Origin of the sequence: Agrobacterium rubi TR3 = NBRC 13261 (genome assembly GCF_000739935.1) — a bacterium.
In the GTDB taxonomy this organism is placed as follows: Bacteria; Pseudomonadota; Alphaproteobacteria; order Rhizobiales; family Rhizobiaceae; genus Agrobacterium; species Agrobacterium rubi.
Genome location: NZ_BBJU01000012.1, coordinates 54,910 through 168,059, shown reverse-complemented (window position 1 = coordinate 168,059; position 113,150 = coordinate 54,910). Strand labels below are relative to the sequence as shown.

The window sequence follows — 113,150 nt, the reverse complement described above, 5'->3', positions numbered from 1 at the left end:
ACAATAGCGGGATTATTAGCCTGATCTGGTCCCTCGTCCTGTTTCTACCGGCTATATCGGTTGCCACCCGCCGCCTACACGACATCAATCGAAGCGGCTGGCACCAACTTCTGTCGTGTTTTGCGCCAGTCGGACTGATCGTCGTCATCGTCTGGTACTGCACGCCGGGGCGAGACGAAACCTGATCTAGGCCAGGAGCGGAGTTTCGTAATCGACTCCGCGTTCTTCGAGGGGCGGGCGCATCGCGATCCAGAGATGGGTGACGGGTACGAGCAATGTGCCGCCGCCTATGATGGCAAAAGGCAAACTTGTCCAGCCGCCGTCGCTGACGGCCACAGCCGCCATCACCACCGTGGTGAAAATGAGCGGCGCGAGCCCGCAATAAAATCCGATCCGAAAATCACGGCGGTGTGCTGACAGCTCTTGCACACCCTTGAAGAGATAGATGTGCGAGAGCTTTGCCAGTTTCCATAGGGCGATGACACCGGTCACGGACAGCGTCGCGGCTAAGATGACGAGTACTCCGATGAGAAGAACAGGCGCAGCTTCTCCATTCGCATCAACGAAGTAAGTCATGAGCCAAACCGGACTGAACAGGATCAGCAAGCCTGCATAAGGCGCGCTGATCACCGCCACCAGTCCATAGGTCAGGTAGAACGGCGCCGCGAAAACGATTATTTCCACGAAATACACGACTCGGGCCACGATCTGCGACGTCTGATGCTGGGTCATGGCGAGACCTCCAGCTTCTGGTCGGCAGCCAGCTTTTCACTGCTCAATCTGCGCCAGTTCTTCGAGGCGTAGCGGTGGGCCTGTTTCAAGGCGACCCAGAGTGCCAGTTGCTTGACGGGTGCCAGCCATCCGCTCGCAACAAATTCGCTGCGGCGCTCGACCCGCGTCAGGTTCGGTCCCATGGGCATGAGAGTGAATTCGTCCTCCAGATTGCCGATCCAGTCCTTGCACCAGACGGTGCTGCCGATCATGCGGTAACGCAGTTTCTTGTTGGGAATGTAATCGAGAATGCGCTGATCGATGGTGCCGTGATCCGTGGTGCATTGGCGCGTGTTGCCCAGAGCACCGTATCCCTCCAGCACCTTGCAACTGACGGGCTTGGGAATGCCGAAGCGAAACAGTAAGGGTTTCGAGCTGTCCATTCTGGCATGGAGAAAATGCGGCCAGATGTGGTGCGGGGCGCTGTTGAAAATCCATTGCGAGTGAATCTGCATAATTGTCTCTCCTTCATTTCTACAATTAGGTAATCAACTAATTATAATCCTTTCAACAGTTAGTTGATTGTCTAATTGATTAATGGTAGAAAGAGCCATGTCCATTCAGTTGATTTTCGAGGCACTGGCCTCTCCCGTCAGACGCAAAATCCTGGCTTATGTCGCGCATCACGAGATGAATGCAGGCGATATCGCCGCGCGTTTCGAGATGTCGAAACCGTCGATTTCACAGCATTTACAATTGCTTGAACATGCGGGACTGGTCTCGTCGGAAAAGCGGGGCAAGTATGTCTATTATCGCCAGGTGTCGGACACGCTGGCCAACAGCCTGACCGGTTTCGTGCAGGATATTTGCCCTGTAGGCGCGCCGCTGCGGCGCGAAAGTGCGGAGAATGCGCGCAAGGCACAGGAAAAAGACGTGGGTGCGACGTCCGAATAACGCGACGACATCAACACGCCAGATCAGCCACGACCGAATCCAGAATGAGCATGCCTGATGGCGTGCAGCGCAGGCGTGAATTGCCCAGACGCTCGATGAAGCCGTGTTGCAGGAGGAAGTCTTCCTTGTCAGGATCAAGGTCGCGACCGGAAAGATCGCTCCAGCGGGCAAGGTCGACGCCTTCTCGCAGGCGCAGGCCCATCAGCAGAAGCTCATCGGACTGTTCTTCGACACCCAGCATTTCCTGATCCAGAATGCCATGGCCATCGCGCTCGACGGCATCGAGCCATGTTTCCGGGTGGCGTTCTGTGGCGGTGGCGAGTTTTGCGCCGCCTTTGGTCAGGCGTCCATGCGCGCCGGGGCCAATGCCGGCATAGTCGCCGTAGCGCCAATAGGTCAGGTTATGGCGGCTTTCAGCGCCCGGTATGGCGTGGTTGGACACTTCGTAAGCGGGCATGCCGTGTCGCGCGGTGATCTCCTGCGTTGCCTCATAGAGCAGCGCGGATTGGTCGCCATCCGGCACGATCAGCTTGCCTGCCTTGTGCAGGCCGTAAAAGGCCGTGCCTTCCTCGATGGTCAGCTGGTATAACGAGAGGTGATCGACGGCATAGGAAATGGCCTCGACGAGCTCTTTTTCCCATTCCTCGACCGTCTGGTTCGGGCGGGCATAGATGAGGTCGAACGACATGCGCGGGAAGATTTCGCGGGCGAGCCGGATAGCTTTCAGCGCATCCGCCACATCATGCAGGCGGCCCAGAAATTTCAGGTCGCGGTCGTTCAGTGCCTGTACGCCCATGGAGACACGGTTGACGCCAGCGGCGCGGTAACCGCGAAAGCGCTCCGCTTCGACACTGGACGGATTGGCTTCCATAGTGATTTCGATGCCATCAGGCACATGCCAGAAACGGGCAATGCCATCCAGAATGGCGCCCACCGTTTGTGGGTCCATCAACGACGGCGTGCCGCCGCCCAGAAAAACGCTGGTCACGACCTTTGCGCCGCTCAATTGGCGCATTGTGTCCATTTCACGCAGGAAGGCGGCAACGAAACGGTCCTGATCCACAGGCTTGTGGCGGACATGGCTGTTGAAATCGCAATAGGGGCACTTGGCCGCGCAGAAGGGCCAATGCACGTAAATGCCGAAACCGGGCTCACCAGTATCGGGCAGCAGCGTCGCATCGGGGGCAGGGGAGAACCTGCTCCCGAGATCGATCATCATGCGTCCAGACAGGTTTCGACGAATGTCTTGAAGGCGCGGGCGCGGTGGGAGAGCGCCTGTGCGTCACCGGGCTTCCAGCCATGCTTTTCCTCGGCTGTCATCTCGCCGAAAGTCGTCTCGTGTCCTTCCGGCTGGAAGATTGGGTCGTAACCAAAGCCGCTGGCACCACGCGGTGGCCATGCAACGGTACCTTCGATCTCGCCGCGGAAGAATTCGGTATGGCCATCGGGCCATGCGAGGCACAGCACGCTGACAAAGCGGCAGGTGCGGGCGGAAGGCTCCGTCGCGCCGCGCTCCTGCAACGCATCCTCCACCTTCTGCATTGCCATATCGAAATCGCGGGTACCGTCAGGCGTTTCCGCCCAATTGGCGGTGTAGACGCCGGGGTTGCCGTCGAGCGCATCGATCACCAGACCGCTATCATCGGACAGCGATGGCAGGCCGGACGCTTGCGCAGACGCCAAAGCCTTGATGGCTGCGTTTTCCTCAAAGGTCGTGCCGGTCTCGTCGGGTTCAGCGAAATTCAGCTCCGCAGCCGACTTGGCGGAAAAACCGAGAGGGCCGATGAGATCGGCGATTTCAGCAATCTTGCCCTTGTTATGGCTGGCAACGACGATGGTTCTGGTGTCGAGTTTGCGCATGGTTTTGATGTCCTGGCTCAGGCAATCGTCTGCTTTTGCAGCTCAACGAGTTCCGCGCAGCCGGTCTTGGCAAGGCCGAGCAGCGTCAGGAATTCCTCTTCCGAGAAAGGCGCGCCTTCAGCCGTGCCCTGAATTTCAACGATGCCACCGGAACCGGTGATGACGAAGTTGGCATCGGTTTCAGCGGATGAATCTTCGAGATAATCAAGATCGATGACAGGTTGGCTCGCGAAAATACCGCAGGAAATGGCGGCGATATGATCTTTCAGGACCTTCTCGACCTTGATCATGTTACGGGTTTCCATCCACTTCAGGCAATCGTGAAGGGCAATCCAGGCGCCGGTAATGGAGGCGGTGCGGGTGCCGCCATCGGCCTGAATGACATCGCAGTCGATGCTGATCTGGCGTTCGCCCAGCGCCTGAAGATCGACCACGGCGCGCAATGAGCGACCGATGAGACGCTGGATTTCCTGCGTGCGGCCACCCTGCTTGCCGGATGCGGCTTCGCGACGCATGCGCTCGTTCGTGGAACGCGGAAGCATGCCGTATTCGGCTGTCACCCAGCCCTTGCCGCTGTTGCGCAGCCAAGGTGGGGTCTTTTCTTCAAGGCTGGCGGTGACGAGAACATGCGTATCGCCAAATTTGACCAGACAGGAACCCTCGGCATGTTTCGAGAAATTGCGCTCGAAAGACACTTTGCGCATCTGATCGGTTTTTCTGCCTGAAGGCCGCATAAGGTTCGTCTCCGTTTTGATCTCCGCCTTCTAAGGCCGCGACAGCTGTTTTGCAAAGGAAAAGCGGGCGAGAGCAAGGGTGATGCCGAATTTCCGTTTTTACTTAAGCGCGCGAGCGACTATATTCTGTCCATGGACTGACATGACGAAGAACGGACGCAATGAGCATCTCTCCTCCGATCGGAAAAGAACCGGGTGCGCTGCTGGATGATCGCTCACGCGAAATCTTCCGTCGCATCGTGGAAGGCTATCTCGAAAATGGCGAGCCGCTGGGCTCGCGCAGCCTTTCGCGTCTTTTGCCCATGTCTCTGTCGCCCGCCTCTGTTCGCAACGTCATGAGCGATCTGGAAGAGCTTGGCCTGATCTATTCGCCTCACATCAGCGCCGGGCGATTGCCCACACAGATCGGTCTTCGCTTCTTTGTCGATGCCTTCATGCAGGTGGGCGATCTGCCTGCCGAACAGCGCGCCAGCATCGACCGGCAGATCGGCCCCGTCTCGGGGCGCGAGCAGCCCATCGAAGGCTTGCTGACTGAGGCAAGCCGCATGCTCTCGGGCATGTCGCGTGGCGCTGGCCTGGTGCTGACGACCAAGAGCGATGCAGTGCTGAAGCATGTGGAGTTCATTCGCCTGGAGCCTACCAAGGGGCTTGCCATTCTGGTGGGTGACAACAACCAGGTCGAAAACCGGATCATCGATCTGCCTGCAGGTATCACCTCGTCGCAGCTGACTGAGGCTGCCAATTTCATCAACGCTCACTTGGCCGGACAGACGCTGCCGGAACTGCGCACGCAACTCTTGGAACAGAAATCCGAGCTTCAGGCGGCGCTGAGCACGCTGGCTCAGGATCTGGTGACGCGCGGCCTAGCAGTCTGGTCCGGCGACAATGAAGAGGGCAAGCTGGGCCGGCTCATCGTGCGCGGACGCTCCAACCTGCTGGAGGGGCTCGCCGGTGAAGAAGACATCGACCGCGTCCGGTTGCTGTTCGACGATCTCGAGCGCAAGGACAATCTGATCGAGGTTCTCAACCTCGCCGAAACCGGTTCCGGCGTCAGAATTTTCATAGGCTCGGAAAACAAGCTGTTTTCGCTGTCGGGTTCGTCGTTGATCGTCGCACCCTATCGCGACGATGAAAATCGCGTTGTGGGCGCTGTCGGGGTCATCGGGCCGACGCGGCTGAATTATTCGCGCATCGTGCCGATGGTGGATTATACCGCCCAGATCATGGCCCGGCTGTCCAGCAAACGACGCTGATCTTGAAAACCTGCTATTGAATAAGAGATGGTTTGCCCGCAAGCCTTGATTTTTGCATGGCAAAGCTCGATATCGGGCTCAACCCGTAACAGATGTAAAGCTGGAGAACGTCATGACCGATGACACGAACAAGAACGGACCTGACGCAAACGTCGTCGATGAGGCACTTGAGGCAACGGCTATCGAAAACGATGCGCCGGAACAGTCCGAGCCCGATCCGATCGACGTGCTGAAGGCCGAAAACGCTGACCTGCGTGATAAATTCCTGCGTCTTGCCGCTGAAATGGACAATCTTCGTCGCCGCACCGAGCGTGAAGTGAAAGATGCCAAGGCCTATTCCGTTGCAGGTTTCGCCCGCGACATGCTGGCGGTCTCAGACAATCTGCGCCGCGCCCTCGACACCATCCCCGAAGAACTGAAGACCAATTCCGAAGCAGGCATTGCCGGGCTGATCGAAGGCGTCGACATGACCGAGCGCTCGATGTTGTCGGCGCTGGAGCGTCACGGCGTGCGCAAGATGGATGCGGAAGGCGAGAAATTCGACCCGAACTTCCATCAGGCGATGTTCGAAATTCCCAACACGGCCGTTCCCAACAACACCGTCGTTCAGGTGGTGCAGGCAGGTTTCACCATCGGCGACCGCGTTCTGCGCCCTGCCATGGTGGGTGTTGCCAAGGGTGGTGCAAAGGCCGACGCGCCAACGACGGCCGAACCCGGCACCAGCAGCGTCAACGAAAAAGACGCTTGATTCAAGCGCGACAGGCCATCCGCCAAGCGGGTGGCCAAGACGCGTCAGGACGATTTCAAGAGTTTTGGATTGCCATTGATCCTCGCCGCATCGGCGGGGATTTTGTAATTGGGCTATAGACGCCTACATCGACGTCAGGCGGCGTTTGCCTGTTCCTGGTTGAGGAAGGTAAAGATCGCCGTATCGGATTCCGTGGCGCGCAGTTTGGCAACCAGTTCGGGATCGCGCAGCACACGCGCAATGCGCGACAGCGCCTTCAGATGGTCGGCACCGGCGCCTTCGGGTGCCAGCAGCAGAAAGACCAGATCGACGGGCTGGTCGTCCAGCGCTTCGAAATCGACGGCATTTTCAAGACGCGCAAAAACGCCGACGATGGTGTCGATGCTGGCGAGCTTGCCGTGTGGAATGGCGATGCCATGGCCCACGCCGGTCGAGCCGAGACGCTCGCGCTGCAAGATGACGTCGAACACTTCCCGCTCCGGCACGCCTGTAATTCTGGCGGCTCGTGCTGCCAATTCCTGAAGAAGCTGCTTTTTGGAATTGACTCTGAGGGCGGGAATAATCGCATCTTGTTGCAGCAAATCTGCCAACGCCATTCTGTTTATCCTTCATGCGATTTAGACGGGCCGGGAGCGCCGCCGCAAAAGCGGCTACACCCCCGACGCCTTGTCAAACGATCAGTTCTTTATCGTCGCCGCATCGATCCAGCCGATGTTTCCATCGGTCCGGCGGTAGACGATATTCAGTTCCTTGGCTGGGCTGCGGAACAGCAGCACCGGCTCATCTGTCATATCAAGTGCCATGACTGCGCTTGCGACTGTCATGGTTTTGACCTGCTTGGACGTTTCGGCAACGATGGTTGGCGCGAAATCTTCCGGCAGTTCGTCATCTTCATCCGGCACGGCATCCATGACGGTATAGGGAAACTCTTCCAGAATGCCGTTGGCTGAAGCACCGTTGTGATGGTGGTCCTTCAATTTTCTCTTATATCTGCGAAGCCGCTTTTCTATCCGCTGGGCTGCCGCATCGAAACTTGCCTGTGGGTCATTGGCCTGTCCCGCTGCGTGCAAAACGACACCCGTATCCAGATGTATCTTGCAATCGGCCGCGAAACCCGCACCGGATTTCTCAACAGTTACTTGACCAGAATACCCCCCATCAAAGTATTTGGTAATCGCCAGGCTAATGTTGTCCTCGATCCTCTGACGGAACGATTCGCCGATATCCATATGTTTACCAGATACACGCACACTCATGGAATTTTTCCTTTTTCAGTGATTTGCGTGTAACAGCTTACGTCAAGCTAGACGCTCATCCAAGCGTTTCGAGAGACTTTCGGTCTCATTCCCGGTTGGCGCGTCTGTGTGGTGCGCACGTTATCGTTGATCGGCCCCCTGCCGTCTGTGCGGCGAGCTTCTAGCCTTGGTGGGACCAAGAGTCAAACGGGATTATTAACGATTTGAAATATATGAAGATTTCGTTACGCCGTGGCAACTTTTGCGATGGCTTTTTTCTCCCGACGGCGCTGCACGGAGGAGGGAATATTCATCGCTTCACGATATTTTGCGACCGTTCGCCGCGCCAATTCGACGCCATTTTTCTTCAGATTGTCGACGATATCGTCATCCGACAGGACGTCGTCAGGGGCTTCCTGCGCAATCATGATCTTGATGCGGTGTCGCACCGCCTCCGCCGAGTGGCTGTCGCCGCCCTCGACCGCGCCAATCGAGACGCTGAAGAAATATTTCAGCTCGAAAAGTCCGCGCGGCGTCAGCATGTATTTTCGTGATGTCACGCGACTGACAGTGGATTCGTGCATCTTGATGGCGTCGGCCACCTGCTTGAGATTGAGCGGACGAAGATGGTCGACACCGTGAAGGAGAAAGGCGTCCTGCTGGCGCACGATTTCATTGGCGACCTTCATGATCGTTCTGGCGCGCTGGTCCAGGCTACGGGTCAGCCAGCTGGCCGTCTGCATGCATTCGGAGAGAAACTCTCCGTCCTCGCCATCGCGCGTCTTGATCTTGGAGACCTCAGAAAAATAGGTCTGGTTGACCAGAACGCGTGGCAATGTTTCGGGGTTCAGCTCAATCAGCCAGCCGCCGTCGCTCGACGGTCGCACCACGATATCAGGGACGATGGTTTCGGAAATGCCCGTCTCGAAACCTGCGCCCGGACGCGGATTGAGCGAGCGTAACTCGGCCAGCATGTCCAAAAGATCGTCTTCCCCCACGCCACACAGGCGCTTCAGAGAAGCGAAATCACGTTTCGCCAGAAGCTCCAGATTTCCGACGAAGGCCTTCATCGCCGGGTCGAGACGATCCCTCTGGGCAAGCTGGATGGACAGGCATTCGCTTAAAGAACGCGCAAAAATGCCGGGCGGATCGAGGTTTTGCAGCGCGCCCAGCACATGCTCGATATCGGCTTTTGACGTGTTCAGACGCTCGGAAATATCGTCCAGCGCATCGGCGGGCAGATAGCCTGTCTCATCCAGATGATCCAGCAGGGCATCGGCAATCATCCGGTCCTGCGGCAACGATACGGTGAAGGGCAGCTGCTGGTTGATATGGTCGCGCAGGCTGGGTTTGCTGGCGACGAAATCATCCAGATCGTAGGATTCTCCGGCTTCGGCGCCGGGCATGGACTTCCATTGCCCGACAAGCTCCGGCGCATCGGCCTTTGCCGGGGCGACATCATCCTGGAAAACATTCTCGAAATCGGTGTCGAGCTGTTCGTTGAGCGTGTTGGCGCGGTCGCCGTACCACTCTTCCGTATCCTGCGATACATCGGCTGTCGGTTCGGGCGCCTCACTGTGGCGATCAAAGCCGTCATCGAGCACGGGGGTGCTTAATTCGCTGTCGTTTGCCGCAATTTCAAGCAGCGGATTCTTCTCGACTTCCTGGGCGATGAATTGAGTCAGCTCGATATGCGTCATCTGAAGCAGCTGAATGGACTGCATCAGTTGTGGGGTCATGACCAAAGACTGGCTTTGACGCAACAAAAGACTGGCGGACAAGGCCATGGCGGACGCTAAACTCCCATAAACCCCTTCATCGCCGGTTTTTTCAAAAGATTTGGGCGGTGAAGTCTCAACTGGCCCAAAAATTGCTTTTTATTCTGGTTTGGTCAAGCTCACTTACGGGCGGGGCATCAGAATCTTTGCGTCGAGAGACGCTGGACGCGTCACTTTTCCTATTTATCTGTCACAGACTGAAATTGTTGCCCAGATAAAGGCGGCGAACCTCGGCATTGTTGACGATCTCGGATGCCCTGCCATGGGTCAGAACTTCGCCAGCATGGATGATATAGGCCCGGTCGATCAGCCCCAGGGTCTCACGCACATTGTGGTCTGTAATCAAGACGCCGATGCCACGGGCCGTGAGGTGACGAACAAGGTTCTGGATGTCGCTGACCGAGATGGGGTCGACACCGGCAAAGGGTTCGTCGAGCAACATGAAGGTCGGGTCTGTCGCCAGCGCGCGTGCGATTTCAAGGCGCCGACGCTCACCGCCCGATAGGGCAACGGCTGGCGACTTGCGCAACGTCGAAATATGGAATTCTTCGAGCAACTCATCGAGCTTGCGATTGCGCTTCTTTTCGTCGCGCTCGTGCACTTCGAGAACGGCACGAATATTGTCTTCCACGGTCAATCCGCGAAAGATCGATGCTTCCTGCGGTAGATATCCCACGCCCAGACGGGAGCGGCGATACATCGGCATGTTGGTCACGTCATTGCCATTAATGGCAATCTTGCCGGCATCGACGGGCACAAGGCCGGTGATCATGTAAAAGCAGGTGGTCTTGCCGGCACCGTTGGGACCTAAAAGGCCGACGGCTTCGCCACGGCGCACGACCAGCGACACGCCATTGACGACGCGACGCGTATTATAGGTCTTGGTCAGGCCCTGAGCGATCAAGGTGCCTTCATAGCGCGCCTTGTCACCGGACACACTGTCCGTTTCCGGTGCGCGCGAGGAACCCGCGCCAAAAAGCTTTGAGATAGATTGGATTTTCACGGGATAAAGACTACTGCTTTTTCTGCGATTTGGGATCGAGCATGATGCGCACCGGTCCGCCACAGCTTTCCAGCTTCGCCTGGCCCGTCGCCATCAGCACCGTCAACTTGCAGCCGGTGAACACATTGGTGTCCTGCGATAGGACGACCTGTTTGCCCGAAAGAATGAAGGTCTGCGCCGCCATGTCGAATTCACCCTTGTCGGCCGTCGCCTTTTGCGTGCCGGATGTCAGGTAAACGGAGTTGTCGACGAAAATCTTGTCGATATCGGCATCGCCACCGGTGATGGAGGAGCTTGCGGCTGCACCGTCGCCCTTGCTCTTGTAGAGCACGGTCATCTTGCCGGCCTGCAAGGTCGTCGTTCCCTGCACGACCTTCACATTGCCGGTGAAATAAGCCTTGTGTTCCTGGTCGCGCACTTCCAGCTGGTCGCTTTCGATGGCAATCGGCTGGTCGTTGGAAAGCTTCAGGCCTTCCATGCTGCTGGTCGTCGATTGCGCGGCTGCGGAACCCGCAAGACATGCAAGAGCAACGGCTGCAAAACAGGCGGCGTTGGTATAACGGGCTGTGCGCAAAATCTGCATCATCTGGGTCGGGCTCTCACTTGCCGGCGTTCTGAATGGTCGATGCAGCTATACGAGCTCGTACCTGCCCCGAAAATGTAATCGTTTTACCATTATCTGCAATGCGTAAACTTTCCGCATCGATCGAACCTTCCTTGGTCTTGATGGAAACGGGTTTGTCCGTGTCCATCGTCCCGGCCTTCAGGTCGACATTTGCAGACTGGAACTTTGCTTGTAATCCATTGCTGAGATTGATGTCAAAGGGTGCGGTCATTTGCAACCGGTTTGTTGTACGGTCGAAGAGACCTTCCTGCGCCACAACCTGCGCCACGATGTCGTTCATCGGCACCGCCGCCAGCACTTTCTCGAGCGTCATGAGGTTGGGGCTGGCAATATCCTGCAACGCACGTTCGGCGTTCATCGAATAGTCGAAGCCCTTGTTGTTGCGTCCCGCAAGGGCTGGCTTTTCCATGACGATCTTGCCGTTTTCGACCTTGGAACTCTCAAGCGTCACCTCGTCCGGCATCCATGTGCGTGCCAGCGAAACCGCCATGAACGAAAGCGAAATGATCGCTGCCCCCAATGGAAGAATGACCTTGAGTTTGCGCACGCGGGCTGAGTGGCGCAACGCCATGTTGTAGGCGTCCACTTGCCCGTTGGGCAGCGCAAAACTAGGGCTGGGTTGGCTGAGTCTGTCGAGCATCTATCAGAATCCGGGGGTCAATAGCGTCGCAATGGGTCACATCCAGCGACATCATTCACAATACAATCGGGTTTGGCACGTGGCCCATGCACTGCCAATATGGTTTTTCTCGGAAATATCGCAAGGGCCAGGATATTTTTATCAAAACGATGCTTTCCCGTTTGTTTCCTTGCAAGAGGTGGCTACAAGGCTCATATGGCGCACGTCAAACGCTATGACCAGTCTTGAGCGAAGGGGAGCACATGGATCAGATGGCAATCGCAGACCGCAGGCAGTTGCGGCGCAAGCTGACCTTCTGGCGCGTCGCTGCCGTTCTTCTCCTGGTTGTGGGTGCCTTCGCCGTTTACCGCTTCGCCCTGACGCCGCCGCAACAAAGCGCCCGCCCACACATCGCCCGCGTCGAGATCACAGGTCTCATTCAGGACGACACCGAACTTCTCGAGCGGCTGCAAAAGATTGCCGACAGCGACAGCGCCAAGGGGCTGATCGTCTCGATTTCCTCGCCCGGCGGCACCACCTATGGCGGCGAGCGCATCTTCAAGGCCATCCGTGCCGTGGCCGAAAAGAAGCCGGTTGTTTCGGATGTGCGCACGCTGGCGGCTTCCGCCGGTTATATGATTGCGACCGCCGCCGATACGATTGTCGCTGGCGATACCTCGATCACCGGCTCCATTGGCGTCATCTTCCAGTATCCGCAGGTTGGCCCGCTGCTGGAAAAGCTCGGCGTGTCTCTGCAGGAAATCAAGTCGTCGCCGATGAAGGCCGAACCGTCGCCTTTCCATGAGCCGCCGGAAGAATCCAAGACCATGATCCGCAATATGATCATGGACAGCTACGGCTGGTTCGTTGATCTCGTCGCCGACCGTCGCAAGCTGCCGCGCGAAGAGGTTTTGAAGCTCGCCGATGGTTCGATCTTCACCGGACGCCAGGCGCTGGCTGTCAAACTGATCGACACGCTGGGCGGCGAAAAGGAAATTCGCGCCTATTTCGACAGCCGCAAGGTTGCCAAGGATTTGCCGATCGTGGAGTGGACCGCACCGTCGCAGCGTTCGCCATTGTCGCTCTTGAGCCTTGCGGGCATCGCCAAAGTGCTTGGCTATGATCAATTTCTACCATTAAACGTGCCGCAGCAACTGGGCGCCGACAAGTTGTTTCTTGACGGTCTTGTTTCGGTTTGGCAGGTTGGCGAACGTTAAAAATCCAATTCTTTCAGGGGGCAACCGTGATTAAGTCTGAACTGGTGCAGATCGTGGCTGCGCACAACCCGCACCTCTATCATCGCGACGTCGAAAACATCGTCAACGCCGTGCTGGATGAGATCACGGATGCGTTGGCTGCGGGCAACCGTGTGGAGCTGCGCGGTTTCGGCGCCTTTTCCGTCAAGAACCGCCCCTCGCGCTCCGGTCGCAACCCGCGCACCGGCGAATCGGTGTTCGTCGAAGAAAAATGGGTTCCCTTTTTCAAGACCGGCAAGGAACTGCGCGAGCGGCTCAACCCCGGCATGAGCGACGTGGAAGACGAAGACTAAGCATATCGCGTGACACGGTTTTGACGTTTTGCGCCCTGACGGTTGAGACTGCGCATTCGGCCTCCTATGTGACGTCCATGCCGGTTTGTCTGAAGGCCCCTAAAGACGGAGTATCGTTGGATGCCAAAAAAGATCATCAACCTCCTGGTTCTCGTGCCTCTCGCCATTATTCTGGTGATATTGTGCGTGGCCAACCGGCAGGCCGTCACATTGGCGCTCAATCCGTTCAGGCCCGATGACAGCATGCTGTCGTTTTCGGCGCCGTTTTTCGTCTTCATCTTTCTGTCGCTCATTCTGGGCGTGGTTCTCGGCTCTGTCGTCACCTGGTTTTCGCAAGGTAAATACCGCAAGCGGGCACGCACGGAAGCCAAGGAAGCGGTGCGGTGGCATGATGAGGCCAATCGCCACAAGGCAGCGGCCAATGCCGTTGTCGTCACCACACCAACGAGCACGCAGATCGCTTCCAAGTAAAATTCCGCGTGAAGCAACAGGGGTTTGAACCGCAGCCCTTTGATAATGGCGCGGCTTGATGATATTCGCTGTCGCCGAGAGATGCGGTCAGACTTGGAAAGAACCCCGTTGAAGAAAAAAGACAGCCGCCCGGGTGCCAAGCCGCGCGCGGGGCAGGAACCCCGGAACAAGAGTGCAGCCAAGCCGCTACGGCCCAAAAATGCCGAAGCGCGCGCACGTGCGCCTGATTATGTTCGCGCACCCGCGACACCACCGGTCAAAGCAGGCTCCAGGGATGCCGCAAAAACTAAGGCCAAAACGCCAGCACCCGAGGCAGAACAGGTTCCGCCGCGCCCATTGAAGGACCGCACCGGCGCTCTGCCCAGCGAACAGGTGCCCGTCATTCTGGAATCGCTTGGCGCCGGTGATTTTCACCTGATCGACAGCGGCAATGCCCTGAAGCTGGAGCAATATGGTGCCTATCGCATCGTTCGCCCGGAGGCGCAGGCCCTGTGGCGGCCAACCTTGCCACAGCGCGTGTGGGACAATGCCGATTCCATCTTCTCCGGCGACACCGATGAAGACGGCATGGGCCGCTGGCGCTTTCCTAAGGAACCGCTGGGGGAAACATGGCCGCTGTCGCTTCTCGGCGTCAATTTTCTCGGCCGTTTCACCGCCTTTCGCCACGTCGGTGTATTTCCCGAGCAGATCGTCCATTGGGAATGGCTGAAGCAGACGATCGAGGCGTCCGATCGCCCGCTCAAAGTTCTGAACCTCTTCGGCTATACCGGCGTTGCCTCGCTGGTGGCGGCTGCTGCCGGTGCGGAAGTGACGCATGTGGACGCCTCCAAGAAGGCGATTGGCTGGGCGCGGGAAAATCAGGCGCTGGCCGGTCTGGACAACGCGCCGATCCGCTGGATTTGCGAAGATGCGATGAAGTTCATTCTGCGCGAAGAGCGGCGCGGCAACAGCTATGACATCATCCTCACCGATCCGCCGAAATTCGGTCGCGGCACCAACGGAGAGATTTGGGAACTGTTCGACCATCTGCCGCTGATGCTGGATGTATGCCGCGATATCCTGTCGCCCAACGCGCTCGGGCTGGTGCTGACAGCCTATTCGATCCGCGCCAGTTTCTATTCCATGCATGAATTGATGCGCGAAACCATGCGCGGCGCAGGCGGCGAAGTCTCCTCTGGCGAACTCGTCATTCGTGAAGCTGGCCTTGACGGCAAGACGCAAGGGCGCGCCCTTTCCACCTCACTCTTCAGCCGCTGGGTGCCGAAATGATCGATGACCGCCGTGAAAACCGTCCGGGCCGGGTAGGGCAGGTCAAGGAGGTGACCAGCCTCGCCAACCCCATCATCAAGGACATCAAGAACCTGACCCAGAAAAAGGGCCGGGAAGAAACCGGCACCTTCATGGCCGAGGGTCTGAAGCTGGTAATCGATGCGCTGGAACTGGGCTGGACGATCCGCACGCTGGTTTACGCCAAAAATGCCAAGGGCAAACCTCTGGTCGAGCAGGTGGCGGCAAAGACGGTTGCCAAGGGCGGGCTCGTTCTTGAAGTGACCGAAAAAATCCTGTCCTCCATCACCCGTCGCGACAATCCGCAGATGGTGGTGGGCATTTTCGATCAGAAATGGACTGATCTGAAGGACATCCACCCGGAAGCTGGCCAGACCTATATCGCGCTCGACAGGGTGCGCGACCCCGGCAATCTCGGCACTGTCATCCGCACGGCGGATGCCGCGGGTGCATCCGGCGTCATCCTGCTGGGCGATTGCACCGACCCGTTCTCGCTGGAAACGGTGCGTGCCACCATGGGTTCGGTCTTTGCGATCGCCGTCGCACATGCCAGTGTGGACGAGTTTCTGAGCTGGAAAAAATCAGCCGGTGTCAGCGTCGTCGCCACCCATCTTGCCGGGTCGGTGGATTACAGAACCATCGACTACAAAAAGAAGCCGACGGTGCTGTTGATGGGCAATGAGCAATCCGGTCTGCCGCCGGAGCTTGCGTCCAAGGCCGACCAACTGGCGCGCATTCCCCAGCAGGGGCGTGCCGACTCGCTCAATCTGGCGATTGCAACCGGTGTCATGCTGTTTGAAGCCCGCCGCCATCTTCTCGAACTTTCTCCGGTGACCTGATGGCAAAGCCTGCCCTGTTTTCCAAACCCGTTCCGGCCGTCGCCCTTATCGTCATCGCGCTGATTACCGACCAGATCGTCAAGCTTCTGGTCGAAGCCTATCTTCCCTTGCAGGAGATGGTGCCGGTCGTGCCGTTTCTGGCGCTCTACCGCACCTATAATCTTGGGGTCGCCTTTTCGATGCTGTCGGGCATGGAAGGCTGGTTCATCGTGACCATGCGGCTTGTGATCGTCGGCTTCGTCATCTGGTTATGGCGCAAGACCGATGCAGATCGCACCTTCGCGCATTTAGGCTTCGCGCTGATCATCGCCGGTGCCGCCGGAAATATCTTCGACCGGTTTTTATACGGCCACGTCATCGATTACGTATTGTTTCACACGCAGACATGGTCGTTTGCGGTGTTCAATCTGGCGGATTCTTTCATCACGATTGGTGCAGCCTGCGTCATTCTCGATGAAATTCTTCACGCGAGAGCGAAGAAAAGCTAAAATTTTAGCCTATCCGCCAAGTCAATCAAAACAGCTGCCATGCTAAGGCTGGCAGTATGAGCGAATTGGCGAAACTGAAAGACCGGCTTTCCGAAACGTTCGACCCTGTCGAGGCGAACGCAGCTCCGGTGAAAGCGCCCACCGTTGAAGCGACGGCAGGGCAGCAAACATCACGTTTTTATATTCGCCTTTTGCGGGCGATGACGCTGTTTACGGCGGGGTGCGGTTTTGCCTTTGCGAGCGCCGTCTATCTGGGCGGCAACGTCGCGCTGTATATGGCAGCGCTGTCGGTCACGATCTGCGTGTCCTGCGGTTTTTACATGATGGTACGGTCCTCCATGCTGCGTCAGGCGTCGATGCGTGACGCGAGAATTGTCGATGCCCGCCACCGCCAGAACGCGGCCCTGATGGCGGAAATCCACGAGGCCATGGGCGATCTTGTCGTCACACGTGATATGGACCGGCGCATTCTCCAGACCAATGCCGCCTTTTGCGAAATGACCGGTTGCACCGACCCGGTTGGCAAAACCTGCGAGGAAATCGGCATCGCCTTTCGCCCAGGCGGCAAGGCCCATTGCTACGATGTCGAGATCGCCACGCCCTATGGCCAGCGCATTTTCACATGGCATGATGTGGTGGCAAACGATCCGGCCAGCAGCCGTCTGGTCATCAGCAGCCTTGCCCGTGATGTGACCGACGAGCGCGCGGCGCTCAGAACCCGCGAAGATGCACGGCTGCGGGCGGAAAACGCCAATGCTGCCAAGGGCAGGCTTTTAGCCACCGTCAGCCACGAGATCCGCCTGCCGCTGTCGGGCATTCTCGGTATGAACCACCTTCTGTCGCAGACCAAACTCACGAAAGAACAGCACAATTATCTGGATGGGATGCGCCAGTCCGGCCAGTCGCTGGTGCAGCTTGTCGAGGATCTCCTGGATTTTTCCACCATGGAGGCCGGGCGGTTCAGGCTCAACCCACGAGCGGAAAACCTGCGCCAACTCATCGAAAGCGTGGTGGAAATGCTCTCCCATCGCGCCCACGAAAAAGGCATCGAAATCGCCTCCATCGTGTCGGCTGACGTTCCGGACTATCTGGATTTCGATCCCGCACGTCTGCGCCAGGTGCTGTTCAACCTCATCGGCAACGCAGTGAAGTTCACGGCAAAGGGCGGGGTGCTGGTGCGGGCATCCATGGTGGACGATGCGCTTTCGATCGCCGTGCAGGATACCGGCCCCGGCATCGGCAAGGCGGAACAGGCGCGCATCTTCGGTGAGTTCGAACAGGCAGGCTCCACATCGCACAAGAGCGCCGGTACGGGCTTGGGCCTTGCCATATCGGCCCGTATTATCCGGGAATTCGGCGGCGGGCTGACGGTGGCGAGCAAAAAGGGCGAGGGCAGCGTGTTTACCGCAACGTTCAAACCTGCCTCTGCGCCTGCCTCCAACGGGCCATCGAGCCGCGTGAGCGCTCTTCGCAACTCCAACGTTTTGCTTCTGGCACCGGCTGGTGTCGCCGCAACGGCCACCGGCGATGCGATCCGGGCGCTGGGTGGTGTCTGCACATTGGTTTCGACGCCACGGCAGTTGAAAGCTGCCAAGCTTCGAACCCCGAACGCCGTTGCCGATGTCACCGACATCATCATCGACCACCGTGTCGCGTCGCAATTCAAAGATGCCTTGAAAGACTGGCCCACCGCATCGGGCCGCACCGTTCGCCAGATATTGCTGGTCAACCCGGAGGAGCGCGCGTCGCAGCCACAGGACGAGTTCGACGCCTGGCTGATCCGTCCGCTGCGCGAGAAGTCGCTGACGGATGTTCTGTGCGGTCGTCTGCGTGGTCTGGAACGGCGCGATGCCATCAACGACAACCAGCATCCCGGCTTTGGTTTTTCCATCGCGCTCGATGACACATCCGGGGAGCTGGATGTGCTCGTGGCCGAGGACGATCCCGTCAACGCCCGCATCCTGCGCGCCGTTCTTGAAAAATCCGGTTGTCATGTGCGGATGGTCGGCGATTTCGACGCGCTGACAAAAGCGCTTTCGGTGGATGCGGGGCCATTGCCTGATCTGGTCATTTCCGATCTGCACATGCCACACGGCGATGGGCTGGAGGTGCTGCCGCGTTTGTGCGTGTCGTTGAAAGGGCACAAGACGGTGCCGATCATGGTGCTGAGCGGTGATACGACGCCGGATACACAATCGGCGCTGCTCGCTGGCGGTATCAGCACCGTGCTGGCCAAACCAGTGGAACCGAAGCGTTTGATCGAAGAGGTGCTGCGTCTGTTTCCGCAAAAACGCACCGGTGTTTTTTAGAGTTGATCCGCTGCCCGTTACGCGGCTAACTGTCACTGTTTTGTCGTCAAGAAGTGATTTATGACAGCCAGAACGAAACGGTGGTGGGGCGATTCTCCATGGTCACGGAAATTCTTGAACACGACATTCGCGAGCGCAATGTCATCGCACATATCGCGCCCGTTTCGCAGACGCGCAATGACGATGTCTTTGGGCGTATCGGCCCGCTGGAAACGCGGCTTGCCCGAAACGACCGCGAAATCGATGCGGCACAGCACGTGCGCTTTCGCGTGTTCGTAGAGGAGATGGGCGCGCGGCTTCCCGCAGATGCCATGCGTCGCAACCGGGACGTCGATGCCTTCGACGCCGTCTGCGACCATCTGCTGGTGCTGGACAATTCCATCGAGGGCGACCCGGAAGACCAGATCGTCGGCACCTACCGCCTGCTGCGCCAGGAAACCGCCTTTGCCTATAATGGTTTTTATTCGGCGAGCGAATTCGACATCGAAGGACTGATTGCCCGCCATGCGGGCAAGCGCTTCATGGAGCTGGGCCGCTCCTGCGTTCTACCGCAATATCGCACGAAAAGAACTGTCGAGCTGCTGTGGCAGGGCAATTGGGCCTACGCGGTCCGGCACCGCATGGACGCGATGATCGGTTGTGCGTCCTTTCCCGGCGTGCAGCCGGAGGCGCATGCCCTGGCGCTGTCGTTCCTGCACCACACCTGCGGCGCAAAGGGCGACTGGTCGGCGCAGGCCTTGCCGGAACTCTACCGCGAAATGGACATGATGCCGATGGAGGCGATCAATCCGCGCAAGGCGCTGGCCGGTATGCCGCCACTCATCAAGGGCTATATGCGGCTCGGCGCCATGTTCGGTGCCGGTGCCGTTGTTGACCATGCGTTCAACACGACGGATGTTCTCGTCATCCTGCCGGTTTCCTCGATTGCCGGGCGCTACATCACCTATTACGGTGGCGAAGCCTACCGCTTCAACGGCTGAGCCGAAAGCTTCCTGTGGGCAGGCGGCTTGAATGTGTTGTGGTGAAGGAGCGGGACCGGTAGTCTCTGCGCTCGTTTCCCTTAAACCACAGCGATATTGAAAAGCCATTGACGGACGTTCATTCCACCGCCTCGCTCATTTCCGAAGAGAGCCGCGCGTCGGCCACTCCGATGATGGAGCAATATATCGAGATCAAGGCGAACAACCCCGGTTCGCTGCTGTTCTATCGCATGGGCGATTTCTACGAGCTGTTCTTCGATGATGCGGCAGAAGCGTCACGCGCGCTCGGGATCACGCTGACCAAACGCGGCCAGCATCTGGGCCAGGATATTCCCATGTGCGGCGTGCCGGTGCATGCAGCCGATGATTATCTCCAGAAGCTCATCCTGCGCGGCTATCGCGTGGCGGTCTGCGAGCAGACCGAAGACCCGGCAGAGGCCAAGAAGCGCGGCTCGAAATCCGTGGTGCGGCGTGATGTGGTGCGTCTGGTAACGCCCGGAACGCTGACGGAAGAAAAGCTGCTGTCGCCCACGGAATCGAATTACCTGATGGCGCTGGCCCGTATCAGGGGCAGTGCGGAAGCGCAATTTGCGCTGGCCTGGATCGATATCTCCACCGGCGTTTTTCGCCTGGCCGAGACGACACTGACACGGCTTCTGGCGGATATCTGGCGGATCGATCCGCGCGAGTTGATCGTTGCCGACAGCCTGTTTCACGATGAAGAACTGAAGGCGGTGTTCGACGTTCTGGGTCGCGTTGCCGTGCCGCAGCCCGCCGTTCTGTTCGATAGTGCCACCGCAGAAGGCCGTGTCGCCCGCTATTTCGGCGTCACCACGCTGGATGGTTTCGGCACGTTTTCCCGTGTCGAAATGGCAGCTGCGGCTGCTGCCGTCGCCTATGTCGAAAAAACCCAGATTGCCGAGCGCCCGCCCTTGGCGGCACCCGAACGGGAAAGTGCGGCCTCCACACTCTTCATCGATCCTGCTACCCGCGCCAATCTGGAGCTGACCAAGACGCTGTCTGGCGAACGCGATGGATCGCTGCTGCACGCCATCAACCGCACGGTGACGGGTGGCGGCGCGCGACTTCTGGCCGAGCGACTGATGTCGCCGCTGACCGATGCCGAAAAGATCAATGCGCGGCTGGATGCGGTCGCCTATCTGCTGGATGACGTGTCGCTGTCGGACGGCTTGCGCGATGCATTGAAGCAGGTGGCGGACATGCCGCGTGCGCTGTCACGGCTGGCATTGGATCGCGGCGGGCCACGCGACATCGGCGCCATTAGGCTCGGACTTTCTGCCGCCACCAATGTTGCGGAACTGCTGGATCACGGCCTGTTGCCGGATGAGCTGGCCGAGGCACTTGCGGCGCTGAAAGCGCTTCCCACACCGCTGGAAGCAATGCTGAGCGCGACACTTGCCGACGAGTTGCCGTTGCTGAAACGCGATGGCGGTTTCGTGCGGGAGGGCTCCAATCCGGAGCTGGATGAGATCAGGGCGCTGCGCGACCAATCCCGCCGGGTGATTGCCGGGCTGCAACTGCAATATGCCGAAGAGACGGGCATCAAGTCGCTGAAGATCAAGCACAACAATGTGCTGGGCTATTTCATCGAGGTCACCGCAGGCAATGCCGATGTGATGATGACAGGTGACGAGGCCAAGGCCCGCTTCATCCACCGCCAGACCATGGCCGGTGCCATGCGCTTTACCACGACGGAGCTTGCTGACCTCGAAAGCCGCATTGCCAATGCTGCCTCGCAGGCTCTGACAATCGAATTGCAGGCGTTTGAGGAGATGGTGCGGGCGGTCGTGTCGCACGCCGAAGCCATCAAGGCAGGTGCCCTTGCGCTTGCAAGGATTGATGTCGCCACAAGCCTTGCCCACCTTGCCGCCGAGCAGGCCTATTGCCGCCCGGTGATCGATGGCTCCATGATGTTCAACATCAAGGGCGGTCGCCACCCGGTGGTGGAGCAGGCGCTGCGCCGCCAATCGTCAGGCCCGTTCATCGCCAATCATTGCGATCTCTCCGCGGTCAACGGAAATCGCAACGGCGCGATCTGGCTGCTGACCGGCCCGAACATGGGCGGTAAATCGACCTTCCTGCGCCAGAATGCGCTCATCGCCATTTTAGGCCAGATCGGCTCATTCGTTCCGGCGGAAGCGGCTCATATTGGCATTGTCGACCGGCTGTTTTCCCGCGTCGGTGCGTCGGATGATCTGGCGCGGGGGCGCTCCACTTTCATGGTGGAGATGGTGGAAACCGCCGCCATCCTCAATCAGGCGACGGATCGATCGCTGGTCATTCTGGACGAAATCGGTCGCGGTACGGCAACCTTCGACGGTCTCTCGATTGCCTGGGCGGCGGTGGAACATCTGCACGAGGTTAACCGCTGCCGTGGTCTGTTTGCCACCCACTTCCATGAATTGACGGTGCTGTCGGAAAAGCTGGGGCGTCTGTCCAACGCCACCATGAAGGTCCGCGAGTGGGAAGGCGACGTGATCTTCCTGCACGAAGTGGGGCCGGGTGCGGCGGATCGCTCCTATGGCATCCAGGTTGCAAAGCTTGCCGGCCTTCCGGCTTCCGTCGTTGAGCGGGCACGCGCAGTTCTGACCCAGCTGGAAGATGCCGACCGCAAGAACCCGGCAAGCCAGCTGATCGATGATCTGCCGCTGTTCCAGATCGCCGTGCGGCGTGAGGAAAACCGCAACAGCGGAAACTCCAAGGTGGACGAGGCGCTCAAGGCGCTCAAGGCGCTCAACCCGGATGAAATGACCCCGCGTGAGGCGCTCGATGCGCTTTATGCGCTCAAGAAACAACTTGGCAAGGCTTGAGCCTTACAGTGCCCCCTTGTGAAGGGACGTTGTAACCTTTTGAGATACGCTGTCCATCACGCCCTAAAATCGTTATAGGGCTATGCCAAAAGCATAGCCCTTATGAAATGGATATCGGCATCAATGGCCACGAAAGACCTGGATTTCTCCGCGATACTGGATGTCGATGCACTGAAGCGGGAATGCGAACTCGTCTTCCAGGGAGACGAGCAGCGCGTGTCCGATGTGCGCGCCGACCTGTTGCCGATCTTCAAGAAAGCCAGCGCGCAGGGCCGCGACAAGGCCCGTGAACTGCTGGATACGGAAGGCGGCGGCATCGATTGCGCGCGTCGGATTTCCTGGCTTCAGGACCGCTTGATCGAGGTGCTTTACGAACTGGCCTGCAGCCATTGCTACCCCAACGATGCCCAGCAGATCGCGATTACGGCGGTTGGTGGGTATGGCCGCGGTACGCTGGCACCGGGTTCCGATATCGACCTGCTGTTCCTGCTGCCGCCCAAAAACACGGCTGAGATGAACAAGGCCATCGAGTTCGTTCTCTATATTCTCTGGGATATAGGCTTCAAGGTTGGCCACGCCACCCGCACGGTGGATGAGTGCATTCGCCTGTCCAAGGCCGATATGACCATCCGCACCGCCATTCTCGAAATGCGCGCCATCTGCGGCAAGCAAGCGCTGGCCGACGAGCTGGAGCGTCGGTTCGAAACCGAAGTCGTCACCAGTAGCGGCCCGGAATTCATCGCCGCCAAACTGGCCGAGCGCGACCAGCGCCACCGCAAGGCGGGCGACACGCGCTATCTGGTCGAGCCCAATGTCAAGGAAGGCAAGGGCGGCCTGCGCGATCTGCACACGCTGTTCTGGATCGCCAAATATTACTATCACGTGCGCGATACGGCCGAATTGGTGAAGCTCGGCGTCATCTCCAGGCGAGAACTGAAACTGTTCGAGAAGGCCGACGATTTCCTCTGGACGGTGCGTTGCCAGATGCATTTCATCACCGGCAAGGCCGAAGAACGGCTGTCCTTCGACATTCAGCGCGAAATCGCAGCGGCGCTGAACTACCAGCCGCGCCCGGGCCTGTCTGCCGTCGAACGGTTCATGAAACACTATTTCCTCGTCGCCAAGGACGTAGGCGATCTGACCCGCATTCTGTGTGCGGCGCTGGAAGACCGACAGGCCAAGGATGTGCCCGGCCTGTCGGGCGTGTTCAGCCGCTTTGCCCATCGCCTGCGCAAAATTCCGGGCTCCGACGAATTCGTAGAAGACCGGGGTCGCATTGCGCTCGCCAATGCCGATGTATTCCGCAACGACCCCGTCAGCATCATCAGGCTGTTTCATGTAGCCGACATCAACAATCTGGAACTGCATCCGGATGCGCTGCGCGTCGTCACCCGCTCCATGGCGCTCATCAACCACGAACTTCGCGAAAACGAAGAGGCGAACCGTCTCTTCCTTTCCATCCTCACGTCCAGACGCGATCCGGCACTGACGCTTCGGCGCATGAACGAGGCGGGTGTTCTGGGCAAGTTCATGCCGGAATTCGGCAAGATCGTCGCGATGATGCAGTTCAACATGTATCACCATTATACGGTGGATGAGCATCTGATCCGATCCGTTGCCGTTCTCTCGGAAATTGAAAAGGGGCAGGCGGTCGACACCCACCCGCTCGTCAACCAGCTGATGCCGGGGATCGAGGACCGCGATGCGCTTTATGTGGCTGTGCTGCTGCATGATGTCGCCAAGGGCCGGCAGGAAGATCACTCCATTGCCGGTGCCCGCGTGGCGCGCAAACTGTGCCAGCGGTTCCGCCTGACCAGCAAGCAGACTGAAACCGTGTTCTGGCTGATCGAGCAGCATCTGCTGATGTCGATGGTGGCGCAGACCCGCGACCTGCACGACCGCAAGACGATCACCGACTTTGCCGACAAGGTACAATCCATGGAGCGGCTGAAAATGCTGCTGATTCTTACCGTCTGCGACATCAGGGCTGTGGGGCCGGATGTGTGGAACGGCTGGAAGGGTCAGCTTTTGCGCACGCTCTATTACGAAACAGAGCTTCTGTTGTCGGGCGGCTTTTCGGAAACATCACGCAAGGAGCGCGCCAAGATTGCCCGCCAGGCGCTGTATGATTCGCTGACGGATTGGGGCCAGAAGGCACGGCGCAAATATACCGGCCTGCATTACGAGCCCTATCTTCTCTCCGTCGATCTGGACGACCAAATCCGTCACACGCGGTTTTTGCGGGAAGCGGACAAGCAGGAAAAAGCGCTGTCCACCATGGTGCGCACCCATTCCTTCCACGCCATCACCGAAATCACGGTGCTAGCGCCCGACCATCCGCGCTTGCTGTCCATCATCACGGGTGCCTGTGCCGCTGCCGGGGCCAACATTGCAGATGCGCAAATCTTCACGACGTCCGATGGGCGCGCGCTGGATACGATCCTCATCAACCGCGAATTCCCCATCGATGAGGATGAGACACGACGCGCCAACAACATCGGCAAGATGATAGAAGAGGTCCTTGCAGGCAAAAAGCGCATCCCGGAAATCATCGCGACACGCACAAAGGGTCGCAAGAAAAGCAAGACCTTCCATATTCAGCCGTCCGTCACCATCTCGAACGGTCTGTCCAACAAGTTCTCGGTGATCGAGGTGGAATGCCTCGACCGTACCGGGCTGCTGGCGGATATGACGGCAGTGCTGGCCGATCTGTCGCTCGACATCACATCTGCGCGTATCACAACCTTCGGCGAAAAGGTCATCGATACCTTCTATGTGACCGATCTCTTCGGCCAGAAGGTCATGACCGACAACCGCCAGGCCAGCATCGCATCGCGGCTGAAAGCCGTGATGGCCGAGCAGGAAGACGAACTGCGCGACCGCATGCCATCCGGCATCATCGCCCATCCCGATGTCGCGGCGCTGCCCGCTGCACGCACCGCGAAGGCTTGACGAACCATGGGTCTGATCGCGAAATTCGCAACCGTCGGCACGGCTACACTCGGTAGCCGGCTATTCGGCTTCGTCCGTGAAATGCTGATGGCCGCAGCCGTTGGCACGGGGCCAGTGGCGGATGCCTTCAATGCGGCTTTTCGTTTTCCCAATACGTTCCGCCGCCTGTTTGCCGAAGGCGCCTTCAACTCCGCTTTCGTACCGCTGTTTGCCAAGGAAATCGAAGTCAACGGCATGGAGGGCGCGAAGCGCTTTTCCGAAGAAGTGTTCGGCGTTCTCTTTACGGTGCTGATGGCGCTGACAATCCTCATGGAACTGTCGATGCCCTTCATCGTGCGAACGGTGATTGCGCCGGGTTTCGTCGAAGATCCGACGAAGTTCGACAACACGGTGCGTCTCGCCACCATCATGTTTCCCTATCTCGCCTGCATGTCGCTGGCGGCGATGATGGGTGGCATGCTGAATTCGTTGCATCGCTATTTTGCAGCGGCGATTGCGCCTGTGTTCCTCAACATCATTCTGATCGGCGTGCTGGGTTTTGCCTGGTGGAAGAGCTTCGATCCGCTTCAGGTGGGCTATGCGCTCTCCTGGGGCGTGATGGCAGCCGGTTTCGTGCAACTGGCCATCGTCTGGATTGCCGTGCGCAATGCCGGTATCAAGATCGGCTTTCGTCGCCCGCGCATGACGGGTAACGTCAAGCGGTTGCTGGTGCTGGCGCTGCCTGCCGCCATCACAGGCGGCATCACCCAGATCAATTTGTTGATCAACACCAATATTGCGTCCGGCAAAGAGGGCGTCATCTCGTCGCTGGCCTATGCCGACCGCATCTACCAGCTTCCGCTCGGCGTCGTCGGCATTGCCGTGGCGACCGTGCTGTTGCCGGAGCTGGCGCGCGCCTTGCGCGGTGGGCATCAGGTGGAAGCGGCCAATCTGCAAAACCGCTCCGTCGAGTTCGTGATGTTCCTGACCCTTCCAGCCGCTGCCGCCTTGCTGGTCATGGCCGAACCCATCGTGCGGTTCCTGTATGAGCGCGGCAACTTCTCCCCATCGGCAACCGGAACCGTCGCGGAAATCCTCGGCATTTACGGCCTGGGCCTTCCCGCCTTCGTGCTGATCAAGGCCTTCATTCCCGGCTTTTTCGCGCGTGAAGACACCCGCACGCCGATGATCTTTGCCGCCATTTCCGTCGTCGTGAACGTGTCGATGGCGCTTACCCTGTTTCCGACCTATGGCGGACCCGGCATCGCCACGGCGGAAATCACCGCCGGTTGGGTCAATGCGGCCCTTCTGTTCGGCATGCTGCTTTGGCGCGGCCACTGGAAGCTCGATATTCCGCTTCTGACCCGCATTCCACGCCTTCTGTTTGCTGCAGCCGTCATGGCCATTGCCATCCACTATGCGCTGGCCTATCTCGCCTATGAGCTGTCGTCTGCGTCCTCTATCGCGGTGCGGGCCGGGACGCTTCTGGCTCTCGTTTTCGCAGCCATGATCCTTTATTTCGGACTGGCTTTCCTGTCCGGCGGCGCCAATCTCGGCATGGTCAAACGGGGATTGAAGCGGCGCAAGTCGAAAACGGAAAGTCAGGTTGATCCCACCGAAACCCCTTGATTGCAGGCTGTTGCGGGTGCATAAGCGCGGCCAATTTGAAACCCAATCCGAAACGCGAGGCAAGGCCCTCCACAAGCCTTTTCGAGGATGATCATGAACGCATTCAAGCCGCTGGTTTTCTCAGGCGTCCAGCCGACCGGAAACCTCCACCTCGGCAACTATCTCGGTGCCATCCGCAAATTCGTTGCGCTTCAGGAAGACAATGACTGCATCTATTGCGTCGTGGACATGCACGCCATTACAGCACAGCTGGTGCATGCCGACCTGAAGGCGCAGACGCGCTCGATTGCAGCCGCCTTCATCGCGGCGGGCATCGATCCGATCAAGCATATTGTCTTCAACCAGTCCGCCGTGCCGCAGCATGCGGAACTGGCATGGGTGTTCAATTGCGTGGCGCGCATTGGCTGGATGGAGCGCATGACCCAGTTCAAGGACAAGTCCGGCAAGAATGCCGAACAGGTCTCGCTGGGTCTGTTGGCCTATCCAAGCCTGATGGCTGCTGACATCCTGGTCTACCGCGCGACCCATGTTCCCGTTGGTGACGACCAGAAGCAGCATCTGGAACTGGCGCGCGACATCGCCCAGAAATTCAACATCGATTTCAGCGACAATATTCGCACTGCCGGTCTCGGCATCGACATCACCGTCGGCAACGAGCCGGTTCATGCCTATTTCCCGATGGTGGAGCCGCTGATCGGCGGTCCTGCGCCGCGTGTCATGTCGTTGAAGGACGGTACGAAAAAGATGTCGAAGTCCGACCCGTCGGATTTGTCGCGCATTAACCTAATGGACGATGTCGATACGCTGTCGCGCAAGATCAAGAAGGCCAAGACCGACCCGGATGCGCTGCCGAGCGAAGTTGATGGCCTGAAGGGCCGCGCGGAAGCGGAAAACCTCGTCGGCATCTATGCGGCTCTGTCCGACAAGACCAAGGCCGATGTGCTCTCGGAATTCGGCGGCCAGCAGTTCTCGGCCTTCAAACCTGCGCTCGTTGATCTCGCGGTCAATGTTCTCGCCCCGATCAATAGCGAGATGCGCCGCCTGTTGGGTGATGTCAGCCATATCGATGGCATCCTCAAGCAGGGTGGCGAGCGGGCTGGCGCTATGGCCGAAAAAACCATGAACGAGGTGCGCGACATCATCGGCTTCCTGCGCTGATAAGCAGAAGCATTTTTTAATCCTGGAATTTGATATAAAGTCCGCCCGAGCCGTCGGGCGGCTTTGGCCGTGACGGCGAAAACAGGAGTACGCAATGGTATCGAAACGGCTTTCGCGTCTCGAGGGACACCGCCGTAAATTTCTGGTGGTCATCGACGGGACGCCCGAATGCGAAAGGGCCGTTCATTATGCCGGTCGCCGCGCAAAGAATTCCAATGGCGCGCTTGTGCTTCTCTACGTGATTCCGGATGGCGATTTCCAGCAATGGCTGGGGGTCGAGCAGATCATGCGTGCCGAAGCCCGCGAGGAAGCCGAGGCTTCCTTGGCGAAGGTTGCGCAAAAGGTGCGTGAAAATGTTGGCTCAGAGCCGGAAACGGTGATCCGCGAAGGCAATGCCGCAGAGCAGATTCATGGCCTGATCGAGGAAGACCGCGATATCGCCATTCTCGTTCTGGCAGCGGGTTCTACCAAGGAAGGTCCGGGTCCACTGGTCTCGTCCATCGCCGGGCGCGGGACCGCCTTTCCCATTCCCGTGACGGTTCTGCCGGACAGCTTGACAGACGAGGAAATCGACGCGCTTTGCTGAGGCAGCCCAGATCAGTTTGAAACGGGATATGCTTATGTCTTGAATGGGTTTATCATGTCAGGACTTGAAGTCAGGCTTCGTCCGGCATACTTTGGAAGTATTCTAAATTCCGGGATTGCTGGTGTGCATCCCGAAGGAGATCACTATGTTCATTCAGACGGAATCCACCCCGAACCCTGCCACGTTGAAGTTTCTTCCGGGCAAGGTCGTTCTGGAAAGCGGGACGGCGGAATTCCTGAATGCCGCGCAGGCGCAAGCTTCGCCGCTGGCAGCCGTGCTGTTTGAAATTCCGGGCGTGACCGGGGTCTATTACGGCTTCGATTTCATCACCGTCAGCAAGGACGGTGCGGAATGGCAGCACCTGAAGCCTGCGATCCTCGGCTCTATCATGGAACACTTCATGTCCGGTCGCCCGTTGATGGGCACGGCCGTATCGGCTGAGATTTCCGACGAAGAAGAAGAGTTCTTCGAGGCGGGCGATGAAACCATCGTCGCTACCATCAAGGAATTGCTCGAAACCCGCGTTCGTCCCGCCGTTGCGCAGGATGGTGGCGATATCACCTTCCGTGGTTTTCGCGATGGCACCGTATTCCTCAACATGAAGGGTGCCTGCTCGGGTTGCCCATCCTCCACGACCACGCTGAAGCACGGCGTTCAGAATTTGCTGCGCCATTTCGTTCCTGAAGTGCAAGAGGTCGAGGCCGTCTGATAAAGGGCGGCTTTTCCCGATGATCATTCTTGCCATCGACACCTCAGGCGTAGATTGCTCCGCCTGCCTTTATGACAGCGCTGATGATGCCGTTCTCGGCGATGTCACAGAAAACATCGGCAAGGGCCATGCGGAACTGTTGATGGGCATCATCGACGGTGCCCTGAACCAGGCATCCCTGACCCTTCAGGACGTAGAGCGGATTGCCGTCACCATCGGGCCGGGCTCGTTTACCGGCATTCGCGTCGGTGTCGCGGCTGCGCGTGGATTTGCGCTATCACTGGGTGTCGAAGCGGTGGGCATCACCACGCTGGAAACGCTTGCGGCGCATTACCATCGTCAAAATCCCGGTCTGCCGGTGGCCGTCGGGCTCGATGCCAAGCGCGACGAGACCTATCTTCAGACCTTTGGCGCAGACGGATCGCCTTTGAGCGATGCGGCTCTTCTGTCTCTGGACGAGGCGAAAGCGGCACTCGCGGGCTTTGCCGGCACCGTCATCGGTTCTGCCGCACCGCTTCTAGCGGGTGGCGAAACGGGCTCCGGGCCTGACAGGTTTGCGATTGCGACCGTTGCGCGCGTCGCAGCGCAAAAGCCGCAGGGCATGCCGAAACCCGCACCGCTTTATCTGCGCGGACCGGACGCCAAGCCGCAGGCAGGATTTGCGCTGGAACGCCGCCCGGTAGCCTGATACGGCAGATTGATACCTTTTTGCGGATGATTCCCTGCAATGTTCGACGATTATCTCAGCTGGAAACCGTTTTTCGAAGTCGTGACAATGGAGCACGCCGACTGCGCCGACGTGGCCCTTCTCCATCAGGAGCGCTTTCCACGCCCGTGGAGCGACGGCGAATTTTCCAGCCTTTTGGGCCAGTCCAGTGTGTTCGGTGCCGTCGCGCGCCAGACCAATGCATTTTTCAGCAAGCCGCTGGGTGGGTTCGTTTTGTCGCGCGAAGCGGGTGGCGAAGCGGAAATCCTGACCCTTGCGGTCAGCGACAAATTCGGTCGCTCAGGGCTCGGCTGGCGGTTGATGCAGTCGGTGATGCGCGAAGCGATGATGCGGGGGGCCGAAACCATGTTTCTGGAGGTCGATGGTGGTAATGCCTCGGCCATCGGCCTCTACAAGAAACTCGGCTTTCAAACGGTTGCCGAACGGCAGGCCTATTACACGGCGAAAGACGGGACGAAATCGACGGCGCTTGTCATGCGGCGTGATCTTCGCTAGTTCGTGGTAGTGATTGAACACAGCGCTTGCGCGCCATGCAACGAAAGCATCTGGAAGCCTAAAAGACGTGATAGACCTCTCGAAAACCCTGGAAGAACTCTGTGCCGAGCGCGGCATGCGCATGACCGATCAGCGTCGTGTGATTGCCCGCGTCATCCAGGAATCCGACGATCATCCCGATGTCGAAGAGCTTTATCGCCGGTCGTCTGCGGTCGATCCGCGCATTTCGATTTCCACGGTCTATCGCACGGTCAAGCTGTTTGAAGACGCCGGTATCATCGAGCGGCATGATTTCCGCGATGGCCGCTCGCGCTACGAGACCATGCCGGAAGAGCATCACGATCACTTGATCGACCTCAAGCATGGTGTGGTCATCGAGTTTCATTCGCCTGAGATCGAAGCGTTGCAGGAAAAGATTGCCCGCGAACACGGCTTCAAGCTGGTGGATCACCGGCTTGAGCTCTATGGTGTTCCGTTGAAGCCTGAAGACCATTGAAACCAGACAGGGCCACAAAGCGAATGAAGCGATGATGTGGTTGCGGTTGATCTACCTGATCGTTGTCTTGACGATCGTTACAGTGGTTCTGTTGCCGGTGCAGCTGGTCGGTCTCTGGTTCGACCTTCCCTTCCGGCGCCGCTTGCCACGATTCTGGCATGGGGTCGCCTGTCATACGCTGGGCATCAAGGTTCACGTCCACGGTCCGCTGGAGACATCGAAGCCGCTGCTTCTCGTGGTCAACCATGTCTCGTGGACCGACATTATGGTTCTGGGCAGCGTTGCCGATGTGGCCTTCATCGCCAAGACGGAAGTGCGCAATTGGCCGGTCTTCGGTCTTCTGGCGCGCTTGCAGAAAACCATCTTCGTGGCGCGTGAGCACAAGCGCAGCGCCGGAGCGCAGGTCAACGAGATTGCCGAACGCCTTGCAGGTGGCGAAATCGTCGTTCTGTTTCCCGAGGGAACCACGTCAGACGGCAACCGTCTCCTGCCCATCAAGTCATCGCTTTTCGGGGCCGCCTCCAGTGCGGCCGAGCAGGTGCCGGGGCAGATGGTGCATGTCCAGCCGGTGGCAATTGCCTATACCGGCATTTACGGCATGGCGATGGGCCGTTACCACCGCACGGTTGCGGCATGGCCGGGAACCATCGGTCTTGTGCCATCGCTACTCGGTTTGCTGAAAGCCGGGGCCATCGATGTCGATGTCTCCTTCGGCGAGGCGATCCCCTTCCGTCGCGGTGATAACCGCAAGGAATTGAGCGCGGATGCGACGATGTCTCTTCGTGCCATGTTGAATTTCAGCTTGCGCGGCGGATGGCGAAAGCCGCGTTGAGCATCGGATTGTCCTGATAACGCGATACACTTTTCGGTTCGATGATCTGGAATACGTATTTTTCTGTTTAATCCAGCGCTCAAAATCATTAGATAGCGGCTATGACCCAGGAAATAATCGGCCTCGAGCCCGCCCCATCCGTTCTTCGCGACGGCGCAAACAGCCGCAAGGTCTTCATCAAGACCTATGGCTGTCAGATGAACGTGTACGATTCCGTGCGCATGAGCGATGCTCTGGCGAAGGACGGCTATGTGCCGACCGAGGACATGGGCGAGGCGGATCTGGTTCTGCTCAACACCTGTCACATCCGCGAAAAGGCCGCAGAAAAAGTCTATTCCGCGCTTGGCCGCCTGCGGGACATGAAAAAATCCCGCCACGAGCAGGGTCGCGAATTCATGATCGGCGTGGCGGGTTGTGTGGCGCAGGCCGAGGGTGAGGAAATTCTGCGCCGTGCGCCGGCTGTCGATGTGGTCATCGGTCCGCAGACCTACCACCGTCTGCCGGAAGCCTTGAAGCGCGTGCGCGGTGGCGAGCGGGTGATCGAGACCGAATATGCGGTCGAAGACAAGTTCGAGCATTTGCCGGTTGCCGACAAGGCAAAGATACGGGCACGCGGTGTCACGGCCTTTTTGACGGTGCAGGAAGGCTGCGACAAGTTCTGTACCTTCTGCGTGGTGCCCTATACGCGCGGCTCCGAAGTCTCGCGGCCCGTGCAGCAGATCGTCGATGAGGCCGCAAGGCTGGCCGATTCCGGCGTGCGGGAAATCACGCTGCTTGGGCAGAATGTCAATGCATGGCGTTCAACCGGCACTGATGGCGCGCAATGGGGCTTGGCCGAGTTGCTGTACCGACTAGCCGAAATCCCCGGCATCGCCCGCCTGCGCTACACCACCAGCCATCCGCGCGACATGGATGAGCGTCTGATCGAGGCGCATCGAGATCTGCGCGTTCTGATGCCCTATCTGCATCTGCCGGTGCAATCCGGCTCTGACCGGATACTCAAGGCCATGAACCGTCGCCATACCGGCGACGAGTATATTAGGCTTATCGAAAAAATTCGTGGTGCCCGCCCTGATATTGCCATGTCCGGGGATTTTATTGTCGGCTTCCCCGGTGAGACGGATCGCGATTTCGACGATACGCTCGCACTGGTGGAAGAGGTGAAATATGCGCAGGCCTTTTCGTTCAAATATTCGACACGTCCCGGTACGCCGGGAGCGGATTTGACTGATCAGGTACCCGAGGACGTGAAGGCCGAGAGGCTCGAGCGACTACAGGCTCTTCTGCTGAAACAGCAGCATGATTTTGCCGGATCGCTGGTCGGCAAAACCATGGATGTGTTGCTGGAAAAGCCGGGCCGGATGCCTGGCCAGTTGATCGGACGATCTCCTTGGCTGCAATCTGTGAATCTTGATGCAAATGACATGAAAATCGGCGACATTATTCATGTACGAATCACCGCAACGGGTCCAAACAGCTTGTTTGCCGAGGTGGCATAAAGCTAGAGTGAGGAACCGACACTGATTAGGACGGGAGCCTGACCGCTTGAACGCACACGAATTGGTATCACCCTCATCGCGCCAGCCACGCCCAGCCGCGACCGACGCCAATCACTTCGTCCTCACGTTCGAGAATAACAGGATAGCCGGAGAGCTATTCGGTCAGTTCGATCAGAACCTCAAATTGCTGGAACAGCGTTTGAACATCGACGCGCGCCCGCGCGGCAATTCGGTTGCCATCACAGGCGACCTCGTTGCCACCAACCAAGCCCGCCGCGCGCTGGATACGCTTTACGAGCGCCTTCAGAAGGGCGGAACCGTCGAAGTGTCAGACGTGGAAGGGGCCATTCGCATGGCCATGGCTGCCGACGATCAGCTGATCCTGCCGACCATGGAGCGCAAAGCCAAGGTCTCCATGGCGCAAATCTCCACCCGCAAAAAGACCATCGCTGCCCGCACGCCGACGCAGGACGTCTATATGCGGGCACTGGAACAGTCGGAGCTCGTCTTCGGCGTTGGCCCTGCCGGTACCGGCAAGACCTATCTGGCTGTGGCGCATGCAGCACAGCTTCTGGAACGGGGCGTGGTGGATCGCATCATCCTGTCGCGACCAGCCGTCGAAGCCGGTGAGCGCCTTGGCTTTCTGCCCGGCGACATGAAAGAGAAGGTCGATCCCTACCTTCGCCCGCTTTACGATGCCCTTTACGACATGATGCCGGGTGACAAGGTGGAGCGCGCCATTCAGGCGGGCGTCATCGAAATCGCGCCGCTGGCCTTCATGCGCGGACGCACGCTGGCCAATGCGGTCGTCATTCTCGACGAGGCGCAAAACACCACAACGATGCAGATGAAGATGTTTCTGACGCGTCTGGGTGAAAACGGTCGCATGATCGTGACAGGTGACCCGAGCCAGGTGGATTTGCCGCGCGGCATGAAGTCCGGCCTTGTGGAAGCGCTGCAAATCCTGACCGAAGTCGAAGGCGTGTCCGTCGTGCGCTTCAAGGATGTCGACGTCGTGCGCCACCCGATGGTGGCACGCATCGTTCGCGCCTATGAAGCACAGACGGCTGTGCCTGATGAAAGCCTGCCAAGAGGCATTTGACGCAAGACATGACCGCATTGGATATTCAGATCAGCGTCGAGGCTGAGAACTGGCCATCGGAAGAAGAGCTGTTCGCATTTGCCAGCCGGGTTCTCGACCCGGCTGTCGACTTTCTGAAGGCGGAAGAACAGCAGCCGTTTCCGAAGCAGACCACCGAGCTGTCACTGGTCTTCACAGACGACACTTCGATCCGGGAGATCAATGCGCAGTGGCGCGAGAAGGACAAGCCGACCAATGTGCTGTCCTTTCCGGCCTATCCGCTGGAGCCGGGCGACATGCCGGGGCCGATGCTGGGTGACATCGTCATCGCGCGCGAAACCGTGGAGCGTGAAGCTCTTGATCTCGAGAAGAGTTTCGATGATCATCTGACACATCTTCTGGTGCATGGATTTCTGCATCTTTTCGGTTACGATCATATACAAGCCGACGACGCGGAAGAAATGGAAGGGCTTGAGACTCGCATTTTGGCCAAGCTTGGTCTATCTGATCCCTATGCGGGACAGGAACCGCTTTGAATTAACAGTTTGGGACCATGAACGAACATTCGGCAAGACCGCCCCTCGAGGGCAAAGACACCGGGGAACAATCCTCATCGGAGGAGGGCAGTAGTCCCTTACGTCAGGACTATCAGGCCAAACCCAGGGCCAGCATCTGGTCCCGCATCTCGAGGCTCTTGAAGCCATCGCAGGGCGAGCGTCTTCGTGAAGACATCACCGACGCATTGATGACCGACACCGAAATCGGTGCCGCCTTTACGCCCGAAGAACGGGCGATGCTCAACAATATCCTGCGTTTCCGCGAAGTGCGCGTCGAAGACATCATGATCCCGCGCGTCGATATCGACGGGCTCGATCAGGACATGACCGTCGGCGAAGCGATGATTCTCTTCGAAGAGACCGGTCGTTCGCGTATGCCTGTGTATGACGAGACGCTGGATAACCCCAAGGGCATGATCCACATTCGCGATCTCCTGTCGTTTATCGGCAAGCAGGCCCGCAACAAGCGCCGGGCAGGTTCGCGTGCCGCAGTCGTCGAGGGAACGCGTGCGGCAAAATCGCCGCGTGCGAATTTCGATCTGGCCCGTGTCGATCTGGAAAAGACGCTCGTGGAAGCCGGTCTGGTGCGCAAAATTCTCTTCGTGCCGTCCTCCATGCTGGCCTCGACCCTGTTGAAGACCATGCAGGCGCAGCGCACCCAGCTGGCACTCGTCATCGATGAATATGGCGGAACCGACGGTCTCGTCAGCCATGAAGACATCGTTGAAATGGTGATCGGCGATATCGACGACGAACACGACAAGGATGAGACGATGTTCTCGCGCGTGTCGGACGATGTTCTGATTGCCGATGCCCGCGCCGAGTTGACGGAGCTCGCCGAAGTGATTGGCCATGATTTCGACGTGCGCGAACATATCGAGGAAATCGATACGCTGGGCGGGCTGATCTTCTTTGCGCTCGGCCGCATTCCGGTCAAGGGCGAGGTGGTTCGTGCCGTTCCCGGTTTCGAGTTCCACATTCTCGATGCCGATTCGCGCCGCATCAAAGGCGTTCGCATCGTGCGCAATCAGTCTTCCGAGGGCGAAGACGACCAGGCGCCTGCCAATGCGGCAAGCCAGGTGGTTCTCTCTCTGCCATCTCCATCCAGCCGTGCGGACAACGCGCCGGTCTAAAAGGATCACGCTTGGTTCAACGACGAAGACCGCAGGCGCTGTGCCTTGCGGTCTTCGTCGTTTCAGGCACCTAGAACGATTCGATTGGCAAGGAAACGCTCTAGCATCTGCGGTGAGCGCAGTGGACGCGTGGCGTGTTTTACAGTAAGTCCCGTTGAACAGACGGTGTCGTTTCCCCGGTCATGAGTGTTAGACGGTACCTCGTTATAAGGTGGAGACTGCATGGAACGACTGGCGGGCAAAATCATGTTGGGCAGTGGTTTTGGCCGAGTATGCATCGCCGTTCTTGCCGGTGCCTTCGGTGCGCTCGCCCTGCCTCCCGTCGGTTTCTTTGCCGCACTGTTCGTGTCCTTCACGCTGCTTGTCTGGCTGATCGACGGCACTACGGGACATCCCGATGGCGGCGTCTGGTCTCGCGGCTGGAAAACCTTCCTCATCGGCTGGCTGTTCGGCTTTGGTTATTTCGTCGCCGGTCTGTGGTGGCTGGGTAATGCGTTGCTGCTGGACGCCGACGAGTTTGCCTGGGCGCTGCCGCTCGCCATTTTAGGTCTTCCCGCCTGCCTTGCCGTTTTCTATGGCATCGCCACGATGCTGGCCAACCTGTTGTGGTCGGATGGCTGGGGCCGGATCGCGGCATTGGCGGCGGCCTTCGGGCTGATCGAATGGCTACGCAGTTTCATCCTGACGGGTTTCCCCTGGAATACGGTGGGCTACGGCATCATGCCGATCCCGATGATGATGCAGACTTCCTATCTCATCGGCATCTTCGGCATGTCGATGCTGGCGGTTTTCGTGTTCGCCAGTCCGGCGCTGCTGGGCACGAAAAAGGGTATGCTGCCGGGTCTCTCCATTGCAGCAGTCATGATGGCGTTTCATTTGGGTTACGGTGCCTATCGGCTGCACCAGCCGCTGCCGCCTGCGACCGACGATGTGACCGTCAGGATCGTCCAGCCGCGGATCGATCAATCGGTGAAGATGCTCAATGAGGACAGGACCGAAATCTTCAACACGCATCTGCGTCTGTCTGCCTTGCCGCCATCGCCGGGCCATAAGCGCCCTGATATCATCGTGTGGCCGGAAACATCGGTTCCCTTCATTCTCACGCAAAACCCGGATGCCTTGGCCGAGATTGCTAAGACGCTGGAAGACGGTCAAATCCTGCTGACCGGTGCGGTGCGGATGGAAGATGCGGGCGCGGGGATCGCGCCGCGCTATTACAATTCCGTTTATGCCATCGACAGTGAAGGCCAGATCATCGGTGCCACCGACAAGGTCCATCTGGTGCCGTTCGGCGAATATGTGCCGTTCGAGGATGTGCTGCGCAAAATCGGCATCAACAATCTCATCAGCCTGCCGGGTGGCTTTTCACCGGCCGTGACCCGAAACCCGATCACGCTGCCATCGGGCAAGAAGCTGCATTCCTTCATCTGCTACGAAATCATCTTTCCAGGCGAGGTGCCCGACGATATCGCCACATCGGCGGCCATCGTCAACGTCACGAATGATGGCTGGTTCGGCAATACGCCGGGTCCCTATCAGCATTTTCAGCAGGCCAGAATCCGCGCGGTGGAAACTGGAATTCCAGTGATTCGCGCCGCCAATACCGGCATTTCAGCCGTAATAAACCCTATGGGGCAAATTGTCGCAGGTCTGGACTACGGTCAAATGGGAATAATCGATTCTACTTTAGGTGGTGCGGCTACTAGCGTGATCACCGCAGATATGAGACAAATGCACTTTTGGTTGTTCTTTGGCGTGTTACTCGTAATCGCGATAATTGCGCGGCTCGGTTTGCTCGATCGTAAGAATTGACCAAAAACCCCTAAAATTGCATAGTGCTCTTGTTAGGTTGCACAACGCACATGATATGTTTCGTGTAGCGACAATCCTGTGGTTCAGGGCTGTGACGCTGTGTGATGGTTAACACCGAATATTTTTTGAATGTCAGGACAATAACATGACAGAAAACAAGAAAAAGCCGAACCCGATTGACATTCATGTCGGGAGCCGAATTCGCCTCCGTCGTACCATGCTGGGTATGAGCCAGGAAAAGCTGGGCGAAAGCCTTGGCATTACCTTCCAGCAGATTCAGAAATACGAAAAAGGGACGAACCGCGTCGGCGCCAGCCGCCTGCAGAACATCTCCGGTATTTTGAACGTTCCCGTCTCCTTCTTCTTCGAAGATGCGCCGGGCGACCAGGGCGTCAGCGCCACGGGCATGGCGGAAGCCAATAGCTCCAACTACGTCGTGGACTTCCTGTCTTCGTCCGAAGGTTTGCAGCTCAACCGCGCCTTCGTGAAGATCAACGACCCGAAGGTTCGCCGTCGTATCGTCGATCTCGTCAAGGCGCTGGCCGCCGAAGGCGACGCGGAATAACCCGCCCAAACAGTTTTGCTGAACTGCAAACGGCCCTTCGGGGCCGTTTTTTATTGCGTAAGGATGATTTAGGAATTCCGATATAAAGATATATTTATGTCGTTGTGTCCTTGTTTTTTTCGAGCAATGTGACTAACAACGATGACCGTTTCTTTGAGGGGAATCCCGCATGCGTGCCAATTACCTATTCACCAGCGAGTCCGTTGCTGAAGGTCACCCTGACAAGGTTTGTGACCGCATTTCCGATGAAATCGTCGATCTGATCTACCGCGAAGCCGCCAAGACCGGGGTTGATCCCTGGACGGTGCGCATCGCCTGCGAGACGCTTGCCACGACGAACCGCGTGATCATCGCCGGTGAAGTGCGTGTTCCCGACACGCTGTTGAAGAAGGACAAAGACGGCTCCGTGTTCAAGGACGCGAGCGGTCATCCCGTCATCAATCCTGCCAAGTTCAAGGCTGCCGCCCGCAAGGCCATCCGTGATATCGGCTACGAGCAGGACGGCTTCCACTGGAAGACGGCCAAGATCGACGTGCTGCTGCACCCCCAGTCTGCCGACATTGCGCAGGGCGTGGACAACGCCTCCGACAAGCAGGGCGACGAAGGTGCTGGCGACCAGGGCATCATGTTCGGTTACGCCTGCAAGGAAACGCCGGACCTTATGCCGGCCCCGATCTATTATTCGCACCGCATTCTCCAGCTTCTGGCCACCGCGCGCAAATGCGGCGAAGGCGAAGCAGCCAAGCTCGGCCCCGACGCCAAGAGCCAGGTGACCGTGCGTTACGTCGATGGCAAGGCTTCTGAGGCCGTCTCCATCGTGCTCTCCACACAGCATCTCGATGCCAGCTGGGACTCCAAGAAGGTCCGCTCCGTCGTGGAGCCCTATATTCGTGAAGCTCTGGGCGAATTGAAGATCGCCGACGATTGCCAGTGGTACATCAACCCGACAGGCAAGTTTGTAATCGGTGGTCCTGACGGCGACGCTGGCCTGACAGGCCGCAAGATCATCGTTGACACCTACGGCGGTGCAGCCCCTCACGGCGGCGGTGCATTCTCCGGCAAGGACACGACCAAGGTCGACCGTTCCGCAGCATATGCTGCCCGTTACATTGCCAAGAACGTCGTGGCCGCAGGATTGGCAGAACGCTGCACGATCCAGCTGTCCTACGCCATTGGCGTTGCGCAGCCCCTGTCGGTCTATGTCGATTTCCACCAGACCGGCAAGATGAGCGAAGACGAAGTCGAAGCCGCGATCCGCAAGGTCATCGACCTCTCGCCATCGGGCATTCGTCGCCATCTCGATCTCAACAAGCCGATCTACGCCAAGACCTCGTCCTATGGCCATTTCGGTCGCAAGGCTGGCCGTGACGGCTCCTTCTCCTGGGAGAAGCTGGACCTGGTCAAGCCTCTCAAGGATGCATTGAAAGCCGCATAAGGCTTGTCAATCGCTACCGATTGAGAGATACGGTCTGAACGTTTTGAAACCCGCACAGCGCAGTTGAACAGGCGCGGTGCGGGTTATCCATTTTGTCTGAGAGTGTTGAAATGACGGAAGAGAGGCGTTCACGCGCAACGGAAGCGTTTTTTGGTCGGCGCAAGGGCAAGCCGCTGCGCAACCAGCAGGTCGATACGATCGAAAACCTATTGCCGTTGCTGAAGGTCGATCTTGAGACTCAGCCGCCCCAAAATCTCGCGGCCCTGTTTCCCGCCGATGTGAAAACCATCCGCCTCGAAATCGGCTTTGGCGGTGGCGAGCATCTCATCCACCGTGCCTCCGAAAACCCTGATACCGGTTTCATCGGCGTCGAGCCCTTCGTCAACTCTATGGCAAAGCTTCTTGGCAGCGTGAAAGAGCGCGAGTTGATGAACATCCGTCTCTATGACGATGACGCGACGCAACTGCTGGACTGGCTGCCGGATGCCTGCATCGACCATATCGATCTGCTCTATCCCGACCCATGGCCGAAAAAGAAGCACTGGAAGCGTCGCTTCGTGTCAGACGTTAATCTGGCGCGGTTTCATCGTGTGCTGAAGCCTGGAGCGAAATTCTGCTTCGCCTCGGATATCGATACCTACATCAACTGGACGCTACAGCATTGCGCCAGCCATGGCGGGTTCGAATGGACGGCGCAGACATCCGCCGACTGGAACACGCCGTTCGATACTTGGCCGGGCACGCGCTACGAGAACAAGGCGAAGCGCGAGGGTCGCAGCTCCGCCTATCTCACCTTCATCCGAACCTGATTTTCAGAGCTTCGCATCCACCTCGGATGCGACGGGAATGGACGGCTGCGCACCGGGGCGTGTGCAGGCCAGCGAACCGGCAACGGCGGCGCGGCGAAGTGCTGCTTCGAAATCGAGGCCAGCATCGAGGCTCGCAGCTAGATAACCGCAGAACGTATCGCCCGCACCGACCGTATCGACCGGCTCGATCTTCAGGCCCTTGGCCTTGACGAGCTTGCCATTGCGGATGGCGATCACCCCTTCGGCACCCAGAGTGACAATGAGGGTTTGGCCGGTCTCGTCGTGAAGGGCGGCGAGTTCCTTTTCCCGCTGATCGGAAGACAGGCCGCTTTTGCCGATCAGCAATTCGAATTCGGTTTCGTTGGCAATGACGACATCCGCCAGTCGCGACAGGCGCTGCGCCTCGGATGTCAGCGGCGCGGTGTTGATGAGCGTGGTGACGCGCTTTGCCTTGGCGGCCTTCAACGCTGCTTCGATGGCCTCGGCTGGTATTTCGAATTGCAACATCAGGATGTCGCCTGCCGTCATCTCTGAGACAGTTCGTTCCGCATCGGCTCCCGAGACCTCGCCATTGGCAGCGGGAATGACAGAGATCATGTTTTCCCCACCCTCACCGATCAGGATGACGGCGGTTCCGGTCGGCACGGCAACGGACTTGACCAGTGACAGATCGGTTCTGGCATCGCGAAGCAGAGTGAGTGCCGGGGCTGCAAAGGCGTCGTCGCCAACGGCACCCGCCATTTTCACTGTGGCACCGGCGCGTTTCGCAGCCAGCGCCTGGTTGGCGCCCTTGCCACCGGCAGCGGTGGAGAAGGTCTTGCCGGTCACGGTTTCACCTGGCTTGGGCAGGCGGTCGGAAATGGCAACGAGGTCCATGTTGATGGAGCCGAAAACTGTGATCATGCGGGTCATTCCATAAGGGGCAAAAACGAAGGCGACTTTGCCGAGTGGATCACTCGTCGTCAACCACCCTCAGCTTGGTGGCACCGGCGCGCACATCCGCGATGCGCCGCAACTGTTCTGCCTCCAGATGGGCAATTTCCTTTTGCGACGGGGCGAAATCGAGGCTTTCGATCTTGATACCACGTGCCAAGACCTTGTCGGACGAGGTCAGCATCATGTCCACGTCCTTCTGCACCAGCCCGAAATGCGCCTGCAATTTGCGCGTCCGCTCGTCCAGACGCCGCACATCGTCCATCAGCATTGCGACCTCACCCTGAATGAGGTGCGCCTGTTCGCGCATGCGCTGGTCTTTCAGCACAGACTGGATGACCTGCACCGATAGCATCAACAGCGATGGCGAGACGATAACGACGCGCGACCGGTGCGCGCGCTGTACCAGATTTTCGAAGTGTTGATGAATATCGGCAAAGATCGATTCCGAAGGCACGAAGATAAAGGCGGTGTCCTGGGTTTCGCCGGAGATCAGATACTTGTCGGCGACATCGCGGATATGCACTTCCATATCGCGACGGAACTGCTGGGTGGCGGTGCGTTTGGCCTCCGGCGTATCGTCGGCCTTCAGCGCATTCCAGGCTTCCAGCGGAAACTTGGCGTCGATGACCAGTGGCGGTGCATTGTTCGGCATTCTGATGGTGCAATCAGGCCGAAAGCCGTTCGAAAGTGTGGGCTGCAAACTGTATGAACCCGAGGGCAGGGCGTCGGCAATCAGCGCTTCCATACGTGCTTGGCCAAAGGCACCGCGCGTCTGCTTGTTGTTGAGAATGGCCTGTAGGCCGATGACGTCCTTGGCCAGATCCTGAATATTGCCTTGCGCGGCATCGATGACGGCGAGGCGTTCCTGCAATTTACTGAGATTTTCGTGCGTCGAGCGGGTCTGCTCCGTCAAAGTGGTGCCGATGCGCTGCGACATGCCATCCAGCCGGTCGTTCAGCGTCTGGCTCATCTCGTTCTGGCGGGCGCTGAGGCTTTCCGTCATGGCGGCGATGCGTCCATGCAGTTCCGACTGGGTTCTGAGAAGCTCGGTGATTTCGTCACGTGATTGATCGTTGGCTGGCGGTTTGCGCCATACGAACGCCGCAGCCACCAGACAGCCTGCAATGAGAATGCCGAGGAGAGCGCCAACCGATATCTGGAGGCTGCCGAGACTGAAAGCTGTCGTACCAAGCGCATTAAGATCGATGTTCATAGCCAAATCTAACAGATTTCGTGTGATTCGTCAGATCAAAACAAGAACATTTCTGAGGCGTAAATGAGTCCCATTTGCCGCTGCTCATGTCGCTAATATTGGCCTTTATTTTTTGTTTCCTCCAAAGATGAGATGCGTTATGGGGAAGCCATGACGATCAAACCTCTTATTATTTTGCCTGATCCACTGCTGCGCCAGCAATCCAAGCCCATCGAACAGGTGGATGCGGAGATCACGCGTCTGGCTGACGACATGCTGGACACGATGTATGATGCGCCGGGCATCGGCCTTGCCGCAATCCAGATCGGCGTGCCGCGCCGCATGCTGGTCATCGACATCTCGCGCGAAGACGAAGACCGCAATCCGGTTGTGTTCATCAACCCGGAAATCCTCAAAGTGTCGGACGATGTCTCGGCCTATGAGGAGGGCTGTCTGTCCATCCCCGACTATTACGCCGAGGTGGAGCGACCGGCTTCGCTGACGGTTGGCTATATCGATCGCGATGGCAAAAAGCAGACGGTGGAGGCCGACGGCCTTTTGGCGACCTGCCTGCAACATGAAATGGACCATCTCAACGGTGTTCTGTTCATCGACCACATTTCCCGCCTGAAACGGGATATGGTCATCAAGAAATTCACCAAAGCGGCCCGCGCAAAAATCTGATCTGCCTGTCTACAAGCATTGGCAGATCGGGCGACAGGGCAGGGGGCGAGCATGGCACTGCGCATCATTTTCATGGGAACGCCGGAATTTTCCGTTCCCACCCTACGCGCGCTGGTCGATGCGGGCCACAAGATCGCCGCCGTCTACACGCAGCCACCCCGACCCGGCGGTCGCCGCGGGCTCGATCTCCAGAAATCACCCGTGCATCAGGCAGCAGAACTGCTCGGCATTCCTGTGCTGACGCCGCTGAATTTCAAAGCGGAAGAAGACAGGGCGGAATTCAAGGCTTTCAATGCGGATGTTGCGGTCGTCGTCGCCTATGGCCTGCTGTTGCCGGAAGACATTTTGAACGGCACCCGTCTTGGCTGCTACAATGGTCACGCTTCGCTGCTTCCGCGTTGGCGCGGCGCTGCCCCCATTCAGCGCGCGATTATGGCTGGCGATACCGAAACCGGCATGATGGTGATGCAGATGGAAAAGGGGCTGGACACTGGCCCTGTGGCGCTGACGGCAAAGGTCACCATTACCTCGAACATGACGGCTGGCGAATTGCATGACAGCCTGATGCTGGCGGGTGCGCGGCTGATGCGTGAGGCGATGCTGAAGCTGGAAGATAATGACTTGCCGCTGACACCGCAGGCGGAGGAGGGCGTTGTCTATGCAGCTAAGATCGACAAAGGCGAAACCCGCATCAATTTTTCCTGGTCCAGCCAGGATGTGCACAATCACATTCGCGGCCTCTCGCCCTTTCCGGGCGCATGGTTCGAAATGCAGATCGGCGGCAAGGCCGAGCGTGTGAAGGTGCTGGAAACCGAATTGGCGAGCGGCATGGGCGAGGCGGGCTCCGTTCTGGACGGTGCCCTGACCATCGCTTGCGGTAGCGGCGCGGTGCGGCTGCTGCGTCTGCAAAAGGCGGGCGGCAAGCCGATGTTGGCTCAAGATTTTCTGCGCGGCACTCCCGTCGCTGTCGGGACGAGGCTCGGCTGATGCCACGCTTCCGCATGACCGTCGAATATGATGGTTCCCCCTATTTCGGCTGGCAACGCCAGACCAATGGTCCGTCCGTGCAAGGCGCGTTGGAAGCCGCCGTGCTGTCGCTGACGACAGAGACGGTAAGCTTTCGCGGCGCGGGCCGCACCGACTCTGGCGTTCATGCCAAGGGACAGGTCGTGCATGTCGATCTCACCCGCGCCTGGGAGCCCTACAAGCTGCGCAACGCACTGAACGCGCATCTGGCCATGGCGGGCGAGGCAGTCTCGGTTCTGGACGTGGAAGCAGTAACAGAGGATTTCGACGCGCGCTTTTCAGCACTGCGCCGTCACTACCTCTACCGCATCATCTGCCGCAAATCCCGGCTGGCTCTGGAACAGAAGCGGGCCTGGTGGGTATCGAAGGACCTCGACCATGAGGCCATGCATGCGGCGGCCCAGATGCTGGTCGGTCGGCATGATTTTACAACCTTCCGCTCCGTGCATTGCCAGGCCAACAGCCCGGTCAGAACGCTCGACCGACTGGATGTGACGCGCGACGGCGACCTGATCGAGATCCGCGCGACGGCACAAAGCTTTCTGCACAATCAGATCCGCTCCTTTGCCGGCACGCTGAAACTGGCCGGTGATGGCGGCATGACAGTTGAAGACGTGAAGGCGGCACTCGAGGCGCGTGACCGCAAGGCCTGTGGCCCTGTCGCCCCGCCGGACGGGCTCTATTTCATGCAGGTCGATTATCCCGATGTGATACCGCAGCGCCTGCCCAGAACGGAGACGAACAATGACGGTGACGATTTATCATAACCCCGCCTGCGGCACCTCGCGCAACACGCTGGCCATGATCCGCCAATCGGGCGAAGAACCTGTCATCATCGAATATCTGAAGACGCCGCCATCGCGTGCCGAGATCGTGTCTCTGGCTGAAAAGATCGGTGTGCCGCTGCGCGGCCTTCTGCGGGAAAAAGGCACGCCCTGTGCGGAGCTTGGCCTTTCGGACGAGAGCTTGAGTGATGATACCTTGCTGGATGCCATCGAAGCGCATCCGATCCTCCTGAACCGGCCTATCGTGGTGACGGACAAGGGCGCGCGTCTTTGCCGGCCATCGGAATTGGTGCTGGAGATTCTGGCCGATGGCAGCATCGGTAGCTTCACAAAGGAAGATGGCGAGGTTGTGCAACCCGATAGGTGTCAGCTCGGATAGACGCCCAGAAAGCGTTGCAGCACTTCCGACAGGATCATGCCGGGAATGAGCAGCGTCATGACGAGTGCGGCGACCAACAGCGGCTGGTCCCGCACGAAGAATTTGACGATGCGCGAAAAGCTGAAGACCAGCGCCAGCAACAGCGAAAACCACAGGATCGCGACCAGCCCCTGCAGGGATGGCACTAGTAACGCGATCAGGATCAGCGTGGCATAGGCATAGGAAAATGGCAGCGATAGCCAGTTGGCGACGACGACGAGGGCGGGAAACTTTTGTCTTGCACCGAATGCCACCAGCAGAAACCCGATGAGGATCAGCGGCACCATCCAGCAGATGGCCTCGACCATGGCCAGCCGCAGGAAGAAGATGGCGCCGGTGCCGACACCCTTCGGCAGCACGGAAACATAGGCTTCATGCCACCAGTACCAGGACAGCGCCATGGACGGCAGGCACCAGAGCGCCGCATAAAATGACCGCCCCACGCCCCGATCCGTCAGATCCAGCAACCGCCCACCCGCCGGATCGCCCAGAAACAGCAGCCACAGGCCTCTGACGTAGAGGGTTATCTCGTTATACGAAGGCATGATGTTCCTGTGTACTAACCGCAAATCTATTCATAGGCAGTGGATACCTCTAGAAAACTCGCGAGAGCGGTGTTGATCACATACTGCGGTGCGAGTGTTAGAACGAGCAGGCAAAGGATTTGCCATGCATGCGCGCCACTTGCGGTTCTCAAGACAGTCCAGAGCCATGCGGCGAGAAAAAGAAATCCTGAAGAAAGCACAACAAGAGAGATTGTCGAACTCAAATTGTCTGCCTGATCCAAGAGATATGCGAGATAAATAATCGCGACTGACAGGTAGTTTGATGGGACCAGAAACCAATTCGTGATGACGATCAGTGCGCCTGCCGATAGGTTTATTCTCAACAGCGGAACACACAGAAAAATCAGAAGCGGCGTTACGATGAGGGCTAAGGCTTCGATTGCGCCAACTTTGGCGTAGAACCCGACGCTGCCTTGATCGGCATCCGGCATTTCAGTGAGAAATTCCAGTCTTTGAAAGATTAAGTAGGCGATGATTGCCGGAAGCGACCAGATTATCGCAACAAACGACCGTGCTACGCTAACAATCGATGTATCAAAAGCCTGCATGCCTTCTTGGTTGCCGCGTCCCAGCAACCAAAGACCTCTCAAACTGCGCGTCGCATCGCTAAGCGACGGCATGGTCAAACCAGCGTTCGATGAAGACCTCGTAGATACGGGTCAGCGTTTCCAAGTCCGCAACGGCGACGCGCTCGTCCACCATGTGCATGGTTTGGCCGACGAGGCCGAATTCCACCACCGGGCAGTAATCCTTGATGAAACGGGCATCCGACGTGCCGCCGGTTGTCGATAGCTTGGGTTCGTTGCCGGTGACCTCTGCGACTGCACCCGACAGCGAGGAGATGAGCGCGTTGTTGCGGGTCAGGAAAACGTGGGATGGGCGGTCGGCCCAGATGATGTCGTATGTGACCGGTGAGCGTCCTGGGCGCAACGCGCCATCAGCAGCTGCCTCGTCCAGACGGCGGATAATTTCGGCGCGTAGCGTCTCTGCCGTCCATGTATCATTGAAACGGATGTTGAAGGCAGCCGTCGCCTTGGACGGGATGACATTTGTGGCCGCATTGCCGGTGTCGATGGTCGTGACTTCGAGGTTGGATGGCTGGAAATTATCCGTGCCGGTATCGAAGGGCGGATCCATCAGCGCCTGGGTCAGTTGCAGCAGACCGCGAATGGGATTGTCAGCCAGATGTGGATAGGCCGCGTGGCCCTGCACGCCATGGACGACGATGCGGCCAGACAGCGAGCCGCGGCGACCGATCTTGATCATGTCGCCAAGCTGATCAGGGTTGGTGGGTTCCCCCACCACGCAGGCATTCCATGTCTCGCCCTTGGCGGCGGCCCATTCCAGAAGTTTGGAGGTGCCGTTGATGGATGGTCCCTCTTCATCGCCGGTGATGAGGAAGGATACGGAGCCTTGGGGTTTCCCGTGTTTTTCGATATGGCGGGCGATGGCCGCAACGAAGCAGGCGATGCCGCCTTTCATATCCACTGCACCGCGCCCGAACATCTCACCATCTGTAATTTCGGCGGCAAAAGGCGGGTGGCTCCAGGCGGTCTCGTCCCCCACAGGCACGACATCCGTGTGGCCTGCAAACATCAAATGCGGGCCTTGATCGCCCAGCCGGGCGTAGAGATTTTCGACGTCAGGGGTTCCCTCTTCCGTCGCCATCACCCGCTCCACCGCAAAGCCGAGTGGCGTCAGCAGCGTGTCGAGCAGCGTAAGCGCTCCACCTTCCGCTGGTGTCACCGACGGGCAACGGATGAGGGCGGCGAGATTGGCGACGGGATCGGTGGCGTGCATGGGTGTCTACTTTATCAATCGCGCAGCAACTCGTTGATGCCGGTCTTGGAACGGGTCTTCTCATCGACGGTCTTGACGATCACGGCGCAATAGAGGCTCGGGCCCATCTCGCCATTCGGGAACGGCTTGCCCGGCATGGTGCCAGCAACGACCACGGAGTAAGGCGGAACTTCGCCATAGGTGATCGAGCCGGTGGCGCGGTCCACGATCTTGGTGGATTTGCCGATGAACACGCCCATGCCCAGAACGGCACCTTCGCGGATGATGCAGCCTTCAACGACTTCCGAACGCGCGCCGATGAAGCAATTGTCTTCGATGATGGTCGGGCCAGCCTGAAGCGGCTCAAGCACGCCACCAATGCCGACGCCGCCGGACAGGTGCACGTTCTTGCCGATCTGCGCGCAGGAGCCAACGGTTGCCCAAGTGTCGACCATGGTGCCTTCATCGACGTAAGCACCGAGATTGACGAAGGACGGCATCAGAACGACGTTCTTGGCAACGTAGGCAGAGCGACGCACGACCGCATTCGGCACCGCGCGAAAACCTGCGGCACGGAACTGGTTTTCGCCCCAGTTTTCGAATTTGGAGGGCACCTTGTCCCACCATGTGGATTCGCCGGGGCCGCCGGTGACGATCTCCATATCGTTGAGACGGAAGGAGAGCAGCACGGCTTTCTTCAGCCACTGGTTCACGGTCCAGTTGCCATCGGCCTGCTTTTCGGCAACGCGCACTTGGCCGCTATCCAGCAGGTTCAGCGAGGTTTCGACGGCATCGCGAATTTCGCCCTTGGTCGATATATTGACGCTGTCGCGATTATCGAATGCGGTTTCGATGATTGTTTCAAGGGAGCCAAGATCCGAGATGCTCATGAGAATTCCTTAAACTTCGCTGACTATCGTCACATACAGGGAAACATCCGCACCGCTGGCCGGACATGGTCAATTGCTCTAAGCGAGTGTTTCAAGGGCGTCAATGTGATTTGGCGCAGCTATACGAAAGGCATGGACATGGCAAAACTGAAAAACGGCAAGTTGCGGCGCAAGGACGGTGTCTGGGACCCTTTGAAATCCAGCTCGGATGACAAGCAGCAGGCAGACGGCCTGCCCAAAACCCCGCAATCGGCCTCGCCGTCCTATCGTCTGGCCTATGCCGATACCGATTTTCTATGCCGCGAAGAGTTGCGCCCCATCCGGCTGCAACTGGAACTGATGAAGCCGGAAATGATCCTGACCGAGCGCGGCATCAAATCCACCGTCGTGCTGTTTGGCGGTGCGCGTATTCCCGAGCCGGGCGGCAATGCCTGGGCGGCGCGCAACGAAACGCAGAGGAAGAACCTGGAAGCGGCCTCGGTTTATTATGACGAGGCCCGCAAGTTCGCTAAACTCTGCGCCGGCGAATCCGAAAAGCATGATCACCGCGAATATGTCGTGATGACGGGTGGCGGACCGGGCGTGATGGAAGCGGGCAACCGCGGTGCATCGGAAGCCGGTGCGCCGTCCATCGGGCTCAACATTCTGTTGCCGCACGAGCAGGCACCCAATCCGCATGTGACGCCGGAACTCAGCTTCAACTTCCACTATTTCGCCATCCGCAAGATGCATTTTCTGATGCGCGCCAAGGCGGTCGTGGTGTTTCCCGGCGGCTTCGGTACCATGGATGAGCTGTTTGAGACGCTGACCCTGATCCAGACCAAGCGCATGGCCCCCATCCCGCTCATCCTGTTCGGTGAAGCCTTCTGGCGCTCGATCATCAATTTCGAAGCGCTGGCCGATTTCGGCACCATTGCGCCTGATGATATGGAGCTGCTGCATTTCTGCGAAACAGCTGAGGATGCGTGGAAGGTTGTTGCGGATTTTTACGAGCTTTGAGTGAAGGCACTGCTTTGCCACCGTCATCCCGGCCTTGAGCCGGGATCCAGCCGCCGCGCGTCTGCGCGGCGACAAGAGGCTTTTGCGATCAAGGACTTGATCGCACTGGACCCCGGCTCAAGGCCGGGGTGACGGAAGAAGAGAATCAAATCCGCGCAAAACGCTCCGTCAGAAGCGCAAAGAACCCATCCGCATCCACATCGCGCATCACGCGGGCATTGGGCGCCCGGCCTGTCACCTTCCACCAGTCGACAACCGTCATGCCGATGGTGAGTTCGGAATTCACTTCGATCTCGACATTGCAATCGCGGCCATCGAATAGCTCCGGCTTGATGAGATAGGCGATCACGGTCGGGTCATGCAGTGGACCGCCGTCGGAGCCGTATTTCTCCACGTCGAAGCGTTCGAAAAACTCCAGCATCTCCGCCATGGCAATCGCCGGACGGGTGCCGATATCGCGGATGGCGGCAACGCGGGCCTTGGTGGTGAGCAGCTTGTGCGTCACGTCTAGCGGCATCATGACCAGGGGAATGCCGGAGCGGAACACGATGTCGGCGGCCTGCGGATCGACATAGATGTTGAATTCCGCAGCAGGCGTGATGTTGCCGCCCTCGAAGAAGCCACCACCCATCAGCACCAGTTCTTTCACGCGCGGTGCAATATCGGGCGCCTTCTGCAAGGCGGTGGCGATGTTGGTCAGCGCACCCAGCGTGCAGAGCGTGATCGTGCCTTCCGGCTCACGGCGTATCGTTTCGATGATGAAGTCGATGGCGTTTTGCGATTGCTCTTCGAGAACAGGCTCCGGCAAGGTTGGGCCGTCCAGCCCGGTGCTGCCATGAACGTGCTCGGCGGTAATCGGCGCGCGGATCAGCGGGCGCTCGCAGCCCTCGTAAACAGGGATTTCGGTGCGGTTGCACAGTTCCAGCATGATGCGAATGTTGCGGCTGGTCAGCTTCAGCGGCACGTTGCCCGCAACGGCACACAGACCGAGAACTTCGATTTCATCCGGGCTCGCCAAGGCCAGCATGATGGCAGCTGCGTCGTCCTGTCCCGGGTCGGTGTCGATGATGATTTTTCTGCGCTCGGCCATGATCGTCCTGTTTTTTCTATGACACGCCTTTTCAAGCCTGTTTCGGAGCCTTGTCAAGCACGCGGCGGTTCAGACTTTTCGCGTCGTGCCGTTCTTGCGTTGCAAACCGCATATTCCCATATGAAGGCATGCCGCCGTAAACGGGGCAGACGATCGTCGCTTGGATACAAGGACTGAAACAGATGAGCCGCATGACACCATTCACGCACCCGTTGATGCTGGGTTTCGACGCTATGGAAAAAACGCTGGAGCGCATGGCAAAGGCGAATGACGGTTATCCCCCCTACAATATCGAGCGCCTGGCAGCCGAGGGAAACAGTCCTGAGCGCCTGCGGATCACCATTGCGGTCGCTGGTTTTTCCGAAGACGATCTGGAGGTGACGACGGCTGACAATCAGCTCGTCATCCGTGGACGCCAGCAGGAACAGGATGCGAAGGACTATCTTTATCGTGGTATTGCCGCGCGGCAGTTCCAACGGGTGTTCGTGCTCGCGGATGGCATGCAGGTCAATGATGCGCGTCTGCGCAATGGGCTCTTGTCGATTGATCTCACACGGCCGGAAATCTCCAGCGTGGTGAAAAAAATTAACATTTCCGTTTCACAATAGGATTCTGCACGCCAAGCGACCCACCGCATGACGGCGTCTGAAGAATCTGGAGGCCGAAATATGCTCTTGAAAGAAGCGCACGCCCGTTTGACGATGTCACAGCTGGCTCACATCGGTGCAGGCGAAGTCGGATACATCAGAAAGATGCGCGCCGAGGAAGTGAACCGTTGTTTCCCTGAAGCCCCGAAAATCGATCCCGGCCTTGATCTGTGGGCGCTGTTCGGTGCCGATGGCACGCCGATCCTTCTGACGGACAACCGCTCCAGCACCTTCTTCAAGGCTGCGGAAGACGAGTTGCGCACCATCAGCGTGCACTGAGAAAGTCTTTCAATAGAGCATGTCGAGGCGCCCACGGGCGCCTTTTGCATGTGCCCTACATCACGTCTTCGGGCGGTCTGCCGGGGCGGGGGTGATAACGCGGAAAGGTCCAGCCAAAAATCAGCGCGCCGCTTCGGATGGCAAAGGCGGTGAGAACACCGGCAGCGGACGCCACGAGAAGCGGCAGGCCGATGGCGTGCGCTGCGGTAAAGACGCAGGCGCCCGCCAAAGCGCAACTGATATAGACCTCTGGACGCAACAAGACGGACGGTTCGCCCGCCAGAATATCACGCAACACGCCGCCGAAAGTCGCCGTCATGGTGCCGGTGACGATGGCAACCGTGGGCGAGCCGGTGACGGCCAGGCCCTTGGCGGCTCCCATCACGCAATAGGCCGACAGACCGACGGCATCCAGCCAGATCAACAGGCGGTAACGCGATTCCAGCAGGTGGGCGGTGAGATAGACCAGCGCTGCGATGACGACGCAGACGAGAATATAGGTCGGGTTGACCACCCAGAAGACCGGCGCACGGCCCAGCACCAGATCGCGCAGCGTTCCGCCACCGATGCCGGTGACGGCTGCAAAAAACAGAAAGCCGATGAAATCCAGCTGCTTGCGCGATGCCGCAAGCGCGCCGGTCGCAGCAAACACTGCAACGCCGGCATAATCGAGAAAAGCCAGAAGGGTCATGGGCAGGCGCTCCTCGAATGTTTGCGCGCGGTCAGTGTCACGCAAGGACCGCCCGATATGATCCACCGCCGGATCAAAACTGACATGCCCAATGCTGCCGCATCCATAGCGGAAACAGACCCAAAGGAAAATGCCGTGAGACGCCTTCTCTTCGTTACGCTTCAATCGCTGGTTTTTCTGGCCGTTCCGATGATGGCGCAGGCCCAGCAGCAGCTGGTCAGCGACCCCGAGATTTACGAGAAGGACCATTTTCGCCAGGAGTGCAAAGTGGCGGAATTCGGCGAGGGTTTTGTCACCCGGCTCGACATCAACAATGACGGGCTGGTGGATGCCGTGACCAACCGCGGCGAACTGACCTGCGATGGTGAAAAGGCGCGCGCCTGCAACGACGATGGCTGCCCTTACAATTTCTATGTGCAGGTCAAGGAGGGCGGCTATCTGATGATCGCCACCGCCACGATCTACAGTTACGATTTTGTTCAGCGTTTCGGCAACATGGTGTTCGAGTTCAAGATGCATCCGCGCTTTTGCGAGCGCACGGACACCGAACCCTGCGTGATGACCGTGCGCGTGCGCGGCACGAAGTTCGTGACGATTTCCGCCAAGTAACCCTATGTCCGTCGGCTAGTGTGTTTGACCACGTTGGACTGAAACCGGCGGCTGAGCGAACGCGGCATAGCCAGGCTGACGAGTGCCACCGCAAAAACCAGCAGGCTGACGATCAGCAGCGCAAAGCCGGGAACAAACCGCGCGAGAATGGCCCCTGAAATCGCGCCCATGACCATACCTAGCCACGGCACCAATTGGATGGTCCAGTCCAGCTTGCGCTCGCCCAGAATGAAACGGCCAATGCCGCGCCCGAAGCGGGAGAGCGCGCCGGTGACATAGGTAAGGCCGATGGGCAGGCCTTCCACATGCTCCACCGCAGCATTGATCATGCCCATGGCAAAGACGACGAGATAGAACTGGCTGAGTGTCATGCCTTGCGTCTGCAACAGGGCGGCCAAGGCCATGACGAGACTGACGGCGCACAGGACCGTGAAAAGCCGTCTGTCGGTGGTATGGGCAACGACGATGCCGCCCGCATTGCCCGCAACGAAGGTGAGCACGGCAAGCAGCAGGGTGGCGGCATGGCCAAGATCGCCTGACTGGAGGGAGAGTGCTGCGCGCGTCGTGTTTCCCGTCATGAAGGACACGAAATCGCCCGACAGGCTCAAGCCGATCGCATCCGTCATTCCCGCGATAAACGAAAGTGCGGCAACCAGCGCAATGCCGGTTACCGTGCGTCTGACGCGGATGATGGTGCGGCGTCTCTGTCTGGTCATGGGGTCTCGCAAGGGATGTTTAGACGTGGGCCACGTGCCCAGTCCGGAACGAAAGCCGAGTTTAAGCGCCGCAGATTAAGGATTTCAACCACGGTCACGCGATGCTGGTTTTTCTACCGCAGACCGTCTTATCCCTGCGATACCGGCTGACAAAGGTCGTGCACTCGTGTCGTAATCTCTGCCGTTTGCGGCAGGTGGATGCTCCTTCTCGCTCGTCTTTTGCATAAAGAAGAGTTTACAGATCATATTTCTCCGATGTATTAGTTGTCCTTTCTACTCAACTTTGTTAGCGAGGCGACAGGCACGTTTGCATCCGAGATTTTTTGAGAGATGCGGATTGTGGTTGTCAAAATCGACGCTTGTTACGAGATCCGGGATTAACATGATGGTACGTGAAACATTGACCCCTTCGTCAAACTCCCATGTTGTGTGGAGCAAGCGGTGCAGGTCTGCCGCCATCATGCTGCCGCTGCTCGCCTGCCTTGGTGTGAGCGCAGCTTTTGCCCAGACGCCGCCGCCAGCCCCGGCCACCGAACCCGCCTCGGAAGCGCAGACTGTCGCGCCGCCAGCGCCTGCCCAGCCACAACAGGTGCAGCCCGCAGAGCCGCAGCCTGCCCCGGCACCTCCAAGCACGGAACCTGCAAGCCAGGCACCGGTAACGCCATCCGCCCAGCAGCAGCCCGCGCCGGGTGCAGCCACTGAGCCGCCGCTTCAGCCTACTCTGGCAGAGCCAGCCGCTCCGCAAGCTGCCACACCCGAGCAACGTACGGATATTCCGCACAACCTGTCCCCATGGGGTATGTTCATGGCCGCTGATTGGGTGGTCAAGAGTGTGATGATCGGGCTGGCGCTTGCGTCGCTCATCACCTGGACAGTCTGGGTCGCAAAGACCATCGAACTGGCGGGCGCACGTATTCGTGCGCGGTCCACGCTCAAGATCGTCCACAAGGCCAAGACCTTGGCGGAAGCCACGGAAGCCTCAGAAAAGAAGGGTGGCCCCGGCGCGCTGATGTTGCGCATGGCGACCCATGAAATGCAGCTGTCCGACGCCGTGGTGGAGCACACCGACGGCGGCGGCATCAAGGAACGTGTGTCCTCCGTTCTCGGCCGCATCGAAACCCACGCAGGTCGTCGCATGTCGCGCGGCACGGGCGTTCTGGCGACCATCGGTTCGGTCTCGCCCTTCGTAGGCCTGTTTGGTACGGTCTGGGGCATCATGAACTCGTTTATCAGCATCTCGGAATCGCAGACGACCAATCTTGCCGTCGTGGCACCCGGTATCGCCGAAGCGCTTCTGGCAACCGCTATCGGCCTCGTCGCCGCTATCCCTGCCGTGGTGATTTACAACGTGTTTGCCCGCTCGATCACCGGCTATCGCCACCTGCTGGCCGATGTCGCCGCCGGTGTCGAACGTCTCGTCAGCCGTGACCTCGATTTCCGCCGCATTCCGCCGGGCAGCGCTGTCAAGCCTGCGGTCTCTCTCGTGGGGCGCTGATCATGGCTGGCGGTATTCGCGAAAGCGGTGGAGACGAGCTCTCCGAAAACCATGAGATCAACGTCACGCCGTTCATCGACGTGATGCTGGTTCTGCTGATCATCTTCATGGTGGCGGCACCATTGGCCACGGTGGATGTGAACGTCGATCTGCCGGCCTCCAGCGCCAAGCCCGCAGAGCGTCCGGAAGAGCCGCTTTACCTGACGGTCAAGGACGACCTGTCGCTCAATCTTGGTAACGACGCGGTGGCGCGCGAAGCGCTGACGGCAAGCCTCGATGCGCGCACTGGCGGCAAAAAGGACACCCGCATTTTCCTGCGCGCCGACAAGGCGGTGGATTATGGGCACTTCATGGAAATCATGAACATGCTGCGCGATAGCGGTTACCTCAAGATCGCCCTTGTGGGCCTTGAAAATGCGGCGGCTGCCGGCCAGCCCGGAGCACCTGCTCCATCCGCTCAGCCGCAGACAGCACCATCGGGCGCGCCAGCGCCCAGTGGAGTGGCTCCATGAATGAAACCACTTTTCGCACCGGACGCTCCCGGCTGGGAGAGGTGGCCCTGTGGACGACGGCTGCCGTGCTGACGATCTCGGTGCATGCCGGTGCCGCCTATTACCTGTTGCAGCAACCGCCGGAACCGCCCACGGATGGCGGACCGCCCGCTGCCATCATGATCGAGCTGGCCGCACTTCCGCAGGCAGTCAACACCGAAGAAACGGTGGAGGCCAACGATGTCGTCGATACCGAAGAGGTCAAGAGCGTCGAGCCTGAAAAGGTAGAGGACGTCCCGCCGGAAGAGCCAGCCCAGCCACCGCCGGAACCGGTTGCCGAGGAAACACCGCCGCCGCCGGAGCCATTGCCTGAACCCATGCCCGAGCCGCCGCCGGAAGTAGCCGAGCCCTTGCCGGAAGAGCCGCCACCGCCTGTGGAAGAGGTCGACCCCGTTCAGCAGCAGCAAATGGCCGAGCTCGAAAATGTCGAGGTGCCGTTGCCTATGCTGCGGCCACCGCCACCGCCTGTTGAAAAGCAGGTGGAGAAGAAAGAGCAGCCCGACAAGAAGAAGGCCGAACGCAAGACCGCACCACCACCATCGGAAGCCAGACAGGCCGCGAGATCGGAAACGACGCAGTCCAATCGCACGGCCGCGCCCAAGACCAGCTCCGGGCTGTTTTCGTCATCCGCATCGCCTGCCAAGTGGAACTCGAAGGTGCGCTCTGCCGTCTCCCGTCGTGTGGCCAGGGTCGGTGACAAGGGAACGGCTGTCACGGTTGCGTTCAGCGTCGATGCGGGCGGTTCCATCGGCAGAGCACGTATCCTCAGTTCCACCGGCGATGCGCAGATCGACAGCAAGGTCTTGAGTGCAATCGAACGTGCCTCGGTGTCTGAACCTCCGCAGGGCGCGGAAACATCGTTCCAGGTGAGAATTGTGATGCAGTGATTGTCCTGAATTTCAGGCGATTGGACTTTTTGTTCGCGCAGGATTGAGGTAGGGCTGTCGTCTCATCAGGAAGCATTCGACACCATGAAATTCAGCATTGAGCAGGCGGAAGACTTCGTTTCTTCCATTTTCGAAAAGGATGGCGTGTTGCCAGCCACGGCGCGTTCGGTTGCCCGAGCGCTTGTGGCGGCCGAGGCGGCCGGGCAAAGTGGCCACGGCTTCAGGCGCATTCCGGTTTACATCGCGCAGCTGCGCGTTGGAAAAGTGGATGCCAAGGCGGTCGCGGTCGCGACGCGCATTCGCCCCGCCGTCTTCTCCATCGATGCGCACCATGGATATGCTTATCCGGCTATTGATCTTGCCGTCGATCAGCTTCCTGATATTGCCCGTGAGCAGGGCATAGCGCTCGCCGTCATCGGTCGGTCGCATCATGCTGGCGTCATGGCGCTAACGGTCGAGCGCTTCGCAGAGCAAGGGCTTGTCGCTTTCATGGTGGCCAATGCGCCTGCGTCGATGGCGCCATGGGGCGGCATCAAGCCGCTTTACGGTACCAACCCGATTGCGTTCGCAGCACCCGTGGACGGTGCCGATCCGCTGGTCATCGACCTTGCTCTGTCCAAGGTCGCGCGCGGAAAGATCATGGCCGCCCGCCAGAAGGGCGCCGAAATCCCCAATGACTGGGCATTGGATGCCTCTGGAAAACCGACGACCGATCCGAACGAGGCCATCAACGGCACCATGGTACCAGCGGGTGAGGCCAAGGGAGCTGCGCTGGCGCTGATGGTGGAGGTCATGGCCGCAGGTTTGACCGGCGGAAATTTCGGCTTTCAGGCTTCGTCTCTTCTGGACGATACGGGAACGGCACCCTCTTTGGGCCACACCATCATCGCCATCGATCCGCTCATTGCCGGAGACGACGTCTTGGCCAAGCGCGTGGCGTTGATGGCCCGCGAAATCGAGGGGCAGGAGAATGCGCGTCTGCCGGGCCGTCGCAGTCAGGGCGTCCGCAAGCACTCGCTGGAAAACGGCATTGTCATCGACGACGATATATTGGCCGAAATCAACGCGCTGTAATCAACTGTAACGGCGGATTTGTTCTTCAAGGACGTCCGCCAACGCTCTGCCGGACTGCTCCAGCGCACCGCTATTGTCGATTGTGGTCACATCGAAATCGCCGCAGACCTCGATGGAGCCGCGTTGAAGCCGCCGTAGGATGTCCTCGCGGTTTTCACGCCCGCGGCTTTCCAGCCGTTGCGCCAACACCTCCGGTGTCGCGACGATGTTGATGACCTTCAGGGATGGAAATGTCGCCTTGAAATGCGCCAGCGCCGAGCGCGAGCCATTGGCGATGAGAATTTTGCCCTGGTTCAGCCTGTCCAGCACCGATACCGGAATGCCGTAGCTTAGGCCATGTGCTTGCCATGAGACGCAGAAGTCCCCCGCCTGTTGTCGCCGGTCGAACTCGTCCTGGCTCACCGCGTCGTGGTCTTCGCCGCCTGCATCATGGTCTCGGGTGATGACACGGCGCACGAAGTGCAGCTTTTGCGTCTCGCCGAGTTGCGCTGCGGCAAACTGCATCAGCGTATCCTTGCCAGCGCCGCTGGGTCCCACCACCACGATCATGATGCCGCGGGGGCATGATGCCGGATGGGAGCGCTGTGGCGAACTCTCACTCATGCAACACGCCTGCCTTGCCGCCAGACGGAGCGAACGACGGGCACGTCGTCGTCGCGGTGAACGCGCACCAGATCGCCGCGCAGCCCCGGCGCTATGCGGCCACGGTCATCCAGGCTGACGGTGCGCGCAGGCGTCGATGTAACCATCGACAGCGCCTTGGGCAGCGTCATGCCTTCGACCTGATCGACCAGCAGGAACGGTGCGTAGAGAAGGCTGAACGGAACGTAATCCGATGACAACACATCGAGGACGCCGAGTTCGGCCAAATCCCGCGCTGCGATATTGCCGGAATGGGATTTGCCACGAACGATGTTCGGCGCGCCCATCAAAACGCTCATGCCGGCACTGTGCGATGCCTTGGCGGCCTCGACGCTGGTCGGGAATTCCGCAAGCTTTACACCGTGGCCGATGGCCTCTTCCACATGCGCATCCGTCGCGTCGTCATGGCTTGCAATGGTGATGCCACGTTCGGCGCAGCGGGCAGCCAGAACGTCGCGATGCTGGGCGGAGTATTTCTTCGATGCCGAGACGCGGCGATCAACGAAGGCCTTGAAGACCTCGTCGCTGAGGCCGCGCTTCTTCTGATAGAACATGATGTATTGCTCCATGGTCTGGAACTGGCGCTGACCCGGGGAGTGATCCATCAGGGAAATCAGCTTCACCTTCGGATCGTTTTCGAAATCTTCGAAATGATCCAGAACGTCAGAGGCTGCCACTTCGCAGCGCAGGTGCAACAGGTGGTCGGCACGCAGCCGGTTTTCGCTCTGGGCGCGCTCGATGGCATCTGCCATGTCGCGCATTTCACCTTTCGCAAAGCCACCATCCTCATCCGAGCCGAGGCGAAGACAATCGAAAACCGTGGTGATACCGGATGACGCGACCTGCGCATCGTGCGCCTGAATGGCGGCGATCTTGTTCCAGGTAACGCCGGGGCGCGGGGAGTAATGCTGTTCCAGATGGTCGGTGTGCAGTTCGACCAGACCGGGGATCAGAAAATCTCCCTCCATATCCTCGCCTGCGCGTGCCGCGCCGTCGCTGATATCAACGATCAGGCCATCTCGAACGAGAACGGAACCGTCGATGATCTCGTCTTCGAGAACGATGCGGGCGTTGGAAAACACATGTTCGGTCATGGGCGTCGATCTTTCGTGTCGTGGGCGCTGTCAGCGCCGTGCGTCTGTTCGGCTGATCCGGTAAGCGGCAGCCAAGTGTGGACGGTAAATCCTTCTCCGCGTGACCGTTCAACGAACAGCCCAAGCCCTGAGATAGGCAAAGGGCGATCGATGAAGGCGGCGAACTCGCGTTTGAGAACACTGGCCACTTCCGCACGGTCGTTTTCCGGCACGGGGCCGGTCAGTGTCATATGGAAGCGAAAATCCTCCATGACATGGGGATAGCCCCAGCGCGACAGGTTCTGCCTTTCGCTTTCCGTCAGATTTTGCGGCTTGCGCCGTGCAATATCGTTGTCGGACAAGGGTGCACGGAAAGGTTCGAAAAAGCTGACCGCGTCTGCGGCGAAATCCTGAAGCGGTTCATGCATGCTGTCCGGCACAATAGCGAAAAAGGGGCCGAGCGTGCCGATGACGACGTTGGGAATATCAAACGCCTGATGCTTGCTGGCAAAGGTTCCGAACGCGGCCAGAAGATCGGCCTCGCTGCAATCAGCGGACAGCTCGAAGGGTGCCTTCAGCGTGGCGTGAAAACCGTAGCGGCGCGGCTCTGCGGTCAAATCGGCGTAAGCAGCGTGGTCATCATACTCTATGTTGGTGAATGCATGTCGCCCGAGCCACCGCGATGCCGTTTCGGTGAGGGCATCGTCCTTGGCAGGCGTGAAATAGATGGCGTAGCGCACGGGTCGCACTTTCGATTATCAATGATCAAACGGCATTCTGAACGGATGTGCCTCGTATTTTCAAGGCGATCACTGCGGATTATTATCTCTGCATGACGGAATGATGATGCTTTGTGAAATATCGCAAAAGCAGAGGCTTTTGTTCGCTCTTTTTTCTGTTTCTGGCGCCTGTGGCAGACAACGCGGCGGGCCGCGACGACGGCCAATCAGACAGACAATGAAACTTCTTCAAGCATCGCGCGTTGTACTTGTAGATTTTTAGAGGATGCTAGGAGTAAACGATCATGGAAATCGGAATTCTTATCGCGACGTTCTTCGCTGTTTTTGCAGGTTCGACAGTATTTTGCGCTTACTGGTTTGGCGAACACCGCAATTTCTGATGTTATGCTTCAGTAAATGCAACAGCTTGAATTTTGCAGCGTATCGAGCGCCCGTCCACATGAAGTGGAGGGCGCTCTTTTCATTTCTGCGTCAGTGGGCGGCAGACATATCGCCCAGAACGTCCTTGGATGCGACCGTTGAGTCGGCGTTCAGCTTGTAGACCATGGGAACGCCGGTCGCGAGATTGAGTTTCAGGATTTCTTCCTTGCTCAACTTGTCCAGAACCATCACCATCGATCGCAAAGAATTACCGTGGGCTGCCACAAGCACCTTTTCGCCGCGCAACACGCGTGGAAGAATCTCGGTGAGATAATAGGGCCAGACGCGGGCGCCGGTATCGCGCAGGCTTTCGCCGCCTGGCGGTGGAATGTCGTAGGAACGGCGCCAGATATGGACCTGCTCTTCGCCCCATTTTTTACGCGCATCATCCTTGTTCAAGCCGGAGAGATCGCCGTAATCGCGCTCGTTCAAAGCTTCATCGCGGATCGTCTCAAGGTCGGACTGGCCGACATTGTCCAGAACCATCTGGCAGGTGCGCTGCGCGCGGATCAGCGATGATGTGTAGGCAATATCGAATTTGATACCGTAATCGGCAAGTGCCTTGCCGCCCGCATTGGCTTCCTGAATGCCAAGTTCCGTCAGGTCCGGATCACGCCAACCGGTGAAGAGGTTCTTGAGGTTCCAGTCACTTTGGCCGTGACGAACGAGGACGAGGGTTCCGCTCATATCAATGTCTCTCCAGAGGTTAGTGATCGTCTTCAGCCAGACCCAGAACGTCCAGCATGGAATAAAGGCCGGGCTTTTGACCATGCGCCCAGACGGCGGCAGCGATGGCGCCGCGGGCAAAGATGGTCCGGTCTGCGGCGTGGTGCGAGAGCGTAACCTGCTCGCCTTCGCCTGCGAAAATTACCGAGTGATCGCCGACAACAGAGCCGCCGCGCAGCGTGGCAAAACCAATCGTGCCGCCCTCGCGCGGGCCGGTGTGACCATCCCGAACGCGCACGGATTTTGCGGCAAGGTCGATGCCGCGACCCTGCGCCGCTGCCTGCCCCAAGAGCAGGGCGGTGCCGGACGGCGCGTCAACCTTGTGTTTATGGTGCATTTCGAGGATTTCGATGTCCCAGGCCTGGGCGTCTAGCGCCTTTGCCGCCTGCTGGGTCAATACGCCGAGCAGATTGACGCCGAGGCTCATATTGCCCGACTTGACGATGCGGGCATGCCGGGCGGCGGCTTGAAACTTTTCCTCGTCATCCGGCGGACAGCCCGTCGTACCGACGACATGAACAATCCGGGCCTGGGCCGCAAGGCCTGCAAAACCGACGCTTCCAGCAGGCGAGGTAAAGTCGATGACACCTTCCGCATGCAAAAAGGCGGCAAGGGCGTCACCGGTCACAGCAATGCCGATGGGGCCAAGGCCCGATAGCTCGCCGGCATCACGGCCGATAAAGGGAGAGCCTTCGCGCTCGACCGCCGCATGAAGCTGAACGCCCGGCGTTTCGTGGATCAGCCGTATCAGCGTCTGTCCCATACGACCGGCCGCACCCACCACCACCAGTTTTATGCCATCGCCGCTCATGCTGCCTCGCTCATGCTATCGGGTTCAAAGGCCACGCACACCCGTTGCCTGAAGATTGTTGAGGCGAGCGTAAAGACCATCTTCCTGGCGTGCAAGCGTCTCGTGAACGCCTTCTTCAACCACCAGGCCTTCATTCATGACCACGATCTTGTCGGCTTTGACCACGGTTGAAAGCCGATGCGCAATCACGATGACCGTGCGACCCGTCATGGCGGTATCGAGCGCCTTCTGCACCACGGCTTCGGATTCCGTGTCGAGCGCCGATGTGGCTTCGTCCAGCAGCAGGATCGGCGCATTGCGAACAAGCGCGCGGGCAATCGACAGGCGCTGCCGTTGACCGCCAGAGAGCGTCATGCCGTTTTCGCCAACCGGAGTCTCGTAGCCCTGCGGCTGTGCGAGGATGAAGTCATGCGCAAAGGCAAGCCTTGCTGCTTCCTCGATTTCGGCATCCGTTGCTTCGGGACGACCGTAGCGAATATTGTCGCGGATCGTGCCTTCGAAAAGATAGGGTTGCTGCGAGACATAAGCGAGGTTCTGGCGCACGGACATGGTCGTGACATCGGCAATGTTTTGGCCGTCTATCAAAATGGCGCCGCCGCTTGGATCGTAAAAGCGCGGAATGAGGTTGATGATGGTCGACTTGCCGGCACCGGACGGGCCAACCAGAGCCGTCGTCTTGCCCCCTTCGGCAATGAAGCTGACACCCTTCAGGATCGGGCCGCCGTCCTTGTAGGAAAACACCACGTCACGCAGTTCCACCGTTGCATTGGAAACAATCAACGGCTTTGCGTCGACCTTTTGACGCTGGACAGGTTCCATGTCGAGGATGTCGTAGATCATTTGTGCATTGACGACCGCGCGCTCCAGCGAAATCTGAACGCGGGCAAGGCGACGTGCCGGATCATAAGCCAGAAGAAGCGCTGTGACGAAGGCAAAAAATGCACCCGGGGGAACATTGTCGTAAATGGCGCGATAGGCCGCATAGCCCAAAACGCCCGATACCGCGAGACCTGCAATGGTTTCCGTAAGAGGTGCACTCTTTTCGGTCAGTCGGGCGATGCGATTTGCGCGCCATTCAGCGGAATCGATCACCGCATCGACACGGCTTTCCAACTGCTTTTCCATCGTGAAGGCTTTGACGATGGCGATGCCCTGCAATGTCTCCTGCATGGCACCCAGCACACGGCTGTTGAGGATCACCGCGTCGCGCGTGGCGCTGCGGAGTCGCTTGGAGATGTAGCGCAGACCCAGAACCAATGGCGGCACGATGAAGACGATGACGATCGAAAGAACCGGATCCTTGATGATCATCACCGCAACAAGCGCGATGAATGTCAGCAGATCACGGGCAACCGTCGTCACGGTCAGGTTCATGACATCGCGGATGCCGCCGATATTCTGGCTGACCTGCGCTGCCAGATGCGCGGAGCGGGACTCGCTGAGATAACCCACCGACAGCGTCATGAGATGCGAATACAAACGCTTCTGATAACGGGCAACGATGTTGTTGCCGATTTTCGAAAGCGCGACCGACTGGCCGTAGGTTGCCAGACCGCGAAGGAAGAAGGCCGCGAAAATGGACAGGCAGATGATCCAGACGAGGTCGGCGCGTCGGTTGACGAAGGCCTCGTTGATAATGGAATCCATGATCCAGGCGGTGAACGCCGTGGTTCCCGCAACGGCCAGAAGGCAGAGAATTGCAAAAGCGTAGCCGGAAAGATGATCACGGGCGTTTTCTGCAAAAATGCGCTTCAGGACTGCGGTGATCGTTTCGGAATCCACGGTCTTTTTTGTCTTGGCGGTCTTCAAACGTTCATCCACCTTGTGCGGTTTAGACGGGCAAGCCGCCTCTTCAACGGGCGTCTATAGCCATTCGGGCGGGTTTTGACCAGTGCCGACGTGGCACTCACGCCTGCCAGCGCCGTCCATCCAATGTCAGGCCGAAATCGGACGGCGTGCGGGCGTAGGTCGAAAGTCCGGCCAAGGCCGCCTGCGGGTGGGTGACGACATGGGTGGGAATGCTGCGCATGAGAGCCTTGTGCGGCGCTTTGTCTTCGAACGCGGCGCGAAACTCCGGCAGTCGTAAGGCGGGAATGATTTTCTGCGAGATGCCACCGGCCAGATAAACACCGCCACGCGCCATGAAGATCAACGCCATATCGCCCGCGATGCGGCCGAGATAGGTGCTGAACAAAGACAGAGTTTCCTTGGCTTCCCGGTTTTCGGCGCTCAGGCCCTTGGCCGTTACGTCTGCGGGATCGGAAAAGACTGGCGTTATGCCATCTGCCTTACAAATGGCGCGGTAGAGATTGACGAGCCCGCGTCCGCACAGGATTTGCTCGCCTGCGATACGCCCTTCGATGGCGTCGAGATGCGGAAACACCTGATAGTCGCGTGCGCTGCGCGGGCCGATGTCGACATGGCCGCCTTCACCGGGAACCGGAAACCACATGTTGCGGGCGTAAACCAGGCCTGCGACGCCAAGCCCGGTGCCGGGCCCGAGTACGACACGGGAAGCCGTCATATCCGGATTGTGAGGGCCGATGGTTTCTCTGTTGTCGCCATCAAGCGACGCAATGGCCAGAGCCTGCGCTTCGAAATCGTTGATGACGATCACGTCCTTGAGGCCGAGATTGACGAGCATTTCCTTCGGCTTGACGACCCAGTGGCAGTTCGTCAGCGGTATCTCGTCGGTCTCGATCGGACCGGCGACAGCAAGGATCGTGGACACCGGCAGCAAGGCGGTGTGGTTCAAAACCGCATTCTGGATCGCATCATCGATCGACGCGTAATCGGCGGTCTTGACGCTGGTCAGCTGGGTGGGTTCGGCGTTCGCATCCGGCAGAATGCAGAAGCGCGCATTGGTGCCGCCGATATCTCCGATGAGAATCGGAAAGGAAAGTGTGTCGTTCTGCTTGGTCATCGCTGCTCCTGGATGGCCCTGAAATCAATGTGTCGAATGAAAATCGGTCAGCTGTTCGGCCGTGGCGCGGTTCAAGGCCATGGGAATGTCATAGACGGTCGCTAGGCGTGTCAAAGCCTTGACATCGACGTCGTGGGGTAGGGAAGACAAGGGATCGATGAAGAAGATCAGCATGTCCACATCGCCCGTCGCGATCATCGCGCCGATCTGCTGATCGCCGCCCAGCGGGCCGCTTTTCAGGCGCACGACGTTCAAGCCCGGACAGGCATCCTGCACACGCCCGCCGGTGGTACCGGTGGCAACGATCCTGAATTGCGACAGGGCGGCCTGATGCCGACGGGCGAAATCCGCCATGTCGTCTTTCTTCTGGTCATGCGCGATCAATGCGATACAGCGTTGCCCCGTCATATGGTGTCTGCGCCCCAGCCTTGTTCAGATCGCATTTTCTAAATCGATTTGAAGCCTTCTACCGCAATTTCACACCGTTTGGAAAGCCGGGCTTCGTCAATTCGAAGACGGGCGGGACGATGGTCGCGGTACATCCGCAGGCGGCATAGGCACGCCCGATCTGGACGATTGCGGAACGATGTCCTGTGCCTGGGACGACGGCGCAGACGGCGCGTAGGAGTTTTGAGCCGCGACATTTGCCCTGCCTGCCGAGGGAGCCGCCGCGATCGCCGCACAGGCTTTCGGCAGATCGGACACCATCATCGGCCGCGGCGGCTTCGGTGGCTTGGCATTCGGGTCTTTCTTCGGTGTCGCCCAAGGCTCCTTGGTAAACCACCATGCCAGCGACTTGTCGCAGCCATCGCCAGCGCTCACGGGTGCTTGCGGCTTGCAGTTTGTCGCGCCGGGCGGGCATTCCAGACGCACATGGAAATGCTCGTCATGGCCGTAGATCGGCCTGATCTTGCCCATGAAGGTGCGGTCGCCGGTCCATGTCTGGCACAGCTTCTGCTTGATGGCCGGATTGACGAAGATGCGCTCCACCTGCGGATAGCTCGCCGCCATCATCACCAGCTTGGCATTGAGGGGCGACCATTTGCGATCATCCACCGTCAGGAATTTGCTTTTGTCGAGCATGGAGATGAAGGGCGTGCTTTCGCGCTGCTCGGCGCTCATGATGCGATCTGGCATGGGACGCCACCAGATGTCGGCATCGAGACCGATCTGGTGCGAGGCATGGCCCGTCAGCATGGGTCCACCACGCGGCTGCGAGATATCGCCAATCAGAAGGCCGGGCCAGCCGATCTTCTGGGCATCCTGCGCGAACCGCTCGATAAAGGAAATCATCTGCGGCTGGCCCCAGCGACGATTGCGGGAAAGGCGCATGGCCTGAAAGCCTTGCCCCTCAGTCGGCAGCGCCACAGCACCCGATTGGCAACCCTTGGCATAGGAACCGTAAGAGGCGGAGGGACCGGCCGACGGTAGAGCAATGTTGCCGAAGACCTGCTTGGCCGGACCATCCTGCGCAAAGGCGGAAACCGCATCTGTCGCCAGCATGGACATCATCGAAAGTGCCAGGAGTGATGCCTTGCCCACGCCTCTTGCCATTTTTTCCATATCGTCCGCCGCCTGCGATGCTTGAAATGATTCTGTTGGAAATATTACGCTGGAACGCGAATTTGGTGAAAGCATGTTTGGCCGATTTTCACGGCGTAAACGGCTTGTGACCCAAATCCCCTATATTTTGCCAATGTTTGTCTTATGGTGCACGGCAATGAAAACGAAAAGGACCGTCGCTTTATGGCATTGGCAAAGTTGAAATCCGGTGTGCTCGCTCTGGCTGCGCTATCATGCGTGATCGCGCCGATAGCGGCACGGGCTCAAGACAGCGAAAACTGGCGCAGCGGAATTTCAACCGTCGGTGAGTTGAAACATCCAAATGGCTTTAAGCACTTCGATTATGTGAACCCGAACGCGCCCAAGGGTGGGACGTTGCGGATGTCTACGACCGGGACATTCGACACGCTCAATCCTGTCCTGGTGAAGGGCGAAGTTGGCACAGGTATAGCTGTGGTTTTCGACACGCTTTTCCAGTCATCCGAAGAGGAGTTATCCTCTTCCTACGGTCTTCTTGCCGAGGGGGTCAGCTTTCCTGATGATATTTCCAAGGCGACATTCCGTCTGCGCAAAGAGGCGAAATGGGCGGATGGTAAGCCGGTGATGCCTGAAGACGTTGTCTTTAGTTTCGAAAAGTCAAAGGACCTCAGTCCGCAGATGGCCACCGTTTACGCCCACGTGGTGAAAGCGGAAGTAACGGGGGAGCGAGACGTCACCTTTTCATTCGATGAAAAAGGAAATCGGGAATTGCCGCAAATCGTGGGTCAGTTGGCGATTGTGCCCAAACACTGGTGGGAGGGAAATGGACCGGACGGCAAACCGCGCGATATTTCTCGCGGCACTTTGGAGCCCGTTATGGGATCTGGTCCTTACAAGATCACCAGCGTCAACCCGGGCTCTACAATCACCTATGAACGACGCGACGATTATTGGGGCAAGGACATCAACGTCAATGTCGGCCAGAACAATTTCAAAACCATCACCTACGCGTTCTTCGCCGATCAAGAGGTGCAGTTTCAAGCGTTCAAGTCAGGAAACATAGACTTCTGGCAGGAGCAGTCGTCCAGTCGCTGGGTTACAGGTTACGATGTCCCCGCAGTCAAAGACGGACGCATCAAGAAGGAAGAGCTTCCCAATATCTATCGGTCGATAGGGATCATGCAGGCCATGGTTCCGAATGAGCGCCGGGAGAAATTCCAAAATCCCAAGCTACGACAAGCTCTCAACTATGCCTTCGATTTCGAGGATCTGAACAAAACGCTGGCTTATGGAAGCTTCACCCGCATCAACAGCTTCTTCATGGGAAGCGAGCTTGCATCCTCCGGCCTTCCAACGGGCCGTGAACTGGAGGTATTGCAGGAGCTGAAGGATCAGGTTCCGCCTGAAGTCTTCACGCAGGAGTATCGCAATCCTGTGGGGGGCGACCCGGCCAAGCAACGTGACAACTTGCGTGAGGCAGTCCGGCTTATGAAGGAAGCGGGCTATGAACTTCGCGGTAACCGCATGGTGAATGCCAAGACCGGAGAACAACTCTCCATCGAATTGCTCAGCGATTCCGCTGGTATGGAACGCACTATTCTGCCGTTTGTACAGAACCTGAAGAAAATCGGCATCAATGCTACGATCCGCACTGTGGACGCCTCGCAATACACCAACCGTCAGCGCAGCTTTGATTTCGATGTCGTGATCAAATTGTGGGTAACTTTGCCCAATCCTGGAAATGAGCAAGCTGATTACTGGGGATCGGCTGCTGCGGATCGTCAGGGGTCCGGTAATCTGGCTGGCATCAAGAATCCGGCAGTGGACGCCTTGGTTAGAAAGATTATCTTGGCACCCAATCGTGATGAGCAGGTTGCCGCGGCAAGAGCGCTCGACAGGGTCCTTCTGTTCAACCATTACGTCATCCCGCAATTCTACAAGGGTGAGATGTTTCTCGCTCACTGGAACACGCTGGTGCAGCCGGAAAACCTTCCTGAATACGGGATCGGTTTCCCAGGTGCCTGGTGGTCTGCAAACGCCGGAAAATAACGCGGGCCTTGCTTTATAAGGCAAGCCTTGATTCACATGAGCGATTACGAATCACGACGCCTGCGGTCTTTACCGCAGGCCCGAAAGGAAACGGTTTGACGAAGCCGATGAAAACCGAGCCTCTTGCCATGCTGGGACGCGCCTGATGGGAGCTTATATTCTGCGGCGTTTGGCTCTGATGATACCGACCATCATCGGCATCATGGGCATTTCCTTCCTCGTCATCCAGTTTGCACCAGGCGGTCCGGTCGAGCAGGTCGTTGCCCAGCTATCCGGCTCCGGCGACAGCGCGTCTGACCGACTATCCGGCGGTGGAGACCTCATGGGTGGTGGGGTGGATGAAAGCGGCTCGAAATATCGTGGCGCGCAGGGGCTCGATCCGGACCTGATTGCCAAGCTCGAAAAGCAGTTCGGTTTCGACAAGCCGCCGCTCACCCGCTTTCTTGAGATGATGTGGAATTACATCCGCTTCGATTTCGGCGACAGTTTCTTCCGCAATTCCTCCGTCATCGACCTCATCATCGACAAGCTTCCAGTCTCGATCTCGTTGGGCTTCTGGATATTGATCATCTCCTATGCCATTTCCATTCCGCTCGGCATCAAGAAGGCCGTTTCGGATGGCTCGAAATTCGATGTCTGGACATCGGGAATCGTCATCGTCGGTTATGCGGTGCCGAGCTTCCTGTTCGGCATTCTTCTCATCGTCGTCTTTGCCGGTGGTTCGTTCTTCGACTGGTTTCCGTTGCGAGGGCTGACCTCGGATAACTTTGCTGAACTGACATGGTGGCAGAAGATCATCGACTATTTCTGGCACCTGGCGCTGCCGCTCACCGCGCTCGTCCTTTCGGCTTTCGCCACCACAACGCTGCTGACCAAGAATTCCTTCATCGATGAAATCAAGAAGCAATATGTGGTCACGGCCCGCGCCAAGGGCCTGTCGGAGCGCAAGGTTCTCTACGGCCACGTCTTCCGCAATGCTATGCTCATCGTCATCGCCGGTTTCCCCGGTGCCTTCATTTCGGCCTTCTTCACCGGCTCGCTATTGATCGAAAACATCTTCTCGCTAGATGGCTTGGGAAGGCTCGGTTATCTTTCGGTCGTCAACCGCGATTACCCCATCGTGTTCGGCACCCTGTTCATCTTCTCGTTGATGGGCCTCGTCGTCAGCCTCATCTCCGACATGATCTACACCTGGATCGATCCGCGCATCGACTTCGAGCGGAGGGACGTGTGATGACCGTGACCAAACCGACAAGCGTCGAAGCTGCGCCACAGAAGCGCCCGTTCTTCTCGCCGACAAGCGTGCGGCGCTGGCAGAATTTCAAGGCTAACCGCCGTGGATACTGGTCCTTCTGGCTGTTCCTTTTGATATTCGGTCTCAGCCTTTTTGCCGAGTTTCTGGCCAATGACAAACCGATCATTGCCTCCTACAAGGGCGAGATTCTGGTGCCTGTCATGGTGGATTACCCCGAAGAGAAATTCGGCGGCTTTCTGGCCCAGACGGATTACAAATCCTCCTTCATTCAGGATGAAATCAACGCCAATGGCTGGATGATCTGGCCGCCGATCCGCTATTCCTACCAGACGGTCAATTCGAACATTCCGCATTCGGCACCCACGGCACCGTTCTGGCTGATGGATGCGCAGGAACGTTGCTCCGGTTACCCGCAAGGCGCAGCTGATCCCGGCTGCACGCTGGGCAATCTCAACTGGCTGGGCACCGACAATCAGGCGCGCGACGTGGCTGCCCGTGTTATCTACGGCTTCCGTATCTCCGTGCTGTTCGGCTTGGCGCTCACCATCGCCTCGGCCATCGTCGGTGTCAGCGCCGGTGCGGTGCAAGGCTATTTCGGTGGTTGGACCGACCTTCTGATGCAGCGTTTCATCGAGATCTGGTCGTCCATGCCGGTGCTCTATATCCTGCTCATCATCGCAGCCATCCTGCCGCCCGGCTTCTTCGTGTTGCTGGGCATCATGCTTTTGTTCTCCTGGGTCGGCTTCGTCGGTATCGTGCGCGCCGAGTTTCTACGTGCCCGCAACTTCGAATATGTCAATGCCGCGCGCGCGCTTGGCGTCGGCAACGGCACCATCATGTTCCGTCACCTGCTGCCCAATGCCATGGTCGCGACGCTTACGTTTCTGCCCTTCATCCTCTCGGGCTCGATCACGACGCTCACCTCGCTCGACTTCCTCGGCTTCGGCATGCCGCCCGGCTCTCCCTCGCTGGGGGAACTGATCGCGCAGGGCAAGAACAACCTTCAGGCCCCGTGGCTAGGGCTCACAGCCTTCTTCACCATGTCCATCATGCTGTCCCTGCTGATCTTCGTCGGTGAAGCGGTGCGCGATGCCTTCGATCCGAGAAAGACATTCCGATGAGTGCCGTAAGGGATACGATGACCGCTCCCCTTCTCTCCGTCCGCGATCTTTCCGTTGCCTTTCATCAGGGTGGCAAGGAGAGCGTGGCTGTCGATCATGTGTCGTTCGATATCATGCCCGGCGAGATCGTGGCGCTGGTGGGCGAATCGGGCTCGGGCAAATCGGTAACGGCGAATTCCATTTTGAAGCTGCTGCCGTATCCTGCGGCCAGCCATCCCTCAGGTCAAATCCTGTTCGAAGGCAAGGATTTGCTCAACGCCTCAATGCGCGAGCTTCGCGCGGTGCGCGGCAACGACATCACCATGATCTTTCAGGAGCCGATGACCTCGCTCAATCCGCTGCACAGCATCGAGCGGCAGATTGGCGAAATCCTTGAGCTTCATCAGGCCATTACCGGCATTGAGGCGCGCAAGCGGACGCTGGAGCTGCTGTTGCAGGTCGGCATTCGCGAGCCTAAAAAGCGGCTAAAAGCCTATCCGCACGAACTTTCCGGTGGCCAGCGTCAACGCGTGATGATTGCCATGGCACTTGCCAACCGTCCGAAACTGCTGATCGCCGACGAACCGACGACGGCCCTCGACGTGACGGTGCAGGCGCAGATCCTGGAACTGCTGGGCGATTTAAAGAACCAGCATGATATGTCCATGCTGTTCATCACCCATGATCTTGGCATCGTGCGCAAATTCGCAGACCGTGTGTGCGTGATGACCAAGGGCAAGATCGTGGAGACCGGCACGGTCGAGCAGGTCTTCACCGATCCGCAGCACGCCTATACCCGCCACCTTCTGGCCGCCGAACCCAAGGGCGAGCCGCCGCTGTCCGATAGCAGCAAGCCCGTTGTCATGCAGGGAGATGACATCAAGGTCTGGTTCCCGATCAAGGCCGGGCTGATGCGCAAGGTGGTGGATCACGTCAAGGCGGTGGATGGCATCGATATCACATTGCGCGCCGGTCAGACGGTGGGCGTCGTTGGCGAATCCGGTTCTGGCAAGACGACGCTGGGCTTAGCGCTGTCGCGCCTGATCTCGTCCAAGGGGCGCATCAGCTTTATCGGCCAGTCCATCGATGGATATTCCTATGCGATGATGAAGCCGCTGAGAAACCGGCTTCAGGTGGTGTTTCAGGACCCCTATGGTTCGCTGAGCCCACGCATGTCGGTGGGTGAGATCATCGCCGAAGGTCTGCGGGTGCATGAAAAATCGCTGTCTGCGGATGAACGCGACCGGCGCGTGGCGCAGGCACTGGACGAGGTAGGCCTCGATACCGCCACCCGCTGGCGCTTTCCGCACGAATTTTCCGGCGGCCAGAGGCAGCGAATTGCCATTGCTCGCGCCATGGTACTCAAACCGCGCTTCGTGATGCTGGACGAGCCCACCTCTGCGCTCGATATGAGCGTGCAGGCGCAAGTGGTGGACCTGCTGCGGGATTTGCAAGCCAAGCACGATCTCGCCTACCTCTTCATCAGCCACGACCTCAAGGTCGTCAAAGCGTTGGCCAACGACATGATCGTCATGCGCCACGGCAAGGTGGTGGAAAGCGGCCCGGCAAAGTCGATCTTCGAAGCGCCGAAGGAAGACTATACGCGCGCGCTCATGGCGGCGGCTTTCAACATCGAAGCCGTCAAGACGGCAGCGATCAGCGAGTAGGCGTTTTCAAGAACATGCTGGCCTTCTTGGGCCAGCCCACGTACGATGCAACGAGAACGTGGAAAACAATGAGGCGTGATGTCATCATGACGGCGCGATATATACTTTATCAGCTTGTGGATGCTTTCCGTTAGCGACTCTGCCGCGAACCGAAGATGAAACAACCTGCTGGTGAATGATGGTCGATATTGATTACGCAAAAAGATTTTTCGAAGAAAACCCCGATATTGAAATTCTTGAAGCCTTTGTCATCGATGTAAACGGCGTGCCGCGCGGAAAATGGATACCGCGTGAACGTGCCATCGATGTGCTGGAAAAAGGCATGGCCGTGCCGCGCTCCGTCTACGCGCTGGATATCTGGGGCCGTGACGTCAACGCAGCCGGCCTTGCCGAGGGTACTGGCGACCCCGATGGTCTATGCTTTGCCGTTCCAGAAACGCTGTCACGGGTGACGTGGCTGGGGCGTCCCACGGCGCAGGTGCTGCTGGCCATGAAAGACCCTGATGGCAATGGCTTCTACGGCGATCCGCGCAATGTGCTGGCGCAGGTTCTGGCAGGATTTACCCGGCGCGGGCTGACGCCGGTCGTGGCCACAGAGCTCGAATTCTATCTGATCGATCCTGTTCGCTCCGCGCTCGACCCCGTGCGTCCACCGCGCAGCCGTGAGGGCCGCTGGCATACCGGCCAGACGCAGGTTCTCTCCATCTCCGAATTGCAGGATTTCGAGGGCGTCTTTCACGACATCTCGACGGCGTGTCGGGCGCAGAATGTCGGGGCTGACACGACGTTGCGCGAAAACGGTCCTGGCCAGTATGAAATCAACCTCAACCATGTGCCGGATGCCCTTCGCGCGGCGGATGATGCCGTGTTCCTGAAGCGCATCGTCAAGGGCGTGGCGCGCAAGCACGATCTCGATGCCACCTTCATGGCCAAGCCTTATGGCATGCAGGCGGGCAACGGCATGCATGTGCATTTTTCCATGCTGGATAGAGACGGTAACAATATCTATGCGGGCGAAAACGGCCCGTCCGAAGCGCTGATGCATTCCGTCGGCGGCCTCCTGGAAAATATGGGAGAGAGCATGGCGGTGTTTGCGCCGCATGCCAATTCCTATCGTCGCCTGCGCCCTAGCGAACACGCGCCGACCTATGCCTCCTGGGGTATCGACAACCGCTCCGCCGCCGTGCGCGTCATCGTCGCCAGCAAGCCGGCGACCCGTATCGAACACCGCGTCGCCGGTGCCGACACCAACCCTTATCTGGTGCTGGCCATGATCCTCAGTGCCGCCCTTGCCGGCATGAAGGAAAAGCGCCAGCCGGGTGGCGCGATCTCCGGCGACAGCCACGCCATCAACCATGAGCCGCTGCCGACCAACTGGGATTATGCGCTTCAGCGCTTTACCCGTTCAAGTTTTGCCTACGCAACCTTCGGGCAGAAATATCGTACGCTATATTCAGCTTGCAAACAGCAGGAACTCTCCGAATTTTCCCTACGCGTAACCGACGTCGAATACGACGCATATATCAGGACGGTGTGAGATGGCGAACGTGACTGACACTCCAAATCCCGGCCACACCACGTCATGGTACGCGGCGTCCGCCAACACCAAGACCGTTCGCACCGCGCTTCAGGGTGATCAGGATGCGGATGTCTGCATCATCGGCGCAGGGTTCACCGGCCTGTCGGCAGCACTGGAGCTAGCGCAAAAGGGGTTCTCCGTCATCGTTTTGGAAGGTGAGCGGGTCGGCTTCGGCGCGTCCGGGCGCAACGGTGGCCAGATCGTCAACGGCTATAGCCGCGATCTTCACACGATTGCCCGGCGCTACGGCGCGCAGAAGGCGGCGCAGTTAGGCGCAATGTCGCTCGAAGGCGGACAGATCATCCGCGACCGAGTCGCGAAATACGGGATCGATTGCGATCTGGTCGATGGCGGTTTCTTCGCGGCGTTCACGCCCAAGCAGATCACCGAGATGGCCGCCAACAAGGCCAATTGGGAAAAGCACGGCCATACCGGTCTTGAAATGGTCTCCAAGGCCGAGGTGGGCAAATACGTGAAGTCGGATCGCTATGCTGGCGGCATGATCGACCGCTTCGGCGGGCATATTCATCCGTTGAACTATGTGTTGGGCGAAGCGGCGGCGATTGAAAGCCTTGGTGGGCGCATCTTCGAAAACTCGCGCGTCATCGCCGTCGAGCAGGGCACGAACCCGGTCGTGAGAACGGCGCAAGGCAAGGTCGCGGCTAAATATGTTCTGGTCTGCGGCAACGCCTATCTCGGCGGTCTCCTGCCGGAAATCGGCGAGCGGATGATGCCGGTATCGAGCCAGGTGATGGCGACGGAGCCGCTGGATGCGGCTCTGATCGAAGATCTCCTGCCTGCCAATTACTGCGTTGAAGATGCCAATTACATCCTCGATTATTACCGCCGCACCTCCGACAACCGCCTGCTCTATGGCGGCGGTATCGGTTATGGCGGCAGCGATCCCGCTGACCTCACCAGCGTCATCCGCCCCAATATGCTGAGAACTTTCCCGCAATTGAAAGATACCAAGATCGATTTTGCATGGAGCGGCAACTTTGCGCTGACGCTGACGCGTATTCCGCATATCGGGCGGCTGTCACCCAACGTCTATTTTTCGCATGGCGATAGCGGCCATGGGGTTACGACCACGCAGTTGCTGGGCAAGATTTTGGGTGAAGCGGTTGCGGGGCATGCGGAACGCTTCGATGTCTGGTCGTCGCTGCCGAACTATCCGTTCCCCGGCGGCAAGACATTCCGCGTGCCGCTGACCATGCTCGGCGCATGGTGGTACGGACTTCGCGACAGGCTGGGTGTTTAGAGCAATTCCAGCAAAAGTGTGAAGCGGTTTTGCGTGAAAACCTATAACGCGGAGAGTCCCTTCAAGGCGTTCTCGGTGATCTCGTCCGGCGTGGCGTCGATGCTGACGGTGACGACGCCGGGTTCGCCGGTTGGCACTTCCAGCGTGGCCAACTGTGTCTTGAGCAGCGACAGCGGCATGAAGTGGCCGGTGCGCGCCCCCATGCGTTCGGTCAGAAGCGCTTCGCTGCCTTCGAGATAGACGAAGGCCAAGGGGCCGCCGCAGGCGCCACGCAGGCGGTCGCGATAGGTCCTCTTGAGGGCAGAGCAAGAAACGACGATGCCACCTGCTTCAAATCCTTTGCGCAGTTCAGCCCCGACGAGATCGAGCCACGGCCAGCGATCCTCGTCGGTCAGCGGCGTTCCCGCGGCCATTTTTTCGACATTGGAGGTCGGGTGAAGCTTGTCACCCTCCATGAAGGGAATGCCCAGCCGTTCGGCCAGTTCTTCGCCAACGGTAGACTTGCCGCAGCCGCTGACACCCATGATGATGATTGCCTGTTTCACGATGACCTCTGCATTTCAAATTCGATCTTCATCCGTCTACAGCATGACGCTATCGGGTGGACATCTTTTCTCTTCACAAATCAGTAGCCCGCACGCCGGGCCGCCTTTGCCTCCAGCATGGATAGCCCGCTATGGATCAGCACGGCAAGGGCTGCGACGATCAGACCGCCCTGAAGAATGAACGCAAGATTGTTGGATTGCAGCCCGGCAATGATGACTTCGCCCAGAGTGCGTGCCGCAACCGTCGAGCCGATGGTGGCGGTGGACAGGCTGATGACGGCAGAGAGCCTGACACCCGCGAGAATGGCGGGGAGGGCGAGCGGCAGTTCGATCCGCCACAGGCGCTGGAAGCCGGTCATGCCAGACCCACGCGCCGCTTCGACAATGGCAGGCGGAAGGGTGGTGAGGCCGGTGATGGTATTTTCGAAGATCGGCAGCAGGGCATAGAGAAACAGCGCCATCAGCGTCGGCTTCTCGCCAAAACCCATGATCGGCACGGCAAGCGCCAGCACCGCGACAGGCGGAAAGGTTTGGCCGATATTGACGATACTGCGCGACAGCGGCAGGAATTCCCGCCCGAAAGGTCGGGTGACGAGAATGGCCAGCGTCCCGGCAATGATGATGGCGGCGCCCGTCGCAATAGCCACCGTGGCCAGATGAGACAGCGTCAGCGATAGAAGATTGGCCTGTATGTAGATGGCCGCGGCATTGGTCTGGACGAGAGGCTTGAACACGGGCTCGAAAAGCTCTGGCTTCACAAGGAAGGTGATGAGCAAGAGGCTGAGTACGGCCAGCAGAAAAGGACCAAGCCGCTTTGTCATACAGACCCCGCCGCATTGTGCAGCAAGACCTCGCGGCGAATACGCCCTGCCGCCTGTCCATCCGGTCCGGTTACGGGCAGTGAGTCGCGCCCGGTCCACAGCATGGCCGACAGCGCATCGCGCTGGCTGGTCGTGGCGGGCAAAGGCTCGCCCTCTGCCTCTCCCGGCTCCACGATCTCGCCGACGGTTGCGACCGATAGCAGCCGCAGCGGTCTTTCCCGCTCGCCAATCATGGTGCGCACGAAATCCGTCGCCGGTTTGCGCACCAGTTCGGCGGGTTTGCCGTATTGGACGATCTTGCCCTTGTCCATCACGGCTATGCGGTCGGCCAGATGAAAGGCTTCGTCCATATCATGGGTCACGAGCACGATGGTAACGCCAAGTTTTTTCTGGATCGCCAGCAAATCGTCCTGCGCCTTGGCGCGGATGATCGGGTCCAGCGCGCCGAAGGGCTCGTCCATCAGGAGAATATTCGGCTCGGCCGCCAGCGCACGCGCCACACCGACGCGCTGCTGCTGGCCGCCAGAGAGCTCGTTGGGAAAGCGGTTTGCGTAAACGGACGGATCGAGCTGAAATAGCTCCAGAAGTTCGGTCACTTTGGCATCGATCCGGGAACGGTCCCAGCCGATCAGTTCAGGAACGGTGGCAATGTTCTGCGCCACGGTGCGGTGTGGAAAAAGCCCATGGCCCTGAATGGCGTAGCCGATGCTGCGGCGAAGCTGATAGCCGGGCATATCCAGAATATTTTGTCCGTCGATGCGGATAATGCCGGATGTCGGCTCGACCAGACGGTTGATCATCCGCAGAAGCGTCGTCTTGCCGGAGCCCGACGTGCCGACGATGACGGTGATGCTACGGGCATCGATCGTCAGCGATACACCGTCCACCACTGTCGAGCCGTCATAGTTTTTGGTCAGATGCTCGACCTCGATCATGCCCTGCTTCCTTTGTTGAACAGATTGCTCTCGATGACGGCATCCAAGAGGATGGCAGCGGTAAAGCCTAAGATGACGGTCGGGATGGTGCCAAGCAGAACGAGATCCATTGCTGTCTGGCCGATGCCCTGAAACACGAACACACCAAACCCGCCGCCGCCGATCAGGGCTGCAATGGTGGCAAGGCCGACATTCTGGACGAGAACGATGCGAATGCCGGTGAGAATGATGGGTAGCGCCAAGGGAAAGTCGATTTTGAAGAGCCTCTGACTCGCCGTCATGCCAAGCCCGCGCGCCGCCTCGCGTACCGCGTTCGATACGCCATTCAACCCAACGACCGTGTTGGAGACCACGGGCAGCAGCGAATACAAGAACAGCGCGACAAAGGCCGGCGCCATGCCGATGCCACGAATACCGAGGTCGGATGCGCCAGGGATGTTGGCGGCGATCCATCCCAGCGGCGCGATCAGCAGGCCAAACAGGGCGATGGAAGGAATGGTCTGGACGATGTTGAGGCTGTTCAGCACCCCGGCGCGCAAGCTGTCGACCTTGTAGCAGAGTACGCCCAGCGGGATGCCGACGAGCGTTGCCGAAAAGAGCGAACCGATGGCAAGCTGCACGTGGCGAGCAGCTTCCATCCAGAAGATGTCGCGTCGGCTTTCATATTCCTTCATGACGGACAGCCCGTCCCACTGCCCGGACAGAAGTGTCACAGCGATGACTCCCAGCGCCAGACACAACAGCAGAACCCGCGTTGCCGGGCGCGGGTTGAGCCGCGCAATCGCGTCCGTCGCCAGCAGGATCAAACCTGCAGCCAGCAGCCAGAAGCCACTGGCAGGCGAAACGCGTGCGTAGGTGTTGCCTTCGGGCGTGAGATGAGATGCGGCACCGCCGATCGCCAGTGCAAGAGCTGCCAGACCGATCAGAGCTGTGCCCAGCCTGACACGCGTGTCGCCGCGAAAAAATGCAACGCAGATGGCGATGCCGACAATCGCGAAAAGCGCATAGGCCCATTGCGCAGGCAGGGCATTCAGAACGCTGCGAACCTCACCTTGAACGATACGGTTGGCCCGAAACGTCGCAAAGGGCAGCGCCAGAAGCGCATAGGCAAGCAGCGCTGCTATCAGCGCTCCGACCTTATCGTATCTTGGAAGGGACCAGTGCTGGGCGCGTTGCAAAGCGGCCCCTTATTTCACGAAGCCATTTTTCGTCAGAAAGTCCAGCGCAACGGTCTTCGCCTGTTCGCCACCCACCTGCACGCGACCGTTCAACTCTTGAAGCGTCGTGAGATCGAGCTTTTCAAAGACGGGCTTGAGCAGCGTTTCGATTTCCGGGTGCCTTTTCAAAATTTCTTCGCGGACGATGGGCGCTGGCTGATAGACCGGCTGAACCTTCTTGTCGTCTTCCAGCACCACGAGACCGGATGGAGCAATGCCACCGTCGGTGCCATAGACCATGGCAGCATTGACGTTGTTGGTCTGGTTGGCCGCCGCTGCGATCGTTGCCGAGGTATCGCCACCGGCAAGCGTGATGAGCTGGTCGGCCTTCAGGGTAAAGCCATAGGTCTTCTGGAATGCGGGAAGCGCAGCCGCTGAGTTGACGAATTCCGAAGATGCCGCCAGCACGACCTGACCACCATCTGCGATGTATTTTCCGAATTCGCTCAGCGTCTTCAGACTATTCTTCTCGGCCACGTCCTTGCGGATGGCGATGCCCCATGTGTTGTTGGCCGGAGACGGGGTCAGCCAGACGATCTTGTTGGCATCGAAGTCCAGCGTCTTGGCTTCCTCATAGGCCTTCGCGGCGTCCTTCCAGAGCGGGTCGTCTGCCTTTTCAAAGAAGTAGGCGGCATTGCCGGTATATTCGGGGTAGATGTCGATCTCGCCTGCGGTGATCGCCTTGCGCACAACCGGGGTTGCGCCCAGCTGAATGCGGTCCGTGGTTTCGATATCGTTCTTGCTCAGCACAGTCATGATGATGTTGCCAAGCACGGAGCCTTCCGTATCGATCTTGGATGAAACGACGACCTGCGCCTGTGCGATGGATGCGTAGAGTGCAAGCGCGAGCCCCGCGCCGGTGAGTTTCATCAAACGCTTCATCAGGCATCTCCGATACAAAAGGGGTCGATCAAGGGGCATTTTCGTCGCGCTGCGACAGTCCCCAATTCAGTAGGCGGTAACGGAAAAGAGAGCGAAAGGTTGCATGCGCATTTCAATTTATGCGCACTCGCTAAATTGAAGCGAGCATATCGCCGCTTCAGTCGGATTTTCTGCGCGCATCCTTGCCCATGACGAGCGGCATGAGCACGGATAAAAACAACAGGCGCAGAACGTGGTGGGAGCCTACATAGGCCGTATCGGCATGCATCATCACAGCCATGGCCGCCATGGTTTCCAGACCGCCGGGCGCAAAGGCGATCATAACGGCGTTGAGGGGAACGCCGGTGATGTTGGACACTGCAACAGCGGCAAGACAGGCCAAAAGCATTACAGCCACCGTTACCACCCCGCCTGCCACGAACGCCTTTCTCATGTCGCGAAGAGAGGAGCGAGTAAAGCGCGTGCCGATCAGGCTGCCCAGAATGATATAGGTCGGCTGGCTCATCCAGGTGGGTACGCCGCCGCTCGTCAACCCGGTGATGTGGATGCCTATCGATACGGCAACGCCGCCCAGCAAAAGCGCCGCCGGAAAGCGCCAGCGCATGAAAACCCATCCGACGGCAAGCGAAGCGATGACCGTCGCGCCCAGCACGAGCGGCGTCATCGGCGGCGTCAGGATTACGGGTTCGATGCTGATCAGATCGAGATATTCAACGATAAGCGGCACGGCAAGCGTCAGCGCTAGAACGCGCACGCTCTGGATGACACTGACGGTGGCCAAATCGCTCTTGGTTTCCGCCGTCAGGCTGATGATGTAGCTGAGATGGCCGGGTGAGGCGCCCAGCATGGCCGTGGTGCGGTCGTAACCGAAACCGCGCAAAATCCAGTAGGCGACGTAGAGCAAGACAACAACGGTTGCCAGCACAGCGATGAAACTGAGCGGCCAGGTTGCGGCAGCACCGATAACCTCCGGCGTCACGCTCGTTCCCATGGATATGCCGACGACGACGAAGGTTGCGTTGCGCAGCAGGTGGGGCACGGAAAGCCGCAAACCCGACAATCCCGCCAACGTCACGGCAAGCGCCGGTCCACACAGAAAAGGTGCTGGCAGTCCTATAAGAGAGGCTACCAGAGCGCCGATGCTGCCGATGAGGGCTGTCAGGAGAAAGCTTTGGAGGTCTGGCTTGGTCATCATGCTTACGGAAAGGGAATCGGATGGGAGGCTTTTGATATGCAACTGTGCCTTTTACGGCGCAACCGTCAACTGCAAGAGGCCTAAAAACACAAAACCCGCGAACAATGTCCGCGGGTTGGAAAATCTGACGAAGTGAGCTTGAGGCTTAGGCAGCGGGAGCGGCTGCCACGACCCGTGGCGGACGACGCTTGGCCATGGTGTCTTCTAGGCCGAGCAGGAAGCTGATCTGCGGGCGGGCCTTGACGAGGTCGTCGATGGAATATTGCGTCAACACATCGAAGAAGGCGTTGAGTGCCTTGCGCAGCGCCGAGTTCAAACCGCAGCTATCCACCAACGGGCATTCCACGGCACCCTCTTCGAAACACTCTGCCATGGCAAAGCTGTCTTCGGTGACCTTGACGACATCGAACAGGCTGATCTTGTCGGCAGGCTTGCCCAGCTTGACACCGCCATTGCGACCACGAACGGTCTCGACGAGGCCAGCCTTGTTCAGCGGCTGCAAAATCTTGAACAGGAAGAGTTCCGAGACGCCATAAGCCTTGGCAATTTCCGGAATGCGGCTGAGGTTGCCTTCATTGGCAGCGCAATACATCAACATGCGGACGGCATAGTTGGTCTGTTTGGTCAAACGCATGCTAGTCTCCTAACTCCTGTAATGTGGAGTCATATAGTCGCTATTTTAGTTTAGAACAATTCCAGAAATGAAAAATTCTCTGCGAGAATCCCGATCTCTCATTTGCCCTGTTGACCGCTTGCCGTGATTCATGAACAAACAACTCAAGAATCCAATCTACCGGAGGCGTTTCCCATGGCAAGCGTGAAGTCGATATTTTATGCGATTGCGGCCACAACAACGGTTGTCAGTTGTGGAATGTCCACAGCTTTCGCGGGTGGTGAGGTCAACGTCTACTCCTATCGCCAGCCAGAACTCATCCAGCCGCTGCTCGACGCCTTCACCAAGGAAACCGGCATCGAAGCCAATGTGCTGTTTCTGGACAAGGGACTGGTCGAGCGCATTCAGGCCGAAGGCGTCAATTCGCCCGCCGATATTCTGCTGACCGTCGATATTGCCCGTCTGGTCGAAGCCAAGGAAGGCAAGGTCACGCAGCCGGTGTTGAACGACCCGGTCATCGAAAAGGACATTCCCGCCAATCTTCGTGATCCGGAAGGTGAGTGGTTCGGACTGACGACCCGCGGGCGTGTGGTTTATGCCTCCAAGGATCGTGTCAGCCAGAAAGATATCACTTACGAAGAGCTGGCGGATCCGAAATGGAAGGGCAAGATCTGCATTCGCGATGGCCAGCACTCTTATAACATCGCGCTTTTTGCATCCATGATTGCCCATCACGGTGTGGACTACACACGCACATGGTTGACCGCGCTCAAGAACAATCTGGCCCGCAAACCCGACGGAACCGACCGCAGTCAGGCCAAATCCATCTATTCCGGTGAATGCGATATCGCGCTCGGCAACACCTATTATGTCGGCCTGATGCTGACCAATGAGCAGGAGCCAGAGGAAAAGGTCTGGGGCAATTCCGTCCGCGTCATCTTCCCCAACGCCAACGACCGCGGCACCCACGTCAACATTTCGGGCGTCGCAATGACGAAATATGCCCCGAACAAGGACAATGCGCTGAAGCTGATGGAATTCCTGGCGTCGGGCGAGGCACAAGAAATCTATGCCAAACAGGTCTTCGAATATCCGGTTCTACCGGGCGCGCAGCCATCCGATGTCGTGAAGAATTTCGGGCCGATCAAGCCGGATACATTGTCCCTCACCGAGATCGCTGCTCATCGGAAAGAAGCGTCGGAATTGGTGGATGAGGTTGGTTTCAACGACGGCCCGTCCAACTGACCGGTCCGTGACGCTTTAAAGCTTGGCGTTTTGACAGAAAAGCCTCAGCCGCGCTTGCGGCGAAGGCGGATAACCACGTCCACATGGGCGATTTCCATGCCCTCGGGTGGCTCTGGCAGGTTACCTATTTCCAGGTTGTTGACCGGAATATCCAGAACTTCGTTTTCACCTTCGACGAAGAAGTGATGGTGATCCGAGACGTTAGTGTCGAAATAGGTTTTGGCACCTTCGACTGCCAACACGCGGATGATGCCCGCTTCGGTAAACTGGTGCAGCGTGTTGTAAACGGTGGCCAACGAAATCGGCACGCCGGCATTCACAGCCTCGTCATGCAGCTCCTCGACAGTCAGATGCCGGTCACCCTTGGCGAACAGAAGATCGCCCAGTGCAACGCGCTGACGTGTAGGGCGCAGGCCGAAGCGGCGCAATCTCGTTCCGATATCCAGTGTAGCGTCGAATGTCATAAAAACGCGGCCTCAAAACCGGTGGCATAAACCCAATCTGGTAAGCATATAACTTTTACGAGCAAAGCTTTCAATAGATTCCGGCAAAACGGCCCGCGGCAATTGGCTGCAAAGCGGGGATTTTTGCAAATTTCCTCTGGTTCAGGCCTTACGCTTCCTGTATGCGGGCGCCATGTTAAGGCAGCTTTGGCACAAAGCATGGGCAAGCAGACATGCAAGTTGCCCTTGTGGCGCTTCATTTTGAACCTAACTTGTTCTACAGAAGTCTTTCAACGCGTGTAAACGGGGAAATGGATACGACATGGCAACGAGGCAATCGAGCTACAATTACGAGGAAATTCTGTCTTGTGGACGTGGCGAACTGTTTGGTCCCGGCAACGCGCAGCTTCCTCTGCCTCCTATGCTCATGGTGCACCGTATCACTGAAATCTCCGAAACCGGCGGTGCCCACGACAAGGGCTTCATCCGCGCCGAATACGACGTGTCGCCTGATGACTGGTATTTTCCATGCCACTTTCAGGGCAACCCCATCATGCCCGGCTGCCTCGGTCTCGATGGCATGTGGCAGCTGACGGGCTTCTTCCTCGGCTGGCTGGGTGAAGAAGGTCGCGGCATGGCGCTGTCCACCGGCGAGGTGAAGTTCAAGGGCATGGTTCGCCCTGAAACAAAGCTCTTGCAATACGGCATCGATTTCAAGCGCGTCATGCGCGGTCGCCTGGTTCTCGGCACGGCCGATGGCTGGCTGAAGGCCGATGGCGAAACCATTTATCAAGCGTCGGACCTGCGTGTCGGCCTGTCGAAAGAAAAGACCGCCTGACCCCTGATCGTTCGGTTGCGGGTGGCCAATGCCGCCCCAACTCGCAACACATCGCGCGGCAAACACAGAAAAGGTCAACTTTATGAGAAGAGTTGTAGTCACCGGCCTCGGTATTGTTTCATCGATCGGCAACGACGCTAAAGAAGTGACAGCGTCCCTGAGAGATGCGAAGTCGGGAATTTCGTTCTCGCCGGATTTCGCCGAGCATGGCTTCAAATGCCAGGTCTGGGGCAAGCCGTCTCTCGACCCGACCGATCTGGTTGACCGTCGCGCCATGCGCTTCCTGTCCCAGGGCGGTGCGTGGAACCATGTGGCCATGAAGCAGGCGATTGCAGACTCCGGTCTGGAAGAGAGCGTCATCAGCGGCAATGAGCGCACGGGCATCATCATGGGCTCGGGCGGTCCGTCCACCCGCACCATCGTTGAAGCCTCCGACATCACGCTGAAGAACAACAGCCCCAAGCGCATCGGCCCGTTTGCCGTGCCGAAGGCCATGTCGTCCACGGCATCCGCAACGCTTGCCACCTGGTTCAAGATCCACGGCGTCAACTATTCCATCTCCTCGGCCTGCTCGACATCGGCGCACTGCATCGGCAACGCCGCTGAAATGATCCAGTGGGGTAAGCAGGACGTGATGTTTGCGGGTGGCCATGAAGACCTCGACTGGTCGATGTCGAACCTGTTCGATGCCATGGGTGCCATGTCGTCCAAATATAACGACACGCCATCGGTCGCCTCGCGCGCCTATGACGTCAACCGCGATGGCTTCGTCATCGCTGGTGGTGCCGGCGTTCTGGTTCTGGAAGAACTGGAACATGCCAAGGCACGCGGCGCGAAGATTTATGCCGAAATCGTCGGTTACGGCGCAACATCTGACGGTTACGACATGGTCGCACCGTCTGGCGAAGGCGCCATCCGCTGCATGCGTCAGGCTCTGGCAACGGTGAAGGGCGATGTCGATTACATCAACACCCACGGCACATCCACACCCGTTGGCGACAGCAAGGAAGTCGGCGCGATCCGTGAAGTGTTTGGCTCGAAAATCCCGCATGTGCAGTCGACCAAGTCGCTTACCGGTCACTCGCTGGGTGCAGCCGGCGTGCAGGAATCCATCTACGGTCTGTTGATGATGCAGGAGCGCTTCATCGGCAAAAGCGCCCATATCGAAACGCTCGATCCGGAATTCGAAGGCGTGCCGATCGTTCGCGAACGCATCGACAATGCCAAGATCGATACGGTTCTGTCGAACTCCTTCGGCTTCGGCGGCACCAACGCCACGCTCGTCTTCCAGCGCTACAACGGATAATTGCCCATGAACGGCATCATGCAGGGAAAGCGCGGCCTCATCATGGGTGTCGCAAACAACCACTCCATCGCCTGGGGTATCGCCAAGGCGGTGGCGGCTCAGGGCGCGGAACTGGCCTTCACCTATCAGGGCGAAGCGCTGGGCAAGCGTGTGAAGCCGCTGGCCGCTGAAGTCGGCTCTGACTTCATCGTGCCCTGCGACGTGGAAGACATCGCCTCGGTGGATGCCCTGTTCGAGACGGTGCGTGAACGCTGGGGCTCCCTGGATTTCGTCGTCCACGCCATTGGTTTTTCCGACAAGAACGAGCTGAAAGGCCTCTACGCCAACACCACGCGCGAAAATTTCAGTCGCACGATGGTCATTTCCTGCTTCTCCTTCACAGAAATTGCCAAGCGTGCCGCCGAACTGATGACCGATGGCGGATCGATGCTGACGCTGACCTATAATGGCTCTCAGCGTGTGATCCCCAACTACAACGTTATGGGCGTCGCCAAGGCGGCTCTCGAAGCTTCCGTGCGCTATCTGGCGGCTGATTATGGTCCGAAGGGCATCCGCGTCAACGCCATTTCCGCAGGTCCGGTTCGCACGCTTGCCGGTGCCGGTATTTCGGATGCGCGCGCCATATTCTCGTGGAACCAGAAGAACGCACCGATGCGCCGCACGCCCGATATCGAAGACATCGGTGGTTCCGCGCTCTATCTTCTGTCAAACCTGTCGCGCGGTGTCACGGGCGAATGTCACTATGTCGACGGCGGTTTCAACATCACCTCGATCCCGACGCTTGAAGTGCTTTATACTGCTGACAGTGAGTAAGGTGAAACGCCGATACAATGAAAAAAAGCCCGGTCACGCCGGGCTTTTCATCTTCGCGCTCAAACCGGGTCGAAACCGAACAACTCTTCCGGGTTCGTCACCAGCGCCTTTTTGCGCGCTTCGTCTGACGGCAGCCAGGACAGAACCGTGTCCAGCAAGTCCGCATCGTCAGGGTATGCTTCTGTCGTCTTGGCATTGTTGTGGGGCCAGTTGGTGCCCCAGATGATGCGGTCTGGTGCGTAGTCGGCGATGACGCGGGCCACCGCTGCGATATCTTCGAAGTCAGGTCCACCCGAACGACTGGATTCGTAACATCCAGCAAATTTGAACCAGCAATTGCCCTTGTCGATCAGCCGTTTCAATGCTGCCACCTGCGGACTATCAGGCGTGACGCCTGCGAAGAACTTACCGTGGTGATCGAAAATCCAGCGGCTCTTGATGGCTGCCAGGCGCTCCCCGTGGTCGAGAATGTGGGAGCCATCGAACTGAACAGCGACGCACCACCCGAGTTCCTGCGCGATACTGTCGATCTCCTCCAGATGGGTGAGATCGACGGCACCGCCCGGCAAATCCATGATGCGCGCGCCGACGACGCCGACATCGATCAGCTCCTGGATCTCGTCGAGCGGGGTATCCCGGGTGACGACTGCGACACCTTTCGCCACATCTCCCATCGCCCGCAGGCTAGCCATCAGGTTGCCGTTATCGCGCTGGTGGGCATTGCCCTGGGTGATGACGACGCGGTCGATGCCGATCCATTTCATCAGGCGGCGATATTCGTCAGGTCCCGGCGTTCCCTCGGGCAACTGCGGGCCGCCTTCCAACGCGGGAAAGTCTGGCAGATACATGTGCATCTGTGTGTCGATGGCACCCTTGGGCATCACCATACGGGGCTTGTCGCCCTCAAATGTTCTGACGATCGTCATGAAAACCCTTTCGGTCTGGATGCGCAAACGGGGATGAAGACTAACGGTCGCCCTGGCGCAGCATGGCGCGGTAGCGTTGCTGGCTTCCCTTCAGGTGCTGGCGCATAGCCTCGCGGGCCGCCGCGGCGTCACCATCGGAAATGGCATGGACGATCGTGTCATGCTCGTTTTGAAGTTGCTGTAGATAAGGTGCTGCGGCCTTCTCCGACTGGGAGGCACGAAGGGCGGCTCGTGGGATGACATTCTGGCCCATCACTTCCAGAAACTCGCGAAAGCGTGGATTGTTGGTGGCGTCAGCTATGGCAAGATGAAGCTTGAAATCCGCCTCCGCGGTCGGGCTGCCCGCATCGATGCAGGCCTGCACCGACGACAGACAGCGGATGATTGCTTCTTCCTGCGCGGGCGATCGGCGAACGGCAGCGAGTTCGGCGGCTTCCGTTTCGACGGCGGCACGCAGTTCCAGCAGTTCGATGATGGAGGAGATGCGATCATGATCGACATCCTGAAACGGCTGTGGCTGTTGCGTGGGCAGCGCCAGCACGAAGATGCCCGCCCCATGACGCGCCTCCACCAGTTTGTCTGCTCGCAGGGCGGCAACGGCTTCTCGCACGACGGTGCGGCTGACTTTGTAAAGCTCCGTCAGCCCTGCCTCGCTGGGCAGCTTGTCTCCCGGCTTATACTGGCCAGACAGAATGGTCTGGCGCAGTGCATCTGCGGTCTGGCTGACGAGCGAGCCGCCTGAGCGACCGCTGGACGACTTCTCTTTCGCGCCGCCATCGACGGTTTCATTGAGGCTGGCCAATATTCTCTCCGAGGCAATAGGGGAGACCTCACACGCTGGCATTGTCTCCGGTCAAACTTTCTATTGCGCAAATATCCCGTAATTGGTCGGCAATGGCAATATTTATATTATTTCCTAAATCACTGATATGATGTCCAAGGCGCGGGTCGGCATTAAAAAATCATACGATATTGGAAATGCGAGGGTTTCGCGCAACAAAATTTAAACGAAGCCACCATACACTTCATCGGCACAAAGCTTTCGGGCAGACATGCTTTCCCGTCATGAAGATTGTAAAAGCGCGATGCAGGCATTGTCTCCAAAATTGTTACTGGCCAGACGATTTGCGCGTTCCCGCGAAGGTGCAGCAGCCATCGAGTTTGCCATTCTCGCGCTTCCCTATTTTCTCGTCGTCTTTGCGATTATTGAAACCTTTCTGGCGATGATGGGTGAGCAACTGGTAACGAATGCAACGGACCGGTTGGCGCGTCAGCTGCGAACGGGCCAGATTTCCAGCACCATCAGTCAGGAAGACTTCAGAAAGCTGTTTTGTGCCGAAGTGTCGATCCTGATCACCTGCTCGACAGATGAGATCAAGAAGCCGGAAAAGCTCTATATCGATTTGCGCAGCTTCAACACCTTCGCCGATATTCCCAAAACAATCCCGTTGACGCCGAACGGCCAGTTTTTCGATCTCGATACGTCCACATTCAAGTTTTCACCGGGTGGGCCAAGCACCATCAATATGTTGCGTGTCTATTACCGTTGGCAGGTGGTGGCCGATATCGTGCGGCCTTATCTGACCAACATTCGCCCGAAAGACGGGTCCATGCCGTCCCATTTTCTGATCGTCGCAACAGATGCGTTCCGCAATGAAGCGTACCAGTGAGCGCGACACGATGATGAGACAGACAAAACACACGTTGCGCGGGATTGGCCGGATATTCACGCGGTTGAAGCATGATCGCCAGGGCGTGGGCGCGGTGGAATTCGCCATTATCTTCCCGGTTCTCCTGGCGCTTTATATCACGGCATTCGAACTGACGATCGGCTTCAGCGTCTATAAGCGCGCCACGCACGCAGCCGGCACCATCGCCGACCTCGTGTCGCAGCAGGTGACCGTTAATAAAGCGTACTTGAGGACCATGCCCGATGTGGCCTCGGCGATTTTCGTTCCCTATGCCACGACCGGGCTGGATTTGAAGATCAGCGGCATCCAGGTCGATGCCAACAGGGTGGCAAAGATAAGCTGGTCGTGGAGCCAGAGCAACAAGCCACCCTATCCCGCCAATTCCGTCGCGACGATCCCGGATAATCTGCGGCAGCCCAATGCGTTTCTCATCCACGCCGAACTGACGATCCCTCATACGCTCCTGATGTTCATGTCGAACACGGCGCCAAGCATGAGACAGATTACCATCGGCAGAGATTACTACTTTGCCAAGCGCGAAGAGACGCCAATCATCTGCAGCGATTGCTGAATTCAGCCTAGGGACAAGTCTGATCAAAAACAATGCCGCGAGATCATCGATCCCGCGGCATTGTTGTTCATTCATGCCTGATTTATTCCGACGGCATATCCAGCACGCGGCTGAAATACAGCGCCACGATGGTGCACAGGGCACCCGACAGAAGATAGATGCCGACCGCAAACAGCCCGAACTTCGACGAGAAGCCCAGCGCAACCAGCGGCGCAAAACCTGCACCGATCAACCATGAGATATCGGAGGTAAGCGACGCGCCGGTGTAGCGATATTCGCGGGTGAAACGCGATGCCAGGGCACCGCCCGACTGTCCGAAAGACAGGCCAAGCAGGGCAAAGCCGATCACGACGAAGAGATAGCGGCCGATATCGCCCGATGCCAGGAGGACAGGGGCGATGAAGCTGAAGATCGCGATCAGGGCAGCGGCGATCCCGATCAGCTTGCGGCGACCGATCTTGTCGGACACGACACCTGATACGACGATCATACCGCCCGCGATGATGGCGCTGACGAATTGCACGAACAGGAAGTCGGAGACGCGCTGCGTCGTATTGAGCGACACCCAGCTGAGCGGAAACACGGTGACGAGATGGAACAGCGCAAAGCTCGCTAAGGGCACGAAGGCGCCGGTGAAGACGACACGTGACTGGTTGCGCAGCATCTCGAACATCGGCTTTGGCTCCAGCTCATGCTGTTGCAGCATGGACTGGAATTCCGGCGTAACAATCATTCGCAGGCGGGCGAAAAGGGCCAGAACGTTGAGCGCCAAGGCGACAAAGAACGGGAAGCGCCAGCCCCAGGCCAGAAATTCCGGGTTGGAAAGCTGGGTGGTGAAGATGATGAAGAAGGCGCTCGCCAGACCAAAGCCCATGGCAGCACCCAGCTGTGGCATCATCGCATACCAGCCGCGCTGCTTTTCCGGCGCGTTCATCGCCAGAAGCGAGACCAGACCATCCCAGGCGCCGCCAAGACCAAGACCTTGGCCTATACGGAAAACAGCCAGCAGCAGAGGCGCAATCATGCCTGCATCGGCGTAGGATGGCAGGAAGCTGATCGCCATCGTGGAGCCACAGAGCGTGAACAACGCTGCCGTCAGCTTGACGGCACGTCCGAATTTACGGTCGATCTGCAGAAACAGGAGAGAGCCGATGGGGCGGGCGATGAAGGCCAGCGAAAACACGGCGAAGGAATAGAGGGTGGCGGTGAGGGGGTCGACGAAGGAAAAGAAGACGTGAGGGAAAACGAGGGCAGACGCAATGGCATAGACGAAGAAGTCGAAGAACTCCGTCATTCTGGCCAGAATGACCGCAATCGTAATGCGATCGGGGTCGACAGCGACGGGCGCGCCCGGCTGGCCGTTCGGTCCGTTGTTGGGTGAGTAGGACGAGGCCGTATCGGTATAACTCATAAAAATTCCCTCCTGCGTATGGGCAAGCCATGACCATAACAACCGGCGCTCCTCTTTCGCCGACGTTATGCGACGGATTGTCACACAGGGGTTCAAAGGCGTCAATTGAAGAATATCAGGAAGGGCTTGCCCACATGCCATCGTATGAGATAATGCGTCACTTTCCACCTTTCGGTTTCTCTTTTCCGCATGCCGCGATAACCGCGGCTAAAATGTTATGTTGCACCGCGACAAACTACCTCATGTCCTTTATGACGTTTGGCAATTATACCGCGGCCATATGAAAAACAGTACGAGTCCCAAAACGTGCGCACCCTTATGAAAAAGTCCTCCGCCCTTCTGGCCCTGTCGTCTGTGCTCCTGCTCAGCGGCTGCGATCTCGTCGTGATGAATCCTTCGGGGGACGTTGCCGTCCAGCAGCGCGACCTCATCATCACCTCAACGGTTTTGATGCTCCTCATCATCGTCCCGGTTCTGGCTCTCACGCTGTTCTTTGCGTGGAAGTACCGCGCATCCGCCAAGGCCGAAGATTACGATCCGGAATGGCACCACTCCACGCGTCTTGAAATGGTCATCTGGTCGGCTCCGGTCGCGATCATTCTGATGCTGGGCACCGTGACGTGGATTTCGACGCACCGTCTCGATCCCTACCGCCCCATCGAACGCATCGATCAGGACCGCCAGGTCACCGCCGACATGAAGCCGATCACGGTCGAAGTCGTGGCGATGGACTGGAAGTGGCTGTTCTTCTATCCGGAACTGGGCATTGGCAGCGTCAACGAATTTGCCGCACCCGTCGATGTTCCCATCAACTTCAAGATCACCGGCACCACGGCGATGAACTCGTTCTTCGTGCCAGCGCTCGCCGGCCAGATCTACGCCATGGGCGGCATGCAGACCAAGCTTCACGCTGTGATCAACAAGGAAGGCGTCTATGACGGCTTCTCCGCCAACTTCTCCGGTCCCGGCTTCTCGCACATGCGCTTCAAGTTCCATGGCATGAGCCAGGAAGGATTCGACCAGTGGGTTGCCAAGGCAAAAGACGGCGGCAAGGGCTTCGGCCGCATGGAGTATCTCGAATTCGCCAAGCCCAGCGAACGCGAGCCCGTGCAGTATTTCGCCAATGTCGATCCAGAGCTTTACGACGCGATCCTCAACCGTTGCGTCGAGCCCAACAAGCTTTGCATGCGTGACATGATGCACATCGACGCCAATGGCGGCGGCGGCAAGGAAGGCATCGATATCGCCAAGGCACTGAACTCCGTGGTCTGCACACCGCTTTCGCCCTATGGCGTTGCATCGGGTCCACAGTCCGTACCGGCTGCCATCGAAGGCCAGACATTCGAACCGGCTGCTCTTCCTGAAAAGAAGGCGCAACTGCCTTTGGCGGACAAGAGCGCCGGCTGAGCCGAGTGAATGTTTATGCGGCGCAGGTTTGTGCTGCTCTGAGCGCACCGGTGTGATCGATGCGTAGATTCAATGACGTGGGAATGTTCGGTTCGTCCCGGTGGACGAACGGCACTCCGAAAATCGCAAGAGGCTAAAATGGTCGTCAATACCGATCAAACGTCGTTCCTTTTCGGGAAACTGACGTGGGAATCCATCCCCTTCCATGAGCCCATTCTGATCGTGACCTTCGCGGTCGTGGCTCTTGGTGGTGCAGCCGTGCTCGGGCTGCTCACCTATTTCAAGCTCTGGGGATATCTCTGGAAAGAATGGTTTACGAGTATCGATCATAAGAAGATCGGTATCATGTACATCATTCTGGCACTCGTCATGCTGATGCGCGGTTTTGCCGATGCTGTCATGATGCGTCTCCAGCAGGCCATTGCCTCGGGCGGTTCGGAAGGTTACCTGAACCCGCATCACTATGACCAGATTTTCACCGCTCACGGCGTGATCATGATCTTCTTCATGGCGATGCCGATGATCACCGGTTTGATGAACTACGTCATTCCGTTGCAGATCGGCGCACGTGACGTCTCCTTCCCCTTCCTCAACAACTTCTCCTTCTGGATGACCACGGCTGGTGCCGTCATAACCATGATCTCGCTGTTCATCGGTGAATATGCGCAGACGGGTTGGCTGGCCTATCCGCCACTGTCAGGCATCCAGGGAAGCCCGAGCGTCGGCGTCGACTATTACATCTGGGGCTTGCAGATCGCTGGTGTTGGAACGACGCTGTCGGGTATCAACCTGATTGTCACCATCATCAAGATGCGTGCACCCGGCATGACGCTGATGCGCCTGCCGATCTTCGTGTGGACATCGCTGTGTTCCAACATCCTGATCGTGGCGTCCTTCCCGATCCTGACAGGCACGCTCGCTCTGCTCACGCTTGACCGTTACGTTGGTACCAACTTCTTCACCAACGATCTCGGCGGCAACCCGATGATGTATGTCAACCTCATCTGGATCTGGGGCCACCCGGAAGTCTACATTCTCGTGCTGCCTGCCTTCGGCATCTTCTCCGAGATCGTGTCGACCTTCTCTAACAAGCGGTTGTTCGGCTACACGTCGATGGTCTATGCGACTGTCGTCATCACCATCCTGGCCTATGTCGTTTGGTTGCACCACTTCTTCACCATGGGCTCCGGTGCCAGCGTCAATGCGTTCTTCGGCATCACGACGATGATCATCTCGATCCCGACGGGCGCGAAGATCTTCAACTGGCTCTTCACCATGTATAAGGGCCGCATCACCTTCGATGTGCCGATGCTGTGGGCCATGGGCTTCATGATCACCTTCGTCATCGGCGGCATGACGGGCGTTCTGCTCGCCGTTCCCCCTGCCGACTTCGTGCTGCACAACTCGCTGTTCCTGATCGCCCACTTCCACAACACGATCATCGGCGGCGTGGTCTTCGGTGTTCTGGCCGGTATCGCCTACTGGTTCCCGAAGGCCTTCGGTTATCGTCTCGACCCGTTCTGGGGCAAGATGTCCTTCTGGTTCTGGTTCATCGGCTTCTACTTCGCCTTCATGCCGCTCTATATTCTCGGCCTGATGGGTGTGACCCGTCGTCTCAGCCAGTTCGAAGACACCTCGTTGCAGATATGGTTCATTGTCGCTGCCTTCGGTGCGTTCCTGATTGCGCTTGGCATTGCCTCCTTCATCATCCAGCTCGTCGTCAGCTTCCTGCGACGCGAAGAGCTGCGCGATGTCACCGGCGATCCCTTCCATGGCCGTACGCTGGAGTGGTCCACTTCGTCTCCACCGCCTGCCTACAACTTCGCTTTCACGCCGGTCGTGCATGAAATCGATGCCTGGGCGCATATGAAGAAGCACGGTGCCGAACGTCCCGTCGATGGCTTCATCCCCATCCACATGCCGAAGAACACCGGCACAGGCGTCATCATCAGCGCGATCAGCGTGGTCCTCGGCTTTGCACTGGTGTGGCACATCTGGTGGCTGGCAATCGTCTCTCTGGTGGCCATCATCGGTGTCTCCATTGCCCACACCTTCAATTACAATCGCGACTATTACATCCCGGTTTCGGATGTGACGGAAGTCGAAGCAGAACGTACGAAGCTGCTGGCAACTCAGGCGTAACAGAATGTCTCAAGCACCTGCCCAGAGCGCCAATGGCGCGGAAAAGCCGGTCTTCTACCTGAAGGAAGACCACCACCCGGAAAACGGTACATCTATCGGTTTCTGGCTGTATCTGATGAGCGACTGCCTGATCTTCGCAACGCTCTTTGCAACCTATGCCGTCGTCGGTCGCAGCTATGCGGCCGGCCCGTCCGGCGCTGATCTCTTCGATCTGAAACTGGTGGCGATCAACACCGGTTTCCTTCTCTTCTCCTCCATCACCTATGGCTTTGCCATGCTGGAGGCACAGAAGAAGAAGATCAACACGACGCTGATCTGGCTCGCCATCACCGGCCTGTTCGGCCTGGCCTTCCTTGGTCTGGAACTGTACGAGTTCTACCATCTGATCCACGAGGGTGCGACACCGCAGCGTTCGGCGTTCCTGTCCGCATTCTTCGCGCTGGTCGGCACGCACGGTCTGCACGTCACTTTCGGTGTCATCTGGTTGGTGACGCTCATGGTTCAGGTCAAGAAGTTCGGCCTGCATCCTGAAAACATGCGCCGCCTGACCTGCCTGTCCATGTTCTGGCACTTCCTCGACGTGATCTGGATCGGCGTCTTTTCCTTTGTCTATCTGGTTGGAGTTCTGTGATGAGTGCAAACACACACGACCATAGCCACGATCATGGTCATGGGCATGCCCATGGCGACGATCACCACCACGATAGCGGCGAAGATCACGGCTCCTTCAAGAGCTACATGATCGGCTTCATCCTCTCGGTCATCCTGACGGCGATTCCGTTCTGGCTGGTCATGGGCGATGTTCTCGACAACCGCACGACAACCGTCATCGTCATCATGATCTTCGGTGTGATCCAGGTGTTCGTGCACATGATCTACTTCCTGCACATGAACACCAAGTCGCAGGGCGGCTGGACCTTCATGTCGCTGCTGTTCACGCTTGTTGTGGTCATGATCACGCTCGTCGGCTCGCTCTGGGTCATGTACAACATGAACAAGAACATGATGCCGACCATGACCATGGAGCAGATGCGCAACATGCCGTAACCGGCACCGTTGCAACAATATGGTGGCCCGCGCGAAAAGCGGGCCGCTCCTCTCCGAGAGACACAAGACCCCATGAATCGGAGAGCGGATTCATGGGTTTTTTTGTTGAGCGGGAAAGCTCCGATGACCATCCAAAATGAAAACACGCCGCGTAAGGGCATTCGCCCTGCGGCCATCGTCGTCATTCTCATGACGGTTGTGCTGACCGGCTGCCTGCTGGCGCTGGGCACATGGCAGGTGAACCGCTTGGCGTGGAAACGCGAATTGATTGCCAATGTCGAGGAGCGCGCCCACGCCGCCCCTGTGGAAGCACCTTTGGCCAGCGAGTGGCCCACTCTGACCGACCCATCGCAGTACGAATACCGCCGCGTCCATCTGTCCGGCACCTTCCGTCATCAGGATGAGGTTCAGGTCTATACCGTCTCCGATCTCGGCCCCGGCTACTGGGTGCTGACCCCACTGCAACGCGACGATGGCTCCTCTGTCATCGTCAACCGCGGCTTCGTCCCCACCGACAAGCGCGAACCTTCCGCACGTCCGCAAGGCGAAGTCGAAGGCCGCGTCGACGTCGTGGGCTTGATGCGTGCGCCAGAGACGGGCGGCCTTTTCCTGCGCACCAACGATCCGCAGAATGATCGCTGGTATTCGCGCAATATTGTCCAGATCGCCTTGACCAAACAGATCGCAAATGCCGCGCCGTTCTACGTCGATGCGGATGCGACACCCAATCCGGGCGGCCTGCCCATCGGTGGCAAGACCATGCTGACCTTCCCCAACAACCACCTGTCCTATGCCATCACATGGTACATTCTGGCGGGCATGGTCGTTGCTGCGGGCTGGTACGTGACGCGCAATCTGAATGCGCCGAAGACAGCACGCAAGGACGAGCCCACAGGCGTCCACGAGAGTGCTTAAAGAAAGCGTTTCACCTTTTCTCTCGCGGTGATTATATCACTCGTTTGTTATCGCGGCCCTTTGCGCCGCGCTTTTTGTGGTGACGTATGGCACGAGCCTTCCTTCTCGTTCTCGATTCCTTCGGCGTAGGTGGCGCGCCGGATGCTGAAGACTATAGCGATCTTGGTTCGAACACGCTGGGCCATATCGCCGAATTCTGTGCGGCCGGTGCTGCGGATCGTGCGGGCCTGCGCTCCGGGCCGCTAAAATTGCCGAACATGTCGGCGCTTGGCCTTTTGAACATCGCCCAGCTTTCCAGCGGTGAGGCGCCTGCTGGCATGGAGCCGCCGGAACGCATCTATGGCATTCACGGTTGCGCCAGTGAGGTGTCGAAGGGCAAGGACACACCATCTGGCCATTGGGAAATTGCAGGCACGCCGGTTCGGTTCGACTGGGGTTACTTCCCGACGGAAGGCGATGCTTTCTCTCCCGAACTCGTCGCGGCCATTTGCGAGCAGGGTGAAGTGCCGGGCATTCTCGGCAATTGCCATGCATCCGGTACTGAGATCATTGCCCGCTTCGGCGCAGACCATATCCGAACCGGCAAGCCCATCTGTTATACATCCTCGGACTCTGTTTTCCAGATCGCCGCGCATGAACAGCATTTCGGGCTGGAGCGATTGATCGCCTTTTGCCAAACCGTGCGCAAACTGGTCGATCCGCTGAACATCGGTCGCGTCATCGCCCGGCCTTTTACCGGCGAAACCGCCGCGACCTTTGAGCGGACCGGCAACCGCCGCGATTTTTCCGTTCTGCCACCGGAGCCGACTTTGCTCGACCGCCTGGTAGAGAGGGACCGCAAGGTGCTCGCCATCGGCAAGATCGGCGATATCTACGCCCATCAGGGCGTTACCCGCGTTATCAAGGCCAATGGCAATGACGCGCTGATGGATGCGACATTGCAGGCGATGGAAGAGGCCGAAGACGGCGATCTCGTCTTCACCAATTTCGTTGATTTCGACATGATCTATGGCCACCGCCGCGATGTGGCGGGCTATGCCGCGGCACTTGAAGCCTTCGACGCCCGTCTGCCGGAAATTCACCGCAAGATGCAGCCGGGTGATATCGCCATTCTCACAGCTGACCATGGCTGCGACCCGACATGGCGCGGCACGGACCACACCCGCGAGCGCGTGCCGATCATGGCCTTCGGCCCCGGCATTCGTGAACGTAACATTGGTATTCGCTCATCCTTTGCCGATATCGGCGAAAGCATCGCCTCCCATCTCAGCATACCCACGGGCCGCCACGGCAGGAGTTTCATGTGACGTCGCATTTGTTGAAAGCAGAGATACATTGCCATCTGGAAGGTGCAGCTCCACCTGCGCTGGTGGCACAGCAGGCACAGAAATACGGCATAGACAGCAGCGGTTTTTTGCGCGATGGCGCTTACATCTGGACGGATTTTGCTGAATTCATCCGCTGCTATGATGCGGTGGCTCAGGTATTCAAGACGGAAGAAGACTACGCGCTTTTGGCGGAAACCTATCTGGCCGAATTGGCCGGTGAAAACACCATCTACAGCGAACTCATCGTTTCGACCGATCACGGCGACCGCATCGGCTTAGGCGCGGATGCCTATCTCTCTGGGATCGCCGCAGGCATTGCGGCGGCCAAGGAAAAGACCGGCATCGAAGCCCGCATCATCGTGACAGGCGAGCGCCATTTCGGCCCGGAAAGCGTCATTGCCGCTGCGGAATATGCGGCGCGCGTCAAGCACCCGCTAATAACAGGCTTCAACATGGCAGGCGAAGAGCGCATGGGCCGCGTGGCGGATTATGCCCGTGCCTTCGATATTGCCCGTGATGCCGGGCTTGGGCTCACCATCCATGCGGGCGAAGTCTGCGGCGCGTTCAGCGTGGCGGATGCGCTCGATCTCGTCAAACCGCAGCGGATCGGCCATGGCGTGCGCGCCATCGAGGACGATGCACTGGTTGCGCGGCTGGTGGACCTCGGCACGGTGCTGGAGGTTTGCCCCGGTTCCAACATTGCACTCAACGTCTACCCGGATTTTGAAAGCCACCCCTTGAAGCGCCTTCGCGATGCGGGCGTGCGCGTCTGCATCAGTTCGGATGATCCGCCGTTCTTCCACACCTCGCTGGCGCAGGAGTATGAGATCGCCCGCCATGCCTTCGGCTTCAGCGATGCGCAGATCAATGCGATGACCCGTACCTCGATCGAGGCCGCTTTTGTGGATGAGGACACGCGCGCGACCCTGCTTGCCAAGCTGGATGCGCAGTCTGAAGCAGCATAAATCGGGCGGGAACGGAGGTGCAAAATGCGCTTCCGGTCTTGCGAAAGCCGCTCATTCGGTGAAATACAGAGACATCATAGATAAAAGAAAAGGCCAGCTTCATGGACGGCGTCACCGTTATCGCTCATCCCCTCGTGCAGCACAAACTCACCATCATGCGCAAGAAGGAAACGTCGACTGCCGGTTTCCGGCGTCTGCTGCGCGAAATTTCAACCTTGCTGTGTTACGAAGTAACGCGGGATCTGGAAATGACGATGCAGACCATCGAAACGCCGATGCAGACCATCGAGGCGCCCGTGCTGGAAGGCAAGAAACTGGTTTTCGCCTCCATTCTGCGCGCCGGCAATGGTCTTTTAGAGGGAATGCTTGAGCTGGTGCCGTCCGCTCGCGTTTCGCATGTCGGCGTCTATCGTGACCACGATACGCTGGAGGCGGTGGAATACTATTTCAAGGCGCCTGAGAACCTCGATGCCCGCCTTACCATCGTCGTGGACCCCATGCTGGCAACCGGCAATTCCTCGATTGCGGCCGTCGAAAAGCTGAAAGAGCGCGGCGCCAAGAACATGCGTTTCCTGTGCCTGCTTGCCGCACCTGAGGGTATCAAGAACTTCCGCGAAGCACACCCGGATGTGCCCATCTACACCGCTGCCATCGACAGCCATCTCAATGAGCAGGGTTACATCATGCCCGGTCTGGGTGACGCGGGCGATCGCATGTACGGTACGAAATAAACAATAAAAAGCGCCCTCAACGAATTGAGGGCGCCTGGTATCTCAGTCGGTGTTACTTCATCGTCGGCATGACGAATTCCGCACCGCTCTTGATGCCGGAAGGCCAGCGGGCCGTGACCGTCTTGGTCTTCGTCCAGAACTTGATCGAATCCGTGCCGTGCTGGTTGAGATCGCCGAAGCTCGAAGCCTTCCAGCCGCCGAAGGAGTGGTAGGCCAAGGGAACCGGGATCGGCACGTTGATGCCGATCATGCCGATATTGATGCGGCTGGCAAAATCACGGGCGGCATCACCATCGCGGGTGAAGATCGCAACACCGTTGCCATACTCATGCTTCATCGGCAGGTCGAGCGCATCTTCGTAGTTCTTGGCGCGAACGACAGAGAGAACCGGCCCGAAAATTTCCTGCTTGTAGATATCCATGTCGGTAGTCACGTTGTCGAACAGGCAGCCGCCAACGAAATAGCCGTCTTCATAGCCCTGAAGCTTGAAATTGCGGCCATCGACCAGCAGCTTCGCACCCTGTTCCACACCGCTATCGATCAAGCCTTGAACGCGGGTCTGAGCTTCCTTGGTGACCAGCGGACCCATGTCAGCCTTGTCATCGGTATAAGGGCCGATTTTCAGTGCTTCGATCTGTGGAATGAGCTTTTCGACCAGACGGTTCGCCGTCTCTTCGCCCACGGGAACGGCAACGGACACCGCCATGCAGCGCTCGCCAGCGGAACCATAACCGGCACCCATCAAGGCGCTGACGGCCTGATCGAGATCGGCATCCGGCATGATGATCATGTGGTTCTTGGCACCACCGAAGCACTGTGCGCGCTTGCCGTTCATCGCTGCTGTGCCATACACATAGCGGGCGATCGGTGTGGAGCCGACAAACGAGATCGCGCCAATATCCGGGTTGGTCAGAATGCCGTCAACCGCGCTTTTGTCGCCATTGATGACATTGAGGATGCCAGCGGGAAGACCAGCTTCTATCATCAGTTCTGCAAGACGGATCGGGAGCGATGGATCGCGCTCGGAAGGCTTGAGGATGAAGGCGTTGCCGCAGGCAATGGCTGGCGCAAACATCCACATCGGGATCATGCCGGGGAAGTTGAACGGCGTAATGCCAGCGCCGATGCCGACAGGCTGGCGGATGGAATACATATCGATGGCAGGACCCGCACCTTCGGTAAACTCGCCCTTGGAGAGATGCGGAATGCCACAGACGAATTCGCAGACTTCAAGTCCGCGAATGATATCGCCCTTGGAATCCTCGACCGTCTTGCCATGCTCGCTGGAGAGCAGCGTTGCCAGCTCGTCCATGTTCTGGTTGAGCAGCTCAACGAATTTGAAGAACACGCGCGCCCGGCGCTGCGGATTGGTGGCCGCCCACTTCGGCTGCGCAGCCTTGGCGCTTTCAACGGCGGCCAGAATTTCCGCATCGCTTGCCAGAGAAAGCGTTGCCTGCACTTCTCCGGTTGCCGGATTGTAGACATTGGATGTGCGACCGCTGGTACCAGCCACCTGCTTGCCGTCAATGAAATGACCGATCTGTTTCATGGATGTTCCTCCTGATTTTTCTGATGGCAAACCATTGCACTTCAATTTGTACAAATCAATGAGCTGACATAAGAAGCCGTTGTGCGTAAATTAAAGTCCAAGGCTGGACGCTCATGCGTCGATGGATAACCGAACAGAGAGCAAATCGATGAATCAAGACCTTGTCGTCAGAATGGCGGACATCGAAATCGATCCGCTTCATCTGGATGCCTATCGCGAATTGCTGGCCGAGGAAATCGAGGCGTCGGTCCGTCTGGAAGAAGGCGTGATCTCGTTGAATGCTGTTGCAATAAAGGATTGCCCGCAAAAAATCCGTATCCTTGAAATCTACGCCAGCCCTGCGGCCTATGAGGCCCATTTAAAGACGCCACATTTTCTCAAATACAAGGCAGCCACGGCGGCAATGGTGACGTCGCTCACGTTGACCGATGTGGAACCCGTAATTTTGCGTAGCAAGCCATGAACTGGGATGACGTCCGCATCTTCCTTGCTGTTGCGCGCACGGGCCAAATCCTTGCGGCCTCGAAACGTCTCGGCCTGAACCACGCGACATTGTCCCGGCGGCTGACATCCCTGGAGGAAGCACTCAAGACCCGGCTTTTTACCCGCCGCACCAACGGCTGTGAATTGACGGAAGATGGTGGTCGTTTTCTGATATCGGCAGAACGTATGGAAGCCGAGATGCTGGCGGTTCAGGCAAGTCTTGGACGCAGCGATGCCGCGATCAGCGGAACCGTGAGGATCGGTGCCCCTGACGGTTTTGGTGTTTCGTTTCTGGCACCACGCCTCGGCGCGCTGATATCGCTACATCCAGAACTCAAGATCGAGCTTGTTCCGGTGCCCCGCTCTTTTTCGCTGTCTCAGCGCGAAGCGGACATTGCCATAACGATTGAGAGGCCCGAGCAGGGCAGGCTGGTCTTATCCAAACTGACAGATTATTCGCTGGGTCTCTACGCTTCGAAATCCTACCTGAGCGAGAATGGGACGCCTGAAACTGTCGAGGCGCTCAAACTGCATCGCCGGATCGGTTATGTTGAAGATCTCATCTTTTCGCCGTCGTTGAACTACACCGGCGAAATCATGCGCGATTGGAATGCGAGCTTCGAAATATCCAGCGCCATCGGCCAGACCGAGGCCGTGCGCTCTGGTGCGGGCATCGGCATCCTGCACGATTACATTGCCCGCAATGATCAGGACCTCATACGCATCCTGCCCGATGTCATGATCCGCCGGTCCTACTGGACCGCTTTTCATGAAAACGCCCGCCAGCTCGCGCGGGTCAGAACCGTCGTGCAGTTTCTGCAGGACATCGTCACTCGCGAACGGCAGATATTTTCCGCATGAGGTTATTGCGGCAGACGATGTCGCCGTTTTTTCGGGGTAGAACCTGCGTGTGCTCTAAAGTGTGTTTTCGATGGGCTTGACTTGGCGTGGATGCTTGCAGAATCAAGGCTGTCCAGGAGTTTACAAACACATGCCCAAATTTCTCCGCCAGCTGTCACCCACGGGTTTGGGCGTTGCCGTCATGTTGCTTGGCATGCTGTTGTTTGCCTTGAATGATGCAATGGGAAAATGGCTGGTCGCCACCTATAGCCTCGGCCAGGTCGTGTTGTTGCGTAGCGCCGCAGCCATCCTTGTGCTTCTGCCCATTCTGTTGCGGACGGGGTTGCGGAATGTCGTGCGTGTCGAGCGTCCCGTCTTGCAGGCGGCGCGCGTGTTTTTCTCGACGGCTGAACTCTTCTGTTTCTACTTTGCCGTAGCGGCTCTGCCGCTGGCGGATGTCATGACCTATTGGCTGGCAGCCCCCATCTATGTAGCAGCCCTTTCGCCGTTTCTGTTGGGTGAAAAAGTCGGCTGGCGGCGCTGGACGGCGATTGCCATCGGCTTTGTCGGTGTGCTGATCGCTCTTCAGCCCAGCTCCGCGTCGCTCACATCGGCGGCGCTGTTTTCGGTTCTGGGAAGTGCGGCCTTCGCCTTCATGATGCTGTCGGGACGCCAGCTGAGAAACACACCCGACACTGTCCTGGCCTTCTGGCAGGTTGTCGGTGCAGCACTTGCGGGTGCCGTTGCCATTGCCTTGGCACCATCGGGCTGGGTGCCGTTGCACTCCAGCTTCGACCTGTTCCTGCTTGCTCTTCTCGGTATCGTCGCCATGACAGCGCATGTGCTGGTCAATCGCGCGCTCAAGCTTGCCGATGCCGCAACCGTTGCACCGCTGCAATATACGCTGCTGCTATGGGCCGTGGTCTTCGGATGGCTGATTTTCGGCGACATACCGCAGACGAGCATCGTCATCGGTGCCGGGCTGATCGTGCTCGCCGGTCTCTACATCTTTTTTCGCGAAAATGCGCTCAAGCGCAGGCAGGCAAAATCGTTACGTCCGCCGGTAGAGGACCTCGTCTAGGGCAGCGCTGCTGGGCGATCCTTACAGGCACAATGCAACTTTTTGTTTGCAAAAGTGCTGAAATGCGAGCTCGACCTGGAGACGGAAGCCGCAAAAGACAACTTTCACCTTGACGCGATCACGAACTTGAGAGACTAACAAAGGCATTCCCAATCCCCTGACATCGGGACTTGGGAACCGAACTTTGGTGCCGGGCCCCTCTGGCGAGAGTTTTACGGCGCTCTCGCGATGTCGGTACCGCCTGCTTATGACGCCGGCGGATTTAAACCCATGAAAAATCTGACCATGCATTCCATGCGTGCGCTTTGTGCCATGCCTGATCCCCGTTTTCCCGCTCGCCCAGCGCGCAAGGGAGACCTGTGATGACACCGACAACAAAATCCACACTCACCTATTTCAAATGGGCCTTTATCGTCACGGTCGTCGGCCTCATCCTTGGCGGCTATCTCGGCTGGCAGATGACCGGTACCGTCAGCGGTACGGCCACGATCTTCTTCATCTGTGCTGTTCTGGCCGTGCTTGAGATATCGTTGTCCTTCGATAACGCCATCGTCAACGCCAACAAGCTGAAAGACATGACGCCGGAATGGCAGCATCGCTTTCTGACCTGGGGCATTCTCATTGCCGTGTTCGGCATGCGTATCGTCTTCCCGTTGCTCATCGTCGTCATCGCGGCCAATGTCGGTCCGTGGACTGCCATGGTTATGGCCGCGACCGAGCCGGATCGCTATGCGCAGATCATGAAGGACGCGCATCTGCCGATCGCAGCCTTTGGCGGCACCTTCCTGATGATGGTGGGTCTCAGCTTCTTTTTCGACCACGAAAAAGAGGTTCACTGGGTACGCTGGTTCGAAGAGAAGATCGCGACCTATTCCTCCATCAAGGGCATCGAGATCGCCTTCGTTCTCATCGTCATGCTGGTCTTTTCGCGCATCATCGCCGGTAGCGACAATCCAGCACTGGGACCGGAAGCAGCCAATGTCTTCTTCAGTTCTGCGATCTGGGGTCTGCTGACCTTCCTTCTGGTCGAAGTTCTCGGCGGCATTCTGGACCGCAGCCAGCAGGTGCTGGAAGGTGCGGCAAAGGGCGGCTTCGGCGCGTTCCTGTACCTCGAAGTGCTGGATGCCAGCTTCTCCTTCGATGGCGTCATCGGTGCCTTCGCACTGACCTCCAACCTCTTTATCATCGCCATCGGTCTTGGTATCGGTGCCATGTATGTGCGCTCGATGACCATCATGCTGGTCGAAAAGGGAACGCTGGCGGAATACCGCTATCTCGAGCATGGTGCCTTCTATGCCATCCTCATCCTCTCGGTCATCATGTATGTCCAAAGCCTCGTCCACATTCCGGAAGTCATCACCGGTCTAGGCGGCGCGACCCTCATCGGTATCTCGCTGTGGTCGTCGATCCGCTACAACAAGCGCGAACGAGCCCGCGAAACGGCATCCGGCCACGGACCCGTCGCATAAGCTCTATTTTTGGCCTCTTGTCCTTTCAATGGACGAACGGCTTAAATTGAAGCGATTTGCTTATAAGCGATTAAAAATTAAGCCCCGGCATCATCGTGCCGGGGCTTTATCGTTTTTCGATGGCTGAATTTGCTGATGTTTCGATTTGAATTTCAACTGGCATGCTTCATGCATGGTTGTCTTCAAGTCCAGAGGGGACACAAAGCTCTCAAAGAGCTTTCAACTGCCGTCATCACCGACATGCCGTCGGGTTGGCGGCAGTTTTGTTTTTATTCACCGGTTTGCGCGAAGATGCGGGAAAACCGACCGCCTGAAGACCAACCGAACGGAGCCGGACGTGCCTGTCGAATTGTCCCCATCGCAAGCGCTGAGCCTGTGGCACCGGGTTGTGCTGGCGCAAGTTGAAGAGGACGCGCCCGATCTGACCGCGCGGCAGATGGCCATCCTGCTTCACATCTATCTCGTGCCGCCACCGCACACCGTGCGAGGCTTGGCACAGGTACTCGGCGTCACCAAACCCGTCATCACTCGGGCGCTGGACAGTATGGGTGCCATGGGCCTCGTGGAGCGAGAGCGCGACCCTCGCGACCGCCGCAACGTCGTCATAAAAAGAACCGTATCGGGTGCGCTTTATCTGGAAAAATTCGGCGATTTGATTATCGATCAGGCGCGCAAAGCTTAGGGTATGGGACGAAACACGATGACGCTTGCAGACACCAACCTAGACCGCCGCCTGAACGTCTTCAGGGCCGATCTTGCCGATGAGCGGCTGAAGGGCCAGGTCGAGGCAGCGCGTTTCGTCGGCAGCACGCCAGCGCAGGTCACGGTTCCCGTCATCGGTCTGCGCCCCAAACCTGACCCCGCCGCGGGCTTAGACACGGAACTGCTGTTAGGTGAGACGCTGCGCGTTTTCGACCGGGCCGATGGCTGGGCGTGGGTACAAGCCGATGCGGATGGCTATGCGGGGTATTTGCCCGAAACCGCTATCGGCGACATCGTCGCTTCGACCCATCGCATCACCGTGCCGCGCACCTTTCTATATCCTGAGGCAGAACTGCGAAAGCCGCCTGTTGCAACGCTGTCGATGGGCAGTTGCCTGACGTTCGTCGGTGAAGCCGAGACGCGCGGAACGCGTTATCTGATGACCGACAAAGACGAGGGCGTCATCGCATCTCACTGCCTGGAGATCACAAAGACCGGGGAAACCGATTATGTTTCCGTCGCACTTCGTTTTCTGGACACGCCCTATCTCTGGGGCGGACGAACGGGCTTCGGTATCGACTGTTCCGGTCTCGTGCAGCTTTCCATGGCCATGACGGGGAAATCCGTTTTGCGGGACACGGATATGCAGGCGCGTTCGATTGGCAAGGAGATCACGCGTGAAGAATTGCGCCGTGGCGATCTCGTCTTCTGGAAGGGGCATGTCGGCATTATGGAGGATGCGGAAACACTGCTTCACGCCAACGGCCACACCATGACGGTCTCGCGCGAAAATCTTGATGAGGCGATCAAGCGCATCGGTTGGCTCTATGATATGCCGACCGCCTTTCGCCGCCCGTGAGGTTTCACGAAAACGTTTGACCGGTTCGGCTGTTTTGTGGCGCGCGTCATTCTATATACACAGGGATAACATTCACGGCAGGACAGGCATATGGCAAGACCAGCAACAGGCATCGCGGCTTTCATCTTCGCCGGGCTTTCCTTTGCCGTCCCGGCGCATGCCCAGACCGTTTACAAAAACGGCTATCAGCCAGCCCCGGACGCCTATACCAATCTTCCCGGCGTCAAAGATCCCCGCACGCTTCAGCAGAAAGAACGCTACACCTGTTCTTCCACATCGGTCACCTCGAGCTATCCCGATGGCGCTTATCGCGACGTGTTCGGCAGCCGCGGCCTCCCGGTTCAGGGCTACCGCTGTACCGGATCAGCGGGCGTGACCGCTACGGGAACACGCGTCCCCACCTCGAAGGACTGGTATCCCGGCATCAACCCGCCGGCGGTGGATTTTTGATCGTCAGCCAGAACCACCATCGCCCAAACCGGTCTGGACTTGTCGCCGTTTTATCAGATAAGTCTTGTGTCGTGAGCGGATCAGCCTCCTGAGGGCTTTACGCCTTTCGAAATGCGCGGCGATACCGGCCCTTCTTCATGATGGAGCCCGGTGCGGGGGATAGCAGCAGCAATGACGAAGACAGATATCGCGACCCGTGTGCACAACCACACCTGGAAGCTCGACCCCATCATCCGCAGTCTTATCGATACGGATTTCTACAAGCTTCTAATGTTGCAGATGATCTGGAAACTTTATCCAGAGGTCAACGCGACGTTTTCGCTGATCAACCGCACCAAATCCGTCAAGCTGGCCGATGAAATCGACGAGATGGAACTGCGCGAACAGCTGGACCACGCCCGCACATTGCGGCTGTCCAAAAAGGAAAGCATCTGGCTGGCGGGTAACACCTTTTATGGTCGCTCGCAGATTTTCGAGCCGGAATTCCTGTCATGGCTGGATAGCTATCAACTGCCGGAATACGAGCTGTTCAAGCGTGACGGGCAGTATGAGCTGAATTTCCACGGCCGCTGGATGGACACCACGCTGTGGGAAATTCCAGCGCTTGCCATCATCAATGAGCTGCGCTCGCGCAGTGCCATGCGCTCCATGGGTTACTTCACGCTGGATGTGCTCTACGCCCGCGCCAAAGCCAAGATGTGGGAAAAGGTGGAGCGCCTGCGCGAACTGCCGGGCTTGCGTATCTCCGATTTCGGCACCCGTCGCCGTCACAGCTTTTTGTGGCAGCGCTGGTGCGTTGAAGCCCTGAAGGAAGGCATCGGCCCGGCCTTTACCGGCACCAGCAACGTTTTGCTGGCGATGGATTCCGATCTCGAAGCTGTCGGAACCAATGCGCACGAACTGCCGATGGTGGTCGCTGCCTTGGCGCAGAACAACGAGGAATTGGCGGCTGCTCCCTATCAGGTTATGAAGGACTGGAACCGGCTCTATGGCGGCAATCTGCTGATCGTTCTGCCGGATGCTTTCGGCACCGCCGCCTTCCTGCGCAACGCGCCGGAATGGGTGGCAGACTGGACCGGCTTCCGGCCAGACAGCGCGCCTCCCATCGAAGGTGGTGAGAAGATCATCGACTGGTGGCAAAAAATGGATCGCGACCCGAAGAAGAAGCTTTTGATCTTTTCGGATGGTCTGGATGTCGACGCCATCATCGACACCTACAAGCACTTCGAGGGGCGGGTGCGCATGAGCTTTGGCTGGGGCACGAACCTGACGAACGACTTCGCCGGTTGCGCGCCCAAAACCATCGAAAGCTTGAAGCCCATCTCGGTCGTCTGCAAGGTTATCGATGCCAATGGCCGCCCGGCGGTCAAGCTTTCCGACAATCCGCAAAAGGCGACAGGCGAGCCGGACGAGGTTCAGCGCTATCTGAAGTTCTTCGGTCAGGAAGACCGCAAGGAACAGGTCGTGCGCGTGTAAGGCGAGGGCGGTTTTCCGCCCCCGCTTCTTTTCTTACTTCTTGGCGAAGGTGCGCGAGATGTAGTGGAACAGCGCACGAATAGCCTGCGCTTCGCCACCGATGGACGAATGCGGACGCTCGCTGAGCGACCACCCGTAAATATCGAAATGCGCCCATTTCTTCGTCTGCGTCACGAAACGCTTGAGGAAGAGGGCCGCGGTTATCGATCCGGCCATGCCACCGGCAGGCGCGTTGGTGATGTCGGCTGCGCGTGAGCGGATATCCTTGTCGTAGCCCATATAGAGTGGCAGACGCCACAATGGGTCGTCCACATCCATGCTGGCATCGGAAATGCTGTGGGCAAGATCCTCGTCATCGGTGAAGAAGGGAGGCACGTCGGGCCCGAGCGCCACGCGAGCCGCACCCGTCAGCGTCGCCATGTCGATCATCAAGTCAGGGGCATCTTCATCCGCATAGGCCAGCGCGTCGGCCAGAACCAGGCGGCCCTCGGCGTCGGTGTTGTCGATCTGGACCGTCAGCCCCTTGCGGCTCTGGTAGATATCGCCCGGACGGAATGCGTTGGCGGAAATGGAATTTTCCACCGCAGGCACGATGACGCGCAGCTCGATGGGCAGGCGCGCATCCATGATCATCAGCGCCAGACCCAGCACATTGGCCGCACCACCCATATCCTTCTTCATCAAGGCCATGGAAGAGGACGGCTTGATGTCGAGGCCGCCGGTGTCGAAGCACACGCCCTTGCCGACCAGCGTCAGGCGCGGATTGCCTTTCTTGCCCCATGTCATTTCCAAAAGACGCGGCGCGCTTTCGCTGGCACGACCGACGGCATGGACCAGCGGGAAGTTTTCCTTCAGCAGGTCCTCGCCGGTCACGACGGAAACCTGTGCTTTGTAATGGGCGGCAAGGCTGCGGAAGGCGATTTCCAGCTCGTCCGGTCCCATATCGTTGGCAGGCACGTTGATGAGGTCGCGCGCCAGATAGACACCCGCCAGAATGCGCTTGATCTCGGCATCCTCAGCATCGCGCGGGATCAGAAGCTTTGCACCATTGCTTTTGACGGTGCGGTATTTGTCGAAGCGATAGGCACCGAGGCCAAAGCCCAGCATCAGTCGGTTGACCGTCAGCGGTGCCGTCTCGATGTGCCAGTCGCCTTCCGGCAGCTCCCGTGCCAGCTTGCCGGTGATGAAGGGCAGTTCGGATGGGTTGGTGCCGAGACCCAAAAGCGCGCCACCAAGTGCCCCTTCTGCGGAAGGAATGAGAAGAAGTGCACCCGCATCTGCCTTGAAGCCAGCTTTCTGCGCCCAATCCAGAGCAATCGGATCGATCGCACCCTGTTCGATATGGGCGGGGGTCACGGCAAAAACCGGCAGCGTCTTGCCCGCTTTGGAACTGAAAGGCGTGGTGCGTTCGATAAATTGATAGGGAGGCATTGGCTGCTTTCGTAAAGGTATGGAATCGGCAAATTAACACTCTGTTAGGGTTAACAGATTATTGCTGGAGCGAGGGTTGCGTCGGTCGAACATACACCGCACGCGCCGTTTCGATCAAACCGAAAGCCGGGGCAATGTCATGATTGCTGTCTCTACCATTCCAGCACGCCGGATGACACTGCTTCGCGGTGCCTGTGCAGCGGTGCTTGCCCTGTCTCTGGCCGGTTGCTCGACAACCAAGCCGGATCGCATGTCGACGGGCTCCATTCCGCAGGTGTCCCGGTCCTACGACCAGATGAACATGGAACAGCTGCGCCAGTCCGAAGCTTCCATGGGGCACGCCTATGAGCGCAATCCGAAGGATCGCAACACCGGTCTCAACTACGCCAACCTCCTGATGATGACCGGCAAGAACACACAGGCGCTCGCCGTCATGCAGCAGGTGGCCATCGCCTATCCGACAGACCGCGAAGTGCTGGCCTCCTACGGCAAGGCGCAGGCCGCAGCCGGTCAGTTGGAACAGGCGCTCAACACCATCAATCGCGCGCAGATGCCGGACCGTCCTGACTGGCGGCTTTACTCTGCCGAGGGCGCGGTGCTGGACCAGCTCGGCCGTTCGAACGAAGCCCGCGCAAAATATCGCCAGGCGCTGGACCTGAAACCCAACGACCCAAGCATTCTCTCCAATCTCGGCATGTCCTACGTGCTGCAAAGCGATCCGCGCACGGCCGAAACCTATATGCGCTCGGCGGCTTCCCAGCCGGGAGCGGACAGCCGCATCCGCCAGAACCTCGCGCTCGTCGTCGGCCTCCAGGGCCGATTCGAAGAGGCCGAACGCATCGCCATGCAGGAACTGTCGGCTCAGCAGGCGCAGGCCAACCTGACCTATCTTCGCGGCATGCTCTCGCAAAAGAACGCATGGTCGCAACTGTCCGACAAGGGCAAGAAGGTAGCCGCGAACTGATGAGTTGACCCAAGTGGATGTTATATTAAGGCGGCCTTGATGGTCGCCTTTTTTGTCTCGGCCAGCCGTCGTCAAAACGTATCCGAAATCCGGATGCCTGCGGGGCCGAGGATGACGGCGACCAGCACCGGCAAGAAGAACAGGATCATCGGCACGGTGAGTTTCGGGGGCAGGGCGGAGGCCTTCTTTTCGGCTTCGTTCATCCGCTCGTCACGGCCCTCCTGAGCCAGAACACGCAAAGCCTGCGCCAAGGGCGTGCCGTAGCGCTCGGCCTGGATCAGTGCCTGAACCACGCTTTTGACGCCGTCCAGCTGTGTGCGGATGCCGAGGTTTTCAAGCGCGGTACGGCGATCTTGCAGGAAGGAGAGTTCGGCCGTCGTCAGCACCATTTCCTCGGCCAATTCAGGCGACTGGTCAGCCATTTCCTCGGCCACACGGCGCATCGCCGCTTCCATCGACACACCTGATTCCACACAGATCAGCATCAGGTCGAGCGCGTCAGGCCATGCCCGCTTGATGGATTTCTGCCGCTTGGACATCTGGTTGGAGACAAAGATGTTGGGTGCATAAAAGCCGAGATAGCCAAAGCCCAACACCACCATCAGGCGCAGGCCGAAGGGGCGTGTCGCCAGATTTCCCATGACGAAGACCCACAGAAAGGCCAGCAGCAGAAAGACGAAGGGAAGGATGAAGCGGGCGGCCAGAAACGTGTTCAGTGCGTTTTGCGATCGATAGCCGGCGGCGCGCAGCTTGTTGACCGTATTGGCATCCACCAGCGCTTCGCGCAGGTTGAAGCGCTCCACGATCTTGCGTGCCGATTTGTTGTTGTTGGCCCGCAAAGATGTTTTTTCACCCTTTGCCACTTCGCTCATGCGCTCACGTTCGCGGCTTCTGATCTGGTCGCGTTCGGTGGACACCGCCTTCATGCGTTTGTTGAGGTCGCCCTTTTCGAAATAGGGAATGGCCAGCGTATAAAACGTGGCAAACACTGCCACAGACACCAGAATGGCGATGATGAGGTGCGGGTTGATGAGGCTTGATGCGAGTTGTTCGGACATGGTGCTACCGCCTCAAATATCGAAGTTGATCATCTGGCGCATGACGACGATGCCGATGGACATCCAGATCGCCGAGGCGCCCAAGATGAGATGCCCGCGCGGATCGGTGAACAGAACCATGATGTAATCCGGCGACGTCAGATAGACGAGCGTGGCGACGATGAAGGGCAGCGCACCGATGATGACGGCAGACGCCTTCGCTTCCATCGAGAGAGCCGCAACCTTGGCCTTCATCTTGCGACGTTCGCGCAGCACCTTGGAAAGGTTTGCGAGCGCTTCCGAAAGATTGCCGCCTGCCTGCGCCTGAATGGTGATGACGGTGCCGAAGAAGTTCACTTCCGGCAGCGGCATGGTCAGCATCATGCGGTTGATGCCTTCGGGAATGGTCATGCCCACCTGCTGCGCTTCCACCACGCGCTGGAACTCGGTCTTTACAGGCTCCTGTCCGTCCGACGCGATCAGCCGGATGGAATCATTGAGCGGCAGACCGGATTTGATGGAGCGATACATGACATCAAGCGCGTTGGGGAACTCCTCGAGAAACTTGTTTTGACGGCGCTTGACCAGAAAACCCAAAATCCATCGCGGTAGCCCGAGTGCGCCGACGAAGGCACCAGCTATGGCGAGAAAGAACGGTGCCGCGTAGAGAAGCGATACCAAGAGGACGACGACGCCAAGAGCGCCGCTCAAGACATAGAATTTCCTGACGGTGATCGAAAGACCGGCCTGCACCAGCCTGGCACGCACGCTCTTGTCTTTTCTATCCTTGTTTTTTTCGTTCTGCTTCTTTTCTAGATCCTTCAGCGTGTCCTGAACGGATTTGCGCCGCTTGCTTAGCTCCTGCACCCGGTCGCGGGCGGCCTTGATCTTGGTGTGGTCGGTTTCCGCCGATTTGACGCGGCTGACCCGGTTTGCGGTTTTCTTCTCGACCTCGATCTGCGGGAACAGGAAGACATAGGCCATCGCTCCTG

The 113,150-nt window shown here is 58.4% G+C and carries 115 protein-coding genes (2 of these 115 only partly in view); 71 read left to right on the top strand and 44 right to left on the bottom strand.

The features are described 5' to 3' along the window. On the top strand, positions 1-185 hold the 3' portion of the coding sequence (locus tag RRU01S_RS10180; protein ID WP_327787083.1) for a DUF805 domain-containing protein. The gene continues 136 nt to the left of window position 1, outside the view; the window shows 185 of its 321 coding nt (coding positions 137-321); the start codon falls outside the window, past its left edge; the stop codon is at positions 183-185. Position 186: 1 nt separating this feature from the next. On the opposite strand, the gene RRU01S_RS10175 is transcribed toward RRU01S_RS10180, so the two are convergent. Both RRU01S_RS10175 and RRU01S_RS10170 read right to left on the bottom strand, forming a co-directional pair. Further along, entirely contained in the window at positions 187-732 is a 546-nt protein-coding gene (locus RRU01S_RS10175) for a hypothetical protein (protein WP_045230154.1), read from the bottom strand. Beyond that, positions 729-1,226 carry an SRPBCC family protein gene (locus RRU01S_RS10170; protein WP_045230153.1) on the bottom strand — a complete coding sequence of 166 codons (498 nt, stop codon included), beginning with the start codon at positions 1,224-1,226 and terminating at the stop codon, positions 729-731. The genes RRU01S_RS10175 and RRU01S_RS10170 overlap by 4 nt, the downstream gene beginning before the upstream one ends. 97 nt (positions 1,227-1,323) lie before the next feature. Between RRU01S_RS10170 and RRU01S_RS10165 the strand changes: the two genes are divergently transcribed. After that, complete coding sequence (locus tag RRU01S_RS10165; RefSeq protein WP_234936125.1) at positions 1,324-1,665, top strand: metalloregulator ArsR/SmtB family transcription factor; 342 nt, start codon at positions 1,324-1,326, stop codon at positions 1,663-1,665. Positions 1,666-1,675: 10 nt separating this feature from the next. On the opposite strand, the gene hemW is transcribed toward RRU01S_RS10165, so the two are convergent. From hemW to rph, 3 genes are read right to left on the bottom strand one after another with little or no spacing between them, the layout of a single operon-like run. Further along, positions 1,676-2,881 (bottom strand): radical SAM family heme chaperone HemW, encoded by a 1,206-nt coding sequence (hemW, locus tag RRU01S_RS10160; RefSeq protein ID WP_108722613.1) that lies wholly within the window; start codon positions 2,879-2,881, stop codon positions 1,676-1,678. Further along, the gene (rdgB, locus tag RRU01S_RS10155; RefSeq protein WP_045230151.1) at positions 2,881-3,525 is read right to left on the bottom strand and encodes an RdgB/HAM1 family non-canonical purine NTP pyrophosphatase; all 645 of its coding nucleotides are present in this window, start codon (positions 3,523-3,525) and stop codon (positions 2,881-2,883) included. The genes hemW and rdgB overlap by 1 nt, the downstream gene beginning before the upstream one ends. A 17-nt stretch (positions 3,526-3,542) precedes the next feature. Continuing rightward, positions 3,543-4,259 (bottom strand): ribonuclease PH, encoded by a 717-nt coding sequence (gene rph / locus RRU01S_RS10150; protein WP_045230150.1) that lies wholly within the window; start codon positions 4,257-4,259, stop codon positions 3,543-3,545. 161 nt (positions 4,260-4,420) lie between these two features. Here rph and hrcA point away from each other — a divergent pair, with 161 nt between their 5' ends. Both hrcA and grpE read left to right on the top strand, forming a co-directional pair. Further along, positions 4,421-5,512, top strand: coding sequence for a heat-inducible transcriptional repressor HrcA (gene hrcA / locus RRU01S_RS10145; RefSeq protein WP_045230149.1), 1,092 nt, complete (start codon positions 4,421-4,423; stop codon positions 5,510-5,512). Positions 5,513-5,624: 112 nt separating this feature from the next. Beyond that, on the top strand, positions 5,625-6,260 hold the full coding sequence (grpE, locus tag RRU01S_RS10140; RefSeq protein ID WP_045230148.1) for a nucleotide exchange factor GrpE: 636 nt from the start codon (positions 5,625-5,627) through the stop codon (positions 6,258-6,260). A 134-nt stretch (positions 6,261-6,394) separates the two neighbouring features. On the opposite strand, the gene ptsN is transcribed toward grpE, so the two are convergent. The 6 genes from ptsN to lptC all read right to left on the bottom strand — a co-directional run bounded on the left by ptsN (position 6,395) and on the right by lptC (position 11,541). Further along, complete coding sequence (gene ptsN, locus RRU01S_RS10135; protein ID WP_045230147.1) at positions 6,395-6,856, bottom strand: PTS IIA-like nitrogen regulatory protein PtsN; 462 nt, start codon at positions 6,854-6,856, stop codon at positions 6,395-6,397. Between the two features lie 81 nt (positions 6,857-6,937). Continuing rightward, positions 6,938-7,516, bottom strand: coding sequence for a ribosome hibernation-promoting factor, HPF/YfiA family (gene hpf / locus RRU01S_RS10130; RefSeq protein WP_045230146.1), 579 nt, complete (start codon positions 7,514-7,516; stop codon positions 6,938-6,940). Positions 7,517-7,740: 224 nt separating this feature from the next. Continuing rightward, positions 7,741-9,282, bottom strand: coding sequence for an RNA polymerase factor sigma-54 (gene rpoN / locus RRU01S_RS10125; RefSeq protein ID WP_045230145.1), 1,542 nt, complete (start codon positions 9,280-9,282; stop codon positions 7,741-7,743). A 181-nt stretch (positions 9,283-9,463) separates the two neighbouring features. Beyond that, on the bottom strand, positions 9,464-10,210 hold the full coding sequence (lptB, locus tag RRU01S_RS10120; RefSeq protein ID WP_412674284.1) for an LPS export ABC transporter ATP-binding protein: 747 nt from the start codon (positions 10,208-10,210) through the stop codon (positions 9,464-9,466). A gap of 76 nt (positions 10,211-10,286) precedes the next feature. Further along, positions 10,287-10,862 carry an LptA/OstA family protein gene (locus RRU01S_RS10115; protein ID WP_045230144.1) on the bottom strand — a complete coding sequence of 192 codons (576 nt, stop codon included), beginning with the start codon at positions 10,860-10,862 and terminating at the stop codon, positions 10,287-10,289. A 13-nt stretch (positions 10,863-10,875) separates the two neighbouring features. Further along, the gene (lptC, locus tag RRU01S_RS10110) at positions 10,876-11,541 is read right to left on the bottom strand and encodes an LPS export ABC transporter periplasmic protein LptC (RefSeq protein WP_045230143.1); all 666 of its coding nucleotides are present in this window, start codon (positions 11,539-11,541) and stop codon (positions 10,876-10,878) included. Positions 11,542-11,783: 242 nt separating this feature from the next. Between lptC and sppA the strand changes: the two genes are divergently transcribed. The 26 genes from sppA (at position 11,784) to trmB (ending at position 40,728) form a co-directional block, all read left to right on the top strand. Beyond that, positions 11,784-12,737 carry a signal peptide peptidase SppA gene (gene sppA / locus RRU01S_RS10105; RefSeq protein WP_045230142.1) on the top strand — a complete coding sequence of 318 codons (954 nt, stop codon included), beginning with the start codon at positions 11,784-11,786 and terminating at the stop codon, positions 12,735-12,737. Between the two features lie 2 nt (positions 12,738-12,739). Then, on the top strand, positions 12,740-13,069 hold the full coding sequence (locus RRU01S_RS10100; RefSeq protein WP_268753650.1) for an integration host factor subunit beta: 330 nt from the start codon (positions 12,740-12,742) through the stop codon (positions 13,067-13,069). Between the two features lie 120 nt (positions 13,070-13,189). Further along, the gene (locus tag RRU01S_RS10095) at positions 13,190-13,540 is read left to right on the top strand and encodes a LapA family protein (RefSeq protein WP_045230141.1); all 351 of its coding nucleotides are present in this window, start codon (positions 13,190-13,192) and stop codon (positions 13,538-13,540) included. 81 nt (positions 13,541-13,621) lie between these two features. Continuing rightward, positions 13,622-14,809, top strand: coding sequence for a class I SAM-dependent methyltransferase (locus RRU01S_RS10090; protein WP_412674288.1), 1,188 nt, complete (start codon positions 13,622-13,624; stop codon positions 14,807-14,809). After that, the gene (locus tag RRU01S_RS10085) at positions 14,806-15,666 is read left to right on the top strand and encodes a TrmH family RNA methyltransferase (protein ID WP_045230140.1); all 861 of its coding nucleotides are present in this window, start codon (positions 14,806-14,808) and stop codon (positions 15,664-15,666) included. The genes RRU01S_RS10090 and RRU01S_RS10085 overlap by 4 nt, the downstream gene beginning before the upstream one ends. Then, complete coding sequence (gene lspA, locus RRU01S_RS10080; RefSeq protein ID WP_045230139.1) at positions 15,666-16,154, top strand: signal peptidase II; 489 nt, start codon at positions 15,666-15,668, stop codon at positions 16,152-16,154. The genes RRU01S_RS10085 and lspA overlap by 1 nt, the downstream gene beginning before the upstream one ends. Positions 16,155-16,210: 56 nt before the next feature. Then, positions 16,211-18,463: a hybrid sensor histidine kinase/response regulator gene (locus RRU01S_RS10075; protein WP_045230138.1), complete on the top strand. Its 2,253-nt coding sequence runs from the start codon at positions 16,211-16,213 to the stop codon at positions 18,461-18,463. A 98-nt stretch (positions 18,464-18,561) separates the two neighbouring features. After that, entirely contained in the window at positions 18,562-19,443 is an 882-nt protein-coding gene (gene olsB, locus RRU01S_RS10070) for a l-ornithine N(alpha)-acyltransferase (protein ID WP_045230241.1), read from the top strand. Between the two features lie 170 nt (positions 19,444-19,613). Beyond that, positions 19,614-22,274, top strand: a complete 2,661-nt coding sequence (gene mutS, locus RRU01S_RS10065; protein WP_108722612.1) for a DNA mismatch repair protein MutS — start codon at positions 19,614-19,616, stop codon at positions 22,272-22,274. A 123-nt stretch (positions 22,275-22,397) separates the two neighbouring features. Next, positions 22,398-25,226 (top strand): [protein-PII] uridylyltransferase, encoded by a 2,829-nt coding sequence (locus tag RRU01S_RS10060; RefSeq protein ID WP_081880043.1) that lies wholly within the window; start codon positions 22,398-22,400, stop codon positions 25,224-25,226. A 6-nt stretch (positions 25,227-25,232) separates the two neighbouring features. Further along, positions 25,233-26,834: a murein biosynthesis integral membrane protein MurJ gene (gene murJ / locus RRU01S_RS10055; RefSeq protein WP_045230135.1), complete on the top strand. Its 1,602-nt coding sequence runs from the start codon at positions 25,233-25,235 to the stop codon at positions 26,832-26,834. Positions 26,835-26,927: 93 nt separating this feature from the next. Beyond that, positions 26,928-27,992, top strand: coding sequence for a tryptophan--tRNA ligase (gene trpS / locus RRU01S_RS10050; protein WP_045230240.1), 1,065 nt, complete (start codon positions 26,928-26,930; stop codon positions 27,990-27,992). Positions 27,993-28,086: 94 nt separating this feature from the next. Further along, positions 28,087-28,578: a universal stress protein gene (locus RRU01S_RS10045; RefSeq protein ID WP_045230134.1), complete on the top strand. Its 492-nt coding sequence runs from the start codon at positions 28,087-28,089 to the stop codon at positions 28,576-28,578. 145 nt (positions 28,579-28,723) lie between these two features. Further along, positions 28,724-29,287 (top strand): NifU family protein, encoded by a 564-nt coding sequence (locus tag RRU01S_RS10040; protein WP_045230133.1) that lies wholly within the window; start codon positions 28,724-28,726, stop codon positions 29,285-29,287. Between the two features lie 19 nt (positions 29,288-29,306). Beyond that, positions 29,307-29,975 carry a tRNA (adenosine(37)-N6)-threonylcarbamoyltransferase complex dimerization subunit type 1 TsaB gene (gene tsaB, locus RRU01S_RS10035; protein WP_045230132.1) on the top strand — a complete coding sequence of 223 codons (669 nt, stop codon included), beginning with the start codon at positions 29,307-29,309 and terminating at the stop codon, positions 29,973-29,975. 39 nt (positions 29,976-30,014) lie between these two features. Beyond that, complete coding sequence (locus tag RRU01S_RS10030) at positions 30,015-30,509, top strand: GNAT family N-acetyltransferase (RefSeq protein ID WP_045230131.1); 495 nt, start codon at positions 30,015-30,017, stop codon at positions 30,507-30,509. Positions 30,510-30,576: 67 nt separating this feature from the next. After that, positions 30,577-31,005, top strand: a complete 429-nt coding sequence (locus tag RRU01S_RS10025) for a Fur family transcriptional regulator (protein WP_045230239.1) — start codon at positions 30,577-30,579, stop codon at positions 31,003-31,005. 31 nt (positions 31,006-31,036) lie between these two features. Further along, positions 31,037-31,837: a lyso-ornithine lipid O-acyltransferase gene (olsA, locus tag RRU01S_RS10020; RefSeq protein WP_045230130.1), complete on the top strand. Its 801-nt coding sequence runs from the start codon at positions 31,037-31,039 to the stop codon at positions 31,835-31,837. Between the two features lie 101 nt (positions 31,838-31,938). Continuing rightward, complete coding sequence (gene miaB / locus RRU01S_RS10015) at positions 31,939-33,336, top strand: tRNA (N6-isopentenyl adenosine(37)-C2)-methylthiotransferase MiaB (protein ID WP_045230129.1); 1,398 nt, start codon at positions 31,939-31,941, stop codon at positions 33,334-33,336. 46 nt (positions 33,337-33,382) lie between these two features. Continuing rightward, positions 33,383-34,438 carry a PhoH family protein gene (locus RRU01S_RS10010; protein ID WP_045230128.1) on the top strand — a complete coding sequence of 352 codons (1,056 nt, stop codon included), beginning with the start codon at positions 33,383-33,385 and terminating at the stop codon, positions 34,436-34,438. Positions 34,439-34,446: 8 nt separating this feature from the next. Continuing rightward, the gene (gene ybeY, locus RRU01S_RS10005) at positions 34,447-34,953 is read left to right on the top strand and encodes an rRNA maturation RNase YbeY (RefSeq protein ID WP_045230127.1); all 507 of its coding nucleotides are present in this window, start codon (positions 34,447-34,449) and stop codon (positions 34,951-34,953) included. 17 nt (positions 34,954-34,970) lie between these two features. Further along, positions 34,971-36,107, top strand: a complete 1,137-nt coding sequence (locus RRU01S_RS10000; RefSeq protein WP_045230126.1) for a hemolysin family protein — start codon at positions 34,971-34,973, stop codon at positions 36,105-36,107. A 222-nt stretch (positions 36,108-36,329) separates the two neighbouring features. Next, positions 36,330-37,919: an apolipoprotein N-acyltransferase gene (gene lnt / locus RRU01S_RS09995; protein WP_045230125.1), complete on the top strand. Its 1,590-nt coding sequence runs from the start codon at positions 36,330-36,332 to the stop codon at positions 37,917-37,919. A gap of 145 nt (positions 37,920-38,064) precedes the next feature. Next, a complete protein-coding gene (locus tag RRU01S_RS09990) occupies positions 38,065-38,484 on the top strand; it encodes a helix-turn-helix domain-containing protein (RefSeq protein WP_045230124.1) in 420 nt (139 codons plus the stop codon). A 169-nt stretch (positions 38,485-38,653) separates the two neighbouring features. After that, positions 38,654-39,919, top strand: coding sequence for a methionine adenosyltransferase (metK, locus tag RRU01S_RS09985; RefSeq protein ID WP_045230123.1), 1,266 nt, complete (start codon positions 38,654-38,656; stop codon positions 39,917-39,919). A 110-nt stretch (positions 39,920-40,029) separates the two neighbouring features. Continuing rightward, positions 40,030-40,728 (top strand): tRNA (guanosine(46)-N7)-methyltransferase TrmB, encoded by a 699-nt coding sequence (gene trmB, locus RRU01S_RS09980; protein WP_045230122.1) that lies wholly within the window; start codon positions 40,030-40,032, stop codon positions 40,726-40,728. Positions 40,729-40,731: 3 nt separating this feature from the next. Here the strand turns inward: trmB and RRU01S_RS09975 are convergent, their stop codons facing one another. Both RRU01S_RS09975 and RRU01S_RS09970 read right to left on the bottom strand, forming a co-directional pair. Next, entirely contained in the window at positions 40,732-41,631 is a 900-nt protein-coding gene (locus RRU01S_RS09975) for a ribokinase (protein ID WP_045230238.1), read from the bottom strand. A 49-nt stretch (positions 41,632-41,680) separates the two neighbouring features. After that, entirely contained in the window at positions 41,681-42,877 is a 1,197-nt protein-coding gene (locus RRU01S_RS09970; RefSeq protein ID WP_045230121.1) for a DNA recombination protein RmuC, read from the bottom strand. Between the two features lie 150 nt (positions 42,878-43,027). On the opposite strand from RRU01S_RS09970, the gene def reads away from it, so the two are divergent. Genes def through arsC form a run of 4 tightly spaced genes read left to right on the top strand, consistent with a single transcriptional unit; the run spans position 43,028 to position 45,730 of the window. Further along, entirely contained in the window at positions 43,028-43,540 is a 513-nt protein-coding gene (gene def, locus RRU01S_RS09965; protein WP_045230237.1) for a peptide deformylase, read from the top strand. A 51-nt stretch (positions 43,541-43,591) separates the two neighbouring features. Continuing rightward, entirely contained in the window at positions 43,592-44,527 is a 936-nt protein-coding gene (fmt, locus tag RRU01S_RS09960; RefSeq protein ID WP_045230120.1) for a methionyl-tRNA formyltransferase, read from the top strand. Continuing rightward, on the top strand, positions 44,527-45,333 hold the full coding sequence (gene truA / locus RRU01S_RS09955) for a tRNA pseudouridine(38-40) synthase TruA (RefSeq protein ID WP_045230119.1): 807 nt from the start codon (positions 44,527-44,529) through the stop codon (positions 45,331-45,333). The genes fmt and truA overlap by 1 nt, the downstream gene beginning before the upstream one ends. Beyond that, positions 45,311-45,730 (top strand): arsenate reductase (glutaredoxin), encoded by a 420-nt coding sequence (gene arsC, locus RRU01S_RS09950; RefSeq protein WP_045230118.1) that lies wholly within the window; start codon positions 45,311-45,313, stop codon positions 45,728-45,730. The genes truA and arsC overlap by 23 nt, the downstream gene beginning before the upstream one ends. On the opposite strand, the gene RRU01S_RS09945 is transcribed toward arsC, so the two are convergent. From RRU01S_RS09945 to dapD, 4 genes are read right to left on the bottom strand one after another with little or no spacing between them, the layout of a single operon-like run. Continuing rightward, positions 45,718-46,314, bottom strand: a complete 597-nt coding sequence (locus RRU01S_RS09945; RefSeq protein WP_045230117.1) for a spermidine synthase family protein — start codon at positions 46,312-46,314, stop codon at positions 45,718-45,720. The two genes, arsC and RRU01S_RS09945, sit on opposite strands and share 13 nt — an antisense overlap. A 26-nt stretch (positions 46,315-46,340) precedes the next feature. Continuing rightward, entirely contained in the window at positions 46,341-46,955 is a 615-nt protein-coding gene (locus RRU01S_RS09940; RefSeq protein WP_045230116.1) for a hypothetical protein, read from the bottom strand. Then, positions 46,942-48,135, bottom strand: coding sequence for a succinyl-diaminopimelate desuccinylase (dapE, locus tag RRU01S_RS09935; RefSeq protein ID WP_045230115.1), 1,194 nt, complete (start codon positions 48,133-48,135; stop codon positions 46,942-46,944). The genes RRU01S_RS09940 and dapE overlap by 14 nt, the downstream gene beginning before the upstream one ends. A 14-nt stretch (positions 48,136-48,149) precedes the next feature. After that, the gene (dapD, locus tag RRU01S_RS09930; RefSeq protein WP_045230114.1) at positions 48,150-49,004 is read right to left on the bottom strand and encodes a 2,3,4,5-tetrahydropyridine-2,6-dicarboxylate N-succinyltransferase; all 855 of its coding nucleotides are present in this window, start codon (positions 49,002-49,004) and stop codon (positions 48,150-48,152) included. Positions 49,005-49,142: 138 nt separating this feature from the next. Here dapD and RRU01S_RS09925 point away from each other — a divergent pair, with 138 nt between their 5' ends. Next, complete coding sequence (locus RRU01S_RS09925) at positions 49,143-50,003, top strand: LOG family protein (protein ID WP_045230236.1); 861 nt, start codon at positions 49,143-49,145, stop codon at positions 50,001-50,003. A gap of 145 nt (positions 50,004-50,148) precedes the next feature. Here RRU01S_RS09925 and RRU01S_RS09920 read toward each other — a convergent pair whose 3' ends face one another. Beyond that, complete coding sequence (locus RRU01S_RS09920) at positions 50,149-51,093, bottom strand: nucleoside hydrolase (protein ID WP_045230113.1); 945 nt, start codon at positions 51,091-51,093, stop codon at positions 50,149-50,151. A gap of 182 nt (positions 51,094-51,275) precedes the next feature. Here RRU01S_RS09920 and RRU01S_RS09915 point away from each other — a divergent pair, with 182 nt between their 5' ends. Further along, positions 51,276-51,701, top strand: coding sequence for an Hsp20 family protein (locus RRU01S_RS09915; protein ID WP_045230112.1), 426 nt, complete (start codon positions 51,276-51,278; stop codon positions 51,699-51,701). 60 nt (positions 51,702-51,761) lie between these two features. Then, positions 51,762-52,019, top strand: a complete 258-nt coding sequence (locus RRU01S_RS09910; RefSeq protein WP_045230235.1) for a BQ00720 family protein — start codon at positions 51,762-51,764, stop codon at positions 52,017-52,019. A 55-nt stretch (positions 52,020-52,074) separates the two neighbouring features. Here RRU01S_RS09910 and RRU01S_RS09905 read toward each other — a convergent pair whose 3' ends face one another. Next, a complete protein-coding gene (locus RRU01S_RS09905; protein ID WP_045230234.1) occupies positions 52,075-52,710 on the bottom strand; it encodes a trimeric intracellular cation channel family protein in 636 nt (211 codons plus the stop codon). Positions 52,711-52,845: 135 nt separating this feature from the next. Here RRU01S_RS09905 and RRU01S_RS09900 point away from each other — a divergent pair, with 135 nt between their 5' ends. Beyond that, entirely contained in the window at positions 52,846-53,319 is a 474-nt protein-coding gene (locus RRU01S_RS09900) for a hypothetical protein (protein WP_045230233.1), read from the top strand. A 2-nt stretch (positions 53,320-53,321) separates the two neighbouring features. Here the strand turns inward: RRU01S_RS09900 and RRU01S_RS09895 are convergent, their stop codons facing one another. Next, a complete protein-coding gene (locus RRU01S_RS09895; RefSeq protein ID WP_045230111.1) occupies positions 53,322-54,035 on the bottom strand; it encodes a YoaK family protein in 714 nt (237 codons plus the stop codon). A gap of 385 nt (positions 54,036-54,420) precedes the next feature. On the opposite strand from RRU01S_RS09895, the gene exbB reads away from it, so the two are divergent. From exbB to RRU01S_RS09875, 4 genes are all read left to right on the top strand, one after another. Then, positions 54,421-55,530 (top strand): tonB-system energizer ExbB, encoded by a 1,110-nt coding sequence (gene exbB, locus RRU01S_RS09890; RefSeq protein WP_045230232.1) that lies wholly within the window; start codon positions 54,421-54,423, stop codon positions 55,528-55,530. A gap of 2 nt (positions 55,531-55,532) precedes the next feature. After that, positions 55,533-56,042 (top strand): TonB system transport protein ExbD, encoded by a 510-nt coding sequence (exbD, locus tag RRU01S_RS09885; protein WP_045230110.1) that lies wholly within the window; start codon positions 55,533-55,535, stop codon positions 56,040-56,042. Then, the gene (locus RRU01S_RS09880) at positions 56,039-56,968 is read left to right on the top strand and encodes an energy transducer TonB family protein (RefSeq protein ID WP_045230109.1); all 930 of its coding nucleotides are present in this window, start codon (positions 56,039-56,041) and stop codon (positions 56,966-56,968) included. Before exbD ends, RRU01S_RS09880 begins: the two co-directional genes overlap by 4 nt. Before the next feature lie 84 nt (positions 56,969-57,052). Beyond that, positions 57,053-58,042, top strand: a complete 990-nt coding sequence (locus tag RRU01S_RS09875; protein ID WP_045230108.1) for an Ldh family oxidoreductase — start codon at positions 57,053-57,055, stop codon at positions 58,040-58,042. Here RRU01S_RS09875 and phnN read toward each other — a convergent pair whose 3' ends face one another. From phnN to mepA, 9 genes are all read right to left on the bottom strand, one after another. Beyond that, the gene (gene phnN, locus RRU01S_RS09870; RefSeq protein ID WP_045230107.1) at positions 58,043-58,645 is read right to left on the bottom strand and encodes a phosphonate metabolism protein/1,5-bisphosphokinase (PRPP-forming) PhnN; all 603 of its coding nucleotides are present in this window, start codon (positions 58,643-58,645) and stop codon (positions 58,043-58,045) included. After that, positions 58,642-59,778, bottom strand: coding sequence for an alpha-D-ribose 1-methylphosphonate 5-triphosphate diphosphatase (locus tag RRU01S_RS09865; protein WP_045230106.1), 1,137 nt, complete (start codon positions 59,776-59,778; stop codon positions 58,642-58,644). The genes phnN and RRU01S_RS09865 overlap by 4 nt, the downstream gene beginning before the upstream one ends. Further along, a complete protein-coding gene (locus RRU01S_RS09860; RefSeq protein WP_045230105.1) occupies positions 59,775-60,497 on the bottom strand; it encodes a DUF1045 domain-containing protein in 723 nt (240 codons plus the stop codon). Before RRU01S_RS09860 ends, RRU01S_RS09865 begins: the two co-directional genes overlap by 4 nt. Before the next feature lie 471 nt (positions 60,498-60,968). After that, positions 60,969-61,604 (bottom strand): 2,3-bisphosphoglycerate-dependent phosphoglycerate mutase, encoded by a 636-nt coding sequence (locus RRU01S_RS09855; RefSeq protein WP_045230104.1) that lies wholly within the window; start codon positions 61,602-61,604, stop codon positions 60,969-60,971. A 19-nt stretch (positions 61,605-61,623) separates the two neighbouring features. Continuing rightward, complete coding sequence (gene dapB, locus RRU01S_RS09850) at positions 61,624-62,454, bottom strand: 4-hydroxy-tetrahydrodipicolinate reductase (protein WP_045230103.1); 831 nt, start codon at positions 62,452-62,454, stop codon at positions 61,624-61,626. A 24-nt stretch (positions 62,455-62,478) separates the two neighbouring features. Further along, a complete protein-coding gene (locus RRU01S_RS09845; protein WP_045230231.1) occupies positions 62,479-64,263 on the bottom strand; it encodes an ABC transporter ATP-binding protein in 1,785 nt (594 codons plus the stop codon). A 97-nt stretch (positions 64,264-64,360) separates the two neighbouring features. Further along, positions 64,361-65,377, bottom strand: coding sequence for a glucokinase (locus tag RRU01S_RS09840; protein WP_045230102.1), 1,017 nt, complete (start codon positions 65,375-65,377; stop codon positions 64,361-64,363). 24 nt (positions 65,378-65,401) lie between these two features. After that, positions 65,402-65,785: a methylglyoxal synthase gene (locus RRU01S_RS09835; RefSeq protein WP_045230101.1), complete on the bottom strand. Its 384-nt coding sequence runs from the start codon at positions 65,783-65,785 to the stop codon at positions 65,402-65,404. A 96-nt stretch (positions 65,786-65,881) separates the two neighbouring features. Further along, positions 65,882-66,940 carry a penicillin-insensitive murein endopeptidase gene (gene mepA / locus RRU01S_RS09830; protein WP_045230100.1) on the bottom strand — a complete coding sequence of 353 codons (1,059 nt, stop codon included), beginning with the start codon at positions 66,938-66,940 and terminating at the stop codon, positions 65,882-65,884. Positions 66,941-67,123: 183 nt separating this feature from the next. On the opposite strand from mepA, the gene RRU01S_RS09825 reads away from it, so the two are divergent. From RRU01S_RS09825 to RRU01S_RS09800, 6 genes are all read left to right on the top strand, one after another. Next, positions 67,124-68,968, top strand: a complete 1,845-nt coding sequence (locus RRU01S_RS09825) for an extracellular solute-binding protein (protein ID WP_045230230.1) — start codon at positions 67,124-67,126, stop codon at positions 68,966-68,968. A 145-nt stretch (positions 68,969-69,113) separates the two neighbouring features. Continuing rightward, complete coding sequence (locus tag RRU01S_RS09820; protein WP_045230099.1) at positions 69,114-70,202, top strand: microcin C ABC transporter permease YejB; 1,089 nt, start codon at positions 69,114-69,116, stop codon at positions 70,200-70,202. After that, positions 70,202-71,344: an ABC transporter permease gene (locus RRU01S_RS09815; protein WP_045230098.1), complete on the top strand. Its 1,143-nt coding sequence runs from the start codon at positions 70,202-70,204 to the stop codon at positions 71,342-71,344. Before RRU01S_RS09820 ends, RRU01S_RS09815 begins: the two co-directional genes overlap by 1 nt. Before the next feature lie 17 nt (positions 71,345-71,361). Then, positions 71,362-72,990, top strand: a complete 1,629-nt coding sequence (locus tag RRU01S_RS09810) for an ABC transporter ATP-binding protein (RefSeq protein WP_412674283.1) — start codon at positions 71,362-71,364, stop codon at positions 72,988-72,990. Between the two features lie 175 nt (positions 72,991-73,165). After that, positions 73,166-74,527: a glutamine synthetase family protein gene (locus RRU01S_RS09805; protein WP_045230096.1), complete on the top strand. Its 1,362-nt coding sequence runs from the start codon at positions 73,166-73,168 to the stop codon at positions 74,525-74,527. Position 74,528: 1 nt separating this feature from the next. Then, complete coding sequence (locus RRU01S_RS09800; RefSeq protein ID WP_045230095.1) at positions 74,529-75,830, top strand: NAD(P)/FAD-dependent oxidoreductase; 1,302 nt, start codon at positions 74,529-74,531, stop codon at positions 75,828-75,830. A gap of 41 nt (positions 75,831-75,871) precedes the next feature. On the opposite strand, the gene RRU01S_RS09795 is transcribed toward RRU01S_RS09800, so the two are convergent. The 7 genes from RRU01S_RS09795 to rirA form a co-directional block, all read right to left on the bottom strand. Continuing rightward, positions 75,872-76,354 (bottom strand): gluconokinase, encoded by a 483-nt coding sequence (locus tag RRU01S_RS09795; RefSeq protein ID WP_045230229.1) that lies wholly within the window; start codon positions 76,352-76,354, stop codon positions 75,872-75,874. Positions 76,355-76,455: 101 nt separating this feature from the next. Beyond that, entirely contained in the window at positions 76,456-77,196 is a 741-nt protein-coding gene (locus RRU01S_RS09790) for an ABC transporter permease (RefSeq protein ID WP_045230094.1), read from the bottom strand. After that, positions 77,193-78,131, bottom strand: a complete 939-nt coding sequence (locus RRU01S_RS09785; RefSeq protein WP_045230093.1) for an ABC transporter ATP-binding protein — start codon at positions 78,129-78,131, stop codon at positions 77,193-77,195. Before RRU01S_RS09785 ends, RRU01S_RS09790 begins: the two co-directional genes overlap by 4 nt. Beyond that, positions 78,128-79,309: an ABC transporter permease gene (locus tag RRU01S_RS09780; RefSeq protein WP_045230092.1), complete on the bottom strand. Its 1,182-nt coding sequence runs from the start codon at positions 79,307-79,309 to the stop codon at positions 78,128-78,130. Before RRU01S_RS09780 ends, RRU01S_RS09785 begins: the two co-directional genes overlap by 4 nt. Before the next feature lie 9 nt (positions 79,310-79,318). Next, a complete protein-coding gene (gene osmF / locus RRU01S_RS09775) occupies positions 79,319-80,230 on the bottom strand; it encodes a glycine betaine ABC transporter substrate-binding protein OsmF (RefSeq protein ID WP_045230091.1) in 912 nt (303 codons plus the stop codon). Between the two features lie 157 nt (positions 80,231-80,387). Continuing rightward, a complete protein-coding gene (locus tag RRU01S_RS09770; protein ID WP_412674282.1) occupies positions 80,388-81,422 on the bottom strand; it encodes an AbrB family transcriptional regulator in 1,035 nt (344 codons plus the stop codon). Between the two features lie 148 nt (positions 81,423-81,570). Continuing rightward, entirely contained in the window at positions 81,571-82,059 is a 489-nt protein-coding gene (rirA, locus tag RRU01S_RS09765; protein ID WP_045230089.1) for an iron-responsive transcriptional regulator RirA, read from the bottom strand. Between the two features lie 174 nt (positions 82,060-82,233). Between rirA and RRU01S_RS09760 the strand changes: the two genes are divergently transcribed. Then, positions 82,234-83,283 carry a Fe(3+) ABC transporter substrate-binding protein gene (locus tag RRU01S_RS09760; RefSeq protein ID WP_045230088.1) on the top strand — a complete coding sequence of 350 codons (1,050 nt, stop codon included), beginning with the start codon at positions 82,234-82,236 and terminating at the stop codon, positions 83,281-83,283. A gap of 44 nt (positions 83,284-83,327) precedes the next feature. Here the strand turns inward: RRU01S_RS09760 and irrA are convergent, their stop codons facing one another. Next, complete coding sequence (irrA, locus tag RRU01S_RS09755; RefSeq protein ID WP_045230087.1) at positions 83,328-83,747, bottom strand: iron response transcriptional regulator IrrA; 420 nt, start codon at positions 83,745-83,747, stop codon at positions 83,328-83,330. A gap of 301 nt (positions 83,748-84,048) precedes the next feature. Between irrA and fabA the strand changes: the two genes are divergently transcribed. From fabA to fabI, 3 genes are all read left to right on the top strand, one after another. Next, the gene (fabA, locus tag RRU01S_RS09750; RefSeq protein WP_045230086.1) at positions 84,049-84,564 is read left to right on the top strand and encodes a 3-hydroxyacyl-[acyl-carrier-protein] dehydratase FabA; all 516 of its coding nucleotides are present in this window, start codon (positions 84,049-84,051) and stop codon (positions 84,562-84,564) included. Between the two features lie 82 nt (positions 84,565-84,646). Continuing rightward, entirely contained in the window at positions 84,647-85,870 is a 1,224-nt protein-coding gene (fabB, locus tag RRU01S_RS09745; protein ID WP_045230228.1) for a beta-ketoacyl-ACP synthase I, read from the top strand. A 6-nt stretch (positions 85,871-85,876) separates the two neighbouring features. Further along, the gene (gene fabI, locus RRU01S_RS09740) at positions 85,877-86,683 is read left to right on the top strand and encodes an enoyl-ACP reductase FabI (protein WP_045230085.1); all 807 of its coding nucleotides are present in this window, start codon (positions 85,877-85,879) and stop codon (positions 86,681-86,683) included. 59 nt (positions 86,684-86,742) lie between these two features. Here fabI and RRU01S_RS09735 read toward each other — a convergent pair whose 3' ends face one another. Together RRU01S_RS09735 and RRU01S_RS09730 are read right to left on the bottom strand one after the other, a co-directional pair. Further along, positions 86,743-87,609, bottom strand: a complete 867-nt coding sequence (locus RRU01S_RS09735) for an amidohydrolase family protein (RefSeq protein WP_045230227.1) — start codon at positions 87,607-87,609, stop codon at positions 86,743-86,745. A 40-nt stretch (positions 87,610-87,649) separates the two neighbouring features. Then, on the bottom strand, positions 87,650-88,411 hold the full coding sequence (locus RRU01S_RS09730; RefSeq protein WP_045230084.1) for a FadR/GntR family transcriptional regulator: 762 nt from the start codon (positions 88,409-88,411) through the stop codon (positions 87,650-87,652). Positions 88,412-88,694: 283 nt separating this feature from the next. Here RRU01S_RS09730 and RRU01S_RS09725 point away from each other — a divergent pair, with 283 nt between their 5' ends. Continuing rightward, positions 88,695-89,279, top strand: coding sequence for a TadE/TadG family type IV pilus assembly protein (locus RRU01S_RS09725; RefSeq protein WP_045230083.1), 585 nt, complete (start codon positions 88,695-88,697; stop codon positions 89,277-89,279). Between the two features lie 10 nt (positions 89,280-89,289). After that, positions 89,290-89,871 (top strand): TadE/TadG family type IV pilus assembly protein, encoded by a 582-nt coding sequence (locus tag RRU01S_RS09720; protein WP_420885047.1) that lies wholly within the window; start codon positions 89,290-89,292, stop codon positions 89,869-89,871. Between the two features lie 82 nt (positions 89,872-89,953). Here RRU01S_RS09720 and RRU01S_RS09715 read toward each other — a convergent pair whose 3' ends face one another. After that, positions 89,954-91,282, bottom strand: coding sequence for an MFS transporter (locus tag RRU01S_RS09715; RefSeq protein WP_045230082.1), 1,329 nt, complete (start codon positions 91,280-91,282; stop codon positions 89,954-89,956). A 318-nt stretch (positions 91,283-91,600) separates the two neighbouring features. On the opposite strand from RRU01S_RS09715, the gene cyoA reads away from it, so the two are divergent. The 8 genes from cyoA (at position 91,601) to upp (ending at position 99,817) form a co-directional block, all read left to right on the top strand. Next, positions 91,601-92,689 carry a ubiquinol oxidase subunit II gene (cyoA, locus tag RRU01S_RS09710; protein WP_045230225.1) on the top strand — a complete coding sequence of 363 codons (1,089 nt, stop codon included), beginning with the start codon at positions 91,601-91,603 and terminating at the stop codon, positions 92,687-92,689. A gap of 138 nt (positions 92,690-92,827) precedes the next feature. Continuing rightward, the gene (gene cyoB, locus RRU01S_RS09705) at positions 92,828-94,831 is read left to right on the top strand and encodes a cytochrome o ubiquinol oxidase subunit I (protein WP_045230081.1); all 2,004 of its coding nucleotides are present in this window, start codon (positions 92,828-92,830) and stop codon (positions 94,829-94,831) included. Between the two features lie 4 nt (positions 94,832-94,835). Then, a complete protein-coding gene (gene cyoC, locus RRU01S_RS09700; RefSeq protein WP_045230080.1) occupies positions 94,836-95,462 on the top strand; it encodes a cytochrome o ubiquinol oxidase subunit III in 627 nt (208 codons plus the stop codon). Continuing rightward, the gene (gene cyoD, locus RRU01S_RS09695) at positions 95,462-95,878 is read left to right on the top strand and encodes a cytochrome o ubiquinol oxidase subunit IV (protein ID WP_045230079.1); all 417 of its coding nucleotides are present in this window, start codon (positions 95,462-95,464) and stop codon (positions 95,876-95,878) included. Before cyoC ends, cyoD begins: the two co-directional genes overlap by 1 nt. Positions 95,879-96,001: 123 nt before the next feature. Further along, entirely contained in the window at positions 96,002-96,793 is a 792-nt protein-coding gene (locus tag RRU01S_RS09690) for an SURF1 family protein (RefSeq protein ID WP_045230078.1), read from the top strand. Positions 96,794-96,879: 86 nt separating this feature from the next. Beyond that, on the top strand, positions 96,880-98,100 hold the full coding sequence (locus RRU01S_RS09685; protein WP_045230077.1) for a phosphopentomutase: 1,221 nt from the start codon (positions 96,880-96,882) through the stop codon (positions 98,098-98,100). Further along, complete coding sequence (locus RRU01S_RS09680; protein ID WP_045230076.1) at positions 98,097-99,086, top strand: adenosine deaminase; 990 nt, start codon at positions 98,097-98,099, stop codon at positions 99,084-99,086. The genes RRU01S_RS09685 and RRU01S_RS09680 overlap by 4 nt, the downstream gene beginning before the upstream one ends. Positions 99,087-99,187: 101 nt before the next feature. Next, entirely contained in the window at positions 99,188-99,817 is a 630-nt protein-coding gene (gene upp, locus RRU01S_RS09675) for a uracil phosphoribosyltransferase (protein ID WP_045230075.1), read from the top strand. Positions 99,818-99,869: 52 nt separating this feature from the next. Here the strand turns inward: upp and RRU01S_RS09670 are convergent, their stop codons facing one another. After that, positions 99,870-101,366 carry a CoA-acylating methylmalonate-semialdehyde dehydrogenase gene (locus RRU01S_RS09670; RefSeq protein WP_045230074.1) on the bottom strand — a complete coding sequence of 499 codons (1,497 nt, stop codon included), beginning with the start codon at positions 101,364-101,366 and terminating at the stop codon, positions 99,870-99,872. A 148-nt stretch (positions 101,367-101,514) separates the two neighbouring features. Between RRU01S_RS09670 and RRU01S_RS09665 the strand changes: the two genes are divergently transcribed. The 8 genes from RRU01S_RS09665 (at position 101,515) to pncB (ending at position 108,726) form a co-directional block, all read left to right on the top strand. Next, the gene (locus tag RRU01S_RS09665) at positions 101,515-101,829 is read left to right on the top strand and encodes a putative quinol monooxygenase (protein ID WP_045230073.1); all 315 of its coding nucleotides are present in this window, start codon (positions 101,515-101,517) and stop codon (positions 101,827-101,829) included. Next, a complete protein-coding gene (locus tag RRU01S_RS09660) occupies positions 101,826-102,710 on the top strand; it encodes a LysR family transcriptional regulator (protein WP_045230072.1) in 885 nt (294 codons plus the stop codon). Before RRU01S_RS09665 ends, RRU01S_RS09660 begins: the two co-directional genes overlap by 4 nt. A gap of 130 nt (positions 102,711-102,840) precedes the next feature. Further along, entirely contained in the window at positions 102,841-103,770 is a 930-nt protein-coding gene (locus RRU01S_RS09655; RefSeq protein ID WP_045230071.1) for a DMT family transporter, read from the top strand. A 362-nt stretch (positions 103,771-104,132) separates the two neighbouring features. Then, positions 104,133-105,239 carry a DUF475 domain-containing protein gene (locus tag RRU01S_RS09650; protein WP_045230070.1) on the top strand — a complete coding sequence of 369 codons (1,107 nt, stop codon included), beginning with the start codon at positions 104,133-104,135 and terminating at the stop codon, positions 105,237-105,239. Positions 105,240-105,576: 337 nt separating this feature from the next. Continuing rightward, positions 105,577-105,921, top strand: a complete 345-nt coding sequence (locus RRU01S_RS09645) for a MarR family transcriptional regulator (RefSeq protein WP_045230224.1) — start codon at positions 105,577-105,579, stop codon at positions 105,919-105,921. An 18-nt stretch (positions 105,922-105,939) separates the two neighbouring features. Beyond that, positions 105,940-106,800, top strand: a complete 861-nt coding sequence (locus RRU01S_RS09640) for a C40 family peptidase (RefSeq protein WP_045230223.1) — start codon at positions 105,940-105,942, stop codon at positions 106,798-106,800. A 90-nt stretch (positions 106,801-106,890) separates the two neighbouring features. Then, positions 106,891-107,250 (top strand): hypothetical protein, encoded by a 360-nt coding sequence (locus RRU01S_RS09635; RefSeq protein WP_045230069.1) that lies wholly within the window; start codon positions 106,891-106,893, stop codon positions 107,248-107,250. A gap of 171 nt (positions 107,251-107,421) precedes the next feature. After that, the gene (gene pncB / locus RRU01S_RS09630) at positions 107,422-108,726 is read left to right on the top strand and encodes a nicotinate phosphoribosyltransferase (RefSeq protein WP_045230068.1); all 1,305 of its coding nucleotides are present in this window, start codon (positions 107,422-107,424) and stop codon (positions 108,724-108,726) included. A 33-nt stretch (positions 108,727-108,759) separates the two neighbouring features. Here the strand turns inward: pncB and RRU01S_RS09625 are convergent, their stop codons facing one another. Further along, a complete protein-coding gene (locus RRU01S_RS09625) occupies positions 108,760-110,157 on the bottom strand; it encodes a leucyl aminopeptidase family protein (RefSeq protein ID WP_045230067.1) in 1,398 nt (465 codons plus the stop codon). Between the two features lie 139 nt (positions 110,158-110,296). On the opposite strand from RRU01S_RS09625, the gene RRU01S_RS09620 reads away from it, so the two are divergent. Beyond that, the gene (locus tag RRU01S_RS09620; protein WP_045230066.1) at positions 110,297-111,121 is read left to right on the top strand and encodes a tetratricopeptide repeat protein; all 825 of its coding nucleotides are present in this window, start codon (positions 110,297-110,299) and stop codon (positions 111,119-111,121) included. Positions 111,122-111,192: 71 nt separating this feature from the next. On the opposite strand, the gene RRU01S_RS09615 is transcribed toward RRU01S_RS09620, so the two are convergent. After that, positions 111,193-112,179: a type II secretion system F family protein gene (locus RRU01S_RS09615; RefSeq protein WP_045230065.1), complete on the bottom strand. Its 987-nt coding sequence runs from the start codon at positions 112,177-112,179 to the stop codon at positions 111,193-111,195. A 12-nt stretch (positions 112,180-112,191) separates the two neighbouring features. Continuing rightward, positions 112,192-113,150, bottom strand: the 3' portion of a protein-coding gene (locus RRU01S_RS09610) for a type II secretion system F family protein (protein ID WP_045230064.1). Its footprint extends 46 nt past the window's final position; 959 of the gene's 1,005 nt are visible here — the last part of the coding sequence; the start codon falls outside the window, past its right edge; it ends in the stop codon at positions 112,192-112,194.

Bases quoted from the DNA above. Each gene is read 5' to 3' on its own strand.
- RRU01S_RS10175 (WP_045230154.1), bottom strand. From the start codon at position 732: ATGACCCAGCATCAGACGTCGCAGATCGTGGCCCGAGTCGTGTATTTC.
- RRU01S_RS10170 (WP_045230153.1), bottom strand. From the start codon at position 1,226: ATGCAGATTCACTCGCAATGGATTTTCAACAGCGCCCCGCACCACATC.
- RRU01S_RS10165 (WP_234936125.1), top strand. From the start codon at position 1,324: ATGTCCATTCAGTTGATTTTCGAGGCACTGGCCTCTCCCGTCAGACGC.
- hemW (WP_108722613.1), bottom strand. From the start codon at position 2,881: ATGATCGATCTCGGGAGCAGGTTCTCCCCTGCCCCCGATGCGACGCTG.
- rdgB (WP_045230151.1), bottom strand. From the start codon at position 3,525: ATGCGCAAACTCGACACCAGAACCATCGTCGTTGCCAGCCATAACAAG.
- rph (WP_045230150.1), bottom strand. From the start codon at position 4,259: ATGCGGCCTTCAGGCAGAAAAACCGATCAGATGCGCAAAGTGTCTTTC.
- hrcA (WP_045230149.1), top strand. From the start codon at position 4,421: ATGAGCATCTCTCCTCCGATCGGAAAAGAACCGGGTGCGCTGCTGGAT.
- grpE (WP_045230148.1), top strand. From the start codon at position 5,625: ATGACCGATGACACGAACAAGAACGGACCTGACGCAAACGTCGTCGAT.
- ptsN (WP_045230147.1), bottom strand. From the start codon at position 6,856: ATGGCGTTGGCAGATTTGCTGCAACAAGATGCGATTATTCCCGCCCTC.
- hpf (WP_045230146.1), bottom strand. From the start codon at position 7,516: ATGAGTGTGCGTGTATCTGGTAAACATATGGATATCGGCGAATCGTTC.
- rpoN (WP_045230145.1), bottom strand. From the start codon at position 9,282: ATGGCCTTGTCCGCCAGTCTTTTGTTGCGTCAAAGCCAGTCTTTGGTC.
- RRU01S_RS10115 (WP_045230144.1), bottom strand. From the start codon at position 10,862: ATGATGCAGATTTTGCGCACAGCCCGTTATACCAACGCCGCCTGTTTT.
- lptC (WP_045230143.1), bottom strand. From the start codon at position 11,541: ATGCTCGACAGACTCAGCCAACCCAGCCCTAGTTTTGCGCTGCCCAAC.
- sppA (WP_045230142.1), top strand. From the start codon at position 11,784: ATGGATCAGATGGCAATCGCAGACCGCAGGCAGTTGCGGCGCAAGCTG.
- RRU01S_RS10095 (WP_045230141.1), top strand. From the start codon at position 13,190: ATGCCAAAAAAGATCATCAACCTCCTGGTTCTCGTGCCTCTCGCCATT.
- RRU01S_RS10090 (WP_412674288.1), top strand. From the start codon at position 13,622: ATGCGGTCAGACTTGGAAAGAACCCCGTTGAAGAAAAAAGACAGCCGC.
- RRU01S_RS10085 (WP_045230140.1), top strand. From the start codon at position 14,806: ATGATCGATGACCGCCGTGAAAACCGTCCGGGCCGGGTAGGGCAGGTC.
- lspA (WP_045230139.1), top strand. From the start codon at position 15,666: ATGGCAAAGCCTGCCCTGTTTTCCAAACCCGTTCCGGCCGTCGCCCTT.
- RRU01S_RS10075 (WP_045230138.1), top strand. From the start codon at position 16,211: ATGAGCGAATTGGCGAAACTGAAAGACCGGCTTTCCGAAACGTTCGAC.
- olsB (WP_045230241.1), top strand. From the start codon at position 18,562: ATGGTCACGGAAATTCTTGAACACGACATTCGCGAGCGCAATGTCATC.
- mutS (WP_108722612.1), top strand. From the start codon at position 19,614: ATGATGGAGCAATATATCGAGATCAAGGCGAACAACCCCGGTTCGCTG.
- RRU01S_RS10060 (WP_081880043.1), top strand. From the start codon at position 22,398: ATGGCCACGAAAGACCTGGATTTCTCCGCGATACTGGATGTCGATGCA.
- murJ (WP_045230135.1), top strand. From the start codon at position 25,233: ATGGGTCTGATCGCGAAATTCGCAACCGTCGGCACGGCTACACTCGGT.
- trpS (WP_045230240.1), top strand. From the start codon at position 26,928: ATGAACGCATTCAAGCCGCTGGTTTTCTCAGGCGTCCAGCCGACCGGA.
- RRU01S_RS10045 (WP_045230134.1), top strand. From the start codon at position 28,087: ATGGTATCGAAACGGCTTTCGCGTCTCGAGGGACACCGCCGTAAATTT.
- RRU01S_RS10040 (WP_045230133.1), top strand. From the start codon at position 28,724: ATGTTCATTCAGACGGAATCCACCCCGAACCCTGCCACGTTGAAGTTT.
- tsaB (WP_045230132.1), top strand. From the start codon at position 29,307: ATGATCATTCTTGCCATCGACACCTCAGGCGTAGATTGCTCCGCCTGC.
- RRU01S_RS10030 (WP_045230131.1), top strand. From the start codon at position 30,015: ATGTTCGACGATTATCTCAGCTGGAAACCGTTTTTCGAAGTCGTGACA.
- olsA (WP_045230130.1), top strand. From the start codon at position 31,037: ATGATGTGGTTGCGGTTGATCTACCTGATCGTTGTCTTGACGATCGTT.
- miaB (WP_045230129.1), top strand. From the start codon at position 31,939: ATGACCCAGGAAATAATCGGCCTCGAGCCCGCCCCATCCGTTCTTCGC.
- ybeY (WP_045230127.1), top strand. From the start codon at position 34,447: ATGACCGCATTGGATATTCAGATCAGCGTCGAGGCTGAGAACTGGCCA.
- RRU01S_RS10000 (WP_045230126.1), top strand. From the start codon at position 34,971: ATGAACGAACATTCGGCAAGACCGCCCCTCGAGGGCAAAGACACCGGG.
- lnt (WP_045230125.1), top strand. From the start codon at position 36,330: ATGGAACGACTGGCGGGCAAAATCATGTTGGGCAGTGGTTTTGGCCGA.
- RRU01S_RS09990 (WP_045230124.1), top strand. From the start codon at position 38,065: ATGACAGAAAACAAGAAAAAGCCGAACCCGATTGACATTCATGTCGGG.
- metK (WP_045230123.1), top strand. From the start codon at position 38,654: ATGCGTGCCAATTACCTATTCACCAGCGAGTCCGTTGCTGAAGGTCAC.
- trmB (WP_045230122.1), top strand. From the start codon at position 40,030: ATGACGGAAGAGAGGCGTTCACGCGCAACGGAAGCGTTTTTTGGTCGG.
- RRU01S_RS09975 (WP_045230238.1), bottom strand. From the start codon at position 41,631: ATGATCACAGTTTTCGGCTCCATCAACATGGACCTCGTTGCCATTTCC.
- RRU01S_RS09970 (WP_045230121.1), bottom strand. From the start codon at position 42,877: ATGAACATCGATCTTAATGCGCTTGGTACGACAGCTTTCAGTCTCGGC.
- def (WP_045230237.1), top strand. From the start codon at position 43,028: ATGACGATCAAACCTCTTATTATTTTGCCTGATCCACTGCTGCGCCAG.
- fmt (WP_045230120.1), top strand. From the start codon at position 43,592: ATGGCACTGCGCATCATTTTCATGGGAACGCCGGAATTTTCCGTTCCC.
- truA (WP_045230119.1), top strand. From the start codon at position 44,527: ATGCCACGCTTCCGCATGACCGTCGAATATGATGGTTCCCCCTATTTC.
- arsC (WP_045230118.1), top strand. From the start codon at position 45,311: ATGACGGTGACGATTTATCATAACCCCGCCTGCGGCACCTCGCGCAAC.
- RRU01S_RS09945 (WP_045230117.1), bottom strand. From the start codon at position 46,314: ATGCCTTCGTATAACGAGATAACCCTCTACGTCAGAGGCCTGTGGCTG.
- RRU01S_RS09940 (WP_045230116.1), bottom strand. From the start codon at position 46,955: ATGCCGTCGCTTAGCGATGCGACGCGCAGTTTGAGAGGTCTTTGGTTG.
- dapE (WP_045230115.1), bottom strand. From the start codon at position 48,135: ATGCACGCCACCGATCCCGTCGCCAATCTCGCCGCCCTCATCCGTTGC.
- dapD (WP_045230114.1), bottom strand. From the start codon at position 49,004: ATGAGCATCTCGGATCTTGGCTCCCTTGAAACAATCATCGAAACCGCA.
- RRU01S_RS09925 (WP_045230236.1), top strand. From the start codon at position 49,143: ATGGCAAAACTGAAAAACGGCAAGTTGCGGCGCAAGGACGGTGTCTGG.
- RRU01S_RS09920 (WP_045230113.1), bottom strand. From the start codon at position 51,093: ATGGCCGAGCGCAGAAAAATCATCATCGACACCGACCCGGGACAGGAC.
- RRU01S_RS09915 (WP_045230112.1), top strand. From the start codon at position 51,276: ATGAGCCGCATGACACCATTCACGCACCCGTTGATGCTGGGTTTCGAC.
- RRU01S_RS09910 (WP_045230235.1), top strand. From the start codon at position 51,762: ATGCTCTTGAAAGAAGCGCACGCCCGTTTGACGATGTCACAGCTGGCT.
- RRU01S_RS09905 (WP_045230234.1), bottom strand. From the start codon at position 52,710: ATGACCCTTCTGGCTTTTCTCGATTATGCCGGCGTTGCAGTGTTTGCT.
- RRU01S_RS09895 (WP_045230111.1), bottom strand. From the start codon at position 54,035: ATGACCAGACAGAGACGCCGCACCATCATCCGCGTCAGACGCACGGTA.
- exbB (WP_045230232.1), top strand. From the start codon at position 54,421: ATGGTACGTGAAACATTGACCCCTTCGTCAAACTCCCATGTTGTGTGG.
- exbD (WP_045230110.1), top strand. From the start codon at position 55,533: ATGGCTGGCGGTATTCGCGAAAGCGGTGGAGACGAGCTCTCCGAAAAC.
- RRU01S_RS09880 (WP_045230109.1), top strand. From the start codon at position 56,039: ATGAATGAAACCACTTTTCGCACCGGACGCTCCCGGCTGGGAGAGGTG.
- RRU01S_RS09875 (WP_045230108.1), top strand. From the start codon at position 57,053: ATGAAATTCAGCATTGAGCAGGCGGAAGACTTCGTTTCTTCCATTTTC.
- phnN (WP_045230107.1), bottom strand. From the start codon at position 58,645: ATGAGTGAGAGTTCGCCACAGCGCTCCCATCCGGCATCATGCCCCCGC.
- RRU01S_RS09865 (WP_045230106.1), bottom strand. From the start codon at position 59,778: ATGACCGAACATGTGTTTTCCAACGCCCGCATCGTTCTCGAAGACGAG.
- RRU01S_RS09855 (WP_045230104.1), bottom strand. From the start codon at position 61,604: ATGAGCGGAACCCTCGTCCTCGTTCGTCACGGCCAAAGTGACTGGAAC.
- dapB (WP_045230103.1), bottom strand. From the start codon at position 62,454: ATGAGCGGCGATGGCATAAAACTGGTGGTGGTGGGTGCGGCCGGTCGT.
- RRU01S_RS09840 (WP_045230102.1), bottom strand. From the start codon at position 65,377: ATGACCAAGCAGAACGACACACTTTCCTTTCCGATTCTCATCGGAGAT.
- RRU01S_RS09835 (WP_045230101.1), bottom strand. From the start codon at position 65,785: ATGACGGGGCAACGCTGTATCGCATTGATCGCGCATGACCAGAAGAAA.
- mepA (WP_045230100.1), bottom strand. From the start codon at position 66,940: ATGGAAAAAATGGCAAGAGGCGTGGGCAAGGCATCACTCCTGGCACTT.
- RRU01S_RS09825 (WP_045230230.1), top strand. From the start codon at position 67,124: ATGGCATTGGCAAAGTTGAAATCCGGTGTGCTCGCTCTGGCTGCGCTA.
- RRU01S_RS09820 (WP_045230099.1), top strand. From the start codon at position 69,114: ATGGGAGCTTATATTCTGCGGCGTTTGGCTCTGATGATACCGACCATC.
- RRU01S_RS09815 (WP_045230098.1), top strand. From the start codon at position 70,202: ATGACCGTGACCAAACCGACAAGCGTCGAAGCTGCGCCACAGAAGCGC.
- RRU01S_RS09810 (WP_412674283.1), top strand. From the start codon at position 71,362: ATGACCGCTCCCCTTCTCTCCGTCCGCGATCTTTCCGTTGCCTTTCAT.
- RRU01S_RS09805 (WP_045230096.1), top strand. From the start codon at position 73,166: ATGATGGTCGATATTGATTACGCAAAAAGATTTTTCGAAGAAAACCCC.
- RRU01S_RS09800 (WP_045230095.1), top strand. From the start codon at position 74,529: ATGGCGAACGTGACTGACACTCCAAATCCCGGCCACACCACGTCATGG.
- RRU01S_RS09795 (WP_045230229.1), bottom strand. From the start codon at position 76,354: ATGGGTGTCAGCGGCTGCGGCAAGTCTACCGTTGGCGAAGAACTGGCC.
- RRU01S_RS09790 (WP_045230094.1), bottom strand. From the start codon at position 77,196: ATGACAAAGCGGCTTGGTCCTTTTCTGCTGGCCGTACTCAGCCTCTTG.
- RRU01S_RS09785 (WP_045230093.1), bottom strand. From the start codon at position 78,131: ATGATCGAGGTCGAGCATCTGACCAAAAACTATGACGGCTCGACAGTG.
- osmF (WP_045230091.1), bottom strand. From the start codon at position 80,230: ATGAAGCGTTTGATGAAACTCACCGGCGCGGGGCTCGCGCTTGCACTC.
- RRU01S_RS09770 (WP_412674282.1), bottom strand. From the start codon at position 81,422: ATGACCAAGCCAGACCTCCAAAGCTTTCTCCTGACAGCCCTCATCGGC.
- rirA (WP_045230089.1), bottom strand. From the start codon at position 82,059: ATGCGTTTGACCAAACAGACCAACTATGCCGTCCGCATGTTGATGTAT.
- RRU01S_RS09760 (WP_045230088.1), top strand. From the start codon at position 82,234: ATGGCAAGCGTGAAGTCGATATTTTATGCGATTGCGGCCACAACAACG.
- irrA (WP_045230087.1), bottom strand. From the start codon at position 83,747: ATGACATTCGACGCTACACTGGATATCGGAACGAGATTGCGCCGCTTC.
- fabA (WP_045230086.1), top strand. From the start codon at position 84,049: ATGGCAACGAGGCAATCGAGCTACAATTACGAGGAAATTCTGTCTTGT.
- fabB (WP_045230228.1), top strand. From the start codon at position 84,647: ATGAGAAGAGTTGTAGTCACCGGCCTCGGTATTGTTTCATCGATCGGC.
- fabI (WP_045230085.1), top strand. From the start codon at position 85,877: ATGAACGGCATCATGCAGGGAAAGCGCGGCCTCATCATGGGTGTCGCA.
- RRU01S_RS09735 (WP_045230227.1), bottom strand. From the start codon at position 87,609: ATGACGATCGTCAGAACATTTGAGGGCGACAAGCCCCGTATGGTGATG.
- RRU01S_RS09725 (WP_045230083.1), top strand. From the start codon at position 88,695: ATGCAGGCATTGTCTCCAAAATTGTTACTGGCCAGACGATTTGCGCGT.
- RRU01S_RS09720 (WP_420885047.1), top strand. From the start codon at position 89,290: ATGATGAGACAGACAAAACACACGTTGCGCGGGATTGGCCGGATATTC.
- RRU01S_RS09715 (WP_045230082.1), bottom strand. From the start codon at position 91,282: ATGAGTTATACCGATACGGCCTCGTCCTACTCACCCAACAACGGACCG.
- cyoA (WP_045230225.1), top strand. From the start codon at position 91,601: ATGAAAAAGTCCTCCGCCCTTCTGGCCCTGTCGTCTGTGCTCCTGCTC.
- cyoB (WP_045230081.1), top strand. From the start codon at position 92,828: ATGGTCGTCAATACCGATCAAACGTCGTTCCTTTTCGGGAAACTGACG.
- cyoC (WP_045230080.1), top strand. From the start codon at position 94,836: ATGTCTCAAGCACCTGCCCAGAGCGCCAATGGCGCGGAAAAGCCGGTC.
- cyoD (WP_045230079.1), top strand. From the start codon at position 95,462: ATGAGTGCAAACACACACGACCATAGCCACGATCATGGTCATGGGCAT.
- RRU01S_RS09690 (WP_045230078.1), top strand. From the start codon at position 96,002: ATGACCATCCAAAATGAAAACACGCCGCGTAAGGGCATTCGCCCTGCG.
- RRU01S_RS09685 (WP_045230077.1), top strand. From the start codon at position 96,880: ATGGCACGAGCCTTCCTTCTCGTTCTCGATTCCTTCGGCGTAGGTGGC.
- upp (WP_045230075.1), top strand. From the start codon at position 99,188: ATGGACGGCGTCACCGTTATCGCTCATCCCCTCGTGCAGCACAAACTC.
- RRU01S_RS09670 (WP_045230074.1), bottom strand. From the start codon at position 101,366: ATGAAACAGATCGGTCATTTCATTGACGGCAAGCAGGTGGCTGGTACC.
- RRU01S_RS09665 (WP_045230073.1), top strand. From the start codon at position 101,515: ATGAATCAAGACCTTGTCGTCAGAATGGCGGACATCGAAATCGATCCG.
- RRU01S_RS09660 (WP_045230072.1), top strand. From the start codon at position 101,826: ATGAACTGGGATGACGTCCGCATCTTCCTTGCTGTTGCGCGCACGGGC.
- RRU01S_RS09655 (WP_045230071.1), top strand. From the start codon at position 102,841: ATGCCCAAATTTCTCCGCCAGCTGTCACCCACGGGTTTGGGCGTTGCC.
- RRU01S_RS09650 (WP_045230070.1), top strand. From the start codon at position 104,133: ATGACACCGACAACAAAATCCACACTCACCTATTTCAAATGGGCCTTT.
- RRU01S_RS09640 (WP_045230223.1), top strand. From the start codon at position 105,940: ATGACGCTTGCAGACACCAACCTAGACCGCCGCCTGAACGTCTTCAGG.
- RRU01S_RS09635 (WP_045230069.1), top strand. From the start codon at position 106,891: ATGGCAAGACCAGCAACAGGCATCGCGGCTTTCATCTTCGCCGGGCTT.
- pncB (WP_045230068.1), top strand. From the start codon at position 107,422: ATGACGAAGACAGATATCGCGACCCGTGTGCACAACCACACCTGGAAG.
- RRU01S_RS09625 (WP_045230067.1), bottom strand. From the start codon at position 110,157: ATGCCTCCCTATCAATTTATCGAACGCACCACGCCTTTCAGTTCCAAA.
- RRU01S_RS09620 (WP_045230066.1), top strand. From the start codon at position 110,297: ATGATTGCTGTCTCTACCATTCCAGCACGCCGGATGACACTGCTTCGC.
- RRU01S_RS09615 (WP_045230065.1), bottom strand. From the start codon at position 112,179: ATGTCCGAACAACTCGCATCAAGCCTCATCAACCCGCACCTCATCATC.